The 112,383-nt window shown below is 63.0% G+C and carries 113 protein-coding genes, 1 other RNA gene and 1 riboswitch (1 of these 115 only partly in view); of the genes, 48 read left to right on the forward strand and 66 right to left on the reverse strand.

Annotation, left to right across the window (positions count from 1 at the left end; translation table 11 throughout):
- Nucleotides 1–522 precede the first annotated feature (522 nt).
- The 13 genes from cobT to AC07X6_RS07315 all read left to right on the forward strand — a co-directional run bounded on the left by cobT (nt 523) and on the right by AC07X6_RS07315 (nt 13,400).
- The gene (cobT, locus tag AC07X6_RS07255; protein WP_494790517.1) at nt 523–1,563 is read left to right on the forward strand and encodes a nicotinate-nucleotide--dimethylbenzimidazole phosphoribosyltransferase; all 1,041 of its coding nucleotides are present in this window, start codon (nt 523–525) and stop codon (nt 1,561–1,563) included.
- Between the two features lie 4 nt (nt 1,564–1,567).
- On the forward strand, nt 1,568–2,377 hold the full coding sequence (locus AC07X6_RS07260; RefSeq protein WP_494790518.1) for an adenosylcobinamide-GDP ribazoletransferase: 810 nt from the start codon (nt 1,568–1,570) through the stop codon (nt 2,375–2,377).
- Nucleotides 2,378–2,381: 4 nt separating this feature from the next.
- Nucleotides 2,382–2,936: a histidine phosphatase family protein gene (locus AC07X6_RS07265; protein WP_494790519.1), complete on the forward strand. Its 555-nt coding sequence runs from the start codon at nt 2,382–2,384 to the stop codon at nt 2,934–2,936.
- Between the two features lie 44 nt (nt 2,937–2,980).
- Nucleotides 2,981–3,222, forward strand: a riboswitch (cobalamin riboswitch).
- 10 nt (nt 3,223–3,232) lie between these two features.
- Complete coding sequence (locus AC07X6_RS07270; protein WP_494790520.1) at nt 3,233–5,218, forward strand: TonB-dependent receptor domain-containing protein; 1,986 nt, start codon at nt 3,233–3,235, stop codon at nt 5,216–5,218.
- 88 nt (nt 5,219–5,306) lie between these two features.
- Entirely contained in the window at nt 5,307–6,332 is a 1,026-nt protein-coding gene (locus AC07X6_RS07275; protein WP_494790521.1) for a FecCD family ABC transporter permease, read from the forward strand.
- 7 nt (nt 6,333–6,339) lie between these two features.
- Nucleotides 6,340–7,107, forward strand: coding sequence for an ABC transporter ATP-binding protein (locus AC07X6_RS07280; protein WP_494790522.1), 768 nt, complete (start codon nt 6,340–6,342; stop codon nt 7,105–7,107).
- Nucleotide 7,108: 1 nt separating this feature from the next.
- Nucleotides 7,109–7,747 carry a cob(I)yrinic acid a,c-diamide adenosyltransferase gene (cobO, locus tag AC07X6_RS07285; protein ID WP_230541452.1) on the forward strand — a complete coding sequence of 213 codons (639 nt, stop codon included), beginning with the start codon at nt 7,109–7,111 and terminating at the stop codon, nt 7,745–7,747.
- Between the two features lie 7 nt (nt 7,748–7,754).
- Complete coding sequence (cobU, locus tag AC07X6_RS07290) at nt 7,755–8,321, forward strand: bifunctional adenosylcobinamide kinase/adenosylcobinamide-phosphate guanylyltransferase (protein ID WP_494790523.1); 567 nt, start codon at nt 7,755–7,757, stop codon at nt 8,319–8,321.
- The gene (cbiB, locus tag AC07X6_RS07295; RefSeq protein ID WP_494790524.1) at nt 8,315–9,268 is read left to right on the forward strand and encodes an adenosylcobinamide-phosphate synthase CbiB; all 954 of its coding nucleotides are present in this window, start codon (nt 8,315–8,317) and stop codon (nt 9,266–9,268) included. Before cobU ends, cbiB begins: the two co-directional genes overlap by 7 nt.
- A complete protein-coding gene (gene cobD, locus AC07X6_RS07300; protein ID WP_494790525.1) occupies nt 9,261–10,247 on the forward strand; it encodes a threonine-phosphate decarboxylase CobD in 987 nt (328 codons plus the stop codon). Before cbiB ends, cobD begins: the two co-directional genes overlap by 8 nt.
- Nucleotides 10,244–11,155: a cobalamin-binding protein gene (locus AC07X6_RS07305; RefSeq protein ID WP_494790526.1), complete on the forward strand. Its 912-nt coding sequence runs from the start codon at nt 10,244–10,246 to the stop codon at nt 11,153–11,155. The genes cobD and AC07X6_RS07305 overlap by 4 nt, the downstream gene beginning before the upstream one ends.
- The gene (locus AC07X6_RS07310; protein ID WP_494790527.1) at nt 11,152–11,949 is read left to right on the forward strand and encodes an ABC transporter substrate-binding protein; all 798 of its coding nucleotides are present in this window, start codon (nt 11,152–11,154) and stop codon (nt 11,947–11,949) included. The genes AC07X6_RS07305 and AC07X6_RS07310 overlap by 4 nt, the downstream gene beginning before the upstream one ends.
- The gene (locus AC07X6_RS07315) at nt 11,946–13,400 is read left to right on the forward strand and encodes a cobyric acid synthase (RefSeq protein ID WP_494790528.1); all 1,455 of its coding nucleotides are present in this window, start codon (nt 11,946–11,948) and stop codon (nt 13,398–13,400) included. Before AC07X6_RS07310 ends, AC07X6_RS07315 begins: the two co-directional genes overlap by 4 nt.
- A 3-nt stretch (nt 13,401–13,403) precedes the next feature.
- Here the strand turns inward: AC07X6_RS07315 and AC07X6_RS07320 are convergent, their stop codons facing one another.
- Complete coding sequence (locus AC07X6_RS07320) at nt 13,404–14,549, reverse strand: hypothetical protein (protein WP_494790529.1); 1,146 nt, start codon at nt 14,547–14,549, stop codon at nt 13,404–13,406.
- Nucleotides 14,550–14,755: 206 nt separating this feature from the next.
- Between AC07X6_RS07320 and AC07X6_RS07325 the strand changes: the two genes are divergently transcribed.
- The 6 genes from AC07X6_RS07325 (at nt 14,756) to yacG (ending at nt 20,162) form a co-directional block, all read left to right on the forward strand.
- Entirely contained in the window at nt 14,756–16,228 is a 1,473-nt protein-coding gene (locus AC07X6_RS07325; RefSeq protein WP_474294853.1) for a DHA2 family efflux MFS transporter permease subunit, read from the forward strand.
- 73 nt (nt 16,229–16,301) lie between these two features.
- Nucleotides 16,302–17,498, forward strand: a complete 1,197-nt coding sequence (locus AC07X6_RS07330) for a type II secretion system F family protein (protein ID WP_230541461.1) — start codon at nt 16,302–16,304, stop codon at nt 17,496–17,498.
- A gap of 106 nt (nt 17,499–17,604) precedes the next feature.
- Entirely contained in the window at nt 17,605–18,474 is an 870-nt protein-coding gene (locus tag AC07X6_RS07335) for a prepilin peptidase (RefSeq protein ID WP_494790530.1), read from the forward strand.
- Between the two features lie 22 nt (nt 18,475–18,496).
- The gene (coaE, locus tag AC07X6_RS07340) at nt 18,497–19,144 is read left to right on the forward strand and encodes a dephospho-CoA kinase (protein ID WP_230541463.1); all 648 of its coding nucleotides are present in this window, start codon (nt 18,497–18,499) and stop codon (nt 19,142–19,144) included.
- Between the two features lie 62 nt (nt 19,145–19,206).
- Nucleotides 19,207–19,962: a cell division protein ZapD gene (zapD, locus tag AC07X6_RS07345; RefSeq protein WP_230541464.1), complete on the forward strand. Its 756-nt coding sequence runs from the start codon at nt 19,207–19,209 to the stop codon at nt 19,960–19,962.
- Nucleotides 19,963–19,973: 11 nt separating this feature from the next.
- A complete protein-coding gene (gene yacG, locus AC07X6_RS07350; RefSeq protein ID WP_101483945.1) occupies nt 19,974–20,162 on the forward strand; it encodes a DNA gyrase inhibitor YacG in 189 nt (62 codons plus the stop codon).
- Between the two features lie 13 nt (nt 20,163–20,175).
- Here the strand turns inward: yacG and AC07X6_RS07355 are convergent, their stop codons facing one another.
- The 5 genes from AC07X6_RS07355 to argJ form a co-directional block, all read right to left on the reverse strand.
- Nucleotides 20,176–20,595, reverse strand: coding sequence for a PIN domain-containing protein (locus AC07X6_RS07355; protein WP_494790531.1), 420 nt, complete (start codon nt 20,593–20,595; stop codon nt 20,176–20,178).
- Nucleotides 20,596–20,601: 6 nt separating this feature from the next.
- Nucleotides 20,602–20,811: a FitA-like ribbon-helix-helix domain-containing protein gene (locus tag AC07X6_RS07360; RefSeq protein ID WP_494790532.1), complete on the reverse strand. Its 210-nt coding sequence runs from the start codon at nt 20,809–20,811 to the stop codon at nt 20,602–20,604.
- 119 nt (nt 20,812–20,930) lie between these two features.
- Entirely contained in the window at nt 20,931–21,350 is a 420-nt protein-coding gene (locus AC07X6_RS07365) for an NUDIX domain-containing protein (protein ID WP_494790533.1), read from the reverse strand.
- On the reverse strand, nt 21,347–22,228 hold the full coding sequence (locus tag AC07X6_RS07370; protein ID WP_230541468.1) for an ATP-binding protein: 882 nt from the start codon (nt 22,226–22,228) through the stop codon (nt 21,347–21,349). Before AC07X6_RS07370 ends, AC07X6_RS07365 begins: the two co-directional genes overlap by 4 nt.
- Nucleotides 22,225–23,463 (reverse strand): bifunctional glutamate N-acetyltransferase/amino-acid acetyltransferase ArgJ, encoded by a 1,239-nt coding sequence (gene argJ, locus AC07X6_RS07375; RefSeq protein WP_494790534.1) that lies wholly within the window; start codon nt 23,461–23,463, stop codon nt 22,225–22,227. The genes AC07X6_RS07370 and argJ overlap by 4 nt, the downstream gene beginning before the upstream one ends.
- A 183-nt stretch (nt 23,464–23,646) precedes the next feature.
- Here argJ and AC07X6_RS07380 point away from each other — a divergent pair, with 183 nt between their 5' ends.
- Nucleotides 23,647–25,011, forward strand: coding sequence for an alpha/beta hydrolase (locus tag AC07X6_RS07380; protein ID WP_494790535.1), 1,365 nt, complete (start codon nt 23,647–23,649; stop codon nt 25,009–25,011).
- Nucleotides 25,012–25,084: 73 nt separating this feature from the next.
- Here the strand turns inward: AC07X6_RS07380 and secA are convergent, their stop codons facing one another.
- Nucleotides 25,085–27,853, reverse strand: coding sequence for a preprotein translocase subunit SecA (secA, locus tag AC07X6_RS07385; protein ID WP_494790536.1), 2,769 nt, complete (start codon nt 27,851–27,853; stop codon nt 25,085–25,087).
- A gap of 279 nt (nt 27,854–28,132) precedes the next feature.
- Here secA and AC07X6_RS07390 point away from each other — a divergent pair, with 279 nt between their 5' ends.
- Entirely contained in the window at nt 28,133–28,642 is a 510-nt protein-coding gene (locus tag AC07X6_RS07390) for a DciA family protein (protein WP_034748833.1), read from the forward strand.
- Between the two features lie 140 nt (nt 28,643–28,782).
- Here AC07X6_RS07390 and lpxC read toward each other — a convergent pair whose 3' ends face one another.
- From lpxC to AC07X6_RS07405, 3 genes are all read right to left on the reverse strand, one after another.
- Nucleotides 28,783–29,718: a UDP-3-O-acyl-N-acetylglucosamine deacetylase gene (gene lpxC, locus AC07X6_RS07395; protein ID WP_494790537.1), complete on the reverse strand. Its 936-nt coding sequence runs from the start codon at nt 29,716–29,718 to the stop codon at nt 28,783–28,785.
- 75 nt (nt 29,719–29,793) lie between these two features.
- The gene (locus AC07X6_RS07400; protein ID WP_494790660.1) at nt 29,794–30,636 is read right to left on the reverse strand and encodes a DMT family transporter; all 843 of its coding nucleotides are present in this window, start codon (nt 30,634–30,636) and stop codon (nt 29,794–29,796) included.
- A 160-nt stretch (nt 30,637–30,796) separates the two neighbouring features.
- Entirely contained in the window at nt 30,797–31,570 is a 774-nt protein-coding gene (locus tag AC07X6_RS07405; RefSeq protein ID WP_494790538.1) for a helix-turn-helix transcriptional regulator, read from the reverse strand.
- A 104-nt stretch (nt 31,571–31,674) separates the two neighbouring features.
- On the opposite strand from AC07X6_RS07405, the gene AC07X6_RS07410 reads away from it, so the two are divergent.
- On the forward strand, nt 31,675–32,442 hold the full coding sequence (locus AC07X6_RS07410; protein WP_494790539.1) for a class I SAM-dependent methyltransferase: 768 nt from the start codon (nt 31,675–31,677) through the stop codon (nt 32,440–32,442).
- 40 nt (nt 32,443–32,482) lie between these two features.
- Here AC07X6_RS07410 and AC07X6_RS07415 read toward each other — a convergent pair whose 3' ends face one another.
- The 17 genes from AC07X6_RS07415 to rnpB all read right to left on the reverse strand — a co-directional run bounded on the left by AC07X6_RS07415 (nt 32,483) and on the right by rnpB (nt 51,489).
- Nucleotides 32,483–32,989 carry a peroxiredoxin gene (locus AC07X6_RS07415; protein ID WP_230541475.1) on the reverse strand — a complete coding sequence of 169 codons (507 nt, stop codon included), beginning with the start codon at nt 32,987–32,989 and terminating at the stop codon, nt 32,483–32,485.
- Between the two features lie 223 nt (nt 32,990–33,212).
- Nucleotides 33,213–34,421 (reverse strand): cell division protein FtsZ, encoded by a 1,209-nt coding sequence (gene ftsZ / locus AC07X6_RS07420; RefSeq protein WP_034748865.1) that lies wholly within the window; start codon nt 34,419–34,421, stop codon nt 33,213–33,215.
- Nucleotides 34,422–34,575: 154 nt separating this feature from the next.
- Nucleotides 34,576–35,808 carry a cell division protein FtsA gene (ftsA, locus tag AC07X6_RS07425; RefSeq protein ID WP_010394955.1) on the reverse strand — a complete coding sequence of 411 codons (1,233 nt, stop codon included), beginning with the start codon at nt 35,806–35,808 and terminating at the stop codon, nt 34,576–34,578.
- 42 nt (nt 35,809–35,850) lie between these two features.
- A complete protein-coding gene (locus tag AC07X6_RS07430) occupies nt 35,851–36,663 on the reverse strand; it encodes a cell division protein FtsQ/DivIB (RefSeq protein WP_230541476.1) in 813 nt (270 codons plus the stop codon).
- A gap of 1 nt (nt 36,664) precedes the next feature.
- A complete protein-coding gene (locus AC07X6_RS07435; protein ID WP_474294831.1) occupies nt 36,665–37,633 on the reverse strand; it encodes a D-alanine--D-alanine ligase in 969 nt (322 codons plus the stop codon).
- Between the two features lies 1 nt (nt 37,634).
- Complete coding sequence (murC, locus tag AC07X6_RS07440; RefSeq protein WP_494790540.1) at nt 37,635–39,038, reverse strand: UDP-N-acetylmuramate--L-alanine ligase; 1,404 nt, start codon at nt 39,036–39,038, stop codon at nt 37,635–37,637.
- 10 nt (nt 39,039–39,048) lie between these two features.
- Complete coding sequence (murG, locus tag AC07X6_RS07445; RefSeq protein ID WP_494790541.1) at nt 39,049–40,143, reverse strand: undecaprenyldiphospho-muramoylpentapeptide beta-N-acetylglucosaminyltransferase; 1,095 nt, start codon at nt 40,141–40,143, stop codon at nt 39,049–39,051.
- Nucleotides 40,140–41,351 carry a putative lipid II flippase FtsW gene (ftsW, locus tag AC07X6_RS07450; protein WP_230541480.1) on the reverse strand — a complete coding sequence of 404 codons (1,212 nt, stop codon included), beginning with the start codon at nt 41,349–41,351 and terminating at the stop codon, nt 40,140–40,142. Before ftsW ends, murG begins: the two co-directional genes overlap by 4 nt.
- A complete protein-coding gene (gene murD / locus AC07X6_RS07455; protein ID WP_494790542.1) occupies nt 41,351–42,907 on the reverse strand; it encodes a UDP-N-acetylmuramoyl-L-alanine--D-glutamate ligase in 1,557 nt (518 codons plus the stop codon). The genes ftsW and murD overlap by 1 nt, the downstream gene beginning before the upstream one ends.
- Nucleotides 42,907–44,082: a phospho-N-acetylmuramoyl-pentapeptide-transferase gene (mraY, locus tag AC07X6_RS07460; protein WP_034748886.1), complete on the reverse strand. Its 1,176-nt coding sequence runs from the start codon at nt 44,080–44,082 to the stop codon at nt 42,907–42,909. Before mraY ends, murD begins: the two co-directional genes overlap by 1 nt.
- 2 nt (nt 44,083–44,084) lie before the next feature.
- Entirely contained in the window at nt 44,085–45,515 is a 1,431-nt protein-coding gene (locus tag AC07X6_RS07465; protein WP_494790543.1) for a UDP-N-acetylmuramoyl-tripeptide--D-alanyl-D-alanine ligase, read from the reverse strand.
- On the reverse strand, nt 45,515–47,023 hold the full coding sequence (locus AC07X6_RS07470; protein ID WP_494790544.1) for a UDP-N-acetylmuramoyl-L-alanyl-D-glutamate--2,6-diaminopimelate ligase: 1,509 nt from the start codon (nt 47,021–47,023) through the stop codon (nt 45,515–45,517). The genes AC07X6_RS07465 and AC07X6_RS07470 overlap by 1 nt, the downstream gene beginning before the upstream one ends.
- A gap of 8 nt (nt 47,024–47,031) precedes the next feature.
- A complete protein-coding gene (locus tag AC07X6_RS07475) occupies nt 47,032–48,810 on the reverse strand; it encodes a peptidoglycan D,D-transpeptidase FtsI family protein (protein WP_152254313.1) in 1,779 nt (592 codons plus the stop codon).
- On the reverse strand, nt 48,810–49,079 hold the full coding sequence (ftsL, locus tag AC07X6_RS07480; RefSeq protein WP_010394930.1) for a cell division protein FtsL: 270 nt from the start codon (nt 49,077–49,079) through the stop codon (nt 48,810–48,812). The genes AC07X6_RS07475 and ftsL overlap by 1 nt, the downstream gene beginning before the upstream one ends.
- The gene (gene rsmH / locus AC07X6_RS07485; RefSeq protein ID WP_494790545.1) at nt 49,076–50,047 is read right to left on the reverse strand and encodes a 16S rRNA (cytosine(1402)-N(4))-methyltransferase RsmH; all 972 of its coding nucleotides are present in this window, start codon (nt 50,045–50,047) and stop codon (nt 49,076–49,078) included. The genes ftsL and rsmH overlap by 4 nt, the downstream gene beginning before the upstream one ends.
- A gap of 9 nt (nt 50,048–50,056) precedes the next feature.
- Nucleotides 50,057–50,485 (reverse strand): division/cell wall cluster transcriptional repressor MraZ, encoded by a 429-nt coding sequence (gene mraZ, locus AC07X6_RS07490; protein WP_230541485.1) that lies wholly within the window; start codon nt 50,483–50,485, stop codon nt 50,057–50,059.
- Between the two features lie 664 nt (nt 50,486–51,149).
- Nucleotides 51,150–51,489: RNase P RNA component class A (gene rnpB / locus AC07X6_RS07495), an RNA gene on the reverse strand.
- Nucleotides 51,490–51,724: 235 nt separating this feature from the next.
- On the opposite strand from rnpB, the gene AC07X6_RS07500 reads away from it, so the two are divergent.
- On the forward strand, nt 51,725–53,428 hold the full coding sequence (locus AC07X6_RS07500) for a thiamine pyrophosphate-binding protein (protein WP_494790546.1): 1,704 nt from the start codon (nt 51,725–51,727) through the stop codon (nt 53,426–53,428).
- Between the two features lie 72 nt (nt 53,429–53,500).
- Here the strand turns inward: AC07X6_RS07500 and AC07X6_RS07505 are convergent, their stop codons facing one another.
- The 10 genes from AC07X6_RS07505 to AC07X6_RS07550 form a co-directional block, all read right to left on the reverse strand.
- Nucleotides 53,501–54,040 carry a hypothetical protein gene (locus tag AC07X6_RS07505; RefSeq protein ID WP_494790547.1) on the reverse strand — a complete coding sequence of 180 codons (540 nt, stop codon included), beginning with the start codon at nt 54,038–54,040 and terminating at the stop codon, nt 53,501–53,503.
- A 150-nt stretch (nt 54,041–54,190) separates the two neighbouring features.
- A complete protein-coding gene (locus tag AC07X6_RS07510) occupies nt 54,191–55,288 on the reverse strand; it encodes a porin (protein ID WP_230541488.1) in 1,098 nt (365 codons plus the stop codon).
- 974 nt (nt 55,289–56,262) lie between these two features.
- Nucleotides 56,263–56,700, reverse strand: a complete 438-nt coding sequence (locus AC07X6_RS07515; RefSeq protein ID WP_494790548.1) for a nuclear transport factor 2 family protein — start codon at nt 56,698–56,700, stop codon at nt 56,263–56,265.
- Nucleotides 56,697–57,464: an SDR family NAD(P)-dependent oxidoreductase gene (locus AC07X6_RS07520; RefSeq protein WP_494790549.1), complete on the reverse strand. Its 768-nt coding sequence runs from the start codon at nt 57,462–57,464 to the stop codon at nt 56,697–56,699. Before AC07X6_RS07520 ends, AC07X6_RS07515 begins: the two co-directional genes overlap by 4 nt.
- Complete coding sequence (locus AC07X6_RS07525) at nt 57,461–58,021, reverse strand: DUF3833 domain-containing protein (protein ID WP_494790550.1); 561 nt, start codon at nt 58,019–58,021, stop codon at nt 57,461–57,463. The genes AC07X6_RS07520 and AC07X6_RS07525 overlap by 4 nt, the downstream gene beginning before the upstream one ends.
- Nucleotides 58,009–59,298, reverse strand: a complete 1,290-nt coding sequence (locus tag AC07X6_RS07530; RefSeq protein ID WP_494790551.1) for an MFS transporter — start codon at nt 59,296–59,298, stop codon at nt 58,009–58,011. The genes AC07X6_RS07525 and AC07X6_RS07530 overlap by 13 nt, the downstream gene beginning before the upstream one ends.
- Nucleotides 59,295–59,843 (reverse strand): chalcone isomerase family protein, encoded by a 549-nt coding sequence (locus AC07X6_RS07535; RefSeq protein ID WP_494790552.1) that lies wholly within the window; start codon nt 59,841–59,843, stop codon nt 59,295–59,297. The genes AC07X6_RS07530 and AC07X6_RS07535 overlap by 4 nt, the downstream gene beginning before the upstream one ends.
- A gap of 2 nt (nt 59,844–59,845) precedes the next feature.
- Nucleotides 59,846–61,075: a class I SAM-dependent methyltransferase gene (locus AC07X6_RS07540; protein WP_494790553.1), complete on the reverse strand. Its 1,230-nt coding sequence runs from the start codon at nt 61,073–61,075 to the stop codon at nt 59,846–59,848.
- The gene (locus AC07X6_RS07545; RefSeq protein ID WP_494790554.1) at nt 61,072–61,869 is read right to left on the reverse strand and encodes a DUF1365 domain-containing protein; all 798 of its coding nucleotides are present in this window, start codon (nt 61,867–61,869) and stop codon (nt 61,072–61,074) included. The genes AC07X6_RS07540 and AC07X6_RS07545 overlap by 4 nt, the downstream gene beginning before the upstream one ends.
- On the reverse strand, nt 61,859–63,169 hold the full coding sequence (locus AC07X6_RS07550; protein ID WP_494790555.1) for an NAD(P)/FAD-dependent oxidoreductase: 1,311 nt from the start codon (nt 63,167–63,169) through the stop codon (nt 61,859–61,861). The genes AC07X6_RS07545 and AC07X6_RS07550 overlap by 11 nt, the downstream gene beginning before the upstream one ends.
- 193 nt (nt 63,170–63,362) lie before the next feature.
- Between AC07X6_RS07550 and AC07X6_RS07555 the strand changes: the two genes are divergently transcribed.
- From AC07X6_RS07555 to AC07X6_RS07585, 7 genes are all read left to right on the forward strand, one after another.
- Complete coding sequence (locus AC07X6_RS07555) at nt 63,363–64,313, forward strand: MerR family transcriptional regulator (protein ID WP_494790556.1); 951 nt, start codon at nt 63,363–63,365, stop codon at nt 64,311–64,313.
- Between the two features lie 164 nt (nt 64,314–64,477).
- Nucleotides 64,478–65,533: a signal recognition particle-docking protein FtsY gene (ftsY, locus tag AC07X6_RS07560; protein ID WP_474294808.1), complete on the forward strand. Its 1,056-nt coding sequence runs from the start codon at nt 64,478–64,480 to the stop codon at nt 65,531–65,533.
- 8 nt (nt 65,534–65,541) lie between these two features.
- Entirely contained in the window at nt 65,542–66,285 is a 744-nt protein-coding gene (locus AC07X6_RS07565) for a cell division ATP-binding protein FtsE (protein WP_070312921.1), read from the forward strand.
- Entirely contained in the window at nt 66,282–67,202 is a 921-nt protein-coding gene (gene ftsX, locus AC07X6_RS07570; protein ID WP_070222518.1) for a permease-like cell division protein FtsX, read from the forward strand. Before AC07X6_RS07565 ends, ftsX begins: the two co-directional genes overlap by 4 nt.
- Before the next feature lie 410 nt (nt 67,203–67,612).
- Entirely contained in the window at nt 67,613–68,506 is an 894-nt protein-coding gene (gene rpoH, locus AC07X6_RS07575) for an RNA polymerase sigma factor RpoH (protein ID WP_070222520.1), read from the forward strand.
- Nucleotides 68,507–68,594: 88 nt separating this feature from the next.
- Complete coding sequence (locus AC07X6_RS07580) at nt 68,595–69,257, forward strand: hypothetical protein (protein WP_494790557.1); 663 nt, start codon at nt 68,595–68,597, stop codon at nt 69,255–69,257.
- Nucleotides 69,254–69,556, forward strand: coding sequence for a hypothetical protein (locus AC07X6_RS07585; protein ID WP_494790558.1), 303 nt, complete (start codon nt 69,254–69,256; stop codon nt 69,554–69,556). The genes AC07X6_RS07580 and AC07X6_RS07585 overlap by 4 nt, the downstream gene beginning before the upstream one ends.
- A gap of 27 nt (nt 69,557–69,583) precedes the next feature.
- On the opposite strand, the gene AC07X6_RS07590 is transcribed toward AC07X6_RS07585, so the two are convergent.
- Nucleotides 69,584–69,847 (reverse strand): hypothetical protein, encoded by a 264-nt coding sequence (locus tag AC07X6_RS07590; protein ID WP_474294802.1) that lies wholly within the window; start codon nt 69,845–69,847, stop codon nt 69,584–69,586.
- 179 nt (nt 69,848–70,026) lie between these two features.
- On the opposite strand from AC07X6_RS07590, the gene AC07X6_RS07595 reads away from it, so the two are divergent.
- Entirely contained in the window at nt 70,027–70,479 is a 453-nt protein-coding gene (locus AC07X6_RS07595) for a hypothetical protein (protein ID WP_230541501.1), read from the forward strand.
- A gap of 3 nt (nt 70,480–70,482) precedes the next feature.
- On the opposite strand, the gene AC07X6_RS07600 is transcribed toward AC07X6_RS07595, so the two are convergent.
- On the reverse strand, nt 70,483–70,830 hold the full coding sequence (locus tag AC07X6_RS07600; protein WP_230541502.1) for an antibiotic biosynthesis monooxygenase family protein: 348 nt from the start codon (nt 70,828–70,830) through the stop codon (nt 70,483–70,485).
- Entirely contained in the window at nt 70,827–71,942 is a 1,116-nt protein-coding gene (locus tag AC07X6_RS07605) for a cytochrome P450 (protein WP_494790559.1), read from the reverse strand. Before AC07X6_RS07605 ends, AC07X6_RS07600 begins: the two co-directional genes overlap by 4 nt.
- Before the next feature lie 76 nt (nt 71,943–72,018).
- Between AC07X6_RS07605 and AC07X6_RS07610 the strand changes: the two genes are divergently transcribed.
- The 5 genes from AC07X6_RS07610 to AC07X6_RS07630 all read left to right on the forward strand — a co-directional run bounded on the left by AC07X6_RS07610 (nt 72,019) and on the right by AC07X6_RS07630 (nt 78,496).
- Nucleotides 72,019–72,711: an ArsR/SmtB family transcription factor gene (locus AC07X6_RS07610; RefSeq protein ID WP_494790560.1), complete on the forward strand. Its 693-nt coding sequence runs from the start codon at nt 72,019–72,021 to the stop codon at nt 72,709–72,711.
- Between the two features lie 139 nt (nt 72,712–72,850).
- A complete protein-coding gene (locus tag AC07X6_RS07615; protein WP_494790661.1) occupies nt 72,851–73,705 on the forward strand; it encodes a DUF3667 domain-containing protein in 855 nt (284 codons plus the stop codon).
- A 73-nt stretch (nt 73,706–73,778) separates the two neighbouring features.
- On the forward strand, nt 73,779–74,507 hold the full coding sequence (locus AC07X6_RS07620) for an ABC transporter ATP-binding protein (protein WP_494790561.1): 729 nt from the start codon (nt 73,779–73,781) through the stop codon (nt 74,505–74,507).
- Nucleotides 74,504–76,771 carry a CPBP family intramembrane glutamic endopeptidase gene (locus AC07X6_RS07625; RefSeq protein WP_494790562.1) on the forward strand — a complete coding sequence of 756 codons (2,268 nt, stop codon included), beginning with the start codon at nt 74,504–74,506 and terminating at the stop codon, nt 76,769–76,771. The genes AC07X6_RS07620 and AC07X6_RS07625 overlap by 4 nt, the downstream gene beginning before the upstream one ends.
- 72 nt (nt 76,772–76,843) lie before the next feature.
- Nucleotides 76,844–78,496: a patatin-like phospholipase family protein gene (locus tag AC07X6_RS07630; protein WP_494790563.1), complete on the forward strand. Its 1,653-nt coding sequence runs from the start codon at nt 76,844–76,846 to the stop codon at nt 78,494–78,496.
- A gap of 85 nt (nt 78,497–78,581) precedes the next feature.
- On the opposite strand, the gene AC07X6_RS07635 is transcribed toward AC07X6_RS07630, so the two are convergent.
- The 5 genes from AC07X6_RS07635 to AC07X6_RS07655 all read right to left on the reverse strand — a co-directional run bounded on the left by AC07X6_RS07635 (nt 78,582) and on the right by AC07X6_RS07655 (nt 82,051).
- Entirely contained in the window at nt 78,582–78,800 is a 219-nt protein-coding gene (locus AC07X6_RS07635; protein WP_034784905.1) for a hypothetical protein, read from the reverse strand.
- 80 nt (nt 78,801–78,880) lie between these two features.
- A complete protein-coding gene (locus AC07X6_RS07640; protein ID WP_494790564.1) occupies nt 78,881–79,462 on the reverse strand; it encodes a TerD family protein in 582 nt (193 codons plus the stop codon).
- A 39-nt stretch (nt 79,463–79,501) separates the two neighbouring features.
- Nucleotides 79,502–80,197, reverse strand: coding sequence for a TIGR00266 family protein (locus AC07X6_RS07645; RefSeq protein ID WP_494790565.1), 696 nt, complete (start codon nt 80,195–80,197; stop codon nt 79,502–79,504).
- A 73-nt stretch (nt 80,198–80,270) separates the two neighbouring features.
- Nucleotides 80,271–80,846, reverse strand: coding sequence for a TerD family protein (locus AC07X6_RS07650; protein WP_077399765.1), 576 nt, complete (start codon nt 80,844–80,846; stop codon nt 80,271–80,273).
- 131 nt (nt 80,847–80,977) lie between these two features.
- Complete coding sequence (locus AC07X6_RS07655) at nt 80,978–82,051, reverse strand: DUF475 domain-containing protein (protein WP_230541509.1); 1,074 nt, start codon at nt 82,049–82,051, stop codon at nt 80,978–80,980.
- Nucleotides 82,052–82,167: 116 nt separating this feature from the next.
- Here AC07X6_RS07655 and nhaR point away from each other — a divergent pair, with 116 nt between their 5' ends.
- The 3 genes from nhaR (at nt 82,168) to AC07X6_RS07670 (ending at nt 85,990) form a co-directional block, all read left to right on the forward strand.
- On the forward strand, nt 82,168–83,082 hold the full coding sequence (nhaR, locus tag AC07X6_RS07660; protein ID WP_494790566.1) for a transcriptional activator NhaR: 915 nt from the start codon (nt 82,168–82,170) through the stop codon (nt 83,080–83,082).
- 123 nt (nt 83,083–83,205) lie between these two features.
- Nucleotides 83,206–84,540 (forward strand): MFS transporter, encoded by a 1,335-nt coding sequence (locus AC07X6_RS07665; protein ID WP_494790567.1) that lies wholly within the window; start codon nt 83,206–83,208, stop codon nt 84,538–84,540.
- A gap of 109 nt (nt 84,541–84,649) precedes the next feature.
- Nucleotides 84,650–85,990: a hemolysin family protein gene (locus tag AC07X6_RS07670; protein ID WP_034749482.1), complete on the forward strand. Its 1,341-nt coding sequence runs from the start codon at nt 84,650–84,652 to the stop codon at nt 85,988–85,990.
- On the opposite strand, the gene AC07X6_RS07675 is transcribed toward AC07X6_RS07670, so the two are convergent.
- From AC07X6_RS07675 to AC07X6_RS07700, 6 genes are read right to left on the reverse strand one after another with little or no spacing between them, the layout of a single operon-like run.
- Complete coding sequence (locus AC07X6_RS07675) at nt 85,987–87,066, reverse strand: AI-2E family transporter (protein ID WP_494790568.1); 1,080 nt, start codon at nt 87,064–87,066, stop codon at nt 85,987–85,989. The genes AC07X6_RS07670 and AC07X6_RS07675 overlap by 4 nt on opposite strands.
- Before the next feature lie 42 nt (nt 87,067–87,108).
- Entirely contained in the window at nt 87,109–87,702 is a 594-nt protein-coding gene (locus AC07X6_RS07680) for an SCO family protein (RefSeq protein ID WP_494790569.1), read from the reverse strand.
- Complete coding sequence (gene cyoE / locus AC07X6_RS07685; protein WP_230541515.1) at nt 87,699–88,598, reverse strand: heme o synthase; 900 nt, start codon at nt 88,596–88,598, stop codon at nt 87,699–87,701. Before cyoE ends, AC07X6_RS07680 begins: the two co-directional genes overlap by 4 nt.
- Entirely contained in the window at nt 88,599–89,768 is a 1,170-nt protein-coding gene (locus AC07X6_RS07690; RefSeq protein ID WP_494790662.1) for a COX15/CtaA family protein, read from the reverse strand.
- Between the two features lie 18 nt (nt 89,769–89,786).
- A complete protein-coding gene (locus AC07X6_RS07695) occupies nt 89,787–90,416 on the reverse strand; it encodes an SCO family protein (RefSeq protein ID WP_494790570.1) in 630 nt (209 codons plus the stop codon).
- The gene (locus AC07X6_RS07700; protein ID WP_494790571.1) at nt 90,397–91,143 is read right to left on the reverse strand and encodes an SURF1 family protein; all 747 of its coding nucleotides are present in this window, start codon (nt 91,141–91,143) and stop codon (nt 90,397–90,399) included. Before AC07X6_RS07700 ends, AC07X6_RS07695 begins: the two co-directional genes overlap by 20 nt.
- A 36-nt stretch (nt 91,144–91,179) precedes the next feature.
- On the opposite strand from AC07X6_RS07700, the gene AC07X6_RS07705 reads away from it, so the two are divergent.
- Complete coding sequence (locus tag AC07X6_RS07705) at nt 91,180–91,380, forward strand: twin transmembrane helix small protein (protein WP_046683386.1); 201 nt, start codon at nt 91,180–91,182, stop codon at nt 91,378–91,380.
- 121 nt (nt 91,381–91,501) lie between these two features.
- On the opposite strand, the gene AC07X6_RS07710 is transcribed toward AC07X6_RS07705, so the two are convergent.
- Genes AC07X6_RS07710 through coxB form a run of 6 tightly spaced genes read right to left on the reverse strand, consistent with a single transcriptional unit; the run spans nt 91,502 to nt 96,185 of the window.
- Complete coding sequence (locus tag AC07X6_RS07710; RefSeq protein ID WP_474294771.1) at nt 91,502–92,362, reverse strand: cytochrome c oxidase subunit 3; 861 nt, start codon at nt 92,360–92,362, stop codon at nt 91,502–91,504.
- Nucleotides 92,363–92,402: 40 nt separating this feature from the next.
- The gene (locus AC07X6_RS07715) at nt 92,403–92,609 is read right to left on the reverse strand and encodes a DUF2970 domain-containing protein (protein ID WP_077399736.1); all 207 of its coding nucleotides are present in this window, start codon (nt 92,607–92,609) and stop codon (nt 92,403–92,405) included.
- 9 nt (nt 92,610–92,618) lie between these two features.
- Nucleotides 92,619–93,191 (reverse strand): cytochrome c oxidase assembly protein, encoded by a 573-nt coding sequence (locus AC07X6_RS07720; RefSeq protein WP_099409817.1) that lies wholly within the window; start codon nt 93,189–93,191, stop codon nt 92,619–92,621.
- Nucleotide 93,192: 1 nt separating this feature from the next.
- The gene (locus AC07X6_RS07725) at nt 93,193–93,309 is read right to left on the reverse strand and encodes a cytochrome oxidase small assembly protein (protein ID WP_217494223.1); all 117 of its coding nucleotides are present in this window, start codon (nt 93,307–93,309) and stop codon (nt 93,193–93,195) included.
- A 55-nt stretch (nt 93,310–93,364) separates the two neighbouring features.
- A complete protein-coding gene (gene ctaD / locus AC07X6_RS07730; protein ID WP_034749009.1) occupies nt 93,365–94,963 on the reverse strand; it encodes a cytochrome c oxidase subunit I in 1,599 nt (532 codons plus the stop codon).
- A gap of 13 nt (nt 94,964–94,976) precedes the next feature.
- Nucleotides 94,977–96,185 (reverse strand): cytochrome c oxidase subunit II, encoded by a 1,209-nt coding sequence (gene coxB / locus AC07X6_RS07735; RefSeq protein WP_230541519.1) that lies wholly within the window; start codon nt 96,183–96,185, stop codon nt 94,977–94,979.
- A gap of 78 nt (nt 96,186–96,263) precedes the next feature.
- Here coxB and AC07X6_RS07740 point away from each other — a divergent pair, with 78 nt between their 5' ends.
- Entirely contained in the window at nt 96,264–96,491 is a 228-nt protein-coding gene (locus AC07X6_RS07740; protein ID WP_494790572.1) for a hypothetical protein, read from the forward strand.
- A gap of 158 nt (nt 96,492–96,649) precedes the next feature.
- On the opposite strand, the gene AC07X6_RS07745 is transcribed toward AC07X6_RS07740, so the two are convergent.
- Nucleotides 96,650–97,546 carry a methyltransferase domain-containing protein gene (locus tag AC07X6_RS07745; protein ID WP_494790573.1) on the reverse strand — a complete coding sequence of 299 codons (897 nt, stop codon included), beginning with the start codon at nt 97,544–97,546 and terminating at the stop codon, nt 96,650–96,652.
- Nucleotides 97,547–97,630: 84 nt separating this feature from the next.
- Between AC07X6_RS07745 and AC07X6_RS07750 the strand changes: the two genes are divergently transcribed.
- Nucleotides 97,631–98,386, forward strand: coding sequence for a phosphoribosyltransferase family protein (locus AC07X6_RS07750; protein ID WP_494790574.1), 756 nt, complete (start codon nt 97,631–97,633; stop codon nt 98,384–98,386).
- A gap of 47 nt (nt 98,387–98,433) precedes the next feature.
- Complete coding sequence (gene trmL, locus AC07X6_RS07755; RefSeq protein ID WP_494790575.1) at nt 98,434–98,904, forward strand: tRNA (uridine(34)/cytosine(34)/5-carboxymethylaminomethyluridine(34)-2'-O)-methyltransferase TrmL; 471 nt, start codon at nt 98,434–98,436, stop codon at nt 98,902–98,904.
- A 142-nt stretch (nt 98,905–99,046) separates the two neighbouring features.
- Here trmL and AC07X6_RS07760 read toward each other — a convergent pair whose 3' ends face one another.
- From AC07X6_RS07760 to AC07X6_RS07795, 8 genes are all read right to left on the reverse strand, one after another.
- Nucleotides 99,047–99,796 (reverse strand): hypothetical protein, encoded by a 750-nt coding sequence (locus AC07X6_RS07760; protein WP_494790576.1) that lies wholly within the window; start codon nt 99,794–99,796, stop codon nt 99,047–99,049.
- A gap of 15 nt (nt 99,797–99,811) precedes the next feature.
- Nucleotides 99,812–100,756, reverse strand: a complete 945-nt coding sequence (locus tag AC07X6_RS07765) for a hypothetical protein (protein WP_494790577.1) — start codon at nt 100,754–100,756, stop codon at nt 99,812–99,814.
- A gap of 303 nt (nt 100,757–101,059) precedes the next feature.
- Nucleotides 101,060–104,755 (reverse strand): tubulin-like doman-containing protein, encoded by a 3,696-nt coding sequence (locus AC07X6_RS07770; protein WP_494790578.1) that lies wholly within the window; start codon nt 104,753–104,755, stop codon nt 101,060–101,062.
- Between the two features lie 30 nt (nt 104,756–104,785).
- Nucleotides 104,786–105,223 (reverse strand): hypothetical protein, encoded by a 438-nt coding sequence (locus tag AC07X6_RS07775; RefSeq protein ID WP_494790579.1) that lies wholly within the window; start codon nt 105,221–105,223, stop codon nt 104,786–104,788.
- A gap of 43 nt (nt 105,224–105,266) precedes the next feature.
- Nucleotides 105,267–106,736 carry a hypothetical protein gene (locus AC07X6_RS07780; protein ID WP_494790580.1) on the reverse strand — a complete coding sequence of 490 codons (1,470 nt, stop codon included), beginning with the start codon at nt 106,734–106,736 and terminating at the stop codon, nt 105,267–105,269.
- Nucleotides 106,733–108,217 (reverse strand): hypothetical protein, encoded by a 1,485-nt coding sequence (locus tag AC07X6_RS07785; protein WP_494790581.1) that lies wholly within the window; start codon nt 108,215–108,217, stop codon nt 106,733–106,735. The genes AC07X6_RS07780 and AC07X6_RS07785 overlap by 4 nt, the downstream gene beginning before the upstream one ends.
- Before the next feature lie 127 nt (nt 108,218–108,344).
- Complete coding sequence (rfaE2, locus tag AC07X6_RS07790; protein ID WP_494790582.1) at nt 108,345–108,827, reverse strand: D-glycero-beta-D-manno-heptose 1-phosphate adenylyltransferase; 483 nt, start codon at nt 108,825–108,827, stop codon at nt 108,345–108,347.
- Between the two features lie 44 nt (nt 108,828–108,871).
- Nucleotides 108,872–109,111: a DUF3717 domain-containing protein gene (locus tag AC07X6_RS07795; RefSeq protein ID WP_230541529.1), complete on the reverse strand. Its 240-nt coding sequence runs from the start codon at nt 109,109–109,111 to the stop codon at nt 108,872–108,874.
- A gap of 134 nt (nt 109,112–109,245) precedes the next feature.
- Here AC07X6_RS07795 and AC07X6_RS07800 point away from each other — a divergent pair, with 134 nt between their 5' ends.
- From AC07X6_RS07800 to AC07X6_RS07820, 5 genes are all read left to right on the forward strand, one after another.
- Nucleotides 109,246–110,184, forward strand: a complete 939-nt coding sequence (locus AC07X6_RS07800) for a hydrogen peroxide-inducible genes activator (protein ID WP_474294751.1) — start codon at nt 109,246–109,248, stop codon at nt 110,182–110,184.
- Between the two features lie 58 nt (nt 110,185–110,242).
- The gene (gene ubiA / locus AC07X6_RS07805; protein WP_494790583.1) at nt 110,243–111,097 is read left to right on the forward strand and encodes a 4-hydroxybenzoate octaprenyltransferase; all 855 of its coding nucleotides are present in this window, start codon (nt 110,243–110,245) and stop codon (nt 111,095–111,097) included.
- Between the two features lie 108 nt (nt 111,098–111,205).
- Nucleotides 111,206–111,562: an ElaB/YgaM/YqjD family protein gene (locus AC07X6_RS07810; RefSeq protein ID WP_230541532.1), complete on the forward strand. Its 357-nt coding sequence runs from the start codon at nt 111,206–111,208 to the stop codon at nt 111,560–111,562.
- 219 nt (nt 111,563–111,781) lie between these two features.
- Complete coding sequence (locus tag AC07X6_RS07815) at nt 111,782–112,159, forward strand: phage holin family protein (RefSeq protein ID WP_230541533.1); 378 nt, start codon at nt 111,782–111,784, stop codon at nt 112,157–112,159.
- Nucleotides 112,156–112,383: the 5' portion of a hypothetical protein gene (locus tag AC07X6_RS07820; RefSeq protein WP_494790584.1), read on the forward strand. Its footprint extends 120 nt past the window's final position; 228 of the gene's 348 nt are visible here — the first part of the coding sequence; the start codon lies at nt 112,156–112,158; the stop codon falls past the right edge of the window. Before AC07X6_RS07815 ends, AC07X6_RS07820 begins: the two co-directional genes overlap by 4 nt.

Here is a 112,383-nt window from a genome sequence, read left to right on the forward strand (position 1 = left end):
TGCATGTGTAAGGCATGCCGCCAGCGTTCAATCTGAGCCAGGATCAAACTCTTCAGTTTAATCTCTGTTACTTTGCCATTTTATTGGCACCGTCTTGCGACGGGTCGCTCACTCAAAAAACTGACAGGCCACTACTTTCGTAGCGTCTATTTCATTATTTCTTGTGAACATTTGATATATTTTAAGTATTACAGCAATCCGAAGATCGCTGCTGCACTACATCAAATGTCCACACTTATCGACTGTTAATTGTTAAAGAACTGTATTCGGTTACTGCTTTCGCGCTATCGACAAAGCGTTGTGTTTGTCAGCTGCGAAGAAGGAAGAGTATGAAGCATTTCAGCACAATCGTCAACTCCTTCTTTTTTCTCACTTTACGCTGCATTTGCATGCGTCGTTCAGCGAGGGGGCGAATTATAGCCCTGCCCTGTGTGCGCCGCAAGGGCTAATTTGCAGCTGGGCAAATATTGCTGTGTGATATCGTAGTACAGACAATATCCTGCCGCATCTACCTTGACTCCCATGCCTATCCCACACATCGCCCCAACCGCCAATCCCGCACTGGCCAACGTCCTCGAACATGCCATCAATAGCAAGACCAAGCCGCTGGGCAGCCTGGGGCTACTGGAAACCCTGGCACGCCAGATCGGCCTGATCCAGCAAAGCACGCAACTGGCATTGCACCAGCCGGCCATCATCGTTTTCGCGGCCGACCATGGCGTCGTCGCGGAAGGCATTTCTGCTTATCCGCAAAGCGTGACCTGGCAAATGGTAGAAAATTTCCTCGGTAACGGCGCCGCCATCAATGTCTTTGCCCGCCAGAACGATTGCGCCTTATATATACTAGACGCTGGCGTGAACCACGATTTCGGCCCGCGCGACGGCTTGCTCGACCGCAAGCAGGGTCCCGGCACCCGCAACTTTGCCAACGAACCCGCCATGAGCCAGGAACAATGCCTGGCCGCCATGCAAGCGGGCATGGACCTGGCCGCCACCCTGGATGGCAATGTGCTGGGCTTTGGCGAAATGGGTATCGGCAATACCACGGCCGCCGCTGCACTGATGCATAAGCTGACCCAAACACCGGTCGCCGACTGCGTGGGCGCCGGCACCGGCCTGTCCAAGGAAGGCATATTGCACAAGCAGCGGGTGATCGAAGCGGCTGTCGCCCATCATGCGGCAGTCCATGAGCCGCTCGACGTGCTGGCCACCTTCGGCGGCTTCGAAATCGCCATGATGGCCGGCGCCATGCTGAAAGCCGCCGAAAGGCGCATGATCCTGCTGATCGACGGTTTCATCGTCAGCAGCGCCCTGCTGGTGGCGGCCCGCTTGCAGCCCGCCATCCTCGACTACTGCGTGTTTTCGCACTGTTCCGATGAAAACGGCCATCGCCAGTTGCTGGCCAGCCTGGGAGCGCGCCCACTGCTGCACCTCGATTTGCGCCTCGGCGAAGGCACGGGTTCGGCGCTGGCCTTGCCGCTGCTGCACGCAGCCGTCAACTTCATGCGCGAGATGGCGACCTTCGCCTCGGCCCAGGTCAGCGAAAAATCCACGCCTGACTAAGACCATGACCAACCCCGTTTCCGCCGCAGTCCACCAGTGCCGCCTCTTCTTCATCGCGCTGCAGTTCTTCACGCGCCTGCCGATCCCGCGCTGGGTGGGTTTCGAGCCGGCCTGGCTGCAGCACGCCTCGCGCTACTTTCCACTGGTCGGCGTGGTGGTGGCGGCCATTTCCGGCGCCGTGTATCTGCTGGCCAGCTGGCTCCTGCCTTCGACGGTGGCCGTGCTGCTGGCCGCCGCCGCCGGCATCTACCTGACGGGCGCTTTCCATGAAGACGGTTTCGCCGACATGTGCGATGGCTTTGGCGGTGGACTGACGCGCGAGCGGGTACTGGAAATTATGAAGGATTCGCGCATCGGCGCGTATGGCGCCATCGGCATCGTCTGCCTGCTGGCCATCAAATGCACAACGCTCGCTTCGCTGCCACCTGCCACGGTGGTGGCGACATTATTCATCGCCCATCCTTTGTCTCGCCTGGCCGCCGTCTCGCTGATCTGGGTCATGGACTATGCGCGCGACGAAGGCAAGTCCAAGCCCATGGTACAGGAAATGCGCACGGGTGAATTCCTCATCGCCTCCCTTTGCGCCCTGCTGCCAGCCATCGCCTACGGCCTGCTGGGGATAGTCGACTGGGGCGCGCTGGCCTTTGCCATCGTGGCGGCGGCAGCTGCCGCACTCTGGCTGGGCCGCAAATGCCAGCGCCGCCTGCAAGGCTACACGGGCGACTGCCTGGGCGCCGTGCAGCAGGTGGCGGAAGTGGCAATTTACATGGCCATCCTTTCCAGCTTTCAGCCGCCAACACGCTTCTTCTACTAACACCATGCGCCTGATCCTCGTCCGCCACCCCGCGCCGCAAGTCACCAGCGGCACATGCTATGGCCGCAGCGATGTGGCGGTGGCGCCGCACGAAATGGCCGCAGCGCGCGCCAGCCTGCAAGCAACGCTGCCAGCCGGCGTGCCGCTGTATGCCAGCCCGTTGCGCCGCTGCGCCAGCCTGGCGACTGCCCTGGCGCAGGATCTGCCCGAGAGCGAATTACACTTTGATGCCCGGCTGGCCGAAATGGATTTCGGCACATGGGAAATGCAGCCCTGGCACGCGATTGCGCGCGCGGACATCGATGCCTGGGCCGCCGATCTGGCCTGGTATCGCCCCGGCGGCGGCGAGAATGTGCTGGCGATGGCCGCCCGCGTCGATGCGTTTTTAGGCGATCTGTTGCGCGAACAACACGAAACTGCCGTCATCATCTGCCATGCGGGTACCATCCGCCTGCTGTCGGCACTGCAAGCCCGGCTGCCATTGGAGGAAACGGCCCTGCTGGCCGCCCGTTCCGTCCATAAAATCGCCTACGGTGCGACGGTCGTCGTCGATTTCTGATATCGAATCGTCCAGCCGGCCATTTCAGTCCACGCCTGCTGCACGTATAATGGCGGGGTTTTGGTGCCCGCGCTCATGTCCATGAGCGCAGTTAAACGGGAAACACGATGCCGCGCTCGCGGCGAACGTGTGCTGCCCCCGCAACGGTAAGCAAGTGTCGCCCCTCCCCACAGGAAACGGGTGACAAGCTATCTCTGACAACCACTGTGCTTGCAATCATCGAGCATGGGAAGGTGGGATGGCCGTACTTGCCAGCCCGGATACCGGCCAGGACAGGTGGAAGTGTGCGAACGGGGATGTTCGCGATCCGAATGGCCCATGGCCATCTTCGATCGTCATCTTCAGTTCCCACTTCTGTTCAATCTGGCCTACGGGGACGTCGGCTGGTTGCATATTACTTACTGAAAATTATCATGACCCATGCTGTTTCCCGCCACGCGGCCCTCACGTCGCTCGCGCTAGCCATTGCCGCGCCTGCCGCTTTCGCCCAAGCCACGCCAGATACCTTCGACCCCATCGTCGTCACCGCCAACCGCTACCCACAGCACCTGAGCGAGGTCTTGAGCGATACGCAGACCATCAGCTCGGAAGACATCGCGCGTTCCGGCGCCGGTACGCTGATTGACCTGCTGCAAAAGCAGCGCGGCATTGAAGTCAATCGCTATGGCGGCCCAGGCACCGATTCGAGCGTCTTCATCCGCGGTGCGAACAGCAACCAGAATATCGTGCTGGTCGATGGCGTGCGCATTGGCTCCGCCACATTGGGCACTGCCAACTGGAGCGCCCTGCCCCTGTCGAGCATCGACCACGTTGAGATCGTCTACGGCCCACTGAGCACCATGTATGGCGCCGATGCCGTCGGGGGCGTGATCCAGATCTTTACCAAGAAAGGCGACGGCGCGACGCGCTTTTCCGCCTTCGCCGGCTACGGCCGCGACAACACCCGCCAGGTAGAAGCAAGCGTTGCCGGCTCTACCGGTGGCAACAACAGTTTCAGCTACGCGCTGACTGCGGGCAAGGAAAAATCGGATGGCTATTCCGCCTCCAAGCTGGGCGCTTCGTCATACACCTACAATCCGGACAAAGACGGCTACGACAAGGAAAGCGTCAGCGGCCAGTTGGGCTACCAGATGGCCAAGGGCCATGAAGTCGGCCTGGTTTTCCTGAACAGCAAACTGGACGCACAATACGATGCGGGCTTGAACTTCGACGCGCGCAACTACAATAAGCAGGAAAGCATTTCGGTCTTCACGAAAAACCAGTTCTTGCCGAACTGGACCAGCGAGCTGCGCTACGCAGAATCGAACGACAAACTGACCTCAGTTTCCGCCAACGACGCCTTTGGCAGAAGCCAGTTCGACACCAAGCAAAGCGACATCAGTTGGCAAAACGATATTCTCATCGGCCGCGACACCCTGCAACTGCTGGGTGAGTACCGTGACGAAGATGTCGTGAGCTCCAAGAAAGGCCTGTCCCGCGGACGCAATACCAAATCGTTTGCAGCGTCGTACAACCTGGTGCGCGGCGCCCACCTGGCCAGCATCAGCGGCCGTCGCGACGACAGCTCGGCGTTTGGTACGCACAACACAGGTAGCGTCGCCTATGGCTACCGTTTCAGCAACGCCTTGCGCGCCAACGCCAGCTATGGCACCAGTTTCCGCGCACCGACCTTCAACGATCTGTACTACCCCGATTACGGCATTCCGACGAACAAACCGGAAAAAGGCCGCAATGCTGAAGTTGGCTTGCAATACAACGACGGCCAATCGCAACTGAGCGCAACCTACTACCACAACAAAATTACCGACATGCTTGTCTACGTATGGCCTTGCACGGTGATAGGCTGGACACCAGGCGAAGGCTGCAGCATGAATGTCGACAAAGCATTGCTCAAAGGCCTGACGCTGGCTGGCGCGCATAAGTTCGGCGCCTTCAACGTCAGTGGCAATCTCGATCTGCAAGATCCGCGCAATGAATCGCTCGACAAGCAACTGCCACTCCGCGCGAAAAAGCACGCCAATTTCGCTGTCGATTACACAACCGGTCCTCTGACCGCCGGTACGGAATGGCAGTTGTCGGGCAAACGTTTTGCAGATCCCGCCAACACGACCACCCTCGGTGGCTATGGCTTGCTGAACCTGTACACCACCTACCAGTTCGCACGTGACTGGTCGGTGCTGGCACGCTGGAACAACATCACCAACAAGGACTATGAACTGAGCCGTTTCTATGCAACGCCAGGCTCGAACCTCTTCGTTGGCGTACGCTACGGCATGAAATAAGCATGATGTAATGATGTAAGCTGCGGGCGATGGCATGCCGCCATCGCCCGCAGATGCAGTTCTGCAGTCCCCGTTTTTAAGGCAGTACATGCACCCATTTTTCCGCAATATGCGCCACCGCGCCACCGTGATCCTCACGGTGCTGATCGTGTGCGCAATTGCCAGCCTGATTTTCTCCGGCATGATCGGTTCGATCGCAATTCCGCTCGCCGACCTGCCTTCCGCCCTGTTCCACGTCGTGCAGGGCAAGACCGACACCCTCGCCGCCACCCTGCTGGACCTGCGCCTGGGCCGTGCGCTGACCGCGTTTGTCACCGGTGCGGCGCTGTCGCTGGCCGGCCTGATGATGCAGGCGCTACTGCGCAATCCCCTGGCCGACCCGTACGTGCTGGGCATTTCCGCCGGCGCTTCCGTCGGCGCGCTGGCCGCGCTGCTGTTCATGTGCGCGCTGTGGGTGGTCGATGCCGCCGCCTTTGCCGGCGCCGTCGGCGTGTCCATGCTGCTGTATTTCTTTGCCCGGCGTGACCTGCGCGGCGGCACGGCGGCCGAAGGCGGCGCCTCGCTGTTGCTGCTGACGGGCGTGATCCTGGCCTCCGCCTGCATGGCCATCGTCACCCTGATGCTGTCCATCGCCCCGGAAAGCCGCTTGCGCAGCATGGTGTTCTGGATGATCGGCGACCTGTCCGGCGCGCCCACGCGGCTGATGCCCTGGCTGGTTTTGGCCGGGGCCATGGCCTTCGCCTTGCGCTGCGCGCGCTCGCTGAACGTCATGGCCCTGCACGCGGAAGCTGCCAGCACCCTGGGCGTGCGCGTGGGCGCCCTGCGCAAGGGACTGTTTTTCTGTTCCGGCCTGCTCACGGCCAGCGCCGTCACCAGCGCCGGCAGCGTGGGCTTCGTCGGCCTGATCGTGCCGCACGCGCTGCGCTTTGCCTGCGGCCCCGACCACCGCCTGCTGATTCCCGCCGCCGCGCTGGCCGGCGGCACCTTTCTCGTCCTGGCCGACACGCTTGCGCGCACCGTGCTGGCGCCATTACAGCTGCCCGTCGGCGTGGTCACGGCCATGATAGGCGCGCCCGTCTTCCTGTACCAGTTACACCGATTGCGCCGCGGATGATGCCAATATGATACGCACCTACCAACTGGGCCTGAAGGCAGGCACGCGCTCCCTCGTGGAAAACCTCACCTGGCAAATCAGGGATGGGGAATGCTGGAGCATCATCGGCCGCAACGGCGCAGGCAAGAGCACCTTGCTGCGCACCCTGGCCGGCTTGCGCGAACCGGATGCCGGCCACGTGACGATACAGGGCCGCGCCCTGGTCGACTGGCCACTGGAAGCACTGGCGCGCGAACGGGCCTTTCTCGCGCAGGCGCGCCACGACGCGTTCTCGTACCGCGTCATCGAAACGGTGCTGTCGGCGCGCCATCCGTATCACGACAACCATTACTGGGAAGGCAGCGACGACCAGCGCATCGCCCTGGCGGCGCTGGCCTCGATGGAAGTGGACCACCTGGCCGAGCGCGACGTGCGCAGCCTGTCCGGCGGCGAACGCCAGCGCGTGGCGATCGCCGCCATGCTGGCGCAGGATACGCCCTTGCTGCTGCTGGACGAGCCGGCCAACGCGCTGGACCTGGCGCACCAGGTCAGCGTCATGGGCCTGCTGGCCAGGCTGTGCCGCGAACAGAAAAAAACCGTAGTGATGGTAGGGCATGACCTGAACCTGGCACACAGCGTCTCGACCCATGCGCTGCTGCTGATGGGCGATGGCGGCTGGCTGGCCGGCCCCGTTGCCGAGGTGATGCAGGCCTCCATCCTGGGCGACTACCTGGGCCACCCTATAGAGATCATCGATCACGGCAAACGCAAGATATTCATACCGAAAGAGGACTGACATGAACGACAACATCAACGCGGACACCGCTGCCAATACCGCTGCCATCAACGAACGCCACCGCGTGCGCATGGAGAGAAAAAAGGCCATCATCGACGCGGCCATCGCCAAGGCGGACAAGGAAATCGGCATCATCATCGTCAACACGGGCAACGGCAAGGGCAAGAGTTCGAGCGGCTTCGGCATGGCCATCCGCGCCATGGGCCACGGCATGAAGGTAGGCGTGGTGCAGTTCATCAAGGGCGCCATGTCGACGGGCGAAGAGAAATTCCTGCGCCGCTTCCCCGACGAAATCAGTTTTCATGCGATGGGCGAAGGCTATACCTGGGAAACGCAAAACCGCGAACGCGACATCGAAAAAGCCGAACTGGCATGGGAGCAGGCGAAGACCTTCCTGGCCGACCCAAGCTATGGCCTGGTGCTGTTCGACGAACTCAATATCGCCCTCAAGTACAACTACCTCGACGTGCACAAGGTCATCGCCGATCTGCTCGATCGCCCGGCCATGCAGCACGTGGTCATCACGGGCCGCGGCGCGCCGGATGAATTGATCGCCATCGCCGACACCGTCACGGAAATGGCCGTCGTCAAGCATGCCTATGCGGCCGGCATCGGCGCACAAATCGGCACCGAGTGGTAACAGCGCCATGACGCGCACCCTGGTCTTCGGCGGCGCCCGTTCCGGCAAGAGCGCCCATGCGGAAACGCTGGCCCGCGAGTCCGGCAGGGAAGTACTCTACCTCGCCACCGCGCAAGCGGGCGATGGCGAAATGGCCACGCGCATCACGCATCACCGTGCGCAGCGTCCAGCCGGGTGGGCGACACTGGAAGAACCGCTGCGCCTGGGCGACGCCATCCTGCGGGAAGCACGGCCCGGCCGGCTGCTGCTGGTCGACTGCCTGACCCTGTGGCTGACGAATCTGATGTTTTCCAGCGGCGAGACGTATCCGGACGTGGGCGACATCGCCTTGCCCGAACTGTTCCACAGCGAGCGCGCGCACCTGCTGTACGCGCTGGCCGAAATCGGCGATACCGATTGCGACCTCGTTCTCGTCTCGAACGAAGTGGGCATGGGCATCGTGCCGTATGGCGCCATCTCGCGCTGCTTCACCGATGAAGCGGGCCGCTTGAACCAGGCCGTGGCCGCCGTGTGCGACAAGGCTGTCTTTGTCGCCGCCGGCCTGCCGCTGTACCTGAAAGGCGGCCCATGCTGAGCGGCCTGTCGCTGCCTATGCTGGCCGCCTTGATGGCGGCGGGCGTGCTGCTCGACATGCTGCTGGGAGAAACGCACCGCTGGCATCCGCTGGTGGGCTTTGGCCGCCTCGCCAGCGCGCTGGAGCGCCTGCTGAACCGGAGCCGTGGGCGTTTCCTGCGCGGCGCGCTGGCCTGGTCGCTGGCCGTGCTGCCCATCAGCTATGCCGCCTGGTGGCTGTGCGGCCTGGCCGGCGCGGCGCTGCACGTCTTCCTGCTGTATCTGTGCCTGGGATTGCGCAGCCTGCGCGACCACAACCAGCCGATTGCCGACGCCCTGGCCATCGATGACCTGGACAACGCGCGCCTGCTGACGGCGCGCATCGTCAGCCGCGACACGGCCAACGCCGACGCGGCCAGCCTGGCCAAGGCCAGCACGGAGTCCTTGCTGGAAAACGGCAACGACGCCGTCTTCGGCACCCTGTTCTGGTTTGCCGTGGCGGGCGGCCCCGGCGCCGTACTATTCCGGCTGGCGAATACCCTCGACGCCATGTGGGGCTACCGCAATGCGCGCTACGACTGGTTCGGCTGCTGCGCCGCGCGCATCGACGACATATTGAATTACCTGCCGGCGCGCCTGACGGCCCTGTCGTATGTCTTGCTGGGCAAGAGCATGGCGGACAAACAGCGCGCCTGGCAATGCTGGCGCACGCAGGCGCCCAACTGGGGCAGTCCGAACGCGGGCCCCGTGATGGCCAGCGGCGCCGGCGCCCTCGGCCTGGCCTTGGGTGGCGACGCCATCTACGACGGCGCGCTGGAGCGCCGCCCGCCGCTGGGCCGCGGCCGTCCCGCCGAAGCGCGCGACATCGACCGCGCCTGGCGCCTGGTGGCCGAAACGGCCGTGCTGTGGCTGATCTGGGTGGCGCTGCTGGCTGGCCTGTCCTGCCTTCGGGAGACCTATCTTGCTTGAACATGGCGGCAATCTGCGCGACGCCGCGCACGAGTATGGACGGCCAATCGCCGACTGGATCGACCTGTCGACCGGCATCAACCCGCACTGGTATCCAGCGCCAGCACCCGACGCCAACGCCTGGCACCGGCTGCCGGAGGCCGATCCCGCGCTGGCGGCCACCGCCTGCGCGTATTACGACGCACCGGCCATGCTGCCCGTGGCGGGCACGCAAGCCGCCATCCAGGCCCTGCCCCGGCTGCGGCCACCGTCACGCGTGGTGGTGGCCGCGCCCTCGTATGCGGAACACGCGCACCACTGGGGCCAGCACGGCCACCAATTGCGGCAAGTGCCGTATGCGCAGCTGGCCGCCGCCGTGGACAGCTGCGACGTGCTGGTCGTCTGCAATCCGAACAATCCCACGGGTGAGCGCATCGCACCGGAACAGCTGCTGGAGTGGGCCGGCAAGCTGGCCGCGCGCGGCGGCTGGCTGGTGGTCGATGAAGCGTTTGGCGACACGGAAGCGCAGGCCAGCCTGGGCCCGCACTCGGGCCAGCCTGGTTTGATCGTGCTGCGCTCGGTGGGCAAATTCTTTGGCCTGGCGGGCCTGCGCCTGGGCTTTGTCGCCGCCCATCCCGCGCTGCTGACGCAGCTGGCCGACATGCTGGGTCCGTGGACCGTCAGCGGCCCGGCACAGCAAGTGGCGCTGGCCGCCCTCACCGACACGCATTGGCAGCACACGATGCGCGAGCGCCTGCGCGGTGAAGGCACCCGCCTGCACCAGCTGCTGGCCGCACACGGCATCGCCAGCAACGGCACGGCGCTGTTTCAATGGTGGCCGGAAGCACGCGCCGAGGCGCTCTGGCGCCATATGGCAGAATCGGGCATCTGGGTGCGCCTGTTCCGCCACGCTGCCCACGGCATCCGCCTGGGCCTGCCCCCCGACGAACATGCCTGGCTGCGCCTGCAGCAGGCCCTCACCACATGGAAGCACACATGAACCACTTGAAAACCGCACTGCTGCTGGTCGGACTGGTCTCGCTGCAAACACACGCCGCCATCAGCGTGCGCGACGACGACGGCAATACCGTCACCGTGGCAAAACCGGCGCAGCGCATCCTGGCGCTGGCGCCGCACGTGACGGAACTGCTGTTCGCGGCCGGCGGCGGCGACAAGATCGCCGGCGTCGTCAGCTACAGCGACTATCCGGAGGCGGCCAAGAAAATCACGCAAGTGGGCGACAACCGCCAGTACGACATGGAGCGCATCATCGCCCTGAAGCCGGACCTGATCGTCGTGTGGATGCATGGCAGCGCCGAGCGCCAGATCGCCATGCTGCGCCAGCTGAAGGTGCCGATCTATCACAGCGAACCGCGCAAGCTGGCTGACATCCCCGACAGCATGGAACGCCTGGGCCAGCTGATGGGCACGGAAAAAACCGCCAAGCCGGCCGCCGCCCAGCTGCGCGCCAAGCTGGCCAGCTTGACGGCGCAATACGCGCAGCGCCCGCCCGTGCGCGTGTTTTATCAGGTGTGGGACAAGCCTCTATATACCTTGAGCGGCGCGAGCATCATCAGCGACTCCATGCGCGTGTGCGGCGCGCAAAATGTCTTTGCCGCGATGAAGGTGGTGGCGCCCGTCGTCACGCCGGAAGGCGTGCTGCAGGAAGACCCGGAAGTCATCTTCGGCACCAGCGAAAAAAGCGATGCGCGCAGCGAAGGCGGCCTGGCCATGTGGCGCGCCTTCCCGTCGATGACGGCCGTGCGCAAGAATAACCTGTTCCGCCTGAATGGCGACCTGCTGAACCGCGCTGGCCCGCGCATGATCGAAGGCACGGCCGCCATGTGCGAGCAGCTGGAAGTGGCCCGCCAGCGCCGCAGCGCTCCCGCAGCCAAGGCGGCACCGTGAGTCACTACCAGCGCATCGCCTGCCTGTCGACGGAAGCCGTGGAGACGCTGTATGCGCTGGGCGCCGAAGACGTCATCGCGGGGATCTCTGGCTTTACCGTGCGCCCACCACGGGCGCGCGAGGAAAAAACCAGGATCAGCGGTTTTTCATCCACGAACCTGGAACGCATCCTGGCAGTGGAACCCGACCTCGTGATCGGCTTTTGCGACATGCAGGCCGATATCTGCCGCGACCTGGTCAAGGCCGGCATCGAAGTACACCAGTTCAACCAGCGCACGGTGGACGGCATCCTGCGCATGATCGGCGTGCTGGCCGCGCTGGTGCGGCGCGAGGAAGCGGGAAAATTGCTGATCGCCAGCCTGCGCGCGGACATCGCCGCCGCCCGGGCCCGGGCCGCCGCCTGGACGCGCAAGCCCGTGATTTATTTTGAAGAGTGGAACGATCCCCTGATGAGCGGTATCGGCTGGGCGGCGGAACTGATCGACATCGCCGGCGGCACGGACGCCTTCCCGGAATTGTCCGTGCAGCCCGGCGCGAAGGAGCGCATCATCGCCGATTCCCACGACGTGGTCGTACGCGCGCCCGACATCATCCTCGCCAGCTGGTGCGGCAAGAAGTTCCAGCCGGCGCAGCTGGCGGCGCGCCCGGGCTGGGATGCGATTCCCGCCGTGAAAAACCAGATGCTGTTCGAGATCAAGTCGCCCGATATCCTGTCGCCCGGCCCGGCGGCGATTACCGAAGGGCTGCGCCAGATCAGCGACATCATTGCGCAATGGCAGGAGCGCCAGCCATGAATACCCCCTTCCCCGTCCTGATGGTGCAGGGCACGACGTCCGACGCGGGCAAGAGCACCGTCGTCGCGGCCCTGTGCCGGTTGTTGAAGCGCGGTGGCGTGACGGTGGTGCCGTTCAAGCCGCAAAACATGGCCTTGAATAGCGCAGTGACGAGCGACGGCGGCGAGATCGGCCGCGCCCAGGCCTTGCAAGCGCAGGCCTGCGGCATCGCGCCGCACACGGACATGAATCCGGTGCTCTTGAAACCCTCGTCGAACACGGGCGCGCAAGTGATCATCCACGGCAAGGTGCGCGCCGAGATGGATGCGCGCGACTACCAGCAATATAAAACCATCGCCATGGGCGCCGTGCTGGAGTCCTTTACGCGGCTGCGCCAGCAATACGACGCCGTCATCGTCGAAGGCGCGGGCAGCCCCGCCGAAGTCAACCTGCGCGCGCGCGACATCGCCAACATGGGCTTTGCCGAAGCCGTCGACTGCCCCGTGATCCTGGTGGCCGACATCGACCGGGGCGGCGTCTTCGCGCACATCATCGGCACCCTGGCGTGTTTGTCCGACAGCGAGCGGGCGCGCATCCTCGGCTTCGTCATCAACCGCTTCCGCGGCGACATCTCGCTGCTCACGCCCGGCATCGACTGGCTGGAACAGCAGACGGGCAAGCCCGTGCTGGCCGTGCTGCCCTATCTGCAAGGCCTGTTCCTCGACGCGGAAGACGCCGTCGAAGCGACGCAGGCCGAACGCGGCGCCTTCAAGGTGGTGGTGCCGCAACTGCCGCGCATCAGCAACCACACGGATGTCGACGCGCTGCGCGCCCACCCCGGCATCGACCTGCAATTCATCAAACAGGACCAGCCGATTCCGCCGGCCGACCTGGTGATCCTGCCAGGCAGCAAGAACACGCGCGGCGACCTGGCCTGGCTGCAGCAGCAAGGCTGGCCCGCCTACCTGGCCAGACACCTGCGCTATGGCGGCAAGGTGCTCGGCATCTGCGGCGGCTTCCAGATGCTGGGGCAGAGCGTGCGCGATCCGCTGGGCGTGGAAGGCGCGGCGGGAGAATCAAAGGCACTGGGCCTGCTCGACCTGGTGACGGAATTAACAAGCGACAAGCGCCTGGAACAAGTGCGCGGCCAATGCGCGTTTGCCGGCGCGGCCGATGCGCCGGTGGCAGGCTATGAAATCCACATGGGCGTCTCGCATGGCGCGGCGCTGGCGCAGCCGGCCTTCGTCATCGACGGGCGCCCGGAAGGGGCCGTATCGGGCGACGGGCAAATCCTCGGCAGCTATTTGCACGGCATGTTCGACACGCCCGCCGCGTGTGCGGCGCTGCTGCGCTGGGCGGGGCTGGACTCCGGCCACACGGTGGACACCGCCGCCCTGCGCGAGGCCAGCCTGGAGCGCATCGCCGATGCGGCCATTCCGCTGCTGGCCGCCCTGGATCACCTCAAACGCTAGCGATTACTTTTTCAGGCACGTGCCCATGTACGTGCGGTCGGTCGAGAACTCGACCGCCATGCTCGACGACACCGGCATGAACATCGAGTAATCTGCCGGCACGTCGGCCGGGTCCTTGAACACGGCGATGCCATCGAAATCGACGGCCTGCGCGCCCAGGCCCAGCTTGTTGACGGTGATGGTTTCCGCATGCGTCTTGCCGCTCGTGTTATTCGTCAGGGTGGCGGTGCTGCCGGCAATCTCGATCTTCGCGCTGATGCCCGGTGCCGAGCAGGCGTAGCTGCCGGCGATTTCAGTGCCGATCTTCTGTTGTTTGGCGGCGACGATGGTGCCCACGCGCAGCACGTTCTGCTGGTTGCGGCTGTAGCGGTCAATGAACAGCGCCAGCCCCCGGTCGCCGGCATGCACGTGGACAATGCCGAAATCCTGCTGGCCCTGGCGGGCGACGAGCAAACCGTTCTTTGCATCCTTGACCAGGGTCAGGCTGGCGTTTTCCGCTTCCAGCTGCGGCGATACCGCGGAGCACACGCCTTGCGCATTGAACACGCCGCCATTGCACAGTTGCGCGCTGCCATCGGCCGCCACCTTGAGGCTGCCCTTCGGATTGAAGCGGTCGCCACCATTCGAGGCATTGCGCATGGCGCCCAGGAAGATATAGCTGCCGGCCAGCTTGGCCACGTCGGTGGCGGTATAGCCACTGCCGCTGACGTTGGAATTCATGCTGCCCAGCTTCACCGTCCCTGTCAGCAGGCGCGTGCGCGCATCGACGGTGACGCTGAAATCCGTTGCCGTATAGGTGGTGAGATTGCCGCTGGTGGACGCGGTAAACGTGCCGCTGCGGTCGCTCAAGCCGAATTGCGTCGACAGCACGCGGATGGCGTAGGTTTTCTTCGCGCTGTCGAACGTGATGCGCCACGTGTCCCCGATATCGGCCGCCACGTCATACACCGTCTCGTCCGCATTGGCGCCGGCGATCACGGCCAGGCCAGCCTGGGCCGCGACCGCTTGCGAGGCGATCGTCACGGGATCGGCGACGGGCGTGACCACGACGGGCGGCGTGACTGGCGCTTCCGGCGCAGCGTGATTGCCGCCGCCACCGCAGGCGGACAGGGCGGCGCTCAGGGCAAGGAAGGTAAGTGCATTTTTCATATGGCATGACTTTCGGGAAGAAGGGGCGGGAACTGCCGGAAAACACATGCTAGCCTTGCCAGTAATCTATTGCCATGGAACAAATGTTCCATGGACTCTGCCCCCGACTCGATGCCAGAATGAACGGCGCGGGCGGCAAGCCTGCGCCATTTATGTGACAATTCATCGTACTGTCGGCTCAGTCTTACCTCCTCAGGCTCGCATCCATGACCAGTTCCCCGATTAAAAGCTACCTTCCCTGGGTGGTCGCCACCGCCCTGTTCATGGAGCAACTCGACTCCACCATCGTCAATACCGCCATTCCCGCCATGGCCGCCAGCCTCAACGTGACGCCGCTGAGCCTGAAGGCCGTCGTCACCAGCTATATCCTGAGCCTGGCCGTGTGTATCCCCATCAGCGGCTGGATGGCCGACCGCTTCGGCACGCGGCGCGTGTTTTCCGCCGCCGTTGCCATCTTCACCATCGCCTCCATCCTGTGCGGCCTGTCCGTAAATGCGCCCATGCTGGTGGCCGCGCGCCTGCTGCAGGGCGTGGGCGCGGCCATGATGATGCCGGTGGGCAGGCTCACCATCATCCGCACCTTTCCCAAGTCACAATTGCTGGCGGCCATGAATTTCGTCATCATCCCCGCCCTGATCGGGCCCCTGCTGGGGCCTACCGTGGGCGGGCTGATCGTCCACTGGCTGTCGTGGCGCGAGATTTTCTTCGTCAACGTGCCTGTCGGCCTGGCGGCGCTATACCTGGCGCACCGCTACATGCCCGACTATTACGGCGACAAGCCCCGTCCGCTGGACCTGATCGGCCTGGTGCTGTTCGGCACGGGCATCGCGCTGCTGTCGTGGCTGCTGGAAATCTTCGGCGAACACCGCATCGACGGTACTTCGTTTGCCGTGCTGCTGTTCATTTCCATCAGCCTGCTGGCTGCGTATGCCTGGCATTCGAGCGAAGTGCTGCACCCGCTGCTGCGCCTGGCCCTTTTCAAGATCCGCACTTTCCGCGTCTCGGTGGTGGGCGGCTTCGTCACGCGCCTGGGCGTGGGCGGCCTGCCCTTCCTGTTGCCGCTGCTGTATCAGCTGGGCCTGGGCTTGCCCGCCTGGCAATCGGGCTTGCTGATGATGCCGTCGGCCGCCGCCGCCATGGGCATGAAATTCATTTCCGCGCGCGTGCTGGCCCGCTTCGGCTACCGCCAGGTGCTGATCGTCAACACCGTGCTGATCGGCATTACCATCGCCATGTTTTCGCAGGTGGGCGCGGGCACTCCCCTGTACGTGATCGTCGCCATCAGCCTGTGCCTGGGCTTTTTCAATTCGCTGCAATTTTCCAGCATGAATACCATCGCGTATGCCGACGTCGACAAGGCCGATTCCAGCATGGCCAGCACCATCGCCAGCTCGATGCAGCAACTGTCGATGAGCTTTGGCCTCGCCTTCGGTTCGCTGATCACGGGCTGGTACCTGGGCGACATGCCGCAGTCGGACCGCGCCATGCTCAGCACGGCACTGCACCACGCCTTCCTCACCCTGGCCGCCCTGACGGTGCTGTCCTCGCTGACCTTCTGGACCCTGCGCCGCGACGATGGCGAAAGCATCAGCAAGGGCACGGACAGCGACGAGGACGATGCGGCCGACGTGAAAGCCCAGGCCGTTGTACAGACGGAAGTGCAAACCACAAAAGACTGAGCCACATCAAGCTTGCCGCCAGTACGGCTGGTACTCTTGCCTGACGCTGCTACCGTGACGGCAGGAGGTGCACATGGCGGCCGAGCGGCGCTTTGCATGGAAGGGCACGGATCGCCATGGCAAGGCGGCCGAAGGCGTCTTGCGCGCCGCCGATGCCGGCGCGGCGACGCTCGCGCTACGCCGCCAGGGCATCCTGGCCACCCGTGTGCGGGCTGCGCGCAGCGCGCCGGGCAAGGCCATCACGCGCAAGGATATCGCCCTGTTCACACGCCAGCTGTCGACCATGATGGCGGCCGGCGTGCCGCTGCTGCACGCCTTCGACATCGCCGGCAAGGGCCACGCCAAACCGGCCGTCACTGAGCTGATGCGCGACTTGCGCCACGACATCGAAGCGGGCAGCAGCCTGCAGCAGGCGTTCCGCCAGTTCCCGCTGCTGTTTGACGAGCTGTATTGCAAGCTGCTGGCGGCAGGCGAACAGGCCGGCATCGTGCAGGACTTGCTGGCGCGCCTGGCCACGCACCAGGAAAAGGCCATCGCCCTGCGGCGGAAGGTGCGCGGCGCGCTGATGTATCCGCTGGTCATCGTGCTCGTCGCCATCGTCGTCACGGCCATCATCATGAGCGTGGTCGTGCCCGCCTTTCGCCAGGTCTTCGACAGCTTCGGCGCACCGTTGCCGCTGCCTACCCTGCTCGTCATGGGCGCGTCCGCCTTCCTGGTCCATTACTGGCTGGCTCTGTTGGCGGCGCTCGTGCTCGCTTGCGTGCTGCTGCACCTGGCCTGGCGCCGCTGGCCCGCCTGGCGGCGCAACACGCAACTGCGGGCACTGCGCCTGCCCGTGTTCGGCCCGCTCCAGCGCAAAGCGGCGATCGCCCGCTGGACGCGCACCCTGGCTGCCATGTTCGCCGCCGGCGTGCCGCTGCTCGATTCGCTCGGCCTGGTGGGCGCCGCTGCCGGCCACGCGCTGTACCAGGAAGCGACGACAAGCATCGAACGGGAAATCCGCGCCGGCGGCAGCCTGGCCCTGGCCATGGAGCACAGCGGCGTATTTCCCCCGCTGCTGACGCAGCTGGCCCTGATCGGCGAGGAATCGGGCGCGCTCGACGCCATGCTGTCGCGCGCGGCAGATATCATCGAGGCCGATATCGATGCCACCGTGGCCACCCTTGCCACGCTGCTGGAGCCGGCGCTGATGGTGGTGCTGGGCGTGCTGGTCGGCTCCCTCGTGATCGCCTTGTATTTGCCGATTTTCAAGCTGGGCGCCGTGATTTGAAGACATGTCGACGCAAAACGTCCCCATGCGCCAGCGGATGTTTTACACTGCTGCAGTGCCAGGCAATGTTTGCGCGGCAACATTCATCCCCTCAGACAAGTTCACCATGCTGCAAAATACCCTGCTGTTCGCCGCGCCCGGCAATCTTCCCGTCGCCCTCGTCGCCGCCCTGTTCGGCCTGATCGTCGGCAGTTTTCTGAATGTGGTGATCCACCGCGTGCCAAAAATGATGCAGCGCGACTCCGATAACTACGTGGCGGAGGAAAGCGGCTTGCCCCTGCCGCACACGGACCGCTACAACCTGATGCTGCCGCACTCGAACTGCACCGCCTGCGGCCACCGCATCACGGCCATGGAAAACATCCCCGTCCTCAGCTACCTGCTGCTGCGTGGCAAATGCAGCGCCTGCAAGGCGCCGATCTCCGCGCGTTACCCGCTGGTGGAATTATTGACGGGCGCGCTGTCGGCCCTCTTGATCTGGCACTTCGGCAGCGGCTGGACGGGCCTGGCAACGCTGGTATTTGCCTGGCTGCTGATCGCCATGACCTTCATCGATGCCGATACGCAAATGCTGCCGGACGACCTCACCTTCCCCCTGCTGTGGGCGGGCTTGCTGGTCAATATCAACGGCACCTTCGTGCCCTTGCAGGACGCCGTCATCGGCGCGGCCGCCGGCTACCTGGCCCTGTGGGCCGTGTACTGGGCCTTCAAGCTGGCGACAGGCAAGGAGGGAATGGGCTATGGTGACTTCAAATTGCTGGCGGCGCTAGGTGCGTGGCTGGGCTGGACCATGTTGCCGACGATCATATTGTTGTCGTCGCTGGTGGGCGCCGTGGTCGGCATTGGCCTGATCGTGTTTGCCAAGCGGGGGCGCGACAAACCGATTCCCTTCGGTCCCTACCTGGCGGCGGCGGGCCTGATCGCGCTGCTGTACGGCACGCCCCTGTCGCGGCTCACGCTGGGCCTGACCGGCTGACCGGCCCCTTATGGATACACACATGCAATTACACAACGCCCCCTATTTCAGCATCGGACTCACCGGCGGCATCGGCTGCGGCAAGAGCACGGTGGCCGACCTGTTTGCCGCGCGCGGCGCCTCCATCGTCGATACCGACCAGATCGCCCACAGCCTGACGGCGCCGCATGGCGCGGCCATGCCAGCCCTGGTGGCGGAATTCGGCCCCGACTATGCGGACGCGCGCGGCGCCCTCGACCGCACCAAAATGCGCAACCTCGTGTTTTCCGACGCCGCCGCCAAGGCCAGACTGGAAGCCATCCTGCACCCGCGCATCCGCCAGGCGACCTTGGAGGCCGCCGCCGCAGCAACGGGCAGCTATGTGATCTTTGCCGTGCCCCTGCTAGTCGAGTCCGGCGGTTGGGTGGAACGGGTCAACCGCGTGCTGGTCATCGATTGCGAGGAAAGTTTGCAAATATCGCGTGTGATGGCGCGCAATGGCTTATCGGAAGAACAAGTCAAGGCCATCATGGCCACGCAGGCCACGCGCGCCATGCGCCTGGCGGCAGCGGACGATGTGATCGACAATAATGGCGATTTGGCTGCCCTGGCGCCGCAGATTGCCCAGTTGCACGATTTATATCTGGCATTTTCAAAAAGAATGGCTGGAATCGGGTCGCAACGTTTGTAATTTGTCGACGCTTGGTTCAAAATCACGGGATTGTTTGCAGGTCCTTACTTAAGGGAATTATTTTGATTGTCTACGAATACCCTTTCAACGAACGCATACGTACCTTGTTGCGGCTGGAAGACCTGTACGACAAATTCAAGTTCTTCATCCAGCAAGAGCATGCAATGCAGCACCATGTTGCCTTGGCAACCATTTTCGACATGCTCGAAGTGGCAGGCCGCGCCGACCTGAAGTCCGACCTGCTGCAGGAACTCGAGCGCCAGCGCCAGAGCCTGCTGGGCTACCGCAGCAATCCGAATGTAGAACCGGAAACCCTCGATGCCATCCTCGGTGAACTCGACAGCGTCAGTGGCGCCCTGGTGGCGGCGCAAGGCAAGACGGGCCAGAATATCCGCGACAATGAATGGCTGATGAGCATCCGCGGCCGCACCATCATCCCGGGCGGCGCCTGCGAATTCGACTTGCCGTCCTACTTTGCCTGGCAAAAACGCAGCTGCGAGCAGCGCCTGGCCGATATCCACGCCTGGTTCGCCCCGCTGGCACCGCTGTTCGATGCGCTGGCCCTCGTCTTGCGCCTGCTGCGCGATTCCGGCGGCCCCGTGAAACTGATCGCCAATGGCGGCAGCTACCAGCAAATGCTGCAAGGCAAGGTGTACCAGATGCTGCGCCTGAGCCTGGATGAAAACAGCGGCGCCATCCCGGAAATTTCCGCCAATAAATATATGCTGTGGGTGCGCTTCACCACCCAGGGCGGCGACTTGAAACCCAAGCCGCTGGAAGACGATGTACCATTCGAGCTCACGCTCTGTAATTTTTAACTGTAATCGCCATGACCGTCGTTAACTGCCCTACCTGTGCCGCCAAAGTCGAATGGACTGAAGCCAACAAATTCCGCCCCTTCTGCTCGGAACGCTGCAAGCAGATCGACCTGGGTGCCTGGGCCGAAGAGAAATACACGATCCCCGCCGCCGATCCGTTCGAAGATCCATTGGCAGACGAAGACAACAAGCCGCAGTAAGCCGCAATTAGCTTCAATTAAACGGATTTTCCAGGCGCAGCCCCTGCGTCAAGAAGCTACCAAGCCGTCCACTGACCACCGTCAAGCCATAGGCGATGCCCATCGCCGCAATCTGCCTGTCCACGCCCGGCACTTGGCTGCGGCCAGCATGCAGGCGGGCGCACACGAGCGCGCAATCGAGATCGAATTCCAGCAGGCGGGGCGCATACTCTGCCAGCACAGCCTCCAGCCAGCCTTCCAGGGCCAGTGCTTCCAGCGCCGCTTCGCGCCGCCAGCTGCACTGTATGCCTGCGCGCAACTCGGCGATCACTTGCACCGGCACGTAACGCTCTTCCGGGGCGATCCGCTCGAAAATGGCGGCCACGCCCGTCGGCGCAGCGCTGCCTTTCCGCGCGGCAACGATCACATCCGTATCAAGCAGGTAGCCGGGCATGGCGCGTCAGGAGCGGCGTTCGAAATCCGTGTCGAGTCCCACGTCCGGCATGGCGCGCAAGATGTCGTCGAGCGGCCGCTTCGGCAACGGCCGCAGGGCGCTGCGCAGGATGTCGCGGTGCTCTTCCTCGATGCTGCGCCCATGGGCGCGCGCACGCTTATGCAGCGCCGCGAGCAGCAATTCATCGATATCGGTGAAGGTCAGGGTCAGCGCCATGCGAGTTCCCCCAGTGCGTCATGAGAGCACTGTAGCGCAAAACACCGGCGATGCAAGGGAAGGACGAAACAGGCTTGCGCCAGCGCAGCACAGGGGCGGCATACCGGCGCAAGTCATGCTCAGGCAGCCAGCGATTCCCGGCGTACCTCGTCGAGCCATTCCAGCAGAGGAATGGTGGCGGGCAGCAAAGGTTCCACGCCCACCGTGCCCTGCCAGGCGAACGCCTGCCCTTCCAGGCTTTGCGGCTCGCCCCGCCATTCGCGGCTGATATAGAAATGCAGGCGCACATGGGCGTGCGGATACACATATTCGACGCCGCACCAGGCTTCGGCGCTGTCGATGTATAAACCCAGCTCCTCGACAAACTCGCGTTTCAAGGCATCCAAAATGGCTTCACCCGGTTCGACTTTACCGCCAGGAAATTCCCAATAGCCATCATACGGCTTGCCGGCCGGGCGCTGGCCCAGCAGGACGTGGCCGTTCGGCTTCATGAGGATGCCGACGGCGACGTCCACCGGTGTCACTTTCACTTCGCTCATTGCGGCAACTTTCCCGCAGGTAGTTTCCCAGCATAATCGCGCGCAAATTGCCAGGCGACACGGCCCGAACGGGAACCGCGCTGCAAGGCCCAGCGCAGGGCATCGCCGCGCGCTTGCCCGATCTGCTCCGGCGTGCAGCCGAACGAGGCCAGCCAGTGGGCCGCGATATCGAGGTAGTCATCCTGCTTGAACGGATAGAACGACAGCCACAGGCCGAAGCGCTCGGACAGCGAGATTTTCTCTTCCACCGTCTCGCCCGGATGCAAATCGCCATCGTCGTCCGTCTTGTAGCTGGTGTTGTCCGACATGCGTTCCGGCATCAGGTGACGGCGGTTCGAGGTGGCGTAGATCAGCACATTGTCCGATTGCGCGGCGATGCTGCCGTCGAGCGCCACTTTCAGCGCCTTGTAGCCGCTTTCGCCCTCTTCGAACGACAGATCGTCGCAAAAGATGATGAAGCGCTCGGGGCGCGCCGCCACAAGGTCGACGATGTCGGGCAAGTCGGCAAGATCTGCTTTATCCACTTCGATCAGGCGCAAGCCCTGGCCGGCGAACTGGTTCAGGCAGGCCTTGATCAGCGAGGACTTGCCCGTGCCGCGCGCGCCCGTCAGCAGCACGTTGTTGGCCGGACGGCTGGCGACGAACTGGCGCGTGTTCTGCTCGATCTGCGCCTTTTGCGTGCCGATGTTGTGCAAGTCATCCAACGCGATGTTCGACACATGGGCCACCGCCTGCAGATGGCTGGCGGCGCCCTGGCGCCGGCGCCAGCGGAAGGCAAAGCTGTTCCAGTCGGTCGCCGGCAAGGCCGGCGGCAAGATCGACTCCAGGCGCGCCAGTACCCGCTCGGCGCGGATCAGGAATTGATCGAGGGCGGTCATGAGCGGTAGTCGGCGTTGATCGACACGTAGTCATGCGACAAGTCACACGTCCACAGGGTAGCCGTGGCATCGCCGCGCGCCAGTTTCACGCGGATGGTGATTTCGCTTTGCTGCATCACGCGCTGGCCATCCTGCTCCTGGTAATCGGGGTTGCGGCCGCCGTTCTTGGCCACCCACACGTCGTCCAGGTACAAATTCAATTGACCCACGTCAAGGTCGTCCACGCCCGCATAGCCGATGGCGGCCAGGATGCGGCCCAGGTTCGGGTCGGAGGCGAAGAAGGCCGTTTTCACCAAAGGCGAATGGGCGATGGAATAGGCGATCTTGCGGCATTCTTCCACGTTGCGGCCGTCTTCCACGGTCACGGTCATGAACTTGGTGGCGCCTTCGCCGTCGCGCACGATGGCTTGCGCCAGGAAGGTCGACAGTTCGGTGACGGCGGCCGCCAGTTCCGCATAGTGCGGCGAATCGATGGAATCGATGACCAGGCTGCCGGCACCCGTGGCCACCACCATGAACGAGTCATTCGTGGACGTGTCGCCGTCGATGGTGATGCAGTTGAACGACTTGTCGGCCGCCTGTTTCACCAGCTGGTCCAGCACGGGCTGGGCCACGGTGGCGTCGAATGCGAGGAAACCCAGCATGGTGGCCATGTTCGGCTTGATCATGCCGGCGCCCTTGCTGATGCCCGTCAGGGTGACCGCATGGCCGCCGATGGTGACGGTGCGCGAGCCCGCTTTCGGCTGCGTGTCAGTGGTCATGATGGCTTCCGCGGCCGAAAACCAGTTATCAGGCGTCAACGCGGCCACGGCTTGCGGCAAGCCGGCCACCAGGCGCTGCACGGGCAAGGGTTCCAGGATCACGCCGGTGGAAAACGGCAGGATTTGCTGCGGCGTGCAGCCCAGCAGCTCGGCCAGCGCGGCGCAGCTGGCCTGCGCATCGGCCAGGCCCGATTCGCCCGTGCCCGCATTCGCGTTGCCCGTGTTGACCAGCAACGCGCGGATCGGCGCGGCGCCGGCCGTCACTGCCGCCAGGTTGGCTTTCGAGATTTGCACGGGCGCGGCGCAGAAGCGGTTCAGGGTGAACACGCCGGCCACGGTGGCCGTCGGCGCCAGTTTCAATACCAGCAAATCCTTGCGGTTGGGTTTCTTGATGCCGGCTTCGGCAACACCGATTTCAATGCCGGCGACGGCTTTCAAGTCGGCGGCGACGGGCTTGGGGGAATTGACGGCCATGGTGATTTCTTCTGCGTGGGAAAAGGGAAGCGCTATTGTAGCGCCTTCGCGGCGCGGGTGAGCATGCGGCAAGGGAATAGTCGCGACGGCCCCGGCTGCGGCAAGAGGGGCCGCCAGCGTGGCCAGGCTTGCGATTTATCAAAACACTGCCTGCCTGGCGGGGCTAAGGTATGGGAATGGACGATGACGAGTCTTGCAATCGCGCCGTCCAGGGAGGGTGTCATGGTGCAGGGCCAGTCAAACCGGATGCAGCGCAGCGATGCGGGTCTGTCATGCCTGTTGCACCTGTTATGCCTGTTTTGTCTGCTGGCGTGGTTGACGGCTTGTACGGTGCCAGATGGCGCGACGCAGCACATAGGCGACGACTCGATCGGACAGGCCTCTGAAGCGCACCCAGCGGCTGCAGTTCCGCCGCCTCCCAAGGTACCGCGGCCAGCACCCACCAGTCCGTGGAGCAGCGCATGGTCGGGCACGGGCGGCCTGCTCGGCAACCTCGGCAATCTGGTCGGCAGCACGGGCAGCGGCGGCACGCCGAGGTACGGCAACGATGCGCCGCCGCCCGGCGCCGTGCACGTCACCGTGTATTACGCCACCGACCGGCAATACCAGCCCGGCAGCCACAATTATGGCTGGCAGCCCAACCGTGTGGCGCCCTACCTGAGTTACGGCAGCGTCGTCGTGAGCATCCCGGAGAAAAGAGCGCCAGGCGAGCTGCCGTTGCCGCCCTGGTACGCCATCCTGTCCGGCGACAATGCGCAAAAATATGTGCTGATCAAGGGAAGCACGCGCCTGTCGCGCACGGATTTTCTCGCCACCGTCAAGGCCAGGATACAGGCCGCCCCGGAACGGCACGCCGCCCTCATCTACATCCATGGCTACAGCAACTCATTTGACGACGCCGCCCGGCGCACGGCGCAGATGGCGGTCGACCTCGATATCGGCGCCCTGCCCGTGTTCTACAGCTGGCCGTCGAAAGGCACCTTGGCCGGCTATGAGTTCGATGAAAATGCCGCCGAATGGACGCAGGCACACCTGCAAGCCTTCCTGGCCGACTTCGCGGAGCACTCTTTCGCCACGGATATCTACATCATCGCCCACAGCATGGGCAACCGCCCGATGACCGTGGCCATGGCCAACCTGCTGGAAAAGCGCCCCGAGCTGCGGCCCCTGTTCAAGCAGGTGGTGCTGGCGGCGCCGGACATCAATGCCGATATCTTCCGCGAGCAGATCGCTCCCCGTTTTGCCAGCCTCAAGCTTCCCGCCACCCTGTACGCGTCCGCGAACGACAAGGCCATGCGGGCTTCCTACAATTTTGCCGACTGGGACAGGATAGGCGACATCCGCGGTCCCGTCGTCAGCATCCCCGGCATGGAAATCGTCGATGCCTCGGCCGTCATCATGAATTTCATGGGCCACGATTACTTCGCCAGCAACCGCGTCCTGCTGACCGACATCGCCACCATGATCAAGACGGGCCAGCGGGCAAAAAACCGCGGCGGCTTGAAAGGCATTCCCTCGCAGGCGCCGCAATACTGGGCCTTTCCCTGAGCCGCCGGCCACGTACAGCCGAAAAAAAACGGAGACCGCAGTCTCCGTTCTTGTTCAGGCGGTCAAACAGGCTTTACGCCAGCTTGCCGTGGCAAGCCTTGTACTTCTTGCCGCTGCCGCAAGGGCATGGGTCGTTGCGGCCCACTTTGACGCCCATGCTCACGCTCATGTCGTCGACGTTGTCCATATTAGTGCCGGCGACAGGCGCCAGCAGCTCTTCCGGCGCCGCGTTCGGGTCGAATTCGGCGTGCTGGTAGTGCACGTTTTCCACGTGCGACTGCTGCATCGCCTGTTCGGCCGCATCGACTTCTTCGCGCGACTGGATGCGTACCGTCATCACGTGTTTCGTGACGTCGTTCTTGATCATGTCGAGCATCTGGCCAAACAGTTCAAACGCTTCGCGCTTGTATTCCTGTTTCGGGTTCTTCTGCGCATAACCGCGCAGGTGAATACCCTGGCGCAGGTGGTCGAGCGCCGCCAGGTGTTCGCGCCAGTGGCTGTCCACGCTTTGCAACATGACATTGCGCTCGAAGCCGTTGAACGATTCCTTGCCGACGATGTCGATCTTCGACTGGTACACGGCATCGGCCGCGGCCAGCACTTTTTCCAGGATCTCTTCGTCCGTCAAGGTCGAATCGGCTTCCAGCATTTCATGCAGCGGCAAATCGAGTTGCCATTCGCTGGCCAGGGTATTTTCCAGGCCCTTGATATCCCACTGCTCTTCCACCGATTCGTGCGGCACGTACTCGTGCACCAGGTCGGTGAAGACGCCGTGGCGCAAGGAAGCGATCATGTCCGAGATGTCGGTCGTTTCCAGAAGCTCATTGCGCTGCTGGTAGATGACCTTGCGCTGGTCGTTGGCGACGTCATCGTATTCCAGCAATTGCTTGCGGATATCGAAGTTGCGCGCTTCCACCTTGCGCTGGGCCGATTCGATCGAACGCGAGACGATGCCTGCCTCGATCGGTTCGCCTTCCGGCATTTTCAGGCGGTCCATCACGGCGCGCACGCGGTCGCCGGCGAAGATGCGCAGCAGCGCGTCGTCGAGCGACAGGTAGAAGCGCGACGAACCTGGATCGCCCTGGCGGCCGGCACGGCCACGCAGCTGATTGTCGACGCGGCGCGATTCGTGGCGTTCGGTGCCGATGATGTGCAAGCCGCCCGCATTGACCACGTGGTCGTGCAGCGACTGCCATTCATCGCGCAAGGTCTGCGACTGGGCGGCCTTGTCGGCATCGCTCAGTTCAGGATTGGCTTCGATGAACTTGATCTGGTTTTCGACGTTGCCGCCCAGCACGATGTCCGTACCGCGACCGGCCATGTTGGTGGCGATGGTGATGGCTTTCGGACGGCCTGCCTGGGCGATGATTTCCGCTTCGCGCGCATGCTGCTTCGCGTTCAGCACGTTATGCGGCAAACCGGCCTTGGTCAGGATGCCCGACAGCAGTTCCGAGTTCTCGATCGAGGTCGTGCCGACCAGTACGGGCTGGCCGCGCTCGTAGCAGTCGCGAATGTCGTTCAACATCGCGTTGTATTTTTCCGCCGACGACTTGTAGACCTGATCCTGGCGGTCCTTGCGCTGCAGCGGACGGTTTTGCGGAATCACGACCGTTTCCAGGCCGTAGATTTCCTGGAATTCGTACGCTTCGGTATCGGCCGTACCGGTCATGCCGGCCAGCTTGGCGTACATGCGGAAGTAGTTCTGGAAGGTGATCGAGGCCAGGGTCTGGTTCTCGTTCTGGATCTTGACGCCTTCTTTCGCTTCGACGGCCTGGTGCAAGCCATCGGACCAGCGGCGGCCCGTCATCAGACGGCCCGTGAATTCATCGACAATCACCACTTCATTGTTCTGCACCACATAGTGCTGATCCTTGAAGTACAGCGCATGCGCGCGCAGGGCCGCATACAGGTGGTGCACGAGGGTGATGTTGGCCGAATCGTATAACGACGCGCCTTCCGGCAGCAGGCCCATTTCCATCAGGATGCCTTCGGCCTTTTCGTGGCCCGCTTCCGTCAGCAGCACCTGGTGCGCTTTTTCATCCTTGGTGTAGTCGCCCGGCACTTCGACCTTGCCCTTGCCGTCCGGCGTTTCTTCGCCGATCTGCAGGGTCAGGCGCGCAGGCACTGCATTGATCTTGTGATACAGGTCCGTATGGTTCTCGGCCTGGCCCGAAATGATCAGCGGCGTACGCGCTTCATCGATCAGGATCGAGTCGACTTCATCGACGATGCCGAAGTTCAGGCTGCGCTGCACGCGCTCGCGCGCTTCGTAGACCATGTTGTCGCGCAAGAAGTCGAAACCGAATTCATTGTTCGTGCCATATGTGATGTCGGAGTTGTACGCCTGCTGCTTGGCGCTGTGCTCCATCTGCGACATGTTCACGCCCGTCGACAGGCCCAGCCACGCATACAGGCGACCCATGGTCTCGGCATCGCGCTGCGCCAGGTAATCATTGACGGTGACGATATGCACGCCCTTGCCCGACAAGGCGTTCAGGTAGGCTGGCAAGGTTGCCATCAGGGTCTTGCCTTCGCCCGTGCCCATCTCCGCGATCTTGCCGAAATGCAAAACCATGCCGCCGATCATCTGCACATCGAAATGGCGCATGCGCAGGACGCGCTTGCTGGCCTCGCGGCAAACGGCAAACGCTTCCGGCAACAAGGCATCGAGCGATTCGCCGGCGGCGATGCGTTCCTTGAAGGCAGGCGTTTTCGCTTGCAGCTCGGCATCCGACAGCTTTTCGATGGCCGGCTCGAGCGCATTGATCTCGCGTACCGTTTTTTGGTATTGCTTGAGCAGCCGCTGGTTGCGGCTACCGAAAATCTGGGTCAGTAATGACATGCTTGAATTCTTGAAAAAACGCCGTTAAAAAAAGCTCGGTAGCTGACAGCGAGATAACAATCGCGTGACCGCACGGAGTTCGACTATGGCAAAAGACGATGATTTTATCATGCGTTCCCGCCAAGGTTGGGGTAATGCACCATATAACAATAGCTTAATGACAAACAAATGGCAGAAATTGCGGACATTTTCCATGCTGTAAGGCAATACGGTCGGCCCGCCTGCGCCGCACTCGCCGCCGCACTCGTCATGCGCGGGCGAGTGTGCTATGTTTCGGCCATGCGAACTCCCACTTACTCTCCGGCGCCGCGCCGCGGCTACGGCTTTGCCCGTTCAGGCCCGGCCGTGACGGGCGCAACCGATTTTCTGCGCGGCAACGCGACGATGGCCTCCCTGATGCCCACCGTCACGCGCCTGGCCGCCCTGCAAAAAGATTGCGCCAAGGCCTTGCCGGCGATGTTCGAGCATTGCGACATCCTGCAATTCGAGGGCGGCCAACTGGTGCTGGCCACGCCGAACGCGGCGCTGGCGGCCAAGCTCAAACAGCAATTGCCGAAACTGCAAGGGGAGCTGGAAAGAAAGGGCTGGCAGATTTCAGGCATCAAGCTGAAAGTGCAAGTCATCAAGAGCATCGCGCCCATCGTGCATACGCGGGCGCTGGTCTTGCCGGAAAAAGCCATGTCGGCCCTGGAAGAACTGAGCACGGCCCTGCCGGCGTCGAAGCAGAACGAACAGTTGATCGCGGCGCTGCGCAACATGGTGCGCCACCACCGCGAACCAAAAGACTAAGAACACCATGCGGCGTCTTGACACCTCAGAAAACCGTAGCGAGCGGGCCTAGTTCTGGTCAAGAAGCGCAACCGTACGAAGGTACGGTGAGCATCGCAGGCCGGAAATCGGCACGCGCAGTAGGTTTAATGAGGCGTCCCTCAGGTAAGCGACCACTCGCGCTCCATTTGCCGTAAATACGACTGCGGCGCCGCCTCGTTGGTGGCGAACGAGACGATTTCATACGCTTCCGGCTGCTCCAGCAGCGCCAGCAGCAGCTGGTTGTTCAGTGCGTGGCCCGATTTATGCGCCGTGTAGTAGGCCAGCAAGGGATGGCCCACCAGGTACAGGTCGCCGATGGCGTCGAGGATTTTATGACGCACGAACTCGTCCTCGTAGCGCAAGCCATCGGCATTCAGGATGCGGTATTCGTCCATGACGATGGCGTTTTCCAGCGAACCGCCACGCGCCAGGCCCATGCCGCGCAAGCTTTCCACGTCCTGCATGAAACCGAAGGTGCGCGCGCGCGCCACGTCGTGCACGTACGAGACGTCGCCGAAATCGACGGAAGCGCGCTGCATCGTGCCATCGACGGCCGGGTGATTGAATTCGATGAAGAAATCGAGCTTGAAACCGTCGTATGGCGACAATCTCGCCCATTTCTCCGCGTCGCCCTTGCCGTGACGCACTTCCACCGGCTTGATGACCTTGATGAATTTCTTCGGCGCTTCCTGCTCTTCCACGCCGGCTTGCTGCAGCAGGTAGACGAAGGACGAGGCGGAACCGTCCATGATGGGAATTTCTTCCGCATTCACGTCGATGTACATATTATCAACACCCAAGCCGGCCGCGGCCGACATCAGATGTTCCACAGTCGAAACCCTGGCGCCATCCTTGATCAGCACGGAAGCCATGCGCGTATCGCCCACCGCCATGGCGCTGGCGGGAAATTCCACGATGGGATCGAGATCGATGCGGCGAAACACGATACCCGTGTCGATCGCGGCAGGACGCAGAATCAGCTCCACCTTGGTGCCAGAATGCAAACCGACACCGATGGTGCGGACCTGTTGTTTGATGGTGCGTTGTTTTAACATCTGTCGATTATATCCAGTTGCCGGATTTTCGTTGTGACGCGGCAGTCTGCGCGTCAGAAAAACCACACCGCGCCATCATGGATGCTCGCTTTCCGCATGCACGGCTTCGCGCCGCACCAGGTAAATGCCGCTGCCGATGATGATGGCCGCGCCGACCAGGGTGTATTCATCGGGCAAGGCGCGCCACAGCACCCAGTCCAGGGCCATGCCCCAGGCCAGGGCCGAGTACTCGAACGGCGCTACGCTGGACGCCTTGCCATGACGAAACGCCTCGGTAATGGCCAGCTGGCCCAGGAAGCCGCTCAGCGACAAGCCCGCCAGCAGCCACCAGTCTTCGTGGCGGATGCCCACCCATTCATGCGCCGACAGGGCCACGCCGCCGCCGGCCATCATCACCATCAGCCAGAAGACCATGCTTTCGCTGGCATCCGTGCGACTCAGGATGCGCCCCGTGACGGCGGAAATGGCGTAACAGGCGGCCGAACCCAGCACGGCCAGGCCAGCCAGCGAAAAGAAGCCCGATCCGTCGGGACGCAGCGCCACCAGCACGCCCAGCAGGCCCACGGCGATGGCGCACCAGCGCGCAAAGTCAACTTTTTCCTTCAGGATAAAAACCGACAGCACCGTGATCAGCAAGGGCGCAACGAAGAACAGCGCATACGTCTCGGCCAGCGACATGCGCTTCAAGCCGTAGGCGAACAGGGTAATCATCAGCACGCCCAGCGCGCCGCGCAGCAAATGCAGCGGCCAGCGCACCTTCATCACATTGTTAAACGCGCCGCGGTACAGCAGGTACAGGCAGACGAGCGGCAAGGACGACAGGGCGCGCAAAGCCGTCACCTGCATGGGAGGATAGTGGGCAGACAGCAGCTTCATGGCCGTGTCCATCAGGGAAAACATGGCGACGGCGACCAGCATCACATAGATGCTGCGCAGGTTGGGATTGCGGGGTAACAGGACAGACTCCTGGCGAAAAAACGGGACCGTCATCATGGCGACGGCCGGAGCCAGGACAGCATGGCCTGGAAAGGCAGAGCCATGCTGTCCGCCCGATTATAGCAAGCGCGGCTGTTTTTCCTTATGACACAGGCAACAGCATCACCAGTTTCAATTCATGCTGGCGCGCCAGGTGCAGGGTGACCTGGTTGAAGCCGAGCGCGCCCTGCTGCGCATGCTGGAAGCGGCGCAATCCCCCATCGCGGCCCTGCACCTGCTGCGCGCCCCACCACTGGCGAAAATCAGGGCTGGCCTCGGCCAGTTCGGCGATCAGGCCAGCCAGCGGCGCCTGATCCGCCTGGCGGCCGATATCGGCGCGAAACTCCGCCACCAGCCGCTGCGCCCGCTCGGGCCAGCCGACGATCAGCTCGCGCGCGCCAGGTTCCAGGAACATGAAGCGCAGCTGGTTCGGCGTGGCCTGCCCGGCATGCAGCCAGCCCGTGAACAAGCTGGACGCGGCACCATTCCACGCCACGGCATTCCATTCGCGGTCGAGGATGTATGCGGGCGCGTCGATGGCGGCGACGATGGCGGCCAGCTCGGCGCTGGCAGGCCCACCGCCCTCGCCTGTGCCATGGCTGGGGTCATGCTTGTCGGCCACCTCGAACAGATAGGCGCGCTCGGCCGTGCTCAGTTGCAGTACTTGCGCCAGACGCGCCAGCATCTTGGCCGACGCCGACACGGGCCGCCCCTGCTCCAGCCACGTCAGCCACGTGGGACTGACATCGCACAGCTGCGCCAGTTCCTCGCGCCGCAAACCCGGCGTGCGCCGGCGTCCGCCACCGGGCAAGCCAGCCATGGCGGGGGTAACGGCTTCGCGCCGCGCGCGGATGAATTCAGCGAGCTTATTCGACATGAGATGCCTGCATGGTAGTAGATATACCAGTATAAGTTATGGTCTTGTTACAGGATAATTTTATCCTTATTCTGCAGGAACTCACCCATCAACAGGAGAAAACCATGCAGCAGCACGATGTCGTTACCGAACAGTTTGGCAAGACGGCGAATGCCTACCTGAGCAGCGCGGTGCACGCGCAAGGGGCCGATCTGGTGCTGATGCAGGAATGCGCGCGCCGCCACGGCAAGCCGGTGGTACTGGACCTGGGCTGCGGCGCCGGCCACGCCAGCTTCGCCGTCGCTCCTGTGGCGCAATCGGTCGTCGCCTACGACCTGGCGCAGCCCATGCTCGACGTCGTCGACTGCGCCAGGGTGCAGCGCGGCTTGCACAATATCCGCACGCAACAGGGCGACGTGGCGCGCCTGCCGTTTGCCGACGCCAGCTTCAACATGGTCGTCACGCGCTTTTCCGCGCACCACTGGAACGACGTGGCCGCTGCCCTGGCGGAAGCCTGGCGCGTGCTGCGCCCGAACGGCACGTTATTAGTGGTCGATATCGTCGCGCCGAAAACGGCCCTGTACGACAGCACCTTGCAGGCGGTGGAAATGCTGCGCGACGCATCTCACGTGCGCGACTACCGTACCTGCGAATGGGGTGCCAAGTTCGACAACGCGGGCTTTACGCACAGCTTGCGCAGCGTGTGGAAGCTGACGATGCAGTTCGACGAGTGGGTGGCGCGCATGCGCACGCCGCACGAAAGAGTGGCGGCCATCCGCAACCTGTTCGATGGCGCGCCCGAGGAAGCGCGCCGCTACTTCGCGCTGCAGGACGACTATTCGTTCAGCATCGATGCGGCCATGTTCGAGGCGACGAAACCGTCGGTGCAATAAAAAAACGGCGCCGATGGCGCCGTTTTTATTGCGTATCTGCTTAGGCCAGCTGGCTCAGCAGCGTCTCGGCATTCGACACTTCAAACTTGCCGCCCTGCTCGATGTTCAATTGCGTCACGACGCCATTGTCGACCAGCATCGAGTAGCGCTGCGAGCGCGTGCCCATGCCGAACTTGGAGAAATCGGCGTCCAGGCCCAGGGCCTTGCTGTAGGCGGCATTGCCGTCAGCCATCATGCGTACGATGCCGGTGGCTTTCTGGTCGCGGCCCCAGGCGCCCATCACGAACGCGTCGTTGACGGAGATGCACCAGATTTCATCGACGCCCGCCGCTTTCAGGTCGGCGGCGTGCTGGACGTAGCCTGGCACGTGCTGTGCGGAGCAGGTCGGGGTATACGCGCCTGGCAGGCCGAAAATGGCGATCTTCTTGCCCTTGACCAGGTCTTGCACGTTGAACGTGTTCGGGCCCAGTGCGCAACCTTCGGTTTCGCTTTCGATGAATTCGGCCAGGGTGCCTTCTGGCAGGGTGTCGCCGATCTTGATGGTCATGTTGACTCCTTGTGTACTGTCGGTTAAGGGCGCCGCCCGCTCCATGGAGCGGGCGGCGCCCATGATCTGGTTCTGCCGGCATGATGCCGACACTGCGCGATAGTATGCCTGACTTGCCGTATTTGTGCAGAAAACGGCCGGAAAGGCAAAGTCAAAAGTCAAAAAACGGCAAAAAAAACGGCGGCCCTCAGGCCGCCGTCATCGTTACTGACATCAGATCACCTTAATCTGCTTGCTTGCGCAGGAAGGCTGGAATGTCGTAGGTTTCCATGCCATTCTTTTCCATCGCGCGCACTTGCTCGGAAGCCGATTCGCGGCGCCATACGGCTGGTGCCTTCATGCCGTCGAAACCGGCTGCCGGCGTGGCTACGCCGACCGTCGTCGTCGCCGCTTGCGCGCTACCCATGGCAGCCGACGGGGTCAGCGGGCTGTTGTGGGTGCCGGTGCGCAACACTTGCTGCGGTACCAGCTGGATGTTTTTCTTCGCGCGGCCCAGGCCCGTGGCCACCACGGTGACGCGGATGTCGTCGCCCATGGCGTCGTCGTAGGCGATACCTTGCGCGATCGACGCGTCCGGCGCGGCAAACGCACGCACGGCAGCCATGACTTCCTTGATCTCCTTACCCTTCAAGCCACGGCTGGCCGTGACGTTGACCAGCACGCCGCGCGCGCCCGACAGGTCGATGCCGTCCAGCAGCGGCGAAGCGACAGCCTGTTCGGCGGCGATGCGCGCGCGGTCGACACCGGAAGCCGTCGCCGTGCCCATCATGGCCTTGCCCTGCTCGCCCATGATGGTTTTCACGTCGTTGAAGTCGACGTTGATATGGCCAGGCACGTTGATGATCTCGGCGATGCCGGCCACCGCGTTGTTGAGCACATCATCGGCGTGCTGCATCCATTCCAGCATGCTTTCGTCTTCGTAGATCTCTTCCAGCTTCTCGTTGAGGATGATGATCAGCGAATCGACGTGCAGGGACAGCTGCTCCAGACCTTCGTCGGCGATGTCCATGCACTTCTGGCCTTCGTACGAGAACGGTTTCGATACCACGGCCACCGTCAGCGCGCCCAGTTCCTTGGCCACTTCGGCCACGATAGGAGCGGCGCCCGTGCCCGTGCCGCCGCCCATGCCGGCAGCGATGAAGACCATGTGCGCGCCACGCAGCGAATCGGCGATGCGCGTGCGCGACTCTTCCGCCAGCTGGCGGCCGACGGCAGGCTTCATGCCGGCACCCAGACCGGTATCGCCGATCTGGATGATATTGTGGGCCTTCGATGTCGACAGGGCCTGTGCGTCGGTGTTGGCGGCAATGAACTCCACGCCCGACATGCCTTTGTTGATCATGTGTTGGACTGCATTGCCACCCGCACCGCCGACGCCGACGACCTTGATGACGGTACCTAAAGCTGTGTTATCGACCATATCGAACTCCATGATGTGCTCCTATCAGATGCGGTTTCCAAGCGCCAGGCCTCATATTGGTAGGAGAACTGGAGATTGAAAACTGCGGTTAAATATAAAATAAAATTATGTGTGTGTACCTGCGATGCTGCCAAAAAACCTGACCTGCCGGGCCTGAAGCACGCCCTTAAAAATTCCCCAAAAACCATTCCTTCATGCGCTGCCAGACCGCCTTCACCGAACCGTCCTGACGCGTCACGATGTGGCCGCGCAGGTATTGCTTCTTCGCTTCCAGCAGCAGGCCCAATACCGTGGCATAGCGCGGACTGCGCACCACGTCGGCCAGCTGGCCCCGATACTCGGGCGTGCCCAGACGCGCCGGTTTCAGGAAGATGTCTTCCGCCATTTCCACCATGCCGGGCATGATGGAGGTGCCGCCCGTGAGCACGATGCCCGACGACAGCACGCCTTCATAGCCAGATTCGCGCACCACCTGGTGCACCATCGCGAACAGCTCCTCGACGCGCGGTTCGATCACTGCCGCCAGCGCCTGGCGCGACAAGTTGCGCGGGCCGCGGTCGCCCAGGCCAGGCACTTCCAGCGATTCGCCGGGATCGGCCAGGACCTGCTTGGCCACGCCATAGCGGATCTTGATTTCTTCCGCTTCCGCGGTCGGGGTACGCAAGGCCATGGCGATGTCGTTGGTGATCTGGTCACCGGCGATGGGAATGACGGCCGTATGGCGGATCGCGCCATCGGAAAATACCGCCACATCGGTCGTGCCGCCGCCGATGTCGATCAGCACCACGCCCAGTTCCTTCTCGTCCGGCGTGAGCACCGCATCGGCGGACGCCATCGGCTGCAGGATCAGGTCCGACACTTCCAGGCCGCAGCGGCGCACGCACTTGACGATATTCTGCACCGCCGACACGGCGCCGGTGACGATGTGCACCTTTACCTCCAGGCGGATGCCGCTCATGCCGATAGGCTCGCGCACATCTTCCTGGCTGTCGACGATGAACTCTTGCGGCACCGTATGCAGCAATTGCTGATCGGTCGGAATGTTAACCGCTTTTGCCGTCTCGATGACGCGCGCCACGTCGGTCGCCGTCACTTCCTTGTCCTTGATGGCCACCATGCCGCTGGAATTGAAGCTGCGGATATGGCTGCCCGCAATGCCCGCATAGACATTGCGGATCTTGCAGTCGGCCATCAGCTCGGCCTCTTCCAGCGCCCGCTGGATGGACTCCACCGTGGCCTCGATATTGACCACCACGCCTTTTTTCAGGCCCTTCGATTCGTGCTGGCCCAGCCCGATCACTTCGTGGCGCCCGTCGGACATCACTTCGGCTACCACCGCCACCACTTTCGAGGTGCCGATGTCGAGGCCGACGATCAGGTTTTTCGCGTCTTTTGTCATTTCTGTCGCCTACTGTATGGGCTATAAATTAAGATTATTGGGTTAAGTCGGTTTTTTAATCGGACTACTGTTTTTCTTCTTCATCACCGGCTTGCCATCCTTGCCTTCGGCCGGTATCACCAGGCCGGCGGAACTGAGCGCCAGGCCATTCTGGTAGCGCATATCGATCGTGTCGATATTCTCCAGCCGGCTCGCCAGTTGCGGGTAGATGCCCACCAGCCGGTCCACCCGCGCCTTCAGGGTCGTATGATTCTGCTCGCGTCCCAGCGCCACGCTCATGCCGTTATCCAGTTTCACCGTCCACGCATAGCGGCTCGACAGCGACAGGGTTTCCGGCACCATCTTCAGCGGCGCAAACCACTTTGCCAGCTGCACGTAGGTGGCCAGCACTTCCTTTTCGCTGCCATCCGGTCCCGAAAACGCGGGTAGTTCATGGTCATCCTCGGCCTCGGCCACATTGGCCGTAAACACGTCGCCCTTGACCGACAGCAGGCGTCCATCCTCGCCCCAGGTGCCCAGCGCTTCGTGTTCTTCCAGCGCCACGATCAGCTGGTTCGGCCACTCGCGCCGCACGCTGGCGCGGCGTACCCAGGGCACCGATTCGAACACGCCGCGCACGCTTTCCAGGTTGGTCGTGAAAAAATTGCCCTTGATGCGGCCCAGTGTGCCGCTGCGCAGGGTCAGGTAATTCACGTGGCGCAGGCCTTTGTCGTCCGCGCTTTCCACCTTGATCGTGCGCAGGTCGAACATGGGACGCTGCGACACCCACCAGACGCCGGCGGCCACGCACACGACCAGAACCGCGGCCAGCAGGCCGTTGGCAGTCGTATTGAGGCTTTTAGCGTCATGCCACATATCAGCGCTGTCCCTTGTGCATTTTCAGGCTTGCGCCGGAGACGATTTCCAGGCACAGGTCTTCATAGCTGGTGCCTTCCGCGCGCGCCGCCATCGGCACGAGCGAGTGCCCCGTCATGCCGGGCGAGGTATTCACCTCCAGCAAAAACAGCTTGCTGTCGGCCGCGCGCATCAGCACATCGACCCGTCCCCAGCCTTCGCAGCCGAGGGCGCGGTACGCCGCCAGGGCGATGCGTTCCATCTCTGCGATGATGGCCGGGTCCAGCTGCGGCGGGCAGAAATACTGCGTGTCGTCGGTAAAATACTTGTTCTGGTAATCGTAATTGCCTTGCGGCGCGACGATTTCGATCGGCGGCAACGCGCGCGCCATGGCACCCTTGCCCAGGATCGCCACGGTGAACTCGCGGCCCTTGATGAATTCCTCGGCCAGCACCGAATCATCGAGGCCGGCGGCGATGTCATAGGCGGCCTGGAAGGCGGACGCTTCGTTGACCGTCGTGATGCCGATGCTCGAGCCTTCATGCGGCGGCTTGACGATCAGCGGCAAGCCCAATTCCGCGGCGACCTTAGCCAGGTCGGAGCTGTCGTCCAGCACCGCGTACTTCGGCGTCGGCAGCTCGTGCATCAGCCAGATCATCTTGGTGTAAACCTTGTCCATGCCCACCGAACAGGCCATCACGCCGCTGCCCGTGTACGGGATGCCCAGCTGTTCCAGCGCGCCCTGCAGGCTGCCGTCTTCGCCGAAGCGGCCGTGCAGCGCGATGAAGACGCGGTCAAACTTCTCAGCGGCCAGTTCGGCCAGGCTGCGTTCGCCCGTGTCGAAGCCATGCGCATCCACGCCATGGCTTTTCAAAGCGGCCAGCACGCCCGCGCCGGACATCAGCGACACTTCGCGCTCGGCCGAACGGCCGCCGAACAGGACGCCGACCTTGCCCAATTGTTTTACGTCGATAGCTGAAGCTTGGTTCACATCAGGCCTTTACAGTGTTGGATTGATACGTTGTCAGTTGATTCGGGATGCCGCTGATGGAGCCGGCTCCCATGGTCAGCACGACGTCACCGTCGCGCGCCACGCTCATGATGGTGTCGGCCATGTCCGTCATGGACTCGACGAAAATCGGTTCGATCTTGCCGCGCGCGCGCAGCGCATGCGCCAGTGCGCGGCCGTCGGCGGCGACAATAGGCGCCTCGCCCGCCGCATACACTTCGGACAAGAGCAAGACGTCGGGCGCACCCAATACCTTGACGAAATCCTCGAACAGGTCGCGCGTGCGGCTGTAGCGGTGCGGCTGGAACGCCAGCACCAGGCGGCGGCCCGGATAGGCGGCGCGCGCGGCGGCCAGAGTGACTTCCGTTTCCACCGGATGGTGGCCGAAATCGTCGACCAGCGCGAAGCTGCCGCCATTCGGCAGCGCCACGTCGCCATAGCGCGTGAAGCGGCGGCCCACGCCGGAAAACTCGGCCAGGCCCTGCTGCGTGGCGCTGTCGGCGATGCCGATTTCGCGCGCGATGGCGATCGCCGAGCAGGCATTCTGCACGTTGTGCATGCCGGGCTGGTTCAGCACCACGTCGAGGTTCGGATAACCTTCCTGCAGCACGGTGAAATGCATTTCCAGGCCCACGGCGCGCGCGTTGATGGCGCGCACTTGCGCGTCTTCCGCGAAACCGTAGGTGGTGACGGGCTTGGTGACGGACGGGATGATGGCGCGCACGTGCGGATCGTCGATGCACAGCATGGCGCGGCCATAGAACGGCAAGCGGTGCGTGAACTGCACGAAGGCCTGCTTGAGCTTTTCGAAATCGTGCTCGTAGGTATCCATGTGATCGGCGTCGATATTCGTGATCACTTCGATCATCGGCGTGAGGTTCAGGAACGAGGCGTCCGATTCATCGGCTTCGGCCACCAGGTAGTCGCCCGAGCCCAGCTTGGCGTTCGCGCCGGCGCTGGTCAAGCGGCCACCAATGACGAAAGTCGGGTCGAGACCGCCCTGCGCCAGCACGGAAGCGACCAGGCTGGTGGTGGTGGTTTTGCCGTGCGTGCCGGCGATGGCGATGCCGCGCTTCAGGCGCATCAACTCGCCCAGCATCACGGCGCGCGGCACCAGCGGAATCTTGCGCGCGCGCGCTGCCGCCACTTCCGGATTGTCTTGCGGGACGGCGCCCGACGTCACTACCGCATCGGCGTCGCCGATGTTCTCGGCCGCGTGGCCGAGCATGACGGTCGCGCCCAGGCTCGCCAGGCGCTGCGTCGCCGCATTGCTGCCCAGGTCGGAGCCCGACACCTTGTAGCCAAGGTTGACCAGCACTTCGGCGATGCCGCTCATGCCGCTGCCGCCAATGCCGACAAAGTGGATATTGTTTACTTTATGCTTCACAGAGCTAACCTCATGCCAATTTTTCCAATACGTGTGCGATCGCCTCATTGGCGTCGCGCTTGCCTGCTGCCAGTGCCGCCTGCGCCATCTGCTGGCAAGTATCGCGCGTCAAGGACGCCAGCAGAGTGCTCAGCGACACCGCACTCATTTCCGTCTGCGGCAGATGAATCGCCGCGCCTTGCTTCGCCATCCATTGCGCGTTGTCGCGCTGGTGGCTGGTGGTCGACGCCACCAGCGGCACGAGCACGCTGGCCACGCCGGCCGCCGTCAATTCCGACAGGGTGATCGCGCCCGCGCGGCAAATCACCAGGTCGGCTTCCGTATACGCCCGGGCCATGTCGTCGATGAAGTCGACCACATTGGCTTGCACGCCCGCCTGCGCATACGCGGCATGCAGGGCGTCGATATTCTTCTTGCCCGACTGGTGCGTCACCAGCGGGCGTTCGCCCGGCGGCATCAGCACCAGCGCCGCCGGCAAATTATCGTTCAGCGCTTTCGCGCCCAGGCTGCCGCCCACCACCAGGATGCGCAGCGGTCCGCTGCGGCCCGCGAAACGCGGCGCTGGCGGCGCCATCGCGAGGATCTCGGCGCGCACGGGATTGCCCGTGACGACGGCCTTGCCGGCCGCGCTGCCGAAATCGGCGGGAAAGCCGAAACACACTTGCTGCGCCAGCGGCACCAGGGTCTTGTTCGACAACAGCAGCGCCGCGTCGGCATTGACCAGCACCAGCGGCACGCCCTTCAGGCGCGCCATCAGACCGCCCGGCACGGTGACGTAGCCGCCCATGCCCATCACTACATCCGGCTTGCGGCTGGCAATGAAACGGCGGATGGCAAAGAAGCTGGCCAGCATCCTGAAGCCGCCCTGGATGGTGTGCGCCAGGCCCTTGCCGCGCATGCCGGAGAATGCAATGGCATCCATGGGAATGCCGCTTTTCGGCACCAGTTCCTGCTCCATGCCATGCGTCGTGCCCAGCCAGCTCACTTCCCAGCCGCGCGCGCGCATCGTCTGCGCAATCGCCAGGCCCGGGAAGATATGGCCGCCGGTGCCGGCCGCCATAATCATCAGTCTTTTCGTCGTTTTCAAGTTCGTCACGTTGTTCATAGCCGGCCTCCCCGCATCAGGATCCGGTTTTCGTAATCGATGCGCAGCAGGATCGCCAGGCCGATACAGTTAATCAGTACGCCCGTGCCGCCATAACTCATCAAGGGCAAGGTCAGGCCCTTGGTCGGCAGCAGGCCCAGGTTCACGCCCATGTTGATGAAGGTCTGCACGCCGATCCAGATGGCGATGCCCTTCGCCGTCAGGCCGGCAAAGGTCTGGTCGATGGCGATCGCCTGGCGGCCGATGTCGAAGGCGCGCTTGATAATCCAGTAAAACATGCCGATCACGACCAGCACGCCCACCAGGCCCAACTCCTCGCCGATCACGGCCAGCAAAAAGTCCGTGTGCGCTTCAGGCAGGTAATGCAGTTTTTCCACGCTGCCGCCCAGGCCCACGCCAAACAGTTCGCCGCGCCCGAAAGCGATCAGCGAGTGCGTCAGCTGGTAAGCCTTGTTCAGCGCATTGTCTTCCTGCCACGGATCGAGATACGCAAAAAACCGCTCGCGGCGGAATTTCGACAGGGCGATGATGGTGACGAAGATTGCCGTCAGCATAGCGCCGATGCCGCCGAACCAGATGGCGTTGACGCCACCCAAGAACAGGATGCCCATGGCGATGCAGACGATCACGCCGAAGGCGCCCAGGTCGGGTTCCATCAGCAGCAGCAGGCCGACGAAACTGACGGCCAGCGCCATCGGCATGAAGCCCTTGGTCAGCTTGTGCATGTATTCCTGCTTGCGCACCGTGTAGTCGGCCGCGTACAGCACCATCACCACCTTCATCAGTTCGGACGGCTGCGGCCGCAGGCCCGGCAGGTTCAGCCAGCGGCGGCCGCCGTTGACGGACACGCCCAGGCCCGGTATCAGTACCATCACCAGCAGCACCAGGGTGCCGATGAACAGCCACGGCGCCATCTTTTGCCAGGTGGCGACGGGGATGCGGAACACCAGCGCGCCGGCGATCACCGACACGCCGATGAACAGCGCCTGGCGCACGACAAAATAATTGTTCGTATAAGCGGCGAACTTGCGCGCATCCGACAGCGAGATCGACGCCGAGTACACCATCACCATGCCCAGCAACATGAGCAGCAGGACAACCCACACCAGCGGCTTGTCATAGTCCATCATCTTCGACTGCCGCGCGCGGCCATCCAGCGGCTTGGCAGCCGAGCCGGAACCAAAGCTGAAGGGCAGTTGGAAGGCCATCAGATATCCTGTCCGTTTTCCAGGGCGATGTCGCGCACGGCGTCGACAAACACCTGCGCGCGGTGCGCATAGTTCTTGAACATGTCCAGGCTCGCGCACGCGGGCGACAGCAGCACGGCATCGCCGGCCAGCGCCAGGCTGCTGGCGCGCTTGACGGCTTCGGGCAAGGTGGCGCAGTCAACGATGTCCACGCCGGCCGGCTCCAGCGCCGCGCGCAGCGCAGGCGCATCGCGGCCGATCAGCACCACGGCGCGCACATAGCGCGACACGGGTTCGGCCAGCGGCGAGAAATCCTGCCCCTTGCCGTCGCCGCCGGCGATCAGCACCAGGCGCTGTTCCGCGCCGCCGAAGGCCTTGCCCAGGCCGGACAGCGCAGCCACTGTCGCGCCCACGTTGGTGCCCTTGCTGTCATCGTAGTATTCAACTTCAGCCACGGCCGTGATCAGCTCCACCCGGTGCGGCTCGCCCTGGTATTCGCGCAAACCATGCAGCAGCGGCGCGAATGGCAGGCCGATGGCGCGGCACAGGGCCAGCGCCGCCAGCGCATTCGAGGCGTTATGCTGGCCGCGGATTTTCAGCGCGTCGGCCGGCATCAGTTTCTTGGCCATCGTCGGCACCGGTTCCGGCGCCGGATCGTTCTTCCTGCGTTTTTTCTCGATCACTTCTTCGCTGGGCACGGCTTGCGCCAGCCAGAAGATGCCGCGTTCATTGACGAGGCCAAAGCTGTCCACTTCCGCCGGTTCGCCCGTGCCGAAGGTGATCGTCTCGGTCAGCGGATCGGCCATGTGCATGACAGCCGCATCGTCGCGGTTCAATATGCGCACGGTCTGCTCGCCGAAGATGCGCGCCTTGTCGGCAGCGTAGGCCGCCATGTCGCCATGCCAGTCCAGGTGATCCTGCGACAGATTCAGGACCGTGGCCGCATCGGCCTGCAGGCTGAACGTCGTGTGCAGCTGGAAGCTGGACAACTCGAGTATCCATGCCTGCGGCAAGGTACTGGCGACGGGTTCCACCGCTTCAGCGTCCGCATCGACCGGCTGCGGCGCGGGCTCGGCATCGAGCACCTCGCGCAGCACGTCCAGCGCGGCCGGGCTGATATTGCCGGCCACGCGCGTGGCCAGGCCCGCGCGTTCGCACAACAGGCCCACCAGGCTCGTGACCGTCGTCTTGCCGTTGGTGCCCGTGATGGCGATGACTTTCGGCGCATAGCCGCGTTCCGCCTTGAGCGCCGCCAGGGCCTGCGCGAACAGTTCGATCTCGCCCCACACGGGGATGTTCTTTTCCTGCGCCGCCGGGGCGATTCCAGCCAGTTCGCGGCCCGGCGCCAGGCCGGGGCTGACGGCGACGAAATCGACGCCCTCAAGCAATTCCGCCGTGAAGGCGCCGGCGATGAACTGCGCCTGCGGCACGGCGGCCTGCAGGACGGCCAGGCGCTCCGGAGTTTCCCTTGTGTCGGCCACGCGCACGGCAGCGCCGCTGCGGGCCAGCCACAGGGCCATGGCCAGGCCAGACTCCCCGAGGCCCAGTACCAGTGCGGTTTTATCTTGGTACATCATCAGCGCAGCTTCAAAGTGGTCAGGCCGAGCAGCACCAGCATCATGGTGATGATCCAGAAACGCACGACCACCTGCGTCTCCTTCCAGCCTTTTTGTTCAAAATGGTGGTGCAACGGCGCCATCAGGAAGACGCGGCGGCCCGCGCCATAGCGCTTCTTGGTGTACTTGAACCAGACGACCTGGATGATCACGGACAGCGTTTCGACGACGAAGATGCCGCCCATGATGAACAGGACGATTTCCTGGCGCACGATGACGGCGATGGTGCCCAGTGCGCCGCCCAGCGCCAGCGCGCCCACGTCGCCCATGAACACTTTGGCGGGGTGGGTGTTATACCAGAGGAAGGCCAGGCCGGAACCGGCCAGCGCGCCGCAGAAGATCACCAGTTCGCCGGCGCCCGGAATGTGCGGGATGAACAGGTAGCGCGCATACGTGGCGTTGCCCGTCAGATAGGCGAACAGACCCAGGGCCGTGCCCACCATCACGGTCGGCATGATGGCCAGGCCGTCGAGACCGTCCGTGAAGTTGACGGCGTTGCTGGTGCCGACGATGACGCAATAGGTCAGCGCGATGAAGCCCCACACGCCCAGCGGATAGCTGATGGTCTTGAAGAACGGCACGATCAAATCGGCCTTCGGCGGCAGGTCCATGGCGAAGCCCGACTGCACCCAGGCGTAGATCAGATTCCACACGTGGCCCGCGTCAGGTTCCGACACGGAGACGGAAAATGCCAGGTAAAACGCGGCGACGATGCCGATCAGCGACTGCCAGAAGTATTTTTCACGCGAGCGCATGCCCTCCGGATCCTGGTGCACCACCTTGCGGTAGTCGTCGGCCCAACCGACGGCGCCAAAGCCCAGGGTGACGATCAGCACGGGCCAGATGAAGCGGTTCGACAGGTCGGCCCACAGCAAGGTGGAAATGCCGATGGCAATGAGGATCAGCACACCGCCCATGGTGGGCGTGCCGTGCTTTTTCAGATGCGTTTGCGGGCCGTCCGTGCGCACGGCCTGGCCGACCTTCATGCGCGTGAGCATGCGGATCACGGCGGGGCCGGCGCACAGGCCGATCAAAATCGCCGTCAGGGTGGCGAAGACGGCGCGGAAAGTGATGAAGTTAAAGACCCGCAATGGGCCAATGTCGTCCTGGAAATAATGAGCGAGCCAGAGCAGCATGATTAGTGAGCTTCCTTGTTTTTGTTGTTTGAACCAATCAAATGCTGCACGGCCCGTTCCATCTTCATGAAGCGGGAGCCCTTGATTAATACTGTTGCATCCGAACGGCCGGACAGACGCGCATCGAGCGCCGCCAGCAAGCCGTCGAACTGTTCGAAATACTCCACGACCGTGCCTGATTCCTGGCTTGCGGCAGCCTGCGCCGGATTCACCAGATGGCGCGCCAGGCCGCCCGTCGCCAGCACGTATTCAATGCCTTTGGCGGCGGCGTAGGCGCCGATCTCTTCGTGGAACTGCTGCCCCTGCGTGCCGACTTCGCCCATCTCGCCCAGCACCAGGATGCGCGGTTTTGCTGCCTGCGCCAGCACGTCGATGGCCGCGCGCGCCGAATCCGGATTGGCGTTATACGTGTCGTCGATGATGGTGGCGCCGTTGGCGGCACGTTTTTTCTGCAGGCGGCCATTCACCGGCGCGAACGCCTCCAGGCCCTGCTTGATATGTTCGATGGCGATGCCGGCGCCGACGGCGCATGCCACCGCGGCCAGCGCATTGCGCACATTGTGGTCGCCCGCCGCCTGCAGGCCGACGAAAAACTGGCGCAAGCTGCCATCCTGTGCGCGCACGCTCACGAACAAGTCGCTGCCAAAATCCTCGGCCGCGCGGTGCGTGCAGCTCACGTCGGCGTCCTTCGACAGGCCGAAGGTGATGACGGCACGCGCGCCGGCCAGCTCGCGCCACAGGGGCGTGAATTCGTCGCCATGCGGGAAGACGGCCACGCCGTCATCGCCCAGGGCCGCCAGCGCGGCGCCGTTTTCGCGCGCCACCGCTTCCACCGTATGCATGAATTCCTGGTGCTCGCGCTGCGCGTTGTTGACCATCGCCAGGGTCGGCGCGGCAATCGCGGCCAGACGCGCGATCTCGCCCGGATGGTTCATGCCCATCTCGATGACGGCCGCCTTGTGCTGCCCACTCAGGCGGAACAGGGTCAATGGCACGCCGATTTCATTATTCAGGTTGCCGCGCGTGGCCAGACGCGCTTCTTCGCCAAAGGCCGCCGCCAGGATCGATGAAATCATTTCCTTGACGGTGGTCTTGCCGTTGCTGCCGGTGACGCCGATAACGGGCACATTGAAACGGCCGCGCCAGTGGTTGGCGATGCGGCCCAGCGCGGCCAGGGTATCGGGCACCACGATGGCCGCCACCTTGCCGCTGTCCCAGCCTGCGGGCAGGCGCTCGACCACCACGGCGGCGACGCCGCTGGCGGCCACTTGTTCAAGAAAATCGTGGGCGTCGAAACTCTCGCCGCGCAGGGCGACGAACAGCGAACCGGCCTGGGCGCTGCGGCTGTCGGTGGAAACGCCGTCAAAAACGGCGTCGCCCGTGAGCTGCGACCCTTGCAGCGACGGCATCAGTTCTGTCAGGGTGCCGCGCATCAGTTCGTCCTCATCATGGTCAGGCGCGCGGACAGGGCCAGCTGCGCATGGTCGGCGTCGGAGAACGGCAGCTTCTTGCCCTTGATTTCCTGGTACGGCTCATGGCCCTTGCCCGCCAACAGGATCACGTCCGGCTTGGCCGCATGCTTGATGGCCGACAGGATGGCGGCGGCGCGGTCTTCGATGGCTTGCGGCTGCGGGCCGTCGGCACGCATGCCTGCGACGATCTGCGCGATGATGGTATGCGGGTCTTCGCTGCGCGGATTGTCGCTGGTGACGAGCACGTGATCGGCCAGCTGCGCGATGGCGCCCATCTGCGGACGCTTGCCCGGATCGCGGTCGCCGCCGCAGCCGAACACGCACCACAACTGGCCGCCCCGCTCCTGCGCCACCTGGCGCAAGGCGGCCAGGGTCTTTTCCAGCGCGTCCGGCGTATGCGCGTAATCGATGACGACCATCGGCGCTTCCTGTCCACCCACCTGCTGCATGCGGCCCGGGGCCGGCTGCAGCGATTCGATGCCGTCGATGGCGGCGCGCAGGCCGGTGCCGTGCGCCAGCAAGGCGCCCAGCACGGCCAACGCGTTGCTGATATTGAAATGGCCCACCAACTGCGTCTTGACCAGCGCCACGCCCAGCGCGCACTCCAGGTGGAAGTCGGTGCCGGCATTGCGGGTGCGGAACTGGCTGGCACGCAGCATCAGCACACTCGGCAAGTCGGGCAAGGCCGCCGCATCTTGCAAGGTGTAGCCGATGACGGGATATTCGCCGGCCAGCTTGCCGTCCACGTGCGCCGCCAGACGCAGGCCCATGGGGTCGTCCAGGTTGATGACAGCCGTTTTCAGGCCGGGCCAGTCGAACAGTTTGACTTTGGCCGCCTCGTAGGCCGCCATGTCGCCATGGTAGTCGAGGTGGTCGCGTGTCAGATTGGTAAACATCGCGACATCGAAATGCATGCCAGACGCGCGGTCCTGGTCCAGGCCAATCGACGACACTTCGATGGCAACGGCCTTGGCGCCAGCGTCGCGCATGACGGCCAGTTTGCGTGCCAGCAGCACGGCGTCGGGCGTGGTGTAGCCGGTGACGTCGAATTCGATGGCGCCGCGCGGCTTGCACAGGCCCACGCCCAAGGTCCCGATGACGGACGATGTTTCGCTCAGGCGCGCCAGGGCTTGCGCCAGCCAGAGCGCGCACGAGGTCTTGCCATTCGTGCCAGTCACGCCGGCGCTGAACATGGCGCTGTCGGGCATATCGTAAAAAGCATGCGCCACGGGGCCGGCCAGGCGTTTCAGGTCGCTGACCAGCAGATGCGGCACGGTCCATGCGGCGTTCCATTCCACGGCGTCATGCACGATGGCGGCGGCGCCCTGCGCGATGGCGGCGTCGATGAAATGTGTGGCGCCCGCGTAGGCGAAAAATACGTCGCCGCGCTGCACGCGGCGCGAATCGGACGTCAGCTGCCCCGACGGGGCAGCCGTTTTGATCCACAAACTGATGTCTTGTATGGTCATGAGTGACTTCACATGGCCTCCGGGCCGGCATTGGCCGGGACCACGATTTCGGTAACGGAGGAATCGGGCGGTACGTTCATCGCGCGCAGCGCGTTGGTCGCAATCGCCGCGAAAGCGGGAGCGGCGACCTGGCCGCCATAGTGGGCGGGGCCGGTCGGTTCATCGATCATCACGGCAATGATGAAGCGCGGTGCCGACATCGGCACCATGCCCACGAAAGAGCCGATGTATTTGCGCGGCATCGCATAGCGGCCGTTTTCCACCTTATAGGCGGTGCCCGTCTTGCCGCCCACGCGGTAGCCGGCAACCTGAGCGCGCTTGGCCGAGCCGTGCGCGCCGGAGACCACCAGTTCGAGCATGGCGCGCATTTCTGCGGCCGTCTTCGGCTTGATCACCTGCTGGCCCACGGGCAGTTCATTGACCTTCTGGAACGACAGGGGAATCGTGTCGCCGTCGCGCGCGAACATCATATAAGAGCGCGCCAGCTGGATCAGCGACACGGAAATACCGTTACCGTAGCTCATGGTCGCCTGTTCCACCGGGCGCCACGATTTATACGGACGCACGCGGCCGGCCACGGCGCCGGGGAAGCCCCATTTCGGCTGCTGGCCGAAGCCCACCTTGGTAAACATTTCCCACATTTCCTGCGACGGCATGCCCAGCGCGATCTTCGAGGTGCCGATGTTCGACGACATCTCGATGATTTCGGAGACGTTGATCACGCCGTGCGGCTTGGTGTCGGTGATCGTGCGGTCGGCGATGGTATAGCGGCCCGGGCCCGTGTCGATCAGGGTGGTCGGCTTGACCCGGCCCGTGTCGAGCGCCAGCGACACCGTGATCGGTTTCAGGGTCGAACCGGGCTCAAAAGTATCGGTCATCACGCGGTTGCGCAACTGCTGGCCCGTGAGCTTGCGGCGGTCGTTCGGGTCGTAGCTCGGGTAATTGGCCAGGGCCAGCACTTCGCCCGTGTGCACGTCGAGCACCACGGCGCCGCCCGCCTTGGCATTGAATTTTTCCACCGCTTCCTTCAGCTGCGTGAAGGCGATGTACTGGATCTTGCTATCGACGGACAGGGTCAGGTCCTTGCCGTCATGCGGTTCGTGGATGAAGCCGATGTCTTCGACGATGTGGCCCAGGCGGTCCTTGATCACGCGGCGGCTGCCGGTGGTGCCGACGAGGGTTTTCTGCTGCGCCAGTTCCATGCTTTCCTGGCCCACGTCTTCCACGTTGGTAAAGCCCACCACGTGGGTCATCACTTCGCCCTGCGGATAAAAGCGCTTGTATTCCTTGCGCTCGTCGATGCCGTCGATGCCCAGCTTGGAAATCTTGTCGGCCACGTCCATCTCGACCTGGCGTTTCAGGTAAACGAAGCTGCGGTCCGAATCGAGCTTCTTGCGCAATTCATTGACGTTCATTTCCAGCAGGCCGGCCAGCGCATTGATTTTCTCGGGCGACGCCTGCAGCACGTCGTCGGGAATGGCCCAGATGGCTTTCACGGGGACGGACGACGCCAGCACCTGGCCGTTGCGGTCGGTGATCTTGCCGCGCGTGGCGGGCAATTCCAAGGTGCGCTCATAGCGCGCCTTGCCCTGTTTTTGCAGGAACTGCGTCGACACGCCCTGCAGCCACAGGGCGCGCGCGCCCAGGCCGGCGAAAGCGAAGAACAGCAGGAACAGCACGACGCGCGAACGCCAGACGGGCAGACGCACCGCCAGTACGGGGTTCTTCGAGAATGGCACGCCTTTCGATGCCGCCACCCGGCCGTTGCTGTTACCGCCCAACTTCATTATTCGCCCTCCGTCAGGTATTGCGTACGCGCCGCCGTCAGCGGCGTCATGCTCAGGTCACGCCGTGCAATCGCTTCGATGCGTTCATGCTTGCCCAGGGTGGACTGGTCCAGCTGCAGCTGCGCCCAGTCGATGTCGAGCTGGCGCGACAGCGCTTGCGCGCGCTCCAGGTCGATCAGCAGGTGGCGCGACTGGTACTGCGCGTTCACCAGCGACAGGCCGCAGCACACCAGCAGGGCCGACAGCACGACACACAGCTTGCCAGTCATCGGGCGCCGCCACTGACTGGGATGGGCAAACGCTGCGCCACGCGCATCACGGCCGAACGCGAACGGGGATTGCCCTCGATCTCGGCGTCGGACGGCTTCATCTTCGAAATCAGCTTCATTTCCGGCTGCGGCAAGTCGACCGCGCGGATCGGCAGGCGGCGGTCAGGCTGCTCCACGTTCGCCTTCGAGGCGAAGAAGCGCTTGACCATGCGGTCTTCCAGCGAATGAAAACTGATCACCGCCATGCGCGCACCGGGCGCCAGGCAGGCATATGCCTGGTTCAAGCCGATCTCGAGATCCTCGAGCTCTTTGTTAATGAAAATGCGTATGGCCTGAAAGGTGCGGGTAGCGGGGTCCTTACCCTTCTCGCGGGTCTTGACGGCGCCTGCCACGATGCCGGCAAGCTGTCGTGTGCTTGAAATTGGCTGGACTGCCCGGCCAGCAACAATCGCCTTTGCAATCTGAAAAGCAAACCGTTCTTCCCCATAATCGCGTATCACTTTCTCTAAATTCTGCTCGGTTTCCACCGCCAGCCATTCGGCCGCGGAGATGCCGCGCGTAGTATCCATGCGCATGTCCAGCGGCCCGTCGTTGCGGAAGCTGAAACCGCGCGCCGCGTCGTCGACCTGCGGCGACGAGATGCCCAGGTCGAGCAGGATGCCGTCCACCTGCTGCACGCCGCGTTCGGCCAGGCTGGCCGTCATGGTGGCAAAGCTGTCATGGACGATGTCAAAGCGAGGGTCGCCGATCTGTTCGGCCGTGGCGATGGCCTGCAAATCCTTGTCGAAGCCGATCAGGCGCGCGTCAGCGGCCAGGCGCGACAGGATCAAGCGGCTATGGCCGCCGCGGCCAAACGTGCCATCGACGTAAATGCCGTGCGCGCGGTCGCCCGACAGGTCGAGCGCATCGACCGCTTCATCGAGCAGCACCGTGCGATGCTGAAATTCCGGCACCGTGAGTTGTGTCATTACGGAGCCTTAGAAAGAAAAATTGGAAAGTACATCGGGGGTGCCGGCATCGATCGCCTGCTGTTCTTTGTCGGCCAACTTGGCGGCATCCCATATTTCAAAGTGGCTGCCCATGCCGATCATCATGACTTCGCGCGCCAGTCCGACGGCGTTGCGCAATTCGGGCGAGATCAGCACGCGGCCGGCCGAGTCCAGCTCGACGTCGACGGCGTTGCCGAGGAAGATGCGCTGCCAGGCGCGCGCCGACATGGGCCAGGCGGCGATTTGCTGGCGGTGGCTTTCCCACACGGGACGGGGGAAAAACAGCAGGCAGCCATCGGGGTGTTTGGTCAGGGTCAAGCGGCCTTCGCATTGAATCGACAGCGCGTCACGGTGCTTGGCAGGGATAGACATCCTGCCTTTGGCATCGAGATTGATTGCGGACGCGCCTTGAAACACGGAAGACCTTTTTTTGAGCTTGGCTTGCGACGCTTGCGCATCACGATGAAAAGGGAAAATTTCCCACAAAAACACACTTTTTCACACAGTTGCCCACTTTAGAGGAAGCAAAGATAGTGGTCAAGCGGTTTCCGATTGGCAAAACAGGAATTTTATTAATGAAATTAAGGACTTAGCGCATATCGTTGAAGGAGTCTCAAATAAAAATATATCGATAAATTAGATACTTATGAAAGATAGTGAATGTGCTACCTCATCTGCACACATGTGTTTTCCTACCGTAAACATCGAAAAAAACGAAATCGGAAAATTGAATTTTTTACAGTTAGTTGACACATGACAATACTTTCGTCATCCAGGCACAACAGCAATCAGTCCCAGCGAAAGACTTGGTTTAAAGCAAAAGAAATTCGCCCATGGCGCGCATCGGCCCTGTTTTCCGGGGGCTGGCCTGCTGCGGGAAAACTATTTTTGCAATGCAGCAATTAATTGGAAGCAAGAAACTTTAACCAATTGTCCACTTTAGTTGTATATACAACTTTATCTTGATTGCTATATTTTTAGAAACAAAAAAAGCCCCGTTGCGGGGGCTTTTTTGGGCGGCGCGCAGCTGGCAAAACGCTGCGGCCGAGATACTCCCTGGCAAGCCAGGAAGCAGGAATTCAAGTGAAGCAGGCCGGTAGGCCGGATTTTGTTACGGCGCCTTCCCTTGCAGGTCGGCGCTATGACAGTCATTCCTCTAGGCGCCAGATTACTCGGGCGCTCAAGCTTTCTACCCGCACGCTCCGCGAGCAGCATCATCGCGTGCCTATTTGAAATTGCACCAGGTGGAGGTTACCGCGTTTCACCGTAACTTAATACGCTCGTCTCTGTGGCCCTATTCCTCGCCTTATACCTTGCGGCTTTCAGCGGACGGCCGTTAACCGTCACCCCGCTCTATGGAGTCCGGACCTTCCTCCCGCCAGCGCATTGCTGCGCCGGCCAGCGACTGTCTGGCCTGCTTCACCCGCCATTGTACCGCGCCGCAGCATGTTTCTGCAAAAAGGCCTGTGCAGGAACGACACCGCTCGCCGGGCCCCTCATCGGGCCACGGCCCGGGAGATTGTGTAATTCGGTGTCGCCATTTCAAAAGCCGGGCCAAATCGGCTCACATAGAATGGGGCAAGCTGCTTGCATGCAGGCGCATGCGCACCGCTTGCCCCACTTCTTTGCCACCCACTAGAATATAAAGAGCCGAACATGACGCAACAACCCCGTACCGGCGGCCAGATCCTGGTCGATGCCCTGCAGATCCACGGTGTCGACACCGCCTTTGGCGTGCCTGGCGAAAGCTACCTCGACGTGCTCGACGCCCTGCACGATTCGGGCATCCGCTTCATCATCAACCGCCAGGAAGGCGGCGCCGCCTTCATGGCCGAAGCCTACGGCAAGCTGACGGGCAAGCCGGGCATCTGCTTCGTCACGCGCGGACCGGGCGCCACCAACGCCTCGATCGGCGTGCACACGGCCTACCAGGATTCGACCCCTATGATCCTGTTCATCGGCCAGGTGGGCAACGATTTCATCGACCGCGAAGCGTTCCAGGAAATCGACTACCGCCGCATGTACGGCCAGATGGCCAAGTGGGTGGCGCAGATCGACCGCGCCGAGCGCATCCCCGAATACCTGGCGCGCGCCTTCCAGGTGGCCACCAGCGGCCGGCCCGGCCCCGTCGTGCTGGCCTTGCCGGAAGACATGCTCATTTCCATGGCGACTGTCGCCGACACGCGCGCCTACCAAGCCGTGCAGGCATCGCCATCGGATGCGCAACTGCAGCAGCTGCGCGCCATGCTGGCGACGGCCAAGCAGCCGCTGGTGTTGCTCGGCGGCACCACCTGGACGCCGCAGGCCTGCGCCGACCTGCAACAGTTTGCCGAAGCGAATCACTTGCCCGTCGCCTGCGCCTTCCGCTTCCAGGACTTGCTCGACAATGCACACCCGAACTACATCGGCGACGTCGGCATCGGCATCAACCCGAAACTGGCCGCGCGCGTGAAAAATGCCGACCTGGTCATCGCCATCGGGCCGCGCCTGGGCGAAATGACGACGGGCGGCTACACCCTGTTCGACTCGCCCGTGCCGCGCCAGCGCCTCGTGCACATCCATACGGATGCCGAAGAGCTGGGCAGCGTCTACCAGGCTGAGCTGATGATCAACAGCGGCATGCCGCAGGTCTGCGCCATGCTGGCCGCCATGGCCCCCGTCGATGCTTCCGCATGGAAACATACGCCGGCCGAAGCCAAAGCCGAGCTGGCCGCCTACCAGGAGCAGCCGCCCATCTTCCAGGATGGCCAGGCGCCGCTGGACCTGTGGCAAGTCACGCAGGACATCATGGCGCAGGCGCCCCTGGATACCATCCTGACGAATGGCGCCGGCAATTACGCCTCGTGGGCGCACCGTTTTTATCGCTACGGCGGCATGCGCACGCAACTGGCGCCGACGAATGGCGCCATGGGCTACGGCGTGCCGTCGGGCGTGGCGGCGAAGATCGTGCACCCGGAGCGCACCGTCATCACCTTCGCCGGTGATGGCGAGTACATGATGAATGGCCAGGAACTGGCCACGGCAGTCCAATACCAGGCGGGCGTGGTCATCATCGTTTTCAACAACCAGATGTTCGGCACCATCCGCATGCACCAGGAACGCGACTACCCGGGCCGCGTGTCGGGCACGACCCTGCACAACCCGGATTTTGCGGTGCTGGCGCAGGCGTATGGCGCGCATGGCGAAGTGGTGAATACAACGGAAGAGTTCGCCCCTGCCCTGCAACGGGCGCTGGCGCACGCCAGGACCAACAGCTTGCCGGCCCTGATCGAACTGCGCTACGACGGCAACCTGATCACGCCGAACGCGACCCTGGCCACCATCCGCGCGAATGCGGAAAAGGCGCAAGCGGCAAAATAAGCCACTGGCAAGGCTGAAAATGGCAAAGGCCCGGTCGATACCGGGCCTTTTTCATATGCAAATCACAACAACTCAGGCGGCAGGCGCCTCGGTGCCGTCTTGCGCCGGCACCTGCGCTGGCGCTTCCGGCAGCGGCGGACATGGCGTGCAGTTTTTCAGCGGACGGCCGAAATCGCGCACGCGGCTCAGCTTCATGGGCATGCGCACATTGCCGCCGCAATAATCGCCTTCCAGGGTCAGGGTCTGACCATCTTTGGAAAACTTGCCGACGATGGTGCGTTCCTCGCTGTCGGCGCTGGCGATGGTGAAGTCGAAGGCGCCCGTGGCGGCATCGAGGTTGACGTCGTTGGCCACGATAGGCCAGCTCAGGGCGCCGGCCGTGAATTCATAGATGACGGAATCGGCCTCGGCAAAGCGGTGCAGGGTCACGCGCTGGCCGCCGATTTCGCCGCTATCCTTTTGCAGGCACAGATCCGAGTAGACGGCCACGCCGTAGCGTTCCAGTCCGGCCGGCTTCTTGCCCTTGACGGCGGCGGCAACGGCGCCCGCGGCGCCAGCGAACAGCAGCGCGGCCAGCATGGCGGCCAGGCGCGGCGATGGGTATGAAGACATGGCATTCCTTTACTTGAGTAACGGCGTCATTATAACTGGCGCCGCACATGCAAAAACGCGCCGCCAGGCCGAAGCCAGACAGCGCGTTTCCTTGCTTGCAGCATCCCCGAAGGGATGCCGTAGCGGTACTAAGCTTCGCTTGCGCGAATATTAGAACGAGTGACGAACACCAACGTTGAAGGCTTTGTCGCCCGTACCAACATTGCTGTTGTTACCAACGGTGTAGCCAGCGTTGTTTTTGTTCGAGATCTTGGCGTACGAAGCGTAGGTGCTGGTGCGCTTCGACAGAGCGTACGAGTAGCCCAGTGCGAACTGGTTCGCATCGGCGTTCAGGCCCGATTTGTCGTTCACGTGGATAACCGAAGCCATCACGGTGCCGGCTGGACCAACTGGTACCGTTGCGCCGATCAGGGCGGTGGTGCTGTCATCGCTGGTCTTAGCCGAGGTGTAGTTGAATGCATTCAGGTCGCCGTTGTTACGCAGCGAGCTGTTTGCACCTTTGTTGATGCCGTAGGCAGCGTACGCTTTCGCTACTGCGAAGTCGTAGTTTGCGGCTACCAGCCAGTTGCGTGCGCTACCGCTTTCGACAACAGCGGTGTGAGCATTGTTCGCTACGTCGTTCGACGTGGTGTTGTATGCCAGGCGTGCATTCAAAGGACCGTTCGAGTAGCCAACCGACGCGCCGATTTGACGACCGATTTTGCTCGACAGTGCATCTTCGTTGCCTTTGTTGGCAGCGCTGTACGAAACGTCAGCATCGAAGCCGCTGAAGTTAGGCGACGAGTACATTACGGTGTTGCTGGTACGGGTCGTGTTCGCTGGGAACAAGTTCTTAGCGGAACCAGCGTAGCCAACTGCGAATGGATCAGCAACTTTCGACAGGGTGTTGTACCAAGGGGTGTATTGACGACCCAGGGTCAGGGTACCGGTCGTTTTGCTGCTCAGGCCTACGTAGGCTTGACGGCCGAACAGGCCTTCGTTAGCGTTTTGCGCGCCGGAATCAACGTTGAAACCCGATTCCAGAACGAACAGTGCCGACAGGCCGCTGCCCAGATCTTCGGTGCCTTTGAAGCCCAGACGGGAAGCCGAAGCTACGCCGCTGTCGATTTTGTTAACGTTGCCGTTAACACCGCCGCGCTCGCTGACGAAACCAGCGTCAACGGTACCGTAGATAACAACGCTCGATTGAGCTTGGGCTACGCCAGTGGCTGCTGCCAGAACTGCCAGGGTGATCAGAGTTTTTTTCATTGCGATTTCCTTTAATTTTGAAGCAAAAAGTAATACAGCCTATGCATCTCGAGCTGCGCTCTAGCAGAGCGCTTTTTATGAGTGAGGGCAAGGTCTCCACCTGCCACATTGCTGTTCCGGTCAGGGGAACAATTCATATCGGTATCGGCACGCTATTGCACCGATAAGCTTGAAGGCTGCAGAGCGACCGTATTTTCGTGCGCCGGTTCGGTGCTCAAAGGGCACCGGAAGCGGCACTATAACGACCGTTTCACATTCCATCAAGTTCCAACATGTTACTTCCGGTACCAGGCCGAGGGCTTTTTCAGGCATCCCGACCATCGCCAACCGTACTACGCGACAGAGCCAGTGCCCCTTGCCAACCAATGCATTGGCCTGATTGACCATTCCATCATAGCGCATGCCTAGTCGACACCCGTTGTATTAGTGCAACAGTATCAGGCGCATGATGAAAACGTCAACATGCTTCACCCATCATTTACCGTCCACGACTTACACGACAAAGCGTGCAATTTGTAAGGTGATAATGGATAAACGGGACGAAGCATACACGGCATCGCCAATGTTTGCTGCCGGACGCACAAAAACGGGAAATTTTGCGCCCTGTTTTGGTGCGTTGCCGCATTATTCAGGGGCGTAGGCGCCAATTCCGACGTCGGCGCAAGAATCAGAAAAATAGGCAGAGTATCAACACAATTACTGACTTTCCGGTAATTTAAATTGCTCACATAGAAATGTTTTCCATGTTTTCCAGTCAACGCCACAGCGCGCCGATTTGAACGGATGAGGACGACTCTTGCTTGCAAATTGCACATCAGTTGAAACAATTTCTTACAATGTTGCCTTCTCAATATTTTGACATATTTGTGTCAAAAAAACGACACATTGACCGAAATCAAGTTTTCCGCAGCCCCATTCCACACAATTTACTTTTTCTTTTTCACATTTTTTGCTTAAAAGCATCAAGAAACAGCTTAACGCTGGCCTGCGCGCCGCAGCATGCGCATGAAAGGGCCCAGCAAAGGCAGCTTTTCATACAATTCTTCCGCGACATCCCAATAATCGCGGTGCAAGACCACCCGTCCCAGCGCATCGAAACGCACATGTGTTGCGCCACGAATACATTGTTCGCCAGATACCAGGCGTTTCATGCGAAAGCGAAACTCCCACGTCAGGAAGGCTTGCTGCCCCTGCCCCATACTTTCCAGCACGACAAACCGGGGCGCATCGACTTGCACGAACATATGCTCGAAGATGGCGAGGATGGCGGCATGGCCCGCCACCTCATTGAACGGGTCCTTGAAAAGAGCGTCCGGCGCATACACGGCGCCCAGCTGCGCCAGGTTTTCGATGCTCAGGTGTTCGTAAAACGCCACCAGGCGCGCCAGCGGGCCATCCATGCTTGCGCTCATAGTCCCGTCACCTTGCGGATCAGCCAAAAATAGGCGCGGTACGGCAACAGCCGTGCCAGGCGCATGGTATTCGTGAAGCGTTTGGGGAAATGGATGTGGAACTGGCCCCGCTCAATGCCGTCGAGCATGGCGGCGGCCGCATCCTGCGCCGTCATCAGGGCCGGCATGGTGAAATCGTTGTCTGCCGTCAAGGGCGTGGCGACAAAACCCGGGTTGATCTGATACACGCCGATGCCGCGTGGATGCAAATCCAGGTACAGCGACTCCGTCAGGTTGATCAGCGCCGCCTTGCTGGCGCCATACGCGAGCGCCTTGGGCAAGCCGCCATAGCCGGCCACCGAAGCAACGATGCCGATGCCGCCACTGCCCTGGCGCAACAGCCACGGCAAGGCTTGTTCCAGGCAATGGAAGACGCCGCCCACATTCAGGGCCAGCAAGCCCTGGGCCGCCTCCAGGTCAAAACTATCGGCGCGCATGGCTTGATAGCCGCCAGCCACCACCAGGATCAGGTCGACGTGCGGCCACTGCTGCATGAGTTCGGCGCACGCGGCCCGCACTTGCGCGGGCTGAGTGATATCGAGCGGCAAGGCCTGCGCCAGCGGCTGTCCCTCGCACAGCTGCTCCAGGCTGGCGCGATGGCGGGCCGACAGGGCCACGCAGGCGCCCTGCTGCAGCAGCAAGGTGGCGCAGGCGGCGCCGATGCCGCTGGACGCACCGATGATCCACACGCGCTTGCCGGCCCAGCTGGTGATCTTGCGATTCATGGGGCCGCCTGCGGGCGTTTGCTGAACGATAAAGTGACGGCGCCCAGGCTGAAACCGAACTTGCTCATGGCGGCGCGGTTGAGCATGACCTTGTCATCCATCAGGAACATCCAATCCTCGAAGTCGACGTGATACACGGTGCCATCGACGGGCAAGGCCAGCACGTATTGCCAGCGCAGCGCATTGCCGGCCACTTCGCCGACAGCTTCCCCGATGACGTCGGGCGCCGTGCCGATGAAGCGTCCGGGCGCCGTCTTGCGCAGGGTCCACACGCGGCGCTGCCTGCTGCCGTCGGCATACGTGAAATCTTCGTCCAGCGTGCCCGTCTCGCCCGCCCAGCTGGCGCGCATCACCACCGTGAAGCGTTTCACGACCTTGCCGGAGCGGTCCTGGAAGATGCCGTGGGCGTCCAGCGTGCCGTTGAAATACTGCTGCAAGTCCAGTTTCGGCAATTCCTGCGCGTACATGACAGGCAGGGGCGGCGTGGAGCAGGCGGCCAGCGCCAGCAGCAAGGCCGCCGCCGTCATGCCGCGTGTATACAATGTCATGAGGCGCATGCGTGATTCTCCCGATGTTCGCTATGTTCGCTATATATATGTTGCAGGGGCGCGCGCCACAGCAGCAGCGCCGCCAGCAGTTTCAATATGCAGGGCAGCAAGGCGTACGCGGCGGACAGGGCCGGCAAGCCGCAGCTCCTCCCGGGCACATAGCCAAGCCATGCCAGCAGGGGCAAGGCGATGCCGGCCGCCAGCGCCAGGCTCATTTGCACGCCCCAGTTCCACCAGCCGAAATACGCCGCTTCATGCCGCCCGGCATGGCCAGCCGCGCCGATCAGCCCCGCCAGCAAGGCCGGCGGCAAGGCCAGGTCCGCACCCAGCGCCAGGCCCGACAGCAGGCAGATGGCGGCAAAACCCCAGACGGCGCCCGCGCCCAGGCCATACGCCCAGACAAACACACTGGCGGCCAGCAGCATGGCGCCACCCCAGGCGCGCGCCTCGCCAAAGCGGCGCGCCAGGGCTACCCACACGGGCATCGAGGCGGCCGCCGCGCAAAAGTAGACGATCAGGAAGGGGCCAGCGTAGTGGCCCAGGCGCAGATAATCGCCGGCAAAGAACAGGAACAGGGTGGCGGGGATGGCGGCGGCCACGCCATTGACGAGCAAAACAGCGAACAGCCAGCGGAACGCGCGCTGGCGCAATGGCAGCCGCCAGCCGCCACGGGACGCTGCCGCCGTGACGGCGGACAAGGCCGGACGCGGCGCGCGCGCCAGCAGCAGCGCGCCCGCCGCCAGCAGGCAGGCGGCAAAGGCCAGCGACAAACCGTCATAGCCAAGCACGGAAGTCAGCCCGGCCGCCAGGATCACGCCAAGCAAGCCGCAGCCTTCGCGCACGGCCGCCACGCGCGCCCGCTGCGTGGGCGCCTGGCTCAGGGCCGCGCCCCAGCTCTGGTGCGCGATGCCGGCCAGGCCATAGGCGGCGTAGACGAGCAGCAAGGCGGCCAAAAACCAGGCCAGGGTGGCCGCTTCCTGCATGGCGGGCGGATGAAACAGGGCGCCAAAGCCCAGCAGCAGCAAGGGCAGCGCGGCGCCGACATACACGGCATAGCTGCGCCCGCCACGCGCCATCCAGGCCCCCAGGGCCGGATCGATGAAAGCGGCGGCGATGCGGGCCGCCAGCAGCACGGCGCCGATCTGCGCCAGGTCAAGACTGCTGCGCTGCGCATAAAACGGCGCCACATAGATATAGATGGGCAGCGCCAGCATGGCCAGCGGCAAGCCGAACAAGCCATAGCTGAACAGGGCGGGCAAGGTCAACGCGCTGGCCCCGGCGTTCATGGCAGCGGCGCCGCACTCTGCAGCAAGGCCGCGCGCAGCTTGGGCGCCGTCGACTCGGGCGACAGCCAGATGGCAAAAAACGCGCGCGCGAAATCGCCATCGCTCACATCGGCCAGCACCTTGCCATCGAGATAAAAGCGCACGCCGGGCGCGATGCCGGCCCGGTAGACGCCCGCGATGCGCTGGTCCTCCTTGACGTCAGGAAAGATACGCTGCATGGTGGACAGCCAGGCCAGGCGCTGCTCCGGCGTGCCGGCGCCGATTTTCTGCATCTGTTCATAGCTGGCCTCGGCGATCTTCTTGCCGTCGAGCGAACGCGCGTAGCGCAATTCCAGCGCAAACGGCGCCGTTGCCGACGCCGCGCCCTGGTAGCCCTGCGGTCCTACCCACAGTTGTGCCCGATAAATACGCATGCCGAACCACGTGTATTCGCCCTCGCCCGCCAGCCGGGCCTCGGGCACGTCGGCGGCGACAAAGTCCGGCGGCGCGGCCGCGGCACTGGATATGCTCAACGACAACACGATAATGGCAAGCCAGCGGCGCATGGTCAGTCCTTGATCAGGGTAAATTGCATCACATCCGTGTTGTGCGCCTGGAAGGCGGCCTCGCAGTATGCGAGGTAAAACTCCCAGGTCAGCAGGAAACGGCCATCGAAACCCTGCCTTTCCAGCGCCGTGCGCCGGGCCAGGAAGCTGGCGCGCCACTGGCGCAGGGTTTCCGCGTAATCGAGGCCAAAGCGGAAGGCGTCCACCACGCGCAAGCCCTGCGCCTCGGCGGCGCGGCGAAATTCCATCGGTGACGGCAGCATGCCGCCCGGGAAGATGTATTGCTGGATGAAATCCGTGCTCTTGCTGTAGCGCTCGAACAAGTCATCGGCGATGACGATGGTCTGGATGCAGGCGCGTCCGCCCCGCTTCAGGTTGCGCGCCACGCAGGCGAAATAGCCGGGCCAGTAGCTTTGCCCCACGGCTTCGAACATTTCGATCGAGGCGATGGCGTCGTACTGGCCATGGCTGTCGCGGTAATCGCACAGCTGCAAGTCGGCCTGCGCCGCCAGCCCCGCATCCCGCAGGCGCTGGCGCGCATACGCCAGTTGCTCGGTCGACAAGGTCAAGCCCGTCACATGGGCGCCATAGCTGCGCGCCGCCGTTTCCGCGAAACCGCCCCAGCCGCAGCCGATTTCCAGCACCTTGGCGCCTGGCTGCAGCTGCAGCTGGTCCGCGATGCGCCGGTATTTGGCTACTTGCGCCTGCTCCAGGCCGGCGCCTTCGGTAAACAGGGCGCTCGAATACGTCATCGACGGGTCCAGCCACAGCTGATAGAAGGCGTTGCCGATGTCGTAATGGGCGTGGATATTCTTCTTGCTGCCGGCGCGCGAATTGCGGTGCAGCAGATGGCGCACTCTATATAAGAGGTTGCCCCACCAGTTGCCGTAGATCAAGGATTCGATCTGTGCGCGGTTGCGTATCATCAATTCGATCAGGCCCGGCAAATTGTCCGTGCGCCAGTCGCCGGCGATAAACGTTTCCGCGAAGCCGATGTCGCCCGAGCGCAGCACGGCGGAACACAGGCGCCAGTTGTGCAAGTCCAGGGTGACGGGCTGGCTGCCGTCGCCGTACAGCAAGACGCTGCCGTCCGGCGTGCGCAGACGCAGGGCGCCATATTGCAGTTTTTGCAGCAGGCGCACGATCATGCGCGCGCTGGCGGGCATGTCCAGATGCACGGGGCATACGCTGCTGCGCGCATGCAAGCCGGTCGGCAGGGAATCGGAACTCATCGGGACACCTTTTCTTGTGGGGGAAGGGGTTTGCTGAAAAACGGCACGCGGCGCAGCCACAGGCGCAAGGCTTGCCAATGGATGCGCGCCATCACGCCGAACGTCATCAGGGGGTAGCGCAGCAAGGCCCAGGCGATGGCGCCATCGCGCAAGGGCTGCGCCGTGCCGGACAAGCTCGTCTGGAGCAATGGGCCGTCGAGGTCGTCGTAATCGACCCGGGCCAGGTGGCGCTCGCCGCCCTGCTCGCTGTTGCGCAGGAAACGGAAGCGGTAATGGCCTTCCACCTTGCAAAATGGCGACACATGGAAAATTTTGCTGGCTTGCAATTCGCTGCCATAGGCGATGGGCCCGCCCTGCTCGAGCAGGTACAGGTGGCGCTCGCCGAAGGTATTGCGCACGTCGCAGACCACGGCCCGCAAGGAGCCATCCGGGCGGTGGCAAAACCAGAAGCTGACGGGATTGAAGACGTAGCCGAACATGCGCGGCATGGTTTGCAGCCAGATTTCGCCGCCGGCATCGACCACGCCGTGCTGGCGCAGCAAGCCGTCGATCCAGTCCAGCAGCGGCGTGGTTCCGTCACCATGGTCGCCGTCGCGGAAGGACAGCAGATTGGCGCCATTGCGCGAAATCAGGCGTGCCGGGAAATCCTGCATCCCCATGCTGCGCAAGGGCAGGCGCAGATAAAACATGCCGTAAGCAAAGGCATGCACGCGCGGGCGCAGGCGCGCATGGCGCACCCGCCCCAGGCACAGCTGGGGCTGCGGCTGGGACGGCTGAGTGCGATCACGCGGCATGGCCGAGCTCCGCCGCCGCCATGCCGTTCAGCGCTTCGGCCACCGCCAGGCCCGACTTCAAGCCGTCTTCATGGAAACCATAGCCCGTCCAGGCGCCCGCAAACCACGTGTGCTGCGCGCCCTGGAAAGCGGCCAGGCGCGCCTGGGCGGCAATGGCCGCGCCATCGAACACGGGATGCGCGTAGGAAAACTCGTCGATCACCTTGGCCGGATCGGGTTCGTCGAGCGGATTGAGCGAAACGAGGACGGGCGTATTGAAGGGCAAGGGCTGCAACTGGTTCAGCAAATAGTGCACGCACACTTGCGGCGCCTCGCCTTGCGCGGCCGGCCTGCCCTGGTAATTCCAGGCCGACCAGGCGCGGCGGCGCCGCGGCAGGCAGGACGCATCCGTATGCAGCACTGCCCGGTTCGGCTGGTAGCGCACGGCTTCGAGCACGCCGCGTTCGTCGTCGCGGATGTCCGCCAGCAGGGCCAGCGACTGGTCGCTGTGGCAGGCCAACACCACGTGGTCGGCATGTTCGACGCCGGCGGCCGTGTGCAGTTCGATCATGCGCGCGCCGCCGTGGGCTTGGCGGCGCACGGCCAGCACGGGGCACGCCAGGCGCTGCTGCGGGATGCCCGCCAGCAGTTTTTCCACGTACACGCGCGCGCCGCCCCGCACCGTGCGCCACTGGGGCCGGTCGCTCACTTGCAGCAAGCCGTGGTTGTGGCAGAAACGGATGAAGGTGGCCAGCGGAAAGGCCAGCATCTGGCGCGCCGGGCACGACCAGATGCAGGCGGCCATCGGGAGCAGATACCAGTGGCGGAACTCGTCGCCATAGCCGTGCAGGTCGAGGAACTCGCCCAGCGGCATGGCCGGCGCCGGCACGCTGGCCGTCGCCAGCGCGCTGGCTTGCCGGTTGAAACGCAGGATGTCGCGCAGCATGCGCAGGAAGGCGGGGCGCAGCAGATTGCCGCGCTGGGCAAACACGGTATCCAGATTGGCGCCCGCCCATTCCAGCACGCGGGCGCCGGACGAGGTGCCCAGCGGCATCTTCACGGAAAACGACATGTCGCTGTCGGCCGCCTCGACACCGAGTTCGTCAAACAGTTGCACCAGGTGCGGATAGGTGGCGTGGTTGAAAACAAGAAAACCCGTGTCGACGCCATGCGTGACGCCATCGAGCGTGACATCGACAGTATGGCTGTGGCCGCCAAAGTAGTCGCCCGCCTCGTACAAGGTGACATCCTGGCCCGCCTGCGCCAGGCGATAGGCACACGACAAACCGGCAATTCCCGCTCCGACGACAGCGATTTTCATAACAGTATCCGTATCAAGTTTGTCCAGGACAAATCAATATTCAATCAAATATTGATTTATGTCAATGAGGGCGCGAGCCGCTCAGAAACTTATACGCGGACCATTTCCAATCGGATTCAGCTATTTGGCCCCGGGGCGGCGGAAGGCGTAAAATGCATGCCACGTTCTTCCGCAAGCGAGCAAAAAACCTGGTATGGATACTGACCTGCAAGCACTGCCCCTCCCTACCGCCTTCAGCATCAGCGACGTCGAGCGCGATACGGGGCTGGCCAAGGAAACCTTGCGTGTCTGGGAGCGCCGCTACGCCTTTCCCCAGCCCCAGCGCGACGCCTTCGGCGAACGCAGCTACCCGGCCGAGCAAGTGCAAAAATTGCGCATGGTCAAGCGCCTGCTGGATCTCGGATTTCGTCCGGGCAAAATCATGCAGCACAGCACTGTACAACTGCAGCAACTGGCCAGCGCCGGCAGCGCGGCGCCGCCCGCGCCGCAACCGCAGCTGGCGCATTACCTGGCCCTGTGCCGCGGCCACCAGATGGCGGAACTGGGCGAGGCCCTGCGCCAGGCGCTGGCCGTGCTGGGCTTGAAAAGCTTCACCATCGACGTCATCGCGCCCCTGACGGGCATGGTGGGCGAAGCGTGGGCTTGCGGCGACCTGGCCGTGTATGAAGAGCATCTGTATAGCGAAACCTTGCAGACGGTAATGCGCCACGCCATTTTTTCCCTGCCGCAAGCAAGCAGCCCGTCCACGCGCACGCCGCGCATCGTCCTCAGTACCTTGCCGCAGGAGCGCCATGGCCTGGGGCTGCTGATGGCCGAGGCGCTATGCGCGGCGGCCGGCGCCCATTGCATGTCGCTGGGAGTGGAAACGCCGCTGACGGACATCGTCGCGGCTGCCCGCGCGCAGCGGGCCGACATCGTGGCGCTGTCGTTTTCCAGCGCCAGCAAGCAGCGGCAAACGCGCGACAGCCTGCAGCAGTTGCATGCAAGCTTGCCAGCAAGCATGGAATTGTGGGCTGGCGGACGCAGTCCCGTGCTGTACAAGCAGCCGCCCTCCTTTCTGCACGTGCTGGACTTGCGGCAAGTCGACGAAAGCATCGCCGACTGGCGCCGCCGCCATCAGGCGCTGGCCCTGCAAACCCATTGATCCGGCTGGAAAGCGCGGCAACTGCGGCGATCTCCGTGGATAGCCGCGCAATGTTGCCAATCGAACAGTAAAGCATGAAGGGCCGCGCGCGCTCTGGTAGAATAGCCCGTAACACAGTGTCCGGCGCCGCCGGGCCTTAGGTCAGCACCCGCCACCACACATCCATGTTTAGTTTCTTCAAGAAAAAACCCATCGCTCCCGAGGCTGCGCCAGCCGAGCCCCTCGCCCTTCCCGCCACGCCGCCCGCACCGCAGCCTGCCGCTACGCCCCTGAGCGGCGCACCGGCCGAGCTCGTGCCCGTGATCGTGGCCGCCGAACCCGAGAAAAAATCGTGGATGACGCGCCTGAAGGCGGGCCTGTCGAAAACCTCGAACACCCTGTCCGTGCTGTTCGTCGGCGCGAAGATCGACGACGCCCTGTACGAAGAACTGGAAGCGGCGCTGCTGATGTCCGACGCGGGCATCGACGCCACGGAATTCCTGCTCACGGAATTGAAGAAAAAGGTCAAGGAAGACAAGCTGCTCGACGCGGCCGCCGTCAAGGCCGCGCTGAAAGTGCTGCTGATCGAGCTGCTGAGCCCGCTGGAAAAGCGCTTCGAGCTGGGCCGCCACAAGCCGCTGGTGATGATGATTTCCGGCGTGAATGGCGCCGGCAAGACCACCACCATCGGCAAGCTGGCCAAGCACATGCAGTCGAATAACCAGTCCGTGCTGCTGGCCGCGGGCGATACCTTCCGCGCCGCCGCGCGCGAGCAGCTGATGGTCTGGGGCGAGCGCAACAACGTCACCGTGATTTCGCAGGAATCGGGCGACCCGGCCGCCGTGGCCTACGATTCCGTGCAATCGGCGAAGGCGCGCGGCATCGACGTGGTCATGGTCGACACGGCCGGCCGCTTGCCGACGCAGTTGCACCTGATGGAAGAATTGAAGAAAATCAAGCGCGTGATCGGCAAAGGCATGGAGGGCGCACCGCATGAAACCCTGCTCGTCATCGACGGCAACACGGGCCAGAACGCCCTCACGCAAGTAAAGGCCTTCGACGATGCCCTGCAGCTGAGCGGCCTGGTGATCACCAAGCTGGACGGTACCGCCAAGGGCGGCGTGCTGGCGGCGATCGCCCGCGTGCGCCCCGTGCCCGTGTACTTCATCGGCATCGGTGAGAAAATTGAAGACTTGCAGCCCTTCGTGGCTGCCGAATTTGTCGAAGCGCTGCTCGGATAAGCCCATACATGATTGAATTTCAGCACGTCTCCAAGCAATACTCCCCCGACGCCGTGGCGCTCAGCGACATTTCGCTCAGTATTGCCAAAGGCGAGCTGGTCTTCCTGGCCGGCCCGTCCGGCGCCGGCAAGTCCACCCTGCTGAAAATGATTGCCGCCATGGAACGCCCCACGTCGGGCAAGCTGATCGTCAACGGCCAGGACATGGCGAAGATCAAGCCGGCCGGCGTGCCCTTCCTGCGCCGCAACATGGGCCTGATCTTCCAGCAGCAAAAATTACTCAACGACCGCTCCATCCTGGCCAACGTCATGCTGCCGCTGCTCGTCGTCGGTGCGCATAAAGTTGCTGCCGAGCAGCGCGCACGCGCCGCACTCGACAAAGTCGGGCTGCTCGACCGCGCCATGGCGCGTCCGCTGTCGCTGTCGGGCGGCGAGCAGCAGCGCGTCTCGATTGCGCGCGCCATCGTCAACCGGCCGCAGATCATCCTGGCCGACGAACCGACGGCCAACCTGGACCGCGCCAGCGCCAACAAGGTGCTCGACGCCCTCAAAGCGTTTCACTCGGTGGGCGTGACCTGCCTCATTTCCAGCCATGACGAACAGATGCTCGACGCCGCCGCCCGCGTGATCCACCTGAAGAACGGCCAGCTGGTCGCCATCGACAAGGCCACGCAGGCCCCCGTGTTCGCCCCGCCCGATCCTGATTTCGCCCCCTCCCCCGATGCGGACGACGCGCAGGGAGAGCAGGCATGAGAGGCTGGTTCCGCCAACACCGCTTCGCGCTCGGTTCGGCGCTGATTCACTTGCGCAAGTCGCCGGGCGGCTTCCTGTTGAACGTGCTCGTCGTCGCTATCGCCCTGTCGCTGCCGTTCGCCGGCTTGACCATGCTCGACAACGTGCGCCCCATGTCGGAACAGATGTCCGTCGACCCGGAAATCAGCGTCTTCCTGAAGATCGACACGCCGCGCGAGCAAGCCGTGGCCCTGGCCAGCGCCATGCGCAAGATCGTCGGCGAGCAAAAGGCGAAGATCGTCTTCATCCCGCGCGAACAGGCGCTCGACACGCTGAAAAACAAGAACGGCCTGGCCGACGTGCTGAGCACCCTGGGCGACAATCCCTTGCCCGACAGCTATGTGCTGAAACTCGACGCCTTCAGCAGCGCCAGCGAGGCGCAGGATGTCGATGCCGTGGCGGAACAGCTGCGCCATCTGCCCGGCGTGGAATCGGCGCAAGTCGATTCGGCCTGGGTCAAGCGCCTGGCGGCCCTGCTGGGCGTGCTGCGCCTGGTGCTGCTGCTGCTGGCCATCACCCTGGGCGTGGCCGTCATCGCCGTGGTCTTCAATACCATCCGCCTGCAGGTGATGCAGCAGCGCGATGAAATCAGCATCTCGAAACTGATCGGCGCGACCGACACCTTCATCCACCGCCCCTTCTATTACACAGGCGCCCTGCTGGGCCTGTGCGCGGGGGCGCTGGCGCTGGGCGCCGTGGCGCTGGCCTTGCAGCCGCTCAATACCGCGATTGCCGAGTTTGCCCGCCTGTACGCGTCCGAATTCCAGCTGGTGCCGCTGGCGCCGCTGCCGATGGCCGGCTTGCTGGCCGTCAGCGCCGGCCTCGGTCTGATCGGCGCCTTCCTCTGCGTGCAGCGCCACCTGGCGCGCCTGAACTGACCTTCCCTTCCATGGCGGCGCCTGCGGTGCCGCCATGCGCCTCGCCATCCCCATCTGCTGTTATCTTGATATTTAGCAAGTATTCTTAAGGTTCGCTTCAGCCAGAGCCCGTAGACTAGCCATGTTGTCGTAAAGCGGCCTGCAGCGCTGTTCAGACATATTTATCAAACATTAAATCATCATAGTATTTAGGCTATCAGGACGATTAAATGTGCCGATTGGCACTCTCAGGCAGAGAGTGCTAATATAGGGACATACCAACAGCAGAACCGCCATGGACGCCAGATGAAGATGGTGCCGCGGTCTGCAAAGTGCAAGACCGAATACGCAAAACAGAACAGACAATCGGGCCACGTCGTGTGACGTGGCCAACTGGAACAAAGCAAGATTACGAGGGAGAAAACATGACTATGATGTCCGCAACATCCGCATTGGTTCCGACCAAAAGTAATGCGCTGGGCCTCGGGTTCACTGGCAATCTGGGCAATATTGACGCCTATATTTCGGCCGTGAACCGTCTGCCCATGTTGACCCACGACGAAGAAATTTCGCTGGCGAAACGCCTGCGCGAAAAAAATGACCTGGCCGCCGCGCAAGAGCTGGTGCTGTCGCACCTGCGCCTGGTGGTCTCGATTGCCCGCGGCTATCTGGGCTATGGCTTGCCGCACGCCGACCTGATTCAGGAAGGCAATATCGGCTTGATGAAAGCCGTGAAACGTTTCGATCCGGACCAGGGCGTGCGCCTGGTGTCGTACGCCATGCACTGGGTGAAAGCCGAGATGCATGAGTACATCCTGAAAAACTGGCGCCTGGTCAAGGTCGCGACGACGAAGGCGCAGCGCAAGCTGTTCTTCAACCTGCGCAGCCACAAGACGGGCCTGGACGCGATGACGCCGAAACAGATCGATGCGCTGGCCAAGCTGCTCGACGTGAAGCGCGAAGAAGTGATCGAGATGGAAACGCGCTTGAGCGGCCGCGACATCGCCCTGGAATCGCCGACCGACGATGAAGACGACAAGTTTTCGCCGATCGCCTACCTGTCGTCGGAGCAAAGCGAACCGACCAAGGTGCTGGAAGCGGAACAAGTGACGCGCCTGCAATCGGAAGGGCTGGAAACGGCCTTGTCCAAGCTGGACGCCCGTTCGCGCCGCATCATCGAAGCGCGCTGGCTGGCCAACGACGATGGTTCCGGCGCCACCCTGCACGCCCTGGCGGAAGAGTTCGGCGTATCGGCCGAGCGCATCCGCCAGATCGAAGTGGCGGCGCTGAAAAAAATGAAGGGCGCCCTGGCGGCGTATGTCTGAGCGGCGCCTGCCGCCTGAAGCTCAAAATGCCGCTGCGTCACACGAAGCGGCATTTTTTTTATGAACGCTAGGCTTCAAGGGCGTGACGATGAGCAAGCGAGATGCACTCACCGCGGCATTATTTAATTGCCAAGTACGTGTCCTGCACGAGACCACGCCAAGTCAATTCTTGTTAAATGGACATGTGCTCGATACTGCCGCGTTTGCAAAACTGACCGGAGCGCCCGACGGCAGCTACATGCTGCCCGTCATCACGTCAGGCGGCGATCTTGAAATCGAAGTTGCCCATGACGATATTATTGAAACGATGCAACGTACGGTACAGCAAAGCGCGGACGGCTTTCAGCTTGTCAGTAACGATATTTTAGTCATCAAGAAAGAGTTCAGAGGCTTGGGCATCGCCATCCGAAGTTTTGCGATCGAAGCAAGGGAAGCGCAACGCCTGGGTATCGCTAAAATCAAGGCTCTGGCGGCAGGGAAAGTCGGCGATGAATTCAGCGGCTGGTATCTGTGGGCCAGGGCCGGCTTCCAGGCGGACCTGGACGCCGCCGAACGCGCGCAGCTTGCCGGTGAAACCGCGCCTGCGCTGCGCTCGGCCCGTACCTTGCACGACTTGATGCGCACGCCGGAAGGCGTCGACTGGTGGCGCAGACATGGACGGGGACGCCAGGTCGAGTTTGACCTCGCGCCTGCGAGTGCCCATTGGGATATACTGCATCTGTATCTGGCTGAAAAAGGTGTGATCATATGAATACCACCAAGAAAATCATCAATCTCAATGAGATTCTTCAGGCAAAAACCGAGGAAGAGATACAAGCTCGGCTCGCAGAGATGCAAACCCGCCGGCCGGCAGGAGCACCGCGCATCGCCGCGCTCAAGCGCACGTCACCGGAGCAGTTCAACGTGGCCGTGCCCGGACTGCCCAAGGATGCACTAAAAAAGCGTTTGCTCGACGCCATTAAAAAGTTGCCGCCGCACGCGACGGTGAGGCCCAGCGGTCTTGACGCGGCAATGGACAAACCCCGTACGAAACGGGCAAAAACCGTTTGATGTACGGGGGTGACGGACGCCCGTCGCTCAGGCAGCCAAGCCCTTGACGAGGACTTCGGCGACCAATTCATTCAGATCCGCGCCGCGTTCCTTGGCCAGGGTCTGCAATTGCAACACCAGATCGCTGTTCAGCTTGACGGCGAATGGCACCAGGCCCAGGGCCTGATCGCGCTTGCGCTGCTCGCGGCGGTCGACGACCACCGCTTCCTTACCGAATGCACCGGCGCCGGGAACATTCATCTTTCCCATCAGTTTCTTGGCATCGCTTTTGGCCAGGTCGGTTTTTTTCATGGTTGTTTCCTGATTTTCAAAACAGCCATTCTACGCAGTAATCGGCGCGCCGCGTGGCCGGCGCGTCAATTCATCCGCAGCGCGCCAATGGTGCGCCGGAAAAATATCATTTTGTTATTATCATTTTCATCCCATGCGTGCACGCCACGCGGGGGGACGCTCCAACTGAAAGGAAAAACATGGATTACCTACATCAATCGTACCGAACGTGGTTGCTCCCCCTGTTCCTCGCCTGCCTGGCCGTGCTGGCGGGCTGCGGCGCGGCCGGCAGCGCCGGCGACGCGGAAAATACGCCGCGCAGCGTCACCCACGTGCTGTCGCCGGGCGAACAGGTGGCCATCACGGCCACCGATACCCTGAAACTCGAGCGCGTCAACGACAGCCGCTGCCGCAAGGGCGCCGTATGCGTGTGGAAAGGCTACGTCAGCTACAGTTTCAGTTTGCTCAACAGCGCTGGCGCTACCGACATCGTGCTGTCCGAATCCATGCCCGGCGCGGCCAGTTCCGTCACCGTCAACCACCTGACGTTCACCCTGCTCGACGTCGACCCGGCCACGCCGCCGGCCCTCAACGCGGCCGAGCCCACCTACCGGGTCAAAGTAAAAATTACGCAGGGCGCGCTGCCCCGCTAAACGCTAGGCATCGTGGCGCTGGCGGCTGTCGGCGGGCGCCTGCTGCCGCTCCAGCATGCCGTAATCGCGCACCACGCCGGCGATGCGCAGCCGGTAATCGTCGAACACGCCGTGCCGGCCGGCCGACTGCGCCGCGCGGTGCGCTTCGAGCTGCCGCCACCGGGCCAGCGCCGCCTCGTCGCGAAAGAAGGACAGCGACAGCAATTTGCCTGGCTCGCTCAGGCTGCTGAAACGTTCGATGGAAATGAAACCGTCCACTTCATCGAGCAAGGGCCGCAGCGCGGCCGCCAGGTCAAGATATTGCTGGCGGCCATCGGCGCTGGGCCAGACTTCAAAAATCACGGCAATCATGCGTTGTCTCCTTGCGCAAACACGGGAATGCGGGCGTTCAGCGACGGCAGATAGGTCCACGCCAGCGGCATGCCTTCCAATGCACCGGCCCATGCCTGCAGGCAAGCCGTGGCGATGGTGTGCGCGATGGACTGCCCGGGACAGGCGTGGCGGCCATGGCCAAAACCCAACTCCGCATGGCCGGCGCTGGCCAGCACGACGACGATCATCTGCCCGGCCGGTATGCGCACGCCGTGCAATGCCACGGCATCGGCCGTGTAGCGGCGCGTGTTGTGGATGGCGGGATCATGCCGGCTGACCTCGCCCAGCATGGCCGGCCAGCGCTCGGGGGCGGCGCGCAGTTGCGCGAACAACTGCGGTTGCGCACGCAAGGCCACGATGGCATTGCCCAGCAAACCGGCCGTGGCGTCGCAGGTCTGCGACAGCAAGCCCACGAGGTTGGCCAGCATGCCGCCGCCCATGGCATCCGCCCCGGCCACGATGTCGTGCAGCACGCTGCCGGGCCGCGCGTCGCCCTCACGCAGCAAGGTGGTAAAACCTTGCAGCAAGGCATCGGCCGCTTCCTGCGCGCCTGCCAATTGTTCTCCATTGCTCAGCGGCGACAAACAGGCGACAAAGGCGCGCGTCCAGGCGGCCAGCGCCGGCCATTGCGCTGGCGCAAAGCCCAGCAAGTCCGCCATGGCGAACAGGGGCAATTCAAACATCGCGTCATTCAGCTGCGCGGCGCTGCCGGGAACGCGGCCGCCGGCAAGATCCACCACCCGTCCATGCAGGCGCGCCAAATCCGCCTGGCCCAGCGCCCGAGCCAGCACCTGTTTCGGCACGGCATGCCGCTCGCCATCGTTCATGCGCACCAGTTCGGCAAAAATCGCGCCGCACGGCGTGCCTGCCAGGTTCTGCGGCACGGCCTGGCCCGGCGGGCGCACGCGGCAAGCGGGATGCGCCAGCACGGCCTGCACGCCGGCCACGCCCGTCGCCAGCCAGCAATCGAGCTGCGCCTCGAAGCGCAGGGGCGGGCCGTCCGCCAGGCGGCGATAGTAGCCGTACGGCGCCACGTGGGTGACGGCAGAAAAAGGGTCGGCGGGATCGATAACAAAGTCGGCGAGCGGCATGCGCATTCCATTGCAGTGAAGTGGGGACACGAGTATGCTGGCCCTTCCACCACAACACTTCGCCCACGAACGAATCATGGATGACAAGCTTCCCTCGGCCGACATGGGCCTGGCGCAACTGGCCGGCGCCATCGCCGAACCGGCGCGCGCGCGCATGCTGTGCAGCCTGCTCGATGGCCATGCGCGCACGGCCACGGAATTGGCCACCTTGGCCGAGGTGGGCGCCTCGACGGCCAGCGCCCACCTGAGCCGCTTGCGCGAGGATGGCTTGCTGTCCATGCTGGCGCAAGGCAAGCACCGCTATTACCGCCTGGCCAGCATGGAGGTGGGCCACGCCCTCGAAGCGCTGCTGGTGGTGGCCGGCGTGGCCGCAACGCCCTTTACGCCCACCACGCCGGACCGCTTGCGCCATGCGCGCACCTGCTACGACCACATGGCCGGCACCGTGGCCGTCGCCCTGCACGACCAGTTGCATGCGCAAGGCTGGCTGCTCGACGATGGCGCAGAATATCGCCTGTCGGAAGCGGGCACGGCCGGCATGGCGGCCCTGGGCATCGACGTGCCGCAACTGCAGCGCCAGCGCCGCCGCTTCGCCTGTGCCTGCCTGGACTGGAGCGAAAGGCGCGCCCACCTGGGCGGCGCGCTGGGCGCCGCCGTCCTGCAACTGGCCCTGCGCCAGGGCTGGGCCGAGCGCGAACTCGACAGCCGCGCCCTGCGCCTCACGCCAAGCGGGGAGCGGCGCCTGCTGGCCGCATTTGCCTGCCGCTGAACGGTACAGGCATTTTGTATCTCATAAGCAACTATCGAGAGAAAAATGCCCTTTTATCATTGTTTTCATTCATCATAGGCTGCGCCCTTGAGCGTGCATTTTTCCCTTTCGGCCATGGAAAGAGTCCATCTTGAAAACAGTGTCGTCCAGCACCAGTCCCGCCAGTACCTGCCATAACTGCCACACCGACGCGCCAGGCAACTTCTGCAGCGCCTGCGGCCAGTCCACCACCCTGCACGTACCCAGCGCGCGCGAATTCCTGCATGAATTTGTCGCGCATTATGTGGCGCTCGAAGGCAAGCTATGGCGTACCCTGGCCCTGCTGCTGTTCCGCCCTGGCGCACTGAGCAATGAATACATCGCGGGACGCCGCGTGCGCTACGTGGAACCGCTGCGCGTCTACCTGAGCTTCAGCATCCTGTTCTTTGCCATCCTCAAGTTCAGCAGCCCCGACGTATTCCTCACCGTCCACGACCAGCAAGCCCAGGCAAGCGCCCACGGCCCACGTCAAATTCCGGAAAGCAAGACATCGCCTATGCAGGTCAGCATTTTGGGCCAGACGCCCACCCTGCCGCGCCAATGGCAAGACTTTGAGCAACTGCCCACGGCCGAGAAACAAAAACTCGTGGTGGAAAGCTTTTTCCATTACGCGCCGTACGCCATGTTTGGCCTGATGCCGCTGTTCGCCCTGTTCCTGAAAATCCTCTACCTGGGCAGCGGACGGCGCTATGGCGAGCATTTCCTGTTCGCCCTGCATACGAATGCCTTCGCCTTCATCACGATGGCGCTGATGATCCTCATCCCCATCGACCTTGTCCGCCTTGCGCTCGGCGCCTGGCTGCTGGCCTATCTGCCGTGGGCCATGTGGCGCGTGTATCCAAGCGGCAAGCTCGCTACCGTCTGCCGCTGGCTTCTGTTGATGGCAGCCTACTGCCTCGCCATGGGCCTGGCGATCGTGGCCTGCATCGCCATCGGCGTGATGTTGCGACATTAAGTTAGGCCACTAAGGGGCGCTCCGGCGGCGCCGTATCGGGCTATCATCCTGCACGCCATCTTTTTTGGGAAGCATGATGATCGCCTTCGAAGGCTTGTCCAAACACTACGGCACGTTCGAGGCCGTCAAGCCGCTGACCTTACAGGTTAGCAAGGGGGAGCTCTTCGGTTTCCTGGGTCCGAACGGGGCCGGCAAGACCACCACCATCCGCATGCTGATGGGCATCCTCGTGCCCAGCAGCGGCCGCGTGCTGGTCGATGGCCTCGATTGCCACCGCGATGGCGTCGCCGTCAAGCGCAAGGTCGGCTACCTGCCCGACACCCCCATCTTTTACGATTATTTGCGGGGCCGTGAAATCCTGCAATTCGTGGCCGAAATGCATGGTTTTACGCGCGCGGAAGCGGCCGACCGCGCCGCGCGCCTGCTGACGGAATTCGGCCTGGACGAGGCGGCCGAAGACTTTGCCGTCAACTACTCGCTGGGCATGAAGAAAAAGCTGGGCCTGGCGTGCGCGCTGATCCACGATCCGGCCGTGCTGATTCTCGACGAGCCGATCAACGGCCTCGACCCGCGCGCGTCGCGCGAGGTGCAGGAACGCCTGTTGCGCCGCGCCGCCGCCGGCACCACCATCTTCGTGTCCACGCATTTGCTGGACATGGCGCAAAAGCTGTGCAGCCGCGTCGCCATCATCCACCGGGGTGCCCTGGTGGCCACGGGCAGCCTGGACGATATCCGCCAGCAACTGTCCAGCGATGGCAGCCTGGAAGACCTCTTTTTGCAACTCACCGACGAAACCGCATGACACCGGCGCCGCCCACCGCCTGGCGCGCCGTCTGGCTGCTGACCCGCTTGCGCCTGCAGCGCCTGCTCAACGTCAGCGGCCGGGGCTTGTCCTTCACGAAAAACAATAAGAGCCGCCACGCCACGCCGGGCAAGCGCGGCAGGCGCTGGCTGCCGGGCGCGCTGCTCTTGCTGCCCATGCTGTTTTCCTTCGGCAGCATCGCCCGCCATGGCGTACTGAACATGCATTGTTTGCTCGACCAGGTCGCCGCCTGCCAGGTGCGCGGCAGCCTGTACACGGACAACCACCTGCTCGACCCCGTCATCGCCCAGCTGATGGGCGCGCCGTTCAGCACGGCGCTGATCGGCGGCCTGACGCTGCAACTGGCGCTGCTGTGGCTGGTCAGCGTATTATTGCCGCTGGGCATGGGAGAGTTGTCGAAGCCGGACTGGGACCTGGAATGGCTGGTCACCTTGCCCGTCGAAAAAAGCACCTTGCTGTGGGCGCGCGTGCTCGAACGCACGCTCGTCAATCCGGCCGGCTTGCTGGCCCTGTGGCCCGGCACGACCATGATCGCCTGGTATGCGGGCCAGGGCTGGCTTTCACCGCTGTCCGGCCTGCTCGCCAGCCTCGTCCTGCTGGCCCTGGCCGCCATGCTGCGCACCCTCGTCGACACAGGCTTGCGCCTGTCGCTCAATCCTGCCCAGCTGGGCAACCTGCAGGCCGGGATCTCGCTGGCGGGCCTGTTTCCCATGTATATGGGCATGTCCTTCGGCATGGGCATGGGCGGCTTCGCCTATGACTGGGCGGCCTCCATGCCCGCCTGGAGCGGCTGGACGCCGCCGGGCCTGCTGGTACGGCTGCTCAATGCCGATGGCGTGGCCGCCTTGCTGCCCGCTATCCTGCTGCTGGCGCAATGCCTGTGCTTGATGCTGCTGGGCATGGCCGTGCTGCGCCGCCAGTTGCGCCACGGCGTCGTGGGCGCGGGCCAGCGCGAAGCGGCGCGCAAGCCGGCAGCAACGCCATCGCGCCCGCGCCTCGGCACGCCGATCCAGCGGCGCGAATTGACGTTACTCTTGCGCGACCGCAATTTTCTCGTGCAAACCCTGTTGCTGCCGCTGCTCATCCTCGGCGGCCAGGCCCTGTTCACAGGCCAGGCGCGCGACCTGCACGCGCTGCTGGCCAGCCCCGTCCTGCTGGCCTGCACCGGCTTTTTCCTCGGCAGCTATGTGCTCATGATGTCGGCCTTCCAGACCCTGAACAAGGAAGGCGGCGCGCTGTGGCTGCTGTACACGTTTCCCGTCTCCATCGAGCAGGCGCTGCGGCAAAAGGCGCAGCTGTGGGCCGTGCTGGCCCTGCTGTATCCAGTCATCCTGTTCGGCGCGGCGCTGGCCTGGCTGCCCGCCTGGTCGTGGCAGACGGCGGGCCTGATGCTGCTGGCTCTGGCCGGCATTCCCCTGTACGCGGCGATCGCCGTGGCGCTGGGCGTGTTTGCCAGCGACCCGCTGGCCACGGAGGCAACGGCAAAGGTGCGCCCCGCGTATATGTACCTGTATCTGCTGCTCACCGGCATGTACATCGCGGCGCTGGCCGCCGGCAGCGCCGTGCAGCAGCTGGTGTTTGTCGCGCTCACGGGCGCGCTGGCCGTGGCCCTGTGGCAAAAGGCGCGCGATGCGCTGCCCTACCTGCTCGATCCGGCCGCCTCGCCGCCGGCCACGGTCTCGGCGGCCGACGGCCTGATCGCCGCCATGCTGTTTTTTATTCTGCAAACCCTGCTGTTGATCCTGTTCAAGGACCAGGTGGCCGGCGTGCTCACGTATGTACTGCTGCGCCTCGTGTATTGGCGCGCCGGGACGGCGGGCGTGCCGCGCATCGGACAGGGCCGCCAGCCATGGCGCTGGGGTGTGGCAGGCGCGGCCGTGGCGGCGCTGGCCGGCATCGGCTGCGCGGCCTTGTTGCCGCCGGTCGCTTCGCCATTGATCCAGATCAATGGCAACGGACTATGGCTGGCGGGACTGATGCTGCTGGCCGCGCCCCTGTGCGAGGAATTCATTTTCCGCGGCTTGCTGCAGGGCGGCTTGCGCCGCGCGCTGCCGGCCTGGCAGGCGGTCGGCATCGCCGCCGCACTGTTTGCCCTCGTGCATCCACCGGCCGCCATGCTGCCTGCCTTCGTGCTGGGTCTGTGCGCGGGCCTCGCGTACGAACGCAGCGGCGTGCTGCTGGCGCCCATGCTGGTACACGCCGGCTACAGCGCCGCCCTCCTCGCGTATGGACTGCATGCTTAATCACCGGCAAGTTTGCTAGAATCGCACACGTTTCCGTCCGTATCCCAACCCCTGACTACGCACAGATCGCGCATGCATCCACGTTTGTTTGTCCCATTTATCCTCGTTGCGCTGCTGAGCGGTTGCACGGTACTCGCCCTGCGCCCCAACAGCGGCGTCGAAAACCGCAAGTTTGCCGTGCAGGAAGCACCGCGCCTGCGCATCGACGCGCCCAAGGCGCGCATCCAGAACCCGATGCCCAACGACCACTTCATCGGCATCGCCCTGTCCGGCGGCGGCAGCCGCGCGGCCAATTTCTCGGCCGCCTCGCTGGAGCAGCTGGAAGAGTTCGGCCTCGTCAGCGGCGCCTCGGCCATCTCCGGCGTCTCGGGCGGCGCCATCGCGGGCGGCTACTATGCGCTGCATGGCAAGCAGACGGATTGGCCTTTGCTGCGCAGCAAACTGAAAACGGATTTCTTCGGCCAGACCATATTAAAACCCGCCAACCTGACGACGATGTTGCTCACGAACAAGACGCGCACCTCGTTCCTGTCCGACGTGTTCGACGATGTGCTGTACGACAAGAAAACCTACCAGGACTTGCCGCACGACGGCCCCATCTTCCTGGCAAACGCAACGGACGCCACCGATGGCGGCAAGCGCGTGGTGTTTTCCTACGAGTATTTCTACGGCACCCTGCATTCGCCGATCCAGGATATCCGCCTGGCCACGGCCGTGGCCACCTCGGCCGCCTTTCCCGGCGTGTTCGATTCCGTCACCTTCGAGCGTTTCCGTCCGAAAAACAGTTTCGTGCCGGAACTCGGTTCCGAGTCGCGCGAATCGCCGTCCTACGTGCACCTGTTCGACGGCGGCGCGGCCGACAACCTGGGCGTGGAAACCCTGTGGGACGTGGCCTTGACTCAGCTGTACGGCAACGACATGGCCGTCGTGCCGCCGCGCCTGAACAGCAAGCCCTTCATCCTCATTTCCATCGATGCGAACGCACCCAATTCCAGCGCCGTGTTCGAAAAGATGTCGGACGAGCGCCAGCCGCTGGACCGCATCTTCAACAAGAATATCTACGATGCCGTCGACGCCCTGTTTTCACGCCAGCGCAAGGAAAACCTCGTCAAGATGGGCTTTGGGCAAGCCCGCTTCGATACCATCACGCATGAAAACTTTGGCGACCTGAGCCAGAAATTCGTCAAGGGCAAGCGCACCTCGGCCTTTGCCATCCCCGTGCTGTGCCGCCCCCACCTGGGCCAGTACCGCTGCGAAGTCGATGCGGCCGATCCCTTGCCGGGCCAGATCCGCACGCGGCTGGAAGGCTTTGCCTGGCATATTTCCATCGACCAGATCGCCTCGCTGGCGCTGCGCCTGTCCAGCGGCGATGCGCAAGTCGACAGTGCACGCAAGGAAGAGCGCGCCGCCCTCGTCAAGCTGCAGCGCCTGGCCACGCAAACGAAAACCCATCTGAAACTGACGGGTCCGGAAAATTGCAGCCCGGACGTCTTGCAATCGGCCCTGTACAGCGCCGCGCGCGTGCTGATCCTCGACGACGAGGAATCGCGCTTCGCCCTGTGCGATTACATGCTGGCAGGCCAGCTGATCAATGACGATACCGTCTGCAAGCAGCGCTACGTGCACGCCGTGCCCCGCTTTGCCATCGAAAGCGAAGATTTGCAGTACCGCAACCTGAGTTCGGACGGCAATTCCGTGAACGTGCCGATACGCTGCAAGAAGTGAGCGCGCACAAAAAAGCCCGCACGATCGCTCGTGCAGGCTTTAGCGCAAGGATTCCTGGCGCCCGGTTGATTTAGATCAATCGACCTTAAATCAAGCGACTACGCCTGCGCATGTAGCTGCGGCTTAATGCACCTTCCAGTTCCTGCTCCGTTTTATGCTGGTTCACCGTGTACAGAGCCCACAGGGCCGCCGGCGCCCAGCCGATCACAGTGCACTGCAAGATCAAGGCGGCGGCCCCGGCCAGCGGGCGCCCCAGCATGAAAAACGTGAGACACGGAAGTAGCAAGGCTATCAGCAATCGCATCACGACATACTCTCCTTCAATATAGAGCAGCGGACAAGGGCCGGTATCCGGTCCGTCCCCCGCCCGCTGCGTACTGCTCCTTATAGATGCACGGATATCTGGGGCATCAGGTCGTCAAAGGTGCGACCGTTGCCGTTTTCTCCGATGGCGTGCATCTTCCATTCGCCGTTATGGCGGTACAGCTTGGCCATGATCTGTGCCGTGTGGGTACCTTGCACAGACAGGTTGAAACGCGCGACTTCCTGGTTATTGCTGGCATTCAAGATGCGGCAATAGGCGTTTTCCACCTGCGAGAAGTTCTGGCCAGTAAAGCTGTTGACGGTGAAGACGAGGCTTTTCACGTGCGCCGGCACTTTCGACAGATCGACATTGATCTGTTCGTCGTCGCCATCGCCCGCGCCCGTGCGGTTGTCGCCCGTGTGGACAATGCTGCCGTCCTTGCTTTTCAGCTGGCGGAACCAGACGATGTCGGACGTGCTCTTGTTGTCATCGAACATGACGCACGAGGCGTCCAGGTCGACGGCTTCCGTCTTCGAACCGAAACCGAGGAAACCCTTGGTCTTGGCCGCATCCCAGCCCAGGCCCATGGTGATACGGGTCAGGGTGGTACCAGCTTCTTTGTCCAGAGAAATCTTCTGGCCCTTGCTCAAATTGACAGACATACGCATAGCTCCTGTTTGCTTAGTTACATCAAATATTAGTTACGCCGGCTTGCTTTGGGTCCAGGCGAGGAAGGCCGCGCGGTTACGCGAGCACACGAGGATTTTTCCCGTGCCTGAGAATTTCAGTACTACGCCCTCGCCGCTGGTCTGGCTATTGATCAAATTGCCCAGAAAGCCGCCGCTGCTGCCGGTCGTCATGGAAATTTCGTATTGCAGGCGGTTGTCCCAGCATACGACGTGCGAGTTATCGATCACCACGTCCTTGCCAGGCATCACTTCCAGTATCGACATCGCGCCAAAACCGGACACCGCCAGCTGGCCGCTGCCTGCCGTCTCGGTGATGAAAAAACCACCGCTCTGGGCAAACAGCGCATTGCCAAGGCTTTGCGTGCGCACCTTCAATTCCACGCCAGAGCTGGCCGCCACGAAGGCGCCGTCGCTGATCATGTATTGTTGGGCTCCAATATCGAGCACCCGCATCGCGCCGGGCAAGGTGGGCGACAGCAGACAGTCGCCGTCGCCCCGCATGGCCTCGATATGCTGCTGAAAGAACGATTCCCCGTTGGCAAAGGTGCGCATCAGCGCAGCGCCTATGCCGCCCGTCATCTTGCCTTTCAGCTCAAGATTGGTTTCCATCATCACCATCGCATTGGATTCGCAATAAATCTTCTCGCCCTTGGCCAGTGACACATGCAGGAACGGGTCGACGTCCCCGGTAATATTGAAAACTGGCATCTGACTATTCCTTCCTCAACGATGATGGTGATGGCGGCGGCCCGCGCTGCGGACCGCCTTGATTATTTACAACTTACACGCCGACGCCGAACGATGCTGCGAGTGGACCCAGGCCGCCTTTGTAGCCCTGGCCGATGGCCTTGAATTTCCAATCGCCGCCGTTGCGGTAGATTTCACCGAAGACCATGGCCGTTTCCGCCGAACCGTCTTCCGACAGGTCGAAACGGGCGATTTCCGTGTTGCCGTTGGCATTGACGCAGCGCACGTAGGCCTTCGATACCATACCAAAGTTTTGCTTGCGCGCCTCGGCATCGTGAATCGTCACGCAGACGGCGATCTTGTCGATCTCGGCTGGCACCGTGGCCAGGTCGACGATAACGGTTTCATCATCGCCATCGCCGGCGCCGGTGGTGTTGTCGCCCGAGTGGGTGACGGAACCGTCGCTCGACTTCAGGTTGTTGTAGAAAATCATGTCGACGTCGGCGCGAACCTTGCCGTCGGCCTTCAGCAGGAACACGGAACCGTCGATGTCGAATGCGGCGCCGTCGGTGGCGCGGGCATCCCAGCCCAGGCCGATGATCATCTTCGAAATGCCGGGGGCTTCCTTGCTCAGGTTGACGTTGCCGCCTTTTTGCAGACTGATTGCCATGATGTATTTCTCCTATGTGGGTTGTGTATGACCAAACACCTGGCGCCCTCCACCGGCCTGACTCCCCAGGCCGGCGGCGACGCTTGCTGCAACTTGCCGACAAACGGGTGTAGTCGTTTGTCGCGCATTCTTTACACTGCCTTGACCGCTTCCAGCGCTTCCGTCTGGCCTTCTTCAAGCGCCATCCTGCGCTTGTAGCGGATCGACGACCACAGCGAGGCGAGAATGAAGGCCACGCCGATCAGACCCGTGAAGATCTCGGGAATGTGGAACTTCATGCTGACCAACATGATCACGGCCAGGATACCGATCGCATAGTGCGCGCCGTGCTCCAGATAAACGAACTCGTCGAGCGTGCCCTTGCGCACCAGGAACACCGTCATCGAACGCACGAACATCGCGCCGATTGCCAGGCCCAGCATGATGATCACGACATCCTTGGTGATGGCAAACGCGCCGATCACGCCGTCAAAGCTGAACGAGGCGTCGAGCACTTCCAGGTACAGGAAGCCGCCAATACCGCCGCGCTTGATGATGTCGCCCATGTTGCCGTCGCCGTTGTCGCCTTCCAGCAAACCGCTGATCACATCGACGCCCACGTAGGTCAGGATGCCCCACAGGCCGGCCGTCAGGACCACCAGCTTCTGGCCTTCTTCGATCATCGACAGGCTGACCATCAGGGTGCCCAGTGCGATCATCACGGAAATCGACGAGATCTTGCCCAGCGCGCCCAGTTTTTCTTCAATACGGCCCAGCCAGTGCGTTTCCTTCTCCGAGTCCAGCAGGAAGTTCAGGAAAACCAGCAGCAGGAAAATGCCGCCGAAGGCCGCCACTTCCGCGTGGTGATTCGTCAGGTGCATCGAATACTGTTCCGGATTGCTCAGGGCCAGATTCCATACTTCCATCAAGCCCAGATCCGCCGCTTGCGCCACGATGACCAGCGGGAACAGCAGACGCATGCCGAACACGGCAATGATGATACCCACGCCGAGGAACAGGTTCTGCCAGAACTTGTCCCAGTTCTTCAGCACCGAGGCGTTGACCACCGCGTTGTCGAACGACAGCGAGACTTCCATCACGCCCAGGATTACCGCGATACCGAGCGCCGCCAGCATCGTCTGCACGCCACCGTGCGTGTAACCCCACCAGGCGGAAATGCCCAGGCAGATAAATGTCACTAGAAATGACACTCTGAAATGTTTCATCGATAGTTCCCCTTTATCCAAATTCAATGGAACGTAGTATAAGGACATGTGATACATTTAAAAATGGAAGATAATGGAAGTATTACTTCGTAAAAACAGAAGATAAGGATGCAGCGATGAAAACTACGGGCTTCAATTACCGCCATTTGTACTTCTTTTGGGTCGTCGCCAAGGAAGGCGGCGTGACGCGCGCGGCCGAACGGCTGGGACTGGCCGTGCAAACCATCAGCACCCAGCTGGCCCTGCTGGAAAAGGAACTGGGCAAATCGCTGCTGCAGCCGCAGGGACGGCGATTGGTGCCAACGGAGGCGGGCCGCCTCGCGCTCGGCTATGCGGACCAGATTTTTTTGCTCGGTGAACAGATGCAGGAAGCGCTGGCCGACACGGACGCGGAAAAGATGCGCCTGACGGTGGGCATTTCCGATTCCTTGCCGAAACTGATGGCTTACCGCATGCTCGACGCCACGCGCAGCCTGGACAAGCCCGTCAAGCTGGTGTGCCTGGAAGATGAATTCGAATCCTTGCTGGCCGACCTGGCCCTGCACAAGCTGGACCTGGTGTTGACGGACCGGGCCGTGCCGGCCGGCGCCAGCCTGCGCGTGTCCAGCCACCTGTGGGGCGAGAGCGCCATGAAGCTGTTCGCCATCCCCGCGCTGGCGGAACAGTACCGCGGCAATTTCCCGCACAGCCTGCACGGCGCGCCATTTCTGCTGCCGGCGCGCAACAACGCCTTGCGCGGGCGCATCGATGAATGGATGGTGCAGCAAGGCGTGCGCCCCGACGTGGTCGGCGAATTCGAGGATAACGCCATGCTCAACGCGTTTGGCCGCAAGGGCCTGGGCCTGTTCTTCGCCTCGGCCAGCCTGGCGGGCGAGATCGAGGAGCAATTCGGCGCCGTGCTGGTCGGTGACGCCTCGTCCCTGCGCGAACAGTTTTATGTGATTTCGAACGAGCGCAAGATCATGCACCCGGCCCTCGACGTGATCCTGGCCGCCATCCAGGGCCGCCCGAAGATTCACAAGGAAACCTGATAAATCCATTCGAAAATAACGTTTGAATAATCAATCAAAAGCGATTGTAATGAAGCCTGAGACAAACACGCGCCTGTCCCTCGCCGGCAGGGCGCGATCACCATAAAAAACAGGAGCAGCACCATGTCCACGGCAGGCAAGACGATCGATATTCCCGATCTCATCAATAACAACAAGATCGGCTCCTTCCAGATCGGCATGCTGATCCTGTGCGGGCTATGCGTCATCATGGATGGCTTCGACGTGCAGGCGATGGGCTATGTGGCGCCCGCCATCATTGCCGACTGGCATGTGAGCAAGGCCAACCTTGGCCCCGTCTTCGGTGCGGGCTTGCTGGGCATGCTGGTCGGCTCGCTCGTCTTCAGCATCACGGCCGACAAGTTCGGCCGCCGCCCCGTGCTGATCGGCTCGACCATCTTCTTTTCCCTGTGCATGCTGGTCACGCCGCTGGCAACAAACATCGAGCAATTGCAGCTGATACGCTTCATTACCGGGCTGGGCCTGGGCGCCGTGATGCCGAACGCCATGGCGTTGGCCGGCGAATACAGCCCCCTGCGCAAGAAAGTCACCTTGATGATGCTCGTCTCGTGCGGCTTTACCCTGGGCGCCGTGCTCGGTGGATTGTTGTCGGCCGCGCTGATTCCCGCCTTCGGCTGGCAATCCGTGTTTTACGTGGGCGGCGTGGTGCCGCTGGTCATCGGCGTGCTGATGTTCTTCCTGCTGCCGGAATCGATGCAATTTCTGGTATTGAAGAAACGCAAGCTCGACAAGGTGGCGCAGTGGCTCAAACGCATCGATCCCACCGTCAACATCACGGCCGACACGCAATACGTCGTGCATGAAAAGGAACACAAGGGCGCGCCCGTGCTGCAATTGTTTACGGGCGGCCGCGCGAAGATGACGATTTTGTTGTGGGTCATCAACTTCATGAACTTGCTCAATTTATATTTCCTGTCCAACTGGCTGCCGACGATCGCCAAGGAAGCGGGCTTGTCGACGGCCAACGCCGTGCTGGCCGGCACGGCCCTGCAAGTGGGCGGCACCATCGGCACCCTCGTCATGGGCCAGCTGATCGACCGCTCCAGCTTCCGCCGCATCCTGCTGCCCTGCTTCCTCGTTGCGGCAGTCGCCATCGCCCTGATCGGCCGTCCCGACGTGTCGCTGGCTTTCCTGTTCATCACCATCTTCATCGCCGGTTTCTGCGTGGTGGGCGGCCAGCCTGCCGTCAACGCCCTGGCGGCCAGCTACTACCCGACCACCCTGCGCTCGACGGGCATAGGCTGGAGCCTGGGCGTGGGCCGCATCGGCTCCATCATCGGCCCCGTGCTCGGTGGCGAGCTGATCCGCCTGAACTGGCCCAACAGCACGATTTTCCTCGTCGTCGCCATCCCGGCGGTGGTCTCGGCCGTCATGGTCTTCGCCATGCGCGGCGGGCCGCAAACGGCCGCCAAAGCGTAACGCCACCGTCCGCGCGCCCGCCTGCAAGGGCGGGGCGCGCGGCTAAATTAGGCTATGCCGGCCTTCGTCGTTTAAGATGTCGTTTTTACAGCCCATCTTCTGCGCCCCCATGCACAATGTCTTGCTAGTCCTGCTCGCCCTCTTCCTGGTCGCGCTGAACGGTTTTTTTGTTGCCGCCGAGTTTGGCATTGTCACCTTGCGCCGCACGCGCATCCGCGCCATCGCCAAGACGCAAGGACTACGGGGCCGCATCCTGGCCAAGGTGCATGGCCAGCTGGACGCCTACCTGTCCGCCTGCCAGCTGGGCATCACGCTGGCGTCGCTGGGCCTGGGCTGGGTCGGCGAACCGGCGTTCGCCGGCTTGCTCGAGCCGCTGTTCGGCGCCATCGGCGTCACCTCGCAAGAGCTGATCCACGGCGTGTCCTTCGTCGTCGCCTTCAGCGTGATTTCCTTCCTGCATATCGTCGTGGGCGAACTGGCGCCCAAATCGATGGCCATCCGCAACCCGGAAGCCGTCGGCCTGTGGAGCGCGATTCCCCTGTACGGCTTCTACTGGACCATGTACCCGGCCATCTACCTGCTCAACGCCAGCGCCAACTGGGTGCTGCGCCTGGCGGGCCTGTCCGGCAAGGGCGGCCACGATGCCCATTACTCGTCCGAAGAACTGAAACTGATCCTGCGCACCAGCCAGCCGGGCGAAAAATTTACGCGCGACGAGCGCAACATCCTGGCGCAGTCGCTTGATTTCGAACAAATGACGGTGTCGGACCTGATGCGCCCGATCAATGAAGTGATCGCCCTGCACGCCTCGAACACGCTGGAAGAAAACCTCGACACGGTGCTGCGCAACCGCTTCAGCCGCTACCCGTATTTCGACACGAATGAAGACGACGTGCTGGGCGTGGTGCACCTGAAAGACCTGTTCTTTGCCCAGCAGGCGGGCAAACCGATCACCTCGCTCACGCCGTTCCTGCGTCCCGTCGACATCATTTCCGCGCGCACGCCGGCCCTGGAACTGTTCCGGCGCTTTCGCGACGGCGCGCCCCACTTCGCCCTGATCGGCGAGAAGGGCAAGCGTCCGCTGGGTTTTATTACGCTCGATAACTTGCTCGGCGCCATGGTGGGCGAAATCCGCGACGAATTCCGCCGCAATGAAAACGACTGGCTCAAGCAAAGCGACGGCACCCTGATCGGCAAGGCCAGCCTGCCCATCTTCTCGCTCGAACGCATCCTCGGCATCGATATCGAAAACGAGGAGCTGGGGCTGGACGACGTGGAATCGGTGGGCGGCTTGATCATGGTCAAGCTGGGAGACATTCCGAAGCAGGGCCAGCGCATCACCTTCGTCGACTTCGACATCGTCGTCAAGAAGATGAACGGGCCGCGCATCGTGCTGATCAAGGTAATCCCGAAACAGGAACGGGACCTCGACGCGGACTTACGCGATTAATCTTTTTTCAAGGTAAGCGTATCCTTGCCCTGCGGCACGGTAGTTTCCCCCACCGTCCACGTTTGCAGCAGGCTGTACAGCACCGCCAGCAGGGTCGGGCCGATAAAGATGCCGACGAAGCCGAAGGCCAGCACGCCGCCCAGCACGCCCAGCAGCACCAGCAAAAACGGCAGACTGCTGCCGCGGCTGATCAGCATGGGTTTGACCACGTTGTCCACGCCGCTGATCAGCAGCGCGCCCCACACCAGCATGAAAATGCCCCAGCCCGTCTGGCCGTCTGAAAACAGCCAGATGGCGGCGCCGCCCCAGATCAGGGGCGGGCCGACGGGAATCAGCGAAAAGATGAAGGTGGCCACGCCCAGGAGCGCGACGGCCGGCACGCCGGCGATCAGGAAGCCGACCACGGCCACCAGGGCCTGCGCCAGCGCCGTGCCCAGCAAGCCGTACATGACGCCGCGCACGGTGCGGCTGATGGTCAGGCCCACGCCCGGCGCGCTGTCGCCGATGATGCGGCCGGCGCCCGTCATCAGGGCGCGGCTCAGTTGCTGGCCGTCGCGGTAAAGGAAAAAGCTGACGAACACGGCCAGGCTGGTCTGCGCCAGGCCCGTGCCCAGCAGGATGCCGCCGGAAGCGAGGAAGTGGCGCGCCGGCTCCAGCATGGTCTTACCCAAATTCAATAATTCCTCGCGGTCGGCGAGCAGGCGCTCCACGTAGCCGGCGATGGTTTCGCCCACCACGGGAATGTTGGCCAGCCAGGCCGGCGGATGCAGGCCGCCCGATTCCAGCGCCGTGCGCAGCTGTTCATAGATGCGCGAGACATTGTCGGCCAGGTTGTAGGTGACGAGGGCCAGCGGCAGCACGATGACCAGGATCAGGGACACGGTCATGATGGCGGCCGCCCAGTTGCGCCGGCCTTTCAGGCGTTCGAGCAGCAGCAGGTACAGGGGCCAGCTGGAAATGCCCACGCAGGCGGCAAACAGCATGGCGGCGAGGAAGGGCCGCAAGACGAAAAAGCAGCCGATCAGCAAGAAGATGACGGCTGCCAGGCGGGCGTGCGGCTCGAAACGTTTATCCATGTACTGCGTATCCTGAAGATGGCGCCCGGGGGCGCGACCGGGTCAGGATAGCAGAAGTTTAAGATCGTGCGCGATGGCGGCAGGCTTTTCGCCGTGGCGCACGAACAGGCGGATCTTGCCTTCGCGGTCGAACACATAGGTGCCGGCCGTGTGGTCGACCGTGTAGCTGTTGTCCGTCTCGCCCTCGACCTTGGCGTAATACACCTTGAATTCCTTGGCCACCCTGGCCGTGGCAGCCGCGTCGCCATACAGGCCCACGAAACGCTTGTCGAAAGCGGGCACATATTGCGCCAGCAAGGCCTGCGTGTCGCGCTCGGGGTCGACCGTGACGAACAGCACTTGCACCTGGTCCGCCTGCGGGCCCATTTCCCGCATCACCTGGGCCATGTCGGCCATGGTGGTGGGACAGACGTCCGGACATTGCGTGTAGCCGAAGAACATCAGCACCAGCTTGCCCTTGTAGTCGGCCAGGGTGCGCGGCTGGCCCGTGTGGTCCGTCAGCGCGAACTCGCGCGCGTAGCCCAGGCCCGTCACGTCCGTGTTCTTGAAGGCCAGCTTCGGTGCGGCAGGCTTGCCGCAGCCGGCCAGGACGACGGCCAGCGCGGCCGCCAACAACAAGGTCAGGTATTTTTTCATGTTCCGAGGGGAATGTAGTGATCGACCAGCAAGGCCGCGAACAGCAATGCCAGGTAGATGATGGAAAACGTAAAAGCTTTGCGCGCGATCAAGTCCGTGTAGTGGCGGTACATCTTCCACGCGTAATACAGGAAGCCCGCATTGAGCAGCACGGCCGAGGCCAGGTAGATCAGGCCGCTCATGCGCACGGCGTACGGCAGCAAGGTGGTGGCGGCCAGCGCGATCGAATACAGCCACACGTGGAATTGCGTAAATTGCATGCCATGCGTGACGGGCAGCATGGGCAGGCCCGAGCGCGCGTAATCGTCGCGGCGGTACATGGCCAGCGCCCAGAAGTGCGGCGGCGTCCACACGAAAATGATCAGGACCAGCAGCCACGCCTGCATCGGCACGTCGTTGGCGACGGCGGCCCAGCCCAGCGCGGGCGGCATGGCGCCGGACAGGCCGCCGATGACGATATTTTGCGGCGTGGCAGGCTTGAGCACCATGGTGTAGATCAAGGCATAGCCGACAAACGTGACAAAAGTCAGCCACATGGTCAGCGGATTGACGAGGTGATACAGAATCGCCATGCCCAGGCCGCCGATCACGAGCGCGAACACCACCGTCTGTTTTACCGTGATGTCGCCCATGGCCATCGGGCGGCGCGCCGTGCGGGCCATGCGCGCATCGATTTCGCGCTCGGCCAGGCAATTGACGGCAAACGCGGCGCCGGCCAGCAGCCAGATGCCGATGGTGCCGAACACCACCGCGCGCCAGTCAGGCAACTCTTCGCTGGCCAGGAACATGCCGATGACGGCGCAAAACACGGCCAGTTGCGTCACGCGGGGCTTGGTCAGCGCCCAGTACTGGGCGATGCGGGGGGAAGGTTTACGGCTGATGGTCTGAGTAGTCATTTATGCGATACGGGAAGGACTGGCTGGTGCCGAGGGCACTGGCGCGGCGGCGGGAGCAGATTTCCGCGCTACATCGAGTTGGAATTTAGCCTTGTAGTTTAACATGGTCAGCAACAACACGAGCAGCGCCGCCCCGCCGTTATGCAGGACGGCAATCGACAATGGCCAGCTCAGGTAAATCGTCGCCAGCCCCGTGGCCGCCTGCAGGGCCAGCACCAGCGCCACCCAGCGTGCCGTGCCGCGCAAGGATGGCAGCTTCCACGCGCGCAATACCGTATAGCCGATGCCTGCCAGCACGATGAAGGCGAAATTGCGGTGCACCCAGTGGATGGCCGTCAGCGCGGAAAACGGCAAATAGTGGCCGGCGGCCGTCTTGCCCAGCTCGCGCCACAGATGGAAACCATGCTCGAAATCCATCTCCGGAATCACCTTGCCGCCGCACAGGGGGAAATCCGTGCACGCCAGGGTGGCGTAGTTGGTGCTCACCCAGCCGCCCAGCGCGATCTGCACGGTGAGCAGCACGAGCGAGAAAACGGCCAGCGCGCGCACGGGGCGCAGCACGGACGCATCCGCGTCGGCGCGCAGCAAGGGTTTGACGGCATGATCCTGGCGCCCGCCCAGCCACGTCAGCATGGCCAGCAGCCCCATGCCCAGCAGCAAGTGGATGGTGACGATCACCGGTTGCAGTTTTAATGTCACCGTCCAGGCGCCGAACGCGCCCTGCAGGCAAACGAACAAAAACAGCGCCGTCGGCAGCGCGGGGGCGAATTCCTGCCGCTTGCTCTTTCTCCACTGGCGCCACGCCTGCACCATCATCGCCACGATCAGCACGCCGATGGCCATGGCCAGGTAGCGGTGCGTCATTTCGATCCACGCCTTGACCACCGTCACGGGGCCCGTCGGCATCAGGGTTTCCGCCGCCACGATGTGCTCGTGCGCAAGGAATGGGTTGGCCGAGCCATAGCAGCCGGGCCAGTCAGGGCAGCCCAGGCCGGAATCGGACAAGCGCGTAAAGCCGCCAAACATGATCAGGTCGACCGTCAGGAAGACGGCGATCCACACGAGCTTGCGGTATTTATTGGCGTCCGCGGACACCCAGACCATGGTCAAAGGCAGCAGCGCCACCAGCAGACCCGTCAAGCCCAGCTGGGCCAGCGCGGAGAGATGCATCGTCGGCATGCAGACTCCTCAACCGATCGCCGAAGCTTTGAGCAGCTTGGCGATGTCTTTCTTGATCTTGTTCGGGTCCGCGTCTTTCGGGAAGCGCATCATCAGATTGCCCAGCGGATCGATCAAATACAGGTGGTCGCTCGTCTTGCCGCCCGGCTCCACGGGCAGCCAGGCCGTCAAGGCCTCATTATTCACGCGCAGCATGCTGGTGCCGTCGAATTCGCGCATCACGAGCGTGTCGAGCGGCTGCGCGTCCGTCACCAGCCAGACCCGTTCCAGGCGTTCGCGCTCCTTGCCTTGCATCAAACGCAGTTGTTGCATGTCAAACAATTGCTTCTTGCATGCTTCCTGGCAATCGGACGGTCCCGTCTGCAGCAGCACCCACTTGCCCTTGAATTGCGCCAGCGGCGCGGCCTTGCCGTCCAGTTGCGTCACGTGCAATTGTTCTTCGGGAATCGGATGCAAACGGGGGTCGATCAGGGCGCCGTAATTGTTGCGGCCCGTGGGCTTGATGATGTAATACGTGAAATACGAGGCGATGATGGGAAAGGCGCACACGGCCACCACGGCCAATAGTTTCCACCGTCCCGTATTCTGTGCCTGCTTGTTGCTGTTGTCTTGCGTTGCTTCAGGGCTGTTTGTTTGCACGTCGAAATCCTGTAAAGACAAAAAATAAAAAAGCCATCAGTGCCAGTGCATACCACTGGAAGGCATAGCCGCGGTGCTTGTCGGCACCCAGGTCGGGCGCCGGCCAGTCGCGCACGGGAAGCTGGCTGGACGCTGGCGGATCAACTGCATCGACTGTTTGTTCGAGAATAAATGGCTGCAAGGCCAGGCCGCTGGCCCGGGCCAGCTGGCCGATATCGGCATTTTGCACGATGGCGTGCGGCGCCAGGGCCGGCGCCGTGCCCAGTTCCATCACATGGCCCGCGTTCAGGCGCGCGATACCGCTAATGGTGACGGTGCCGGCCGGCGTGGCGTAGTCGGGAATGCGCGTGCGCTCGGCATTGTTGCGCGGCAACCAGCCCTGCGCCACCAGCACGTGCATGGGGGAGCCGTCTATTTGAAATGGCGTGAGCACGTGAAAACCGGCCTGGCCCTTGTAGGGGCGGTTGTCCAGGTAAACCGTCCAGGCGGGCACGAAACGGCCCGTGACGGTAACGCGCCGGTATTCGATCGCTTGCGCATCGGCCGGCAGCAGCGGCGCGGCCGTCAAGGCCAGCGGCGCGGCCTGGTTGCCCGCTTCCAGCCGGGCGGCACGCGCGACTTTCTCGTCGGCACGGCGCTGCTGCCACTGCGCCAGAGAGATCCCCAGCGCCACCAGTAGCAGCATTACAACAAATGGAATCCATCTAAAATGGAAGCGGATACGCATTACAATGAAACCTCCTCAAGCCTGGCGCTACCATCCATGAAAATCCTCGTTGCCATCGCCTTCATCCTGATCCTGGGCAGCCTGGGCTCGGCCCTGTTCTTCCTCATGCGCGACAAGGGCAAGAGCAACCGCACCGTGCAGGCGCTGGCCTTGCGCGTGGGCTTGTCGATCACCCTGTTTTTGCTGATCCTGCTGGCGCATCATCTGGGTTACATCCAGCCGACGGGCATACATTAAGCTTCTTCTTGCCTGATTGGCAAATTCTTCACGCTAAGAAAAAAGCCGTACCCAGGATGTCCCGGTACGGCTTTTTTCATGCTGCAGGCCGCCTAACAACGGCGCTTGCCCTGCCCCGCCATTATAACCAATACACGACCACGTACAGGCCCAGCCAGACGACGTCGACAAAGTGCCAGTACCAGGCGGCGCCTTCGAAGCCGAAGTGGTGGTCGGGCGTGAAGTGGCCTTTCAGCACGCGGTACAGGATGACGGACAGCATGATGGCGCCCAGGGTCACGTGGAAGCCGTGGAAGCCCGTCAGCATGAAGAAGGTGGCGCCGTAGATGCCGGACGTCAATTTCAAGTTCAGTTCGCTGTAGGCGTGGATGTATTCATAGACCTGGAAGCCCATGAAGATGGCGCCCAGCACGATGGTGGCGAACAGGAACAGGGCCGTCATGGCGCGGTGGCCGGCGCGCAGCGCGTGGTGGGAAATCGTCAGGGTGACGCCCGACGTCAGCAGCAAGGCCGTGTTGATGGTCGGAATCCAGAACGGTGTCATGGTGGTAAATTCCTGCACCGTGCCGGCCGGGCCCGTGTTGCCCCAGTGGGCGGCGAAATCGGGCCAGATCACCTTGTGGTCCAGGTCGGCCAGCCACGGCATCGAGATGCTGCGCGCATAGAACAGGGCGCCGAAGAAGGCGGCGAAGAACATGACTTCCGAAAAGATGAACCAGCTCATGCTCCAGCGGAAGGAGTGGTCGATGCGCTCGCTGTACAGGCCCTGCTCCGATTCGCTGATGGCGTCGCCGAACCAGAAGTACAGCACCAGCAGGATGCCGGCCAGGCCCAGATAATTCACGTACGGGCCCCAGGAGACGTCGTTGACCCAGGCCGAGGCGCCGATCATGGTCAGCAGCAGGCTGGCGCCGCCCAGCATGGGCCAGCGCGACGGGCCGGGCACGAAATAATAAGGTACGGCGGCGTGGTTGGAACTCATCATCATCTCCTCAAAAACTTATAGGGTGGTTTTTTATAATTTATAAAACGACGAATTTAACAATTGAAATCAGGATGCCGATCAGGCAAGCCACCACCAGGAAGCCGGCGATGACGATGTGCACAGGGTTGAGCTTGGCCGAGTCCGTGTCGAAATCGCTCTTGCGGCGCAAGCCCGTGAATGACCAGACGACGGCGCGCAAGGAATACAGGAACGACGCTTTTTCCGGCTTGGCGGATTCGCCCATGGCACTCTCCTATTGGACGGCCGGCGTCTGAGCCTGGCTCAGACCGGCAATCTCGAAAAACGTGTACGACAGGGTGATGGTTTTCACCTCTTTCGGCAGGGCCGGATCGAGGAAAAACACCACCGGCATCTGCCGCGCTTCCTTCGGTTTCAAGGTTTGCTGCTTGAAGCAGAAGCACTCGACCTTCTTGAAATGCGGCGTGGCGCTCTGCGGCGCGTAGCTGGGGATGGCTTGCGCGTTGACGACGCGGTTTTGCGTGTTGACCACCTCATACATGACGGTCACCAGTTCGCCCGGATGCACCTGCATGCTCGAGACGGTCGGGCGGAAACGCCAAGGCCCCTGCGCATTGCCGTCGAACTCGACGGTGATGCTGCGCGTCGTATCGACTTGCGTATTGTTGTCGTAGGCCACCGTGCCATCTTTTTGCGTCAGCACGTTAATGCCCATCACTTCGCAAATCTGCTTGTAGACGGGAATCAGGGCATAGCCAAAGCCAAACATCAGCACGGCAATGACGAGCAGCTTGCCCAGCATCTTGCGGTTCAGGCCGCGTGTTTCCTGTTGGTGGGGCGTCGTCACGTCAGAGCCACATGCGCTTGACGAACACGGACAGGAAGAAGAAGGCCGCCAGGGCGGCCAAGATCAGCCCGGTACGCAGGTTGTTCGGTTTTTTACGCTCAGTTTTCACTTCGGTCATGGCAGCAACTTTATTCAAGGCGGGCCGCGCAACACGCCGGCCCGTGACACTGACATTACTTGACGGTAGGCGGCGTTTCAAACGTGTGGAACGGCGCCGGGCTCGGCACGGTCCATTCCAGGCCTTCCGCGCCTTCCCATGGCTTCGCCGGGGCAGCCTTGCCGCCGCGGATGGTCGGCAAGACGACGAAGAACAGGAAGTACACCTGCATCAGGCCGAAACCGAAGCCGCCGATCGAGGCGATCATATTGAAGTCCGTGAACTGCGCCGGATAGTCGGCGTAGCGGCGCGGCATGCCGGCCAGGCCCAGGAAGTGCATCGGGAAGAAGGTCACGTTGAACGTGATCAGCGACAGCCAGAAGTGGATCTTGCCGCGCGTCTCGTTGTACATATGGCCCGTCCATTTCGGCGACCAGTAGTAGAAACCGGCGAACAGGGCGAACAGCGAACCGGCCACCAGCACGTAGTGGAAGTGCGCCACCACATAATAGGTATCCTGCAGCTGGATGTCGATCGGCGTGACGGCCAGGATCAGGCCCGTGAAGCCGCCCATGGTGAAGACGAAGATGAAGCCGACCGAGAACAGCATCGGCGTCTCGAACGTCATCGAACCCTTCCACATGGTGGCGATCCAGTTGAACACTTTCACGCCCGTCGGCACGGCGATCAGCATGGTCGCGTACATGAAGAACAGCTGGCTCGTCACCGGCATGCCGGTAGTAAACATGTGATGCGCCCAGACGATGAAGGACAGGATCGCGATGGAAGCGGTAGCGTAGACCATCGAGGCATAGCCGAACAATGGCTTGCGGGCAAACGCTGGCAGGATCTGCGAGACGATGCCGAAAGCCGGCAAGATCATGATGTAGACCTCGGGGTGGCCGAAGAACCAGAAGATGTGCTGGTACATGACGGGGTCGCCGCCGCCTGCCGCGTTAAAGAAGGACGTGCCGAAATGGCGGTCCGTCAGGGTCATGGTAATCGCGCCAGCCAGCACCGGCATGACGGCGATCAACAGATACGCGGTAATCAGCCAGGTCCAGCAGAACATCGGCATTTTCATCAGGGTCATGCCAGGGGCGCGCATGTTCAGGATGGTGACGATGATGTTGATCGAGCCCATGATGGACGAGGCGCCCATCAGGTGCATGGCAAAAATGGCCATGTCCATGCCGGGGCCCATCTGCGTCGACAGCGGCGCATACAGGGTCCAGCCGGCAGCCGTGGCGCCACCGGGCACGAGGAAGGACGTGGCCAGCAGCAGCGCGGCCGGCGGCAGCAGCCAGAACGAGAAGTTGTTCATGCGGGCAAACGCCATGTCGGACGCGCCCACTTGCAGCGGGATCATCCAGTTGGCATAGCCGACGAAGGCCGGCATGATGGCGCCAAACACCATCACCAGGCCGTGCATGGTGGTCAGTTGATTAAAAAATTCAGGGTGAAAGAATTGCAAGCCTGGATGAAACAGTTCCGTGCGGATCATCAGGGCCAGCACGCCGCCCGACAGCAGCATGATGAACGAGAACCACAGGTACAGGGTGCCGATATCCTTGTGGTTGGTGGCAAACAGCCAGCGGCGGTAGCCAGTCGGGTGGTCGTGGGCATGGTCGTGATCGTGACCGGCGTGGTCCAAGGTGCTCGTGCTAGTACTCATATGCGGCTCCTAATTACTTGCGTGCAGCCACGACTTCGGCTGGTTGAACGATGTTCTCTGCGGCCTTGTTCGACCAGGAATTGCGCGTGTAAGTGATCACTGCGGCAATTTCCGTGTCGGACAGCTGTTTCCATGCTGGCATTTCAGCGGGATACTTGCCGCTCTTTTGCCCGTTCAGCAAGACGTGGATCTGATCGGCTTTCGGGCCGTTCACCACGGCCGAGCCGTCCAGCGGCGCAAACGCCCCCGGTACGCCCTTGCCCGTCGCCTGGTGGCAGACCACGCAGTTGGCCGCATACACTTTCTCGCCCTTGACCTTCAATTCGTCGATGGTCCACACCTTGCTTGGATCATCAGCCAATGCCGCCATTTCCTTTTGTTTTACATCAACCCAGGCCTTGTAGTCGTCAGCAGAGACGACCTTGACGACGATGGGCATGAACGCGTGTTCCTTACCGCACAGCTCGGCGCAATTGCCGCGGAAGGTGCCGATATGGTCGGCCTTGAACCAGGTGTCGCGCACGAAACCGGGAATCGCATCCTGCTTGACGCCGAAGGCGGGCACGGACCAGGCGTGGATGACGTCGTTGGCCGTCAGCACCACGCGGATCTTCTTGTTGACCGGCACGACGACTTCGTTATCGACTTCGATCAGGTAGTTTTCGCCCCGTTTTTCCGTCGGCGGCGCGCCTGGCGCACCCACTTGCGAGCGCGGCGTGGCCAGGTTGGAGAGGAAGGAAATGCCTTCGCCCTCGCCTTTCAGGTAGTCATAGCCCCATTTCCACTGCATGCCGGTGGCCTTGATGGTGATGTCGGCGTTCGAGGTGTCTTTCATGCCGACCACGGTGCGCGTGGCAGGCAGGGCCATGCCGATGACGATCAGGAAAGGCACGACGGTCCAGGCGATCTCGACGGTGGTGCTTTCGTGGAAGGTGGCCGGCTTGTGGCCCAGGGACTTGCGGTGCTTGAAGATGGAATAGAACATGACGCCGAACACGGCCACGAAGATCACCAGGCAGATGATCATCATCAGGGTGTGCAAATCGTAGATTTCATGGGCGATCTGTGTCGCCGGCGGTTGCAGATTCATTTCGAACGGCACGGGACCGCCGGTGCCGGGATAGGTGCTGGCAGCCGGTGCCGCCGTGGCCCATCGCCCGATGCCAAACGCTGTCAAAGACAGCCCGAGCAGCAACGATTGAAGTCGCTTTGCATGTGTCATGTTTTCCCCAACCACCCAAAAATAATGATATTTTAAACGGCTGCGGATTTCTCCGTACTGGACCGCTGCCGCTCCTCCATGAAAGCAACACGGCCGGAATGCGGCCATGTGCGTCAAGCACCAGCGAATTCCATGCTGGCTGCCGCAGCAAAAACGGCGGCGCGCAACCATGCTGGAACCCTGTTTTTCTTCCCCACCTTGAAATGGCCTCGTGTGGAAGATGGTTACTATACTAATGCAGTAACTTCGAATAAGTCTCGCTTTGTTTTTTTTATTTTGTATGCAGCCCTTGTTTTTTTCAATTAGCAAGCTGACAAACAATCAACGATTATAATCAAGTAAACTTGAATCCATCAAGCAATAATCGGCTTTGTGCGCGCCCTGCTCCCGGCCGCCGCGCGCTTTGCAACGCTTGCGGCAACATCATGCGCGGATGGCGACCGAGTGTCGGTTTCTTTGCCCTTTTATTTAGGCTTGCGCGGCAGGTCAAAGCGGATGATCGCCTCGCCATTGCGCGTCACGCGCGGTGTGGGGCGGAAGGCGTGGCCGTAAATGATCTCGAAACTCAGGCCCAGCTTGCCGTCGGGACGGCGCATCTTTTCCAGCGCGGCCAGCATGCGCTGCCAGGCCGCCTTGCCCATCAGGCCGCGCCGGCGCGTGGTGAGCGGGTTGCCGCCGAAGGCGCGCACGTCCGCCAGCAGTTTTTCCGCCGTATCGTAGGTGACGGTGATGATCTCCATGTCCAGCACGGGCGTGGAAAAGCCCGTCTCGACCAGCATGTCGCCAAAGTCGTGCATGTCGACAAAAGGCAAGGCGTGCGGATATAAATCGGCCTCGGCAAACGCATCGCGCACTTCGCGGAAGGTGTCGGGGCCGAAACAGGAAAACATCAGCAAGCCATCGAGGCGCAGCGCGCGCCGCCATTCGGCAAACACGCGGTCGGGCTGGGCATGCCAGTGCAGCGCCAGATTCGACCACACGAGGTCGATGCTGCCCTGCGCCAGCGGCAGGTCGCCCAGGTCGCCGCATAATAAATCCACGCCCGCCTTGGCCGGCAGCAACTTGCTGAGGAACTGGTTCAGGCTGGCCAGTTTCGACGCGGGCGCGCGCGCCGCCTGCATCATTGCTTGCGCTGCATCGAGACCGATAATCTGCGCTGCGGGATAATCCTTGTGCAACTGCGCCAGGTCCGCGCCCGGACCGCAGCCGGCGTCGAGCACGCGCAGGGGAGCGATCTTCACCAGCTCCAGGCGCTCGTGCATGCGTGCCGACACTTCGCGGCGCAGGAAATCCGACGCCGCGACGCGCGCGGGACGGGAAAAGAAATCGCGTACTTGCACCGCATCGATGGGCGCACTCATTTTGGGTGGATTGGCGGGAACTGGCATGTTGAAACCGGTGAGGTGAGATAATGTCGGCAGTGTACATGGAACGACGCCATCGCGATGCGGACGGCCACCCGGCACCGCCTTGAGGCCGCCTGGCAGGCGCTGCGGCTGTGGCTGGGCGCCACCGTGCTGCCGGCCCAGTGCGCGCTGTGCGGCATCGGCTGCCCGCAAGTGCTGTGTTTGCCCTGCCGCGCGCAGTATCTTGGTCACAGTCGTCCGCGCTGCCGCCAATGCGCAAATCCGCTCGCTGACATTGAGGTGGCTCAACTGTGCGGGCGCTGTTTGCGCCAGCGGCCCGCGTATGACGCCACGATCACGGCGTTCGACTATGCGGCACCCGTCGACCAGTTGCTGCTGCAGCTGAAATTCGGCGCGCGCCTGGCACTGGCGCCCCTGCTGGCAGAATTGCTGCATGTTGCCATTCAGCAACAACAAGGATGGGAAGCGCCGCATCTGTTGTGCCCGGTGCCGCTGGGCCCGGCCCGGCTGGCCGAACGGGGTTTTAATCAGGCGCTGGAAATTGCCCGGCCTCTGGCGCGCCTGCTGGACGTGCCCTTGCAGCCCCGCCTGGCGCTGCGCGTGCGCGAAACGCGGGCGCAAAGCGGCGTGGCGCCGCAGGAGCGGCGAGCCAACCTGGCGCACGCGTTCGCCATCGCGCCGGACCATGCGCCGTTATTGCCAGGATGCCATGTCGGCATCGTCGACGACGTGATGAGCAGCGGCCACACCGTCAACGCGCTGGCGGCCGCCTGCAAGCGCGCAGGGGCGGCGAAAGTCAGCATATTCGTGGTGGCACGCACGCCGCCGCATTAAATTCGCTGTATATCTGTATATATTAGAGATAGACCAAGGAGAGCATTTTGTTTCACGTTGTTTTGGTAGAACCTGAAATCCCGCCCAATACGGGCAACGTCATCCGCCTGTGCGCGAACACGGGCGCGCAGCTGCACCTGGTCGAACCGCTGGGCTTTCCCCTCGACGATGCCAAGATGAAGCGCGCCGGCCTCGATTACCACGATTACGCCAAGATGAAGGTGCACAAGAATTGGGCAGCCTTCCTGGCCGACACCCAGCCCGACCCGGCCCGCATGTTCGCCATGACCACGCGCGGCTCGCGCCCGTTCGGCGACGTGGCCTTCCTGCCCGGCGACGTGTTCGTATTCGGTTCCGAGACGAAAGGCCTGGACCCGGCCATGCGCGACGGTTTTCCGGCAGAGCAACGCATCCGCCTGCCCATGCGCCCGGACAACCGCAGCCTGAATTTATCGAATACGGTGGCCGTCGTCGTGTATGAAGCCTGGCGCCAGCATGGCTACGCCGGCGGCGCGTAGCTGACACCTCACCCAGTCTACTGCGCGGCGCGCTTTGCGGCCGGCGATGCTCACGCTACTAAAGTAGCGCTGCGCTTCTCGGCCACAAATCATCGCCGCTCGCTACGACTGGATGAGATGTTGATACTCCTGCAATCTCCCTTTACCGCTGCGCCAATTGCCGCGCCGCGCCGCTATTGTCGTCCAGCATCACCAGCTGCGTATGCAAGTCGCGCGTGGCGGCCAGCTTGCCATTCACGTACAGATTCGTCTTGACGCCGTACACGCCCTGCGACACGCCGGCCGGCAAGGTCAGCTCGAACGAGTTCTCGAAGCGCCCGCCCGATTTGTTGTTGCTGGCCAGGGCTTTCGAGCCGGACTTGAACGGCTGGCCTTGCGGATCGAACACCACCAGCTCTTCGCGCACGTCGTTGACGCTTTGCGCGCTGCCGTTGACCAGTTCCACCACGGAGTTGACCTTGAACGGCTGGCCGCGCTTGACGGTCGATGCGCTCAGCTGCGGCGTGTACGACACCACTTGCGGTTCGCGCGGCAGCGCTCCACGGGCGCGGATGTAGTCGCGGTCCGCCTGCGCCGCCGTCTTGGTCTGGCGCGAATTGACATTGATGGCCAGGCAACCGGCCGCCGCCAGGCCGCCGCCGATGGCCGCGCCCTTCAGCGCGCCATTCTTGCCGCCCGCCAGCGCACCCAGCAGCGCACCCACGGCCGCGCCGGCCGCCGCCGACGTGCCCACGCTGCACGGATCCTCATCCGTGCCCGCCTGGGTTCCGCCTTGCGGATAGGAACTGTCCTGACGCACGCCGTTCGGGTTCATCGGCGCCGTGGCGCAGCCCGCCAGCAGGGCCGCGATGGTCAGCGCGGCGGTGGCGCGCAAGGTGGTGTGATTCAGCATGGTGCCCCCTGATAACTAATTGATCGTTGTTTCCGTCTGCAGCACTTGCCGTTCGCGCTCGCGGATGCGGCGCGACAGATTGTCGATGCGCGCATTGCCCGGATCGACGCGGCGCGCGCTTTCCAGATACGTCTTGGCCGCATCGAACTTGCCCTCCAGCAAAGAACGCTCGGCATCGCGCAAGAACGATTGCGCCATCTCGTTGCGCATGGCCGCGCCGCTATCGACGGGCGCCGTTTCCAGCGGACGGCGTTCGGCCACCGCTGAACGTTCGACCGCGCGCGCAGGCGCCGGTTCCAGTGCCGCAGGTGCGGGGGCCGGTGCAGAGGCAGGAGCGGGGGCAGCCACAGCGGCCGCCGACAGCGCCTGCACGTCGGCCTTCAACTGCGGCAATTCCACCGCTTCGCGGTCGATCGCTTCCAGCCTGGCGATGCCATTCCTTGCCGCCGTCGCATCCTTGCCGTCCAGCGCCTGGCGCACGCCCACCAGCACGGACGCGGCTGCCGCCTGCTGGCGCGCCAGCTGCTTGCGCAAGGAATCCACGCTGGCAGCGCCCGAGCAATCGGCGTCAAGCGCGGCAATGCCCCTGGCGGCGCTTTGCAATTGATGGCCGTCAATATTACGTTCGATGCCGCGCACGCCGCGCTGGCAACTGCCCGAGGCGGCACCGGCCTTGCCGATCGCCGCCTGCAAATCGTCGGCCTTGGCGCTGGACTTGCCCGTACACACATTTTTCGCCGTCGCCAGCTTCTGCCGGGCGCCGTCCAGGCTGCCATTCGCCACCAGTTTCAAGCCGCTGTCGATGGCGTCATTGCACGCCGATTCATTCTTGCCGCCCGGCTTGCCATTCATGTAGACGATGACGGCCGCCAGCACGGCGGCGGCGCCCAGCCAGCGCAGCCACTTGCGCGCTGGCGGCGGCGGGACTGTCGGTGCGGGCGCCGGTGGAGGCACCGGCACGGGCTTCGGCGCGGCTTGCGGCGGCACCGGAACCGGAACCGGTGCCGGTGCCGGCTTAGGTGGCGCTTTCGGCGCGGGCGCCGGTGTTACAGGCTGGGGCGGCGGCTTGGGCGCCACTGGCGGTGATACTGGCACAGGCACAGGCGCTGGCACGGGCAGCGGCGGCGGCACGGCCGCGGCCGGCCGCGCGCCAGCCTGCGCCTGCCCGCAGTACGGGCAATGGCTGACAACGGTCCACAGGCCCGTCTTGCATTTGTTGCAGATATCCAAAACTAATCCTTCATTCCAACGTCATTCCAGCGTTCACAGAGGCGGCGGCATCAACGGTGGCGGCGCGCTGAGGAACAAAGGCGCCAGCTCGGGGAACTGGGCCAGGTCAGCCCAGGCCGGCAAGCCGGCGCGCCACACCTTGGTGATGGCCGGCACAACCTGCCCCGCCTGCACGTATTGCACGACCTGCTGGGCCGTGAACGGCCCCTGCTGCTGGCCGTTGATGCCCAGGAAATACTGGTATTCCACCAGGGGCGGCGGCATGCCGCCCAGCGGTGGCGGCGCCACGCCGAAGGCAGGAGCCGCAGCGGCGGCCGTTCCGGCCGGGCGCAGCAATTGCTCCAGGCGGCCCGCTTCCAGCATTTCCCCCTTGATCGCATACTTTAACCGCGGCTGGCCGTCCGCTTCCGGCTCGCGCACTTCCCAGTCGTAGGCGTCGCCGTCGGAGTCACCGATCACGTTCGCCCATTCCTTCAGGCGGCCCAGCAAGGCTTGCACCGTGCGGTCGAGCTCATCGCTGGCCATGCCCTTGCGGCGCGCCGACTCGCGCAGGCGCGCGCCCACCTCGGCGGAAATGGCGCTGCCAAAGCCGACGTAGGGCAGTTGCGAGCCGTCGGCCTGCGCCACCAGCTTGGGCGCATACACCGTGCGTTCATAGTATTTTGCCAGCGCGGCCAGGGCCGCCGTCTGCACGGCGTCAAGCGCCGTCAATTTTTCTTCGATGCGCAGGGCGATATTTTTCTCGTACGAGGCCGGCATGCCGTTCTGGCGGATGGCCCGCTCGTTGCCGATGCGACGCAAATCGCCCGGTTCGACGGCAAACTGGTACTGGCCCGGCGGCACGACCCGGCCCGTGTGGCGCGTCAGCACGCCCAGCATGATGGCTTGCAGGAATTCGCCGAAGTCTTCCGCCAGGCGCTTCATCTCGTCCGTGTTCGGCGCGATCGGGTGCGTGAATTGCGTTGGATCAATATGCGTGTGCGTCGGCGCCTTGTCGTTGTCGCCTTCCTTGCGGTAACTGGTGCGCCAGCCTTCCAGGCCGCGCAGCACCGTCATCGGCACGCCGGCCAGCTCGCAATAGCAGACGGCGCGCCCGCGGATGCCCGTCTCGACGATTTCCAGCTGGCTCACCGTGATGCCCACCTGGGTCGGCACGCACGATTCGAGTTCGGCGCCGAATTTCGCCTTGAAGGCGGCCGCATTGGCCACGCCGATCACGCACTTGAACTGGTCCGACACGACCGTGAAGTCGCCCGCCATGTTGGCGTCGATCCACGGCATGGAACAGGCCAGCAGCTTGCGGAAGCGGTCCAGGCGTTCGGACACGTCCATCTGCTCCAGCGCTTCGAACAGGGGGTCGGGCGTGCTCGTCGCGCCTTCCGCCAGGCCCGCCGTGGCGATCATGTTCTCGGCCATGCGCGTGACTTTGGCCAGGATCAAGCCGCGCTGCGCCGGTTCGCCCAACATGGGGAACAGGGCTTTCGAGCCGCCCATGTCCTTGAACGCTTCATCGGCCCACTGGCGCAAGGTGGCCGCCGAGGGCAGCGCGATGTCTTTTTCCGTGACGGGAATGACGATCAGGGTCGCGTGTTCCTTGTCCAGATCCTTTTGCAGGATGGTATTGGCCGTTTTGAGTTCCGCCAGCATGGCCAGCACGCCTTCGCGGCCCGTTTGCAGCTCGCCCACCAGGCCATTCCACTGCGCGCGGCCTTGCGCGTCGACGCCGACCCGGTTGCCCAGCCAGCGCGACAGTTCGCCCAGCAGCAGCACGGATTCGTCCGCCGCCTTGGCACGCAGATGGAATTTCAGGGCGTTCGCCATTTCCGTGCGCAGATGGTCCATCACCACGCCCGCCTGCTTTTCGCCATTGCTGAGGAAGCCGAAGGTGCTGCGCGTCTGCTCCAGGTTGTTCAACAGGCGCTCGTATTCGCGCGAACGCACGGCTTCCTTGATTTCGCGGTAGCGCTCGGCATTCGCGCCGATCTGCGCCGTCAAGCCGCTGCCCGGCGCTTCGATGCGGTCCTTGATCTGTTCCACCAGCGACAGCACGTATTCCAGGCCGCCGAATTCTTTATTATCAAGATAGCCATACAACTGGTCGCGCACGACTTTCTTGACGTCTTCCAGCACTTCGCGGCGGCGCTTGCTGATGCGGTCTTCCGTCGTGTCGGCCGTGGAATCCTGGTCGCGCACGGCGTCGCGTTCCAGGTGTTTCATGGCGTCGCGCACCTGCGCCGGCCATTCGCTGCGGTCGAAACCCGTGCGGATATCGTTGATGCGCGTATTGACCCGGTTTTCCACGCCGGCCAGCAAGTGGCCGTGGCGGTCTTCCAGCAATTCGTCGACGACGCGGAAATCGATGAAGTCGCCGCTGGAGCGCTTCAGTTCGATGCTCTTGTCGGAAAACTCGGGGAAATCGCTGAACGGCGTGCCCTTCAGGAACATATTTGCGGCGAGGAAATTATCGCGCTGCGTATCCGTGGCGCGGTTGGCGCCCGCATCCGTGCCGCCCACGCCGAAGAACGCTTGCAGCATGGCGCCGGCCCAGCGGTGGGCCCGCTCGTCGCGCGCCGCTTCCTGGCGCGTATCGAGCACGGCCATGCCGAACGAGGAAAAGCGCTTCGAGAAATACAAACGCATGTCGCCGAAGCGGTCTTGCGGCACGGGCGCGTTGTACAGCGAATTCTTGTGCTGCGCCTGGTTGACGGCGATCGAGCGCTTGGCGCGCGCGAAGTCGGCCGAGGCGAAATCCTCGAACAGCGAATCGGCCACCATGTGGTAGACGTCGCTGACATCCTTGGTGTGCTGCTGGGCAAGGTTGCCCGAATCGATCAGGTACACCTCGCTGTAGGGCTCGCGCGTCAGTTCCGGGCGGTCATACGCGTCCCAGCGGCCCACATAGCCCTTGTTGCCCATCATCGCCGATTCCAGCTCCATCAGCGCCGCGTAGCCATTGGCCTCGACCCGGTCCTTGTTGGCCTTGGTGTAGCCGGTCGGCAAGAACAGCATCAGCTCGACGTCGGCCGCGCCCACTTCGCTGCGCGCCAGCCAGCGCGCCAGCAAGCCCATGTCGAGGAAGGAACCGGAACCCGTGCCGCCCGCGACGGAGCCGACGATGACGATGCGGAAACGGTTCGTTTCCATGCGCAAACCCAGTTCGGCCAGCTGGCGCTCGTGCGACAGGCCCGCCTTCAGCGCTTTCAATTTCAAGCGGATCTTGTCGCGGATCTTCGCGTACTTGTCGAAGAAATACAGGCGCGACACGGCGCGGATCTGGCCGGCGCCGCTGCTCATGTCGAAACGCAGCTCGCGGATGCGCTGCGGCGTCAGCGGCAGCCATTCCTTGATGTGCGGATATTTCTCCAAAGAATCTTCATCACGGCTGTACTTGTCCATGTCGAACGATTCGACCACCTTGTCGTCATCCGTGAATTTCACCTGGTCGAACTGCAAGTCCTTCGCCTGCGACTCGCCGCTTTCGATCACGGCGCCATTATCGAGGTCGAAATGGATGAATTGCGCGATGGGAAAGTCGGCCAAGCCCTCGATGCGCGTGCGGTTGCCCGCCCCGCCCCACAGGGTGTTGAGGATGCGCCGGCGCACGCGCATCAGCACCTGCATGCCCGTGCCGCCGATGCCGATGAACAGGGTCGGACGCAGTTCGATGATCTTGTCCTGCTTGCGCTCGCTGGCGCCGCCGGTGATGGTTTGGTTCAGGTTCTCTGCCATGGTGATTCCTTGGATGAAACGTGTTGCCGCTTAGCGGCGGCTGGAGGTGAACGTCAACAGCAACGCTACCAGGCCCACCAGCACCAGCGGTCCCATGAACAGTGGCGCGAGGAATTTATGCGCGTTCACGGCGGCCAGCACGACACCGGTCGCCAGGCTGACCAGGAAGATGAACAGCCACCAGCCCGAGGCATTGGCCTTGTTCGGCGGCACGCGCTTGGCTACCAGGCCATTCGCATAGGCATTCTTGGCAAAGAAAAAGGCGATGAACAGCAGCAACAGCACGACGCCGCCGACCAGGGTGTCGCGCGACGAAGTATCGGTCGTGCTGGCAGGATCGAGCGCGGGTGCGGCTTCGGTCGTGGCCGTGGTGGCGGCACTGGCCGCCGGTGCGTCTGCGGCCGGCGGCGCGGATGCGGGGGCCGGCAGGGTAAAACCGCTGTTGTCTTTGGGAGTCTCTTGCGCCATGGTATGCCTCAGTTGAATAGAAGGTTTTTTAAAGAATGGTTGCTCAGGCCAGGCTCAGGGTATGGCCTTCGGCCACGCGCACGACGGCCGGCTTGCCCAGGCCGCGCTTGAGTTCGCCAATGTCGCGGCCGTCATCATCGCGGATCTGCACGCTTTTGAACGGTTTTAATAACACTTGCCGCTGCACGCCATCGGCCATCACCTTGTAGCGCGTGGCGCGCGTACCAAGCAAACCCAGCGCCAGCAAGCCCAGCACGAGCGCCAGCACGCCGCCGAGGATCACCAGCACGGGCAAGAGCGGATACTGGATGCGCACCAGCAAGGGGATCGTTGCCTGCGAGGCGCGCACGCTGTCGGGCGGCGTGAACATGCCGGAAATCGGGTCGCCCGGGAACAGTTCCTGCAAATCCTTGCCAAAACTGGACGCCAGCGCCAGCCGCTGTTCCGACAGGCCCACCTGCGCCTGCATGGGCAGCATCACTTGCTTGCCCATGGCGGCAATCGCCTGCGCCGACCACGGCGATGGAATCTGCGCCATCGGCAGTGCAAACTGTACCTGTACGGACTGGCTGGCGCCCGGCTGCAGCTGGCGGATTTGATCTGGCGCAACGTGCAGCGGCGCGTTCTGGCCCGCCAGGCTGGCGTGCACCTTGGCGCTGTCGATCACGTACGGGAAAAACATGTTTTGCAGCGACGCCTGCAGCACCACTTGCGGCACCAGGTTCGCCGCATCGACGTCGAGCACGATGGTGCGCCCGTCGCGGCCCAGGCTGGCGTGCACGTTGGCGCTGTTCTTGACGGACTGGGGCACGATGCGCACGGCATCCTGGTCCACCGGTTTCAGCCGCGCGGGCGGGCGCGTCAGCACTTGCGACAGCCGGCCTTCGGCCAGGATGCGGGTCAAAGCCTCGGACGCGGGCTGGCCGTAAGCGAGCGCATACACCATCAAGCCCTTGGCGCTGTACAGCTTGCCCTGCACGGGCATGCGCAGCGGAAACACCACCGTCTTGGTGATCGACGGTTCCAGATGCAGCAAGCGGTAAAAGTCGCGGTTGCGTTCGGCCGTCTGGCTATCGTTGTTCGGGCTATTCTTGTTATTCGTAAAAATCCACACGATGCCGGACGCGGACTGGAACGGCCCCGTGATGGTCTTGGTGACGGCTTCCTGGAAATCCGTGTCGGCCAGCGCGCCGCCGGCGCCCTTGCGCGCCAGGCCCAGGCTGGCCAGCTGGCCCGCCACGCCGGCGCCGCCCTGCCCTTGCCCGATCAGCGACGGCGACACATTGCTGCCGCTGCTCTGGCTGAAGGCCAGCGTGTAGACCCTGTCGGACGGGTTTGTAGCGGCCTGCGCCACGGCGCCCACGAGGGCTTTCAATTGCGAATGTTCATCCGTATAAAACGGCTCCATCCAGCCCGAGTTTTGCACGAGAAACGCTTGCTGGATGCCGGCCGCGTGCGCGGCGGCAGCGCTGAAAAACGCGGCGCAAGCCACGGTCAGTAAGCGCGCCTTCATGCCTGCAAAGCCCAGCCATCGATGCGCGACAGCAGCGGGTGATAAGCCCACAGCATGCCTTCATGCACAAACAGGCGCACGCGCCACGGCTCGCTGACGGCGAACGTGTGGAAAACGTTTTCGCGCAATTCGTCGTCCTGCACCAGCTGGGCCGCCAGGCGCTCGCTCGAGCGCAGCACGCTCGACAGGCCGGCGCTGGTGGCGAACTTGACGCCAAAGACGCTGTTGCCCGCAGCGGATTCCAGCAGCGGCATGACGGCCTGGTTCTTGCCGCCATCGTCGCCGTGTTCCGGCTCTTCCCACGGCGCCGTTTTCAGCTTGGTGGCGAAGCGGTAATTGAAGCTGCCCGAGCACAGGCGCGGCGCCAGCGCATCGGCCCGTTCGGACTGCGCGCCCAGTTTCACGTAGACATAGGTGCCGCGGCTACGCTCGAAGCACAGCTGCCACAGGCCGCCGTCGCGCGACACATACGGGCTGCCGAATTCGAAGTGCGGCACCAGTCCTTCGGGCCAGGGCGTAAATGAAGCGGCCACGTTGCCGTCCGGCTGCAGCTGCAGCCGGAGCTGGCCGTTGGCGCAGGGCCACACGGCCATGCGGTTGTAGGCGACGGGCGCGCCGACGGCGCCCAGATCCATCATGCCATCGAGCAGCACGTCGCTGCCCGGCTTTTGTTGCGCGTCAAGGTTGACGAAGCGGATACGGCCATCGTCGTCGCGCAGCGGTGCCCACAGGCGGTTCTGGAACCAGACGGGCGCTGCCACGCACGGCGCGCCGCCCACGTGCTCGACCACGTAGCTCAGCGAGGGCACGTCGGGACGGATGCAGGCCAGGCCATGGCTGGTCGGCAAGACCAGCACGCTATTGAAGTCAGGCACCAGCTCGGCGCGCCAGGCGCCGTGGGCCAGGTCCGATTCGGCCAGCAAGCCGCCATAGTCGGGGTCCAGCGCCAGCCAGCGTTTCGAGGCGGGCAGCCAGGCGTGCAAGACGGCCTTGCGCGGGTCGAGCGCCAGCAGCGCGGCAGCGCTCGTGCCGAACTGGGCGGAAAAGAATTCGTATTCGCCCGGTGGCGGCATGGGCAGCGAGGCGTCGGCTTGCGCATGCTCTTCGCGCGCGCGCTGGTCGGCCAGCTTCAGCGGCACGCTGGCCTGGCGCAAGCCGGCCGGGCCGGCTGGCGGCACGTCGCTGACGGGATGCGCACCGTAGGGAGCCACCCAGGGCGGCGTGGCGGCCGCCGCGGGCGGTACTTGCAAGGCCACGCCCGAGGCGGGGTCGAACGCAAATTCGGGTGGAAACTGCCGCACGGGTTCGCCAGCGGCCGCGGGCAGGCGCCGCGCGAGCATCAGCTTGCCGATATCGGCCTGGCTCACCAAGGGCGAGACGTTCTGGCCGTCCGCGCTGCGCTGCATGCTCCACGCGCCCGCGTCATCGACGTACCAGGTGCCGGAGGGCAGCGGCCAATCCCCAGAAGTTTTATGATCCATGTATTTTCTATGACAAGCAATGCATATCAGACGGTGTAACGTGCTGGGGCTGTCGAAACGAAGTCGCAGCCCTGGCAGTTCTCATAGTAACGTCTTTTTATCTGTATGGAAACATTGACGGCGCTCCTCAGCCCTGCTGCGTGCGCACTTTCGTCAACAGCTTGGTGGTCGAGCGGTCGTGCTCGAAATCGATGGCCACGGCCTGGCCGCCATACGCCAGCACGGCGCGCCCTTCGGGAATGGCCGCCATGTCGTAGTCGCCGCCCTTGGCGTAGATTTCCGGTTCGATCTCCTGCACCACTTCCAGGGCGCTGTCTTCCGAGAACGGCACCACCAGGCTCACCGCTTCCAGCGCGGCCAGCACGGCCATGCGGTCTTCGCAGTTGTTCAGGGGACGGTCGTCGCCCTTGCCCAGGCGTTTCACCGAAGCATCAGTATTCACGGCAACGATCAGCGAAGCGCCGAGCGCGCGCGCCTGCGCCAGATACGTCACGTGGCCGCGGTGCAGGATGTCGAACACGCCGTTCGTCACCACCACCGGTTTCGGCAGGGCCGCGGCGCGGGCGCGCAGTTCGTCACGGCCGCACAGTTTGTTTTCAAATTCAGGCATGGATATCTCTTGTTGGGTTAAATAGGGTCACGATACGGTCACGCTCAGGCGTGGCTATCGCCTTGGATGCCGCCGGCATCCCGGCGCCAGGCATCGATCAGGGCCAGAACGGCCGGTTCCAGGCCCTGTTCGGCGATGCAATCTTGCCGGTAGTAAATCATCAGCGCATACACGCCGGCCAGGCGGCTGACGGGAGCCGACAGCGCATATTCATTGCCGCGCGCCGGTTGCCGGGCACGCCAGTAATTGATCGCCGCTTCCAGCGACTGTATGTGCACATCCATCGCCCTCTCCCTCCGCCGCCCGCTCCCGCATTATAGGGGGCGATCCGCTACAATACGCCATCGGCGCCACAGTTTCACGTTTGCGCCACCTTTCATTCATTGCAAGTAAGTACTTCCTGTGTTTCAATCAACCTATGACACTGACTGAACTGAAATATATCGTTGCAGTCGCGCGAGCGAAGCACTTCGGCCATGCCGCCGAAGCCTGTTTCGTTGCCCAGCCCACCCTGTCAGTGGCCATCAAGAAACTCGAAGACGAATTGGGCGTGGTTCTGTTCGAACGGGGCGGCGCGGAAATCTCGGTCACGCCCCTGGGCGCGCAGATCATTGCGCAAGCCGAGCGCGTGCTGGAACAGACGGCCGCCATCAAGGAACTCGCCAAGCAAAACAAGGACCCGCTGGCCGGCCCCCTGCGCCTGGGCGTGATCTACACGATCGGCCCCTACCTGCTGCCGCCGCTGGTCAAGGCCATGATAGACCAGGTGCCGCAAATGCCTTTGATATTGCAGGAAAACTTCACGGTTCGCCTGCTCGAATTGCTGCGCCAGGGCGAACTGGACGTGGCCATCATGGCCCTGCCCCTGCCCGATCACGGCATGGCCATGCAGGAACTGTATGACGAACCGTTCGTCGTCGCCATGCCGCGCCAGCATCCGTGGAGGGCGCGCGACAAAATCGCCGCGCAAGACCTGAAATCGGAAACCATGCTGCTGCTGGGCAATGGCCACTGCTTCCGCGACCAGGTACTGGAAGTGTGCCCCGAAATGGCGCGTTTTTCCTCGCCCGGCAACGGCATGCAGCGCACGTTCGAAGGCTCCTCGCTGGAAACCATCCGCCATATGGTGGCCAGCGGCATCGGCCTGACGGTCTTGCCGCGCGCCTCGGTCGCGAATATGCACGCCACCGACGGCATGCTCGAATACCGGCCCTTCGCCGCCCCCGTGCCGTCGCGCCGGGTGGTGATGCTGTGGCGCAAGAGTTTTACGCGCAAGGCGGCCATCGACGCCCTGTGCGCGGCCATCGCCAGTTGCAACTTGCCTGGCATCACCCCCTTGTGCGAAGACGACGAATAGTACATTTACATACTATTTGCGATAATCGACCTTTCTCTTCAACAAGATCGAGTCTTCCATGAACAAGCTGGCGCTGTATTTCCGCCTGATACGGCTGGACAAGCCTATCGGTACCGTATTGCTGCTGTGGCCTACCCTGTGCGCGCTGTGGCTGGCGCAGCAGGGCGTGCCGGACTGGCGGCTGCTGCTCATTTTTACGCTTGGCACTTTCCTGATGCGCTCGGCCGGCTGCGCCATCAACGATTACGCGGACCAGGATATCGACAAATTCGTCAAGCGCACGATGGACCGCCCCATCACCAGCGGACGCATCAGCGGCAAGGAAGCGCTGGCCGTGGCCGGCGTGCTGACCGTGCTGGCCTTTTGCCTGATCCTGCCGCTGAATGCGCTGACCAAGCAACTGTCGGTGGCCGCCGTCATCATCGCCGGCACCTACCCGTACTTCAAGCGCTTCTTTGCGATTCCGCAAGCGTATCTGGGCATCGCCTTCGGCTTCGGCATTCCCATGGGCTTTGCCGCCATCACGGATTCCGTGCCCGTCGTGGCATGGCTGCTGCTGCTGGGCAATGTCTTCTGGGCCGTGGCCTACGATACGGAATACGCGATGGTCGACCGCGACGACGATTTAAAGATCGGCATCAAGACCTCGGCCATCACCTTTGGCCGCTACGACGTGGCCATCGTCATGTTCTGCTATGCGGTTTTTCTGCTGCTGTGGCTGGCATGCGGCTGGTATCTGGGCTTGCGTTACTGGTTCGTCGCGGGCTTGCTGGTGGCGGCCGCTTGCGCCGTTTATCACTACACCCTGATCCGCGCACGCGAGCGTATGCCGTGTTTTGCGGCATTCCGGCATAATAACTGGCTAGGAGCGGCGGTGTTTGCGGGCGTGGTGCTGGACTTTGCTTTCCGTTAAGCAATGATCCTTGCGCCGCTGCAGCCCTTGAGGCGGCGCAAGACAAGCCTGGCCGCAGCTGCCTACACTGGTATTTCACTGTGCAGTTTCACTTCCATGAGGTAATACATGAGCTCGATACATACCGGCAAATCCAGCAACGACAGCGTTCTCGCGGACGCCGACAAGGCCCGCGACAAACTGGTCGGCGACCTGAAAAACGTCATCAATGAAGCGGAAGGCTGGCTCGATGGCGCCAAGGATCAGACGGGCGAGAATGTCAAAGCCGTCAAGGACAAGTTCATCGCCACCCTGGAAACGGCCAAGAAGGACTTGATCAAGCTGGAAGAAGACTTGCTCGAACGTACCAAGAAGGCGGCCAAGGCCACCGATGAATACGTGCAGGACAATCCATGGAAAGCCGTAGGCGCGGGCGCCGTCGTGGGCGTGCTGTTCGGCCTGCTGCTTTCCTCGTCACGCCGCTAAGTAATCCTCGGGAAATTAGTGTGAATTTATGACAAACAGAACCGGATGCTATGCAAGGCGCTCGCTGCGACGCAGTGCGAGCACTGCTAGCAGTGAGCAACGCCGCAGAGCGCCGGTTATGGAAGTCAGAAATCACAATAATTTATTGGGGGTTACTTAGTAGTAGCAGTATTGACGGCGTTCGCCGTCTCCTGACGCGAAAGGCAGCATATGGCTATCATGCACCATGTCGCCCAAGTCGCAGCGACCCTCGCCGCCATCGTCCAGACCCGTCTGGCCCTGGCGGCCGTGGAAATGGAAGAAGAGTCGCTGCGCTTCCTGTCCTATCTGGCGCTGGCCATGCTGGCGCTGCTATGCCTGTTCGTCGGCCTGGTATTGATCGTATTCCTCGTCATCGTGCTGTTCTGGGATACGCACCGCATCGCCGCCATCGCCGTCACGGCCGCCGTTTTCATCGCTGCCGCCGTCGCCACCCTGCTGGGCGTGCGCGCCAGTTTCCGCAGCAAGCCGAAACTGCTGTCCTTTACACTTTCCGAACTGAATAAAGACCTGGACGAGCTGCAATTGCTGGCCCGCCGGGGATCGGAGCGGCCATGACCACGCATCCCACCAAACTGGCCCACGTGCACACGGCCGCCAGCCTGGCGCAGCGGCGCGACGCGCTGCTGGCCGAATGCGCGCTGCAGCGCCTGGCCCTGGGCGTGCAGACGCGGCAGCTGCTGGAACCATTGACGGGCGGCAACCTGCGCCACACGCTGGCCACGCGTTTCAAAATTCCCCTGATGATAGGCGGCGCCGTGCTGGGCCTGGCATTGGTGCGT

The organism is Janthinobacterium sp. GW460-12-1-14-LB5, from assembly GCF_059423585.1.

Coding starts and splice junctions, on each gene's coding strand:
- cobT (WP_494790517.1), top strand. CDS start 523: ATGCCTATCCCACACATCGCCCCAACCGCCAATCCCGCACTGGCCAAC.
- AC07X6_RS07260 (WP_494790518.1), top strand. CDS start 1,568: ATGACCAACCCCGTTTCCGCCGCAGTCCACCAGTGCCGCCTCTTCTTC.
- AC07X6_RS07265 (WP_494790519.1), top strand. CDS start 2,382: ATGCGCCTGATCCTCGTCCGCCACCCCGCGCCGCAAGTCACCAGCGGC.
- AC07X6_RS07270 (WP_494790520.1), top strand. CDS start 3,233: ATGTTCGCGATCCGAATGGCCCATGGCCATCTTCGATCGTCATCTTCA.
- AC07X6_RS07275 (WP_494790521.1), top strand. CDS start 5,307: ATGCACCCATTTTTCCGCAATATGCGCCACCGCGCCACCGTGATCCTC.
- AC07X6_RS07280 (WP_494790522.1), top strand. CDS start 6,340: ATGATACGCACCTACCAACTGGGCCTGAAGGCAGGCACGCGCTCCCTC.
- cobO (WP_230541452.1), top strand. CDS start 7,109: ATGAACGACAACATCAACGCGGACACCGCTGCCAATACCGCTGCCATC.
- cobU (WP_494790523.1), top strand. CDS start 7,755: ATGACGCGCACCCTGGTCTTCGGCGGCGCCCGTTCCGGCAAGAGCGCC.
- cbiB (WP_494790524.1), top strand. CDS start 8,315: ATGCTGAGCGGCCTGTCGCTGCCTATGCTGGCCGCCTTGATGGCGGCG.
- AC07X6_RS07305 (WP_494790526.1), top strand. CDS start 10,244: ATGAACCACTTGAAAACCGCACTGCTGCTGGTCGGACTGGTCTCGCTG.
- AC07X6_RS07315 (WP_494790528.1), top strand. CDS start 11,946: ATGAATACCCCCTTCCCCGTCCTGATGGTGCAGGGCACGACGTCCGAC.
- AC07X6_RS07320 (WP_494790529.1), bottom strand. CDS start 14,549: ATGAAAAATGCACTTACCTTCCTTGCCCTGAGCGCCGCCCTGTCCGCC.
- AC07X6_RS07325 (WP_474294853.1), top strand. CDS start 14,756: ATGACCAGTTCCCCGATTAAAAGCTACCTTCCCTGGGTGGTCGCCACC.
- AC07X6_RS07330 (WP_230541461.1), top strand. CDS start 16,302: ATGGCGGCCGAGCGGCGCTTTGCATGGAAGGGCACGGATCGCCATGGC.
- AC07X6_RS07335 (WP_494790530.1), top strand. CDS start 17,605: ATGCTGCAAAATACCCTGCTGTTCGCCGCGCCCGGCAATCTTCCCGTC.
- coaE (WP_230541463.1), top strand. CDS start 18,497: ATGCAATTACACAACGCCCCCTATTTCAGCATCGGACTCACCGGCGGC.
- yacG (WP_101483945.1), top strand. CDS start 19,974: ATGACCGTCGTTAACTGCCCTACCTGTGCCGCCAAAGTCGAATGGACT.
- AC07X6_RS07355 (WP_494790531.1), bottom strand. CDS start 20,595: ATGCCCGGCTACCTGCTTGATACGGATGTGATCGTTGCCGCGCGGAAA.
- AC07X6_RS07360 (WP_494790532.1), bottom strand. CDS start 20,811: ATGGCGCTGACCCTGACCTTCACCGATATCGATGAATTGCTGCTCGCG.
- AC07X6_RS07365 (WP_494790533.1), bottom strand. CDS start 21,350: ATGAGCGAAGTGAAAGTGACACCGGTGGACGTCGCCGTCGGCATCCTC.
- AC07X6_RS07370 (WP_230541468.1), bottom strand. CDS start 22,228: ATGACCGCCCTCGATCAATTCCTGATCCGCGCCGAGCGGGTACTGGCG.
- argJ (WP_494790534.1), bottom strand. CDS start 23,463: ATGGCCGTCAATTCCCCCAAGCCCGTCGCCGCCGACTTGAAAGCCGTC.
- AC07X6_RS07380 (WP_494790535.1), top strand. CDS start 23,647: ATGACGAGTCTTGCAATCGCGCCGTCCAGGGAGGGTGTCATGGTGCAG.
- secA (WP_494790536.1), bottom strand. CDS start 27,853: ATGTCATTACTGACCCAGATTTTCGGTAGCCGCAACCAGCGGCTGCTC.
- AC07X6_RS07390 (WP_034748833.1), top strand. CDS start 28,133: ATGCGAACTCCCACTTACTCTCCGGCGCCGCGCCGCGGCTACGGCTTT.
- lpxC (WP_494790537.1), bottom strand. CDS start 29,718: ATGTTAAAACAACGCACCATCAAACAACAGGTCCGCACCATCGGTGTC.
- AC07X6_RS07400 (WP_494790660.1), bottom strand. CDS start 30,636: ATGCTGGTCGCCGTCGCCATGTTTTCCCTGATGGACACGGCCATGAAG.
- AC07X6_RS07405 (WP_494790538.1), bottom strand. CDS start 31,570: ATGTCGAATAAGCTCGCTGAATTCATCCGCGCGCGGCGCGAAGCCGTT.
- AC07X6_RS07410 (WP_494790539.1), top strand. CDS start 31,675: ATGCAGCAGCACGATGTCGTTACCGAACAGTTTGGCAAGACGGCGAAT.
- AC07X6_RS07415 (WP_230541475.1), bottom strand. CDS start 32,989: ATGACCATCAAGATCGGCGACACCCTGCCAGAAGGCACCCTGGCCGAA.
- ftsZ (WP_034748865.1), bottom strand. CDS start 34,421: ATGGAGTTCGATATGGTCGATAACACAGCTTTAGGTACCGTCATCAAG.
- ftsA (WP_010394955.1), bottom strand. CDS start 35,808: ATGACAAAAGACGCGAAAAACCTGATCGTCGGCCTCGACATCGGCACC.
- AC07X6_RS07430 (WP_230541476.1), bottom strand. CDS start 36,663: ATGTGGCATGACGCTAAAAGCCTCAATACGACTGCCAACGGCCTGCTG.
- murG (WP_494790541.1), bottom strand. CDS start 40,143: ATGAACAACGTGACGAACTTGAAAACGACGAAAAGACTGATGATTATG.
- ftsW (WP_230541480.1), bottom strand. CDS start 41,351: ATGGCCTTCCAACTGCCCTTCAGCTTTGGTTCCGGCTCGGCTGCCAAG.
- murD (WP_494790542.1), bottom strand. CDS start 42,907: ATGATGTACCAAGATAAAACCGCACTGGTACTGGGCCTCGGGGAGTCT.
- mraY (WP_034748886.1), bottom strand. CDS start 44,082: ATGCTGCTCTGGCTCGCTCATTATTTCCAGGACGACATTGGCCCATTG.
- AC07X6_RS07465 (WP_494790543.1), bottom strand. CDS start 45,515: ATGCGCGGCACCCTGACAGAACTGATGCCGTCGCTGCAAGGGTCGCAG.
- AC07X6_RS07470 (WP_494790544.1), bottom strand. CDS start 47,023: ATGACCATACAAGACATCAGTTTGTGGATCAAAACGGCTGCCCCGTCG.
- AC07X6_RS07475 (WP_152254313.1), bottom strand. CDS start 48,810: ATGAAGTTGGGCGGTAACAGCAACGGCCGGGTGGCGGCATCGAAAGGC.
- ftsL (WP_010394930.1), bottom strand. CDS start 49,079: ATGACTGGCAAGCTGTGTGTCGTGCTGTCGGCCCTGCTGGTGTGCTGC.
- rsmH (WP_494790545.1), bottom strand. CDS start 50,047: ATGACACAACTCACGGTGCCGGAATTTCAGCATCGCACGGTGCTGCTC.
- AC07X6_RS07500 (WP_494790546.1), top strand. CDS start 51,725: ATGACGCAACAACCCCGTACCGGCGGCCAGATCCTGGTCGATGCCCTG.
- AC07X6_RS07505 (WP_494790547.1), bottom strand. CDS start 54,040: ATGTCTTCATACCCATCGCCGCGCCTGGCCGCCATGCTGGCCGCGCTG.
- AC07X6_RS07510 (WP_230541488.1), bottom strand. CDS start 55,288: ATGAAAAAAACTCTGATCACCCTGGCAGTTCTGGCAGCAGCCACTGGC.
- AC07X6_RS07515 (WP_494790548.1), bottom strand. CDS start 56,700: ATGAGCGCAAGCATGGATGGCCCGCTGGCGCGCCTGGTGGCGTTTTAC.
- AC07X6_RS07520 (WP_494790549.1), bottom strand. CDS start 57,464: ATGAATCGCAAGATCACCAGCTGGGCCGGCAAGCGCGTGTGGATCATC.
- AC07X6_RS07525 (WP_494790550.1), bottom strand. CDS start 58,021: ATGCGCCTCATGACATTGTATACACGCGGCATGACGGCGGCGGCCTTG.
- AC07X6_RS07530 (WP_494790551.1), bottom strand. CDS start 59,298: ATGAACGCCGGGGCCAGCGCGTTGACCTTGCCCGCCCTGTTCAGCTAT.
- AC07X6_RS07535 (WP_494790552.1), bottom strand. CDS start 59,843: ATGCGCCGCTGGCTTGCCATTATCGTGTTGTCGTTGAGCATATCCAGT.
- AC07X6_RS07540 (WP_494790553.1), bottom strand. CDS start 61,075: ATGAGTTCCGATTCCCTGCCGACCGGCTTGCATGCGCGCAGCAGCGTA.
- AC07X6_RS07545 (WP_494790554.1), bottom strand. CDS start 61,869: ATGCCGCGTGATCGCACTCAGCCGTCCCAGCCGCAGCCCCAGCTGTGC.
- AC07X6_RS07550 (WP_494790555.1), bottom strand. CDS start 63,169: ATGAAAATCGCTGTCGTCGGAGCGGGAATTGCCGGTTTGTCGTGTGCC.
- AC07X6_RS07555 (WP_494790556.1), top strand. CDS start 63,363: ATGGATACTGACCTGCAAGCACTGCCCCTCCCTACCGCCTTCAGCATC.
- ftsY (WP_474294808.1), top strand. CDS start 64,478: ATGTTTAGTTTCTTCAAGAAAAAACCCATCGCTCCCGAGGCTGCGCCA.
- AC07X6_RS07565 (WP_070312921.1), top strand. CDS start 65,542: ATGATTGAATTTCAGCACGTCTCCAAGCAATACTCCCCCGACGCCGTG.
- ftsX (WP_070222518.1), top strand. CDS start 66,282: ATGAGAGGCTGGTTCCGCCAACACCGCTTCGCGCTCGGTTCGGCGCTG.
- rpoH (WP_070222520.1), top strand. CDS start 67,613: ATGATGTCCGCAACATCCGCATTGGTTCCGACCAAAAGTAATGCGCTG.
- AC07X6_RS07580 (WP_494790557.1), top strand. CDS start 68,595: ATGAGCAAGCGAGATGCACTCACCGCGGCATTATTTAATTGCCAAGTA.
- AC07X6_RS07585 (WP_494790558.1), top strand. CDS start 69,254: ATGAATACCACCAAGAAAATCATCAATCTCAATGAGATTCTTCAGGCA.
- AC07X6_RS07590 (WP_474294802.1), bottom strand. CDS start 69,847: ATGAAAAAAACCGACCTGGCCAAAAGCGATGCCAAGAAACTGATGGGA.
- AC07X6_RS07595 (WP_230541501.1), top strand. CDS start 70,027: ATGGATTACCTACATCAATCGTACCGAACGTGGTTGCTCCCCCTGTTC.
- AC07X6_RS07600 (WP_230541502.1), bottom strand. CDS start 70,830: ATGATTGCCGTGATTTTTGAAGTCTGGCCCAGCGCCGATGGCCGCCAG.
- AC07X6_RS07605 (WP_494790559.1), bottom strand. CDS start 71,942: ATGCCGCTCGCCGACTTTGTTATCGATCCCGCCGACCCTTTTTCTGCC.
- AC07X6_RS07610 (WP_494790560.1), top strand. CDS start 72,019: ATGGATGACAAGCTTCCCTCGGCCGACATGGGCCTGGCGCAACTGGCC.
- AC07X6_RS07620 (WP_494790561.1), top strand. CDS start 73,779: ATGATGATCGCCTTCGAAGGCTTGTCCAAACACTACGGCACGTTCGAG.
- AC07X6_RS07625 (WP_494790562.1), top strand. CDS start 74,504: ATGACACCGGCGCCGCCCACCGCCTGGCGCGCCGTCTGGCTGCTGACC.
- AC07X6_RS07630 (WP_494790563.1), top strand. CDS start 76,844: ATGCATCCACGTTTGTTTGTCCCATTTATCCTCGTTGCGCTGCTGAGC.
- AC07X6_RS07635 (WP_034784905.1), bottom strand. CDS start 78,800: ATGCGATTGCTGATAGCCTTGCTACTTCCGTGTCTCACGTTTTTCATG.
- AC07X6_RS07640 (WP_494790564.1), bottom strand. CDS start 79,462: ATGTCTGTCAATTTGAGCAAGGGCCAGAAGATTTCTCTGGACAAAGAA.
- AC07X6_RS07645 (WP_494790565.1), bottom strand. CDS start 80,197: ATGCCAGTTTTCAATATTACCGGGGACGTCGACCCGTTCCTGCATGTG.
- AC07X6_RS07650 (WP_077399765.1), bottom strand. CDS start 80,846: ATGGCAATCAGTCTGCAAAAAGGCGGCAACGTCAACCTGAGCAAGGAA.
- AC07X6_RS07655 (WP_230541509.1), bottom strand. CDS start 82,051: ATGAAACATTTCAGAGTGTCATTTCTAGTGACATTTATCTGCCTGGGC.
- nhaR (WP_494790566.1), top strand. CDS start 82,168: ATGAAAACTACGGGCTTCAATTACCGCCATTTGTACTTCTTTTGGGTC.
- AC07X6_RS07665 (WP_494790567.1), top strand. CDS start 83,206: ATGTCCACGGCAGGCAAGACGATCGATATTCCCGATCTCATCAATAAC.
- AC07X6_RS07670 (WP_034749482.1), top strand. CDS start 84,650: ATGCACAATGTCTTGCTAGTCCTGCTCGCCCTCTTCCTGGTCGCGCTG.
- AC07X6_RS07675 (WP_494790568.1), bottom strand. CDS start 87,066: ATGGATAAACGTTTCGAGCCGCACGCCCGCCTGGCAGCCGTCATCTTC.
- AC07X6_RS07680 (WP_494790569.1), bottom strand. CDS start 87,702: ATGAAAAAATACCTGACCTTGTTGTTGGCGGCCGCGCTGGCCGTCGTC.
- cyoE (WP_230541515.1), bottom strand. CDS start 88,598: ATGACTACTCAGACCATCAGCCGTAAACCTTCCCCCCGCATCGCCCAG.
- AC07X6_RS07690 (WP_494790662.1), bottom strand. CDS start 89,768: ATGCATCTCTCCGCGCTGGCCCAGCTGGGCTTGACGGGTCTGCTGGTG.
- AC07X6_RS07700 (WP_494790571.1), bottom strand. CDS start 91,143: ATGCGTATCCGCTTCCATTTTAGATGGATTCCATTTGTTGTAATGCTG.
- AC07X6_RS07705 (WP_046683386.1), top strand. CDS start 91,180: ATGAAAATCCTCGTTGCCATCGCCTTCATCCTGATCCTGGGCAGCCTG.
- AC07X6_RS07710 (WP_474294771.1), bottom strand. CDS start 92,362: ATGAGTTCCAACCACGCCGCCGTACCTTATTATTTCGTGCCCGGCCCG.
- AC07X6_RS07715 (WP_077399736.1), bottom strand. CDS start 92,609: ATGGGCGAATCCGCCAAGCCGGAAAAAGCGTCGTTCCTGTATTCCTTG.
- AC07X6_RS07725 (WP_217494223.1), bottom strand. CDS start 93,309: ATGACCGAAGTGAAAACTGAGCGTAAAAAACCGAACAACCTGCGTACC.
- ctaD (WP_034749009.1), bottom strand. CDS start 94,963: ATGAGTACTAGCACGAGCACCTTGGACCACGCCGGTCACGATCACGAC.
- coxB (WP_230541519.1), bottom strand. CDS start 96,185: ATGACACATGCAAAGCGACTTCAATCGTTGCTGCTCGGGCTGTCTTTG.
- AC07X6_RS07740 (WP_494790572.1), top strand. CDS start 96,264: ATGAAAGCAACACGGCCGGAATGCGGCCATGTGCGTCAAGCACCAGCG.
- AC07X6_RS07745 (WP_494790573.1), bottom strand. CDS start 97,546: ATGAGTGCGCCCATCGATGCGGTGCAAGTACGCGATTTCTTTTCCCGT.
- AC07X6_RS07750 (WP_494790574.1), top strand. CDS start 97,631: ATGCGGACGGCCACCCGGCACCGCCTTGAGGCCGCCTGGCAGGCGCTG.
- AC07X6_RS07760 (WP_494790576.1), bottom strand. CDS start 99,796: ATGCTGAATCACACCACCTTGCGCGCCACCGCCGCGCTGACCATCGCG.
- AC07X6_RS07770 (WP_494790578.1), bottom strand. CDS start 104,755: ATGGCAGAGAACCTGAACCAAACCATCACCGGCGGCGCCAGCGAGCGC.
- AC07X6_RS07775 (WP_494790579.1), bottom strand. CDS start 105,223: ATGGCGCAAGAGACTCCCAAAGACAACAGCGGTTTTACCCTGCCGGCC.
- AC07X6_RS07780 (WP_494790580.1), bottom strand. CDS start 106,736: ATGAAGGCGCGCTTACTGACCGTGGCTTGCGCCGCGTTTTTCAGCGCT.
- AC07X6_RS07785 (WP_494790581.1), bottom strand. CDS start 108,217: ATGGATCATAAAACTTCTGGGGATTGGCCGCTGCCCTCCGGCACCTGG.
- rfaE2 (WP_494790582.1), bottom strand. CDS start 108,827: ATGCCTGAATTTGAAAACAAACTGTGCGGCCGTGACGAACTGCGCGCC.
- AC07X6_RS07795 (WP_230541529.1), bottom strand. CDS start 109,111: ATGGATGTGCACATACAGTCGCTGGAAGCGGCGATCAATTACTGGCGT.
- AC07X6_RS07800 (WP_474294751.1), top strand. CDS start 109,246: ATGACACTGACTGAACTGAAATATATCGTTGCAGTCGCGCGAGCGAAG.
- ubiA (WP_494790583.1), top strand. CDS start 110,243: ATGAACAAGCTGGCGCTGTATTTCCGCCTGATACGGCTGGACAAGCCT.
- AC07X6_RS07810 (WP_230541532.1), top strand. CDS start 111,206: ATGAGCTCGATACATACCGGCAAATCCAGCAACGACAGCGTTCTCGCG.
- AC07X6_RS07815 (WP_230541533.1), top strand. CDS start 111,782: ATGCACCATGTCGCCCAAGTCGCAGCGACCCTCGCCGCCATCGTCCAG.